Annotated in this window: 89 protein-coding genes, 1 tRNA gene and 2 pseudogenes (1 of these 92 running past the window's edge); 44 read left to right on the top strand and 48 right to left on the bottom strand. The window is 72.3% G+C overall.

What is annotated here, in order from left to right; translation table 11 throughout:
* Positions 1-901, top strand: partial view of a helix-hairpin-helix domain-containing protein gene (locus ACZ5SK_RS15855; protein WP_334583381.1) — the final stretch only. 1,367 nt of this gene lie to the left of the window's left edge; 901 of the gene's 2,268 nt are visible here — the last part of the coding sequence; its start codon lies off the left edge, out of view; the stop codon is at positions 899-901.
* Between the two features lie 130 nt (positions 902-1,031).
* On the opposite strand, the gene ACZ5SK_RS15850 is transcribed toward ACZ5SK_RS15855, so the two are convergent.
* On the bottom strand, positions 1,032-1,709 hold the full coding sequence (locus tag ACZ5SK_RS15850) for a hypothetical protein (RefSeq protein WP_334583382.1): 678 nt from the start codon (positions 1,707-1,709) through the stop codon (positions 1,032-1,034).
* Between the two features lie 47 nt (positions 1,710-1,756).
* On the opposite strand from ACZ5SK_RS15850, the gene ACZ5SK_RS15845 reads away from it, so the two are divergent.
* Complete coding sequence (locus tag ACZ5SK_RS15845) at positions 1,757-1,945, top strand: DUF5703 family protein (protein ID WP_014671721.1); 189 nt, start codon at positions 1,757-1,759, stop codon at positions 1,943-1,945.
* A gap of 72 nt (positions 1,946-2,017) precedes the next feature.
* Here ACZ5SK_RS15845 and ACZ5SK_RS15840 read toward each other — a convergent pair whose 3' ends face one another.
* The 3 genes from ACZ5SK_RS15840 to ACZ5SK_RS15830 form a co-directional block, all read right to left on the bottom strand.
* Entirely contained in the window at positions 2,018-2,905 is an 888-nt protein-coding gene (locus ACZ5SK_RS15840) for a chaplin (RefSeq protein WP_468576147.1), read from the bottom strand.
* Between the two features lie 183 nt (positions 2,906-3,088).
* Entirely contained in the window at positions 3,089-3,322 is a 234-nt protein-coding gene (gene chpH, locus ACZ5SK_RS15835; RefSeq protein WP_079663328.1) for a chaplin ChpH, read from the bottom strand.
* A 166-nt stretch (positions 3,323-3,488) separates the two neighbouring features.
* Positions 3,489-4,817 (bottom strand): M20/M25/M40 family metallo-hydrolase, encoded by a 1,329-nt coding sequence (locus tag ACZ5SK_RS15830; RefSeq protein WP_334583385.1) that lies wholly within the window; start codon positions 4,815-4,817, stop codon positions 3,489-3,491.
* Between the two features lie 208 nt (positions 4,818-5,025).
* Here ACZ5SK_RS15830 and ACZ5SK_RS15825 point away from each other — a divergent pair.
* A tRNA-Leu gene (locus tag ACZ5SK_RS15825) sits at positions 5,026-5,110 on the top strand.
* Positions 5,111-5,183: 73 nt separating this feature from the next.
* Here ACZ5SK_RS15825 and ACZ5SK_RS15820 read toward each other — a convergent pair.
* The 8 genes from ACZ5SK_RS15820 to ACZ5SK_RS15785 all read right to left on the bottom strand — a co-directional run bounded on the left by ACZ5SK_RS15820 (position 5,184) and on the right by ACZ5SK_RS15785 (position 23,075).
* Complete coding sequence (locus tag ACZ5SK_RS15820; RefSeq protein WP_468156951.1) at positions 5,184-7,217, bottom strand: hypothetical protein; 2,034 nt, start codon at positions 7,215-7,217, stop codon at positions 5,184-5,186.
* Positions 7,214-8,308 (bottom strand): hypothetical protein, encoded by a 1,095-nt coding sequence (locus ACZ5SK_RS15815; protein WP_334583387.1) that lies wholly within the window; start codon positions 8,306-8,308, stop codon positions 7,214-7,216. The genes ACZ5SK_RS15820 and ACZ5SK_RS15815 overlap by 4 nt, the downstream gene beginning before the upstream one ends.
* A complete protein-coding gene (locus tag ACZ5SK_RS15810) occupies positions 8,305-9,495 on the bottom strand; it encodes a protein kinase family protein (protein WP_361701739.1) in 1,191 nt (396 codons plus the stop codon). Before ACZ5SK_RS15810 ends, ACZ5SK_RS15815 begins: the two co-directional genes overlap by 4 nt.
* Complete coding sequence (locus ACZ5SK_RS15805; protein WP_361701741.1) at positions 9,489-12,233, bottom strand: hypothetical protein; 2,745 nt, start codon at positions 12,231-12,233, stop codon at positions 9,489-9,491. The genes ACZ5SK_RS15810 and ACZ5SK_RS15805 overlap by 7 nt, the downstream gene beginning before the upstream one ends.
* Positions 12,230-16,072 carry a tubulin-like doman-containing protein gene (locus tag ACZ5SK_RS15800; RefSeq protein WP_361701743.1) on the bottom strand — a complete coding sequence of 1,281 codons (3,843 nt, stop codon included), beginning with the start codon at positions 16,070-16,072 and terminating at the stop codon, positions 12,230-12,232. The genes ACZ5SK_RS15805 and ACZ5SK_RS15800 overlap by 4 nt, the downstream gene beginning before the upstream one ends.
* A 189-nt stretch (positions 16,073-16,261) precedes the next feature.
* Entirely contained in the window at positions 16,262-18,589 is a 2,328-nt protein-coding gene (locus tag ACZ5SK_RS15795) for a vWA domain-containing protein (protein WP_334583391.1), read from the bottom strand.
* Between the two features lie 257 nt (positions 18,590-18,846).
* Positions 18,847-19,953: a hypothetical protein gene (locus ACZ5SK_RS15790; protein WP_334583392.1), complete on the bottom strand. Its 1,107-nt coding sequence runs from the start codon at positions 19,951-19,953 to the stop codon at positions 18,847-18,849.
* Complete coding sequence (locus ACZ5SK_RS15785) at positions 19,950-23,075, bottom strand: hypothetical protein (protein ID WP_468576142.1); 3,126 nt, start codon at positions 23,073-23,075, stop codon at positions 19,950-19,952. Before ACZ5SK_RS15785 ends, ACZ5SK_RS15790 begins: the two co-directional genes overlap by 4 nt.
* Positions 23,076-23,728: 653 nt before the next feature.
* On the opposite strand from ACZ5SK_RS15785, the gene ACZ5SK_RS15780 reads away from it, so the two are divergent.
* The 3 genes from ACZ5SK_RS15780 to ACZ5SK_RS15770 all read left to right on the top strand — a co-directional run bounded on the left by ACZ5SK_RS15780 (position 23,729) and on the right by ACZ5SK_RS15770 (position 29,653).
* The gene (locus tag ACZ5SK_RS15780; RefSeq protein WP_468576141.1) at positions 23,729-27,595 is read left to right on the top strand and encodes a Pls/PosA family non-ribosomal peptide synthetase; all 3,867 of its coding nucleotides are present in this window, start codon (positions 23,729-23,731) and stop codon (positions 27,593-27,595) included.
* Between the two features lie 77 nt (positions 27,596-27,672).
* Positions 27,673-29,025, top strand: a complete 1,353-nt coding sequence (locus ACZ5SK_RS15775; RefSeq protein ID WP_334583395.1) for a M1 family metallopeptidase — start codon at positions 27,673-27,675, stop codon at positions 29,023-29,025.
* Positions 29,026-29,230: 205 nt separating this feature from the next.
* Positions 29,231-29,653 (top strand): YchJ family protein, encoded by a 423-nt coding sequence (locus ACZ5SK_RS15770; protein WP_443041389.1) that lies wholly within the window; start codon positions 29,231-29,233, stop codon positions 29,651-29,653.
* Positions 29,654-29,739: 86 nt separating this feature from the next.
* Here the strand turns inward: ACZ5SK_RS15770 and ACZ5SK_RS15765 are convergent, their stop codons facing one another.
* Positions 29,740-30,441 (bottom strand): FadR/GntR family transcriptional regulator, encoded by a 702-nt coding sequence (locus ACZ5SK_RS15765; RefSeq protein ID WP_334583397.1) that lies wholly within the window; start codon positions 30,439-30,441, stop codon positions 29,740-29,742.
* Between the two features lie 141 nt (positions 30,442-30,582).
* Here ACZ5SK_RS15765 and ACZ5SK_RS15760 point away from each other — a divergent pair, with 141 nt between their 5' ends.
* From ACZ5SK_RS15760 to ACZ5SK_RS15740, 5 genes are all read left to right on the top strand, one after another.
* Positions 30,583-31,104, top strand: coding sequence for a gluconokinase (locus ACZ5SK_RS15760; RefSeq protein WP_334583398.1), 522 nt, complete (start codon positions 30,583-30,585; stop codon positions 31,102-31,104).
* Positions 31,105-31,187: 83 nt separating this feature from the next.
* On the top strand, positions 31,188-32,585 hold the full coding sequence (locus ACZ5SK_RS15755) for a GntP family permease (RefSeq protein ID WP_334583399.1): 1,398 nt from the start codon (positions 31,188-31,190) through the stop codon (positions 32,583-32,585).
* Between the two features lie 10 nt (positions 32,586-32,595).
* Positions 32,596-33,357 carry a glucose 1-dehydrogenase gene (locus ACZ5SK_RS15750; RefSeq protein WP_334583400.1) on the top strand — a complete coding sequence of 254 codons (762 nt, stop codon included), beginning with the start codon at positions 32,596-32,598 and terminating at the stop codon, positions 33,355-33,357.
* Between the two features lie 15 nt (positions 33,358-33,372).
* Entirely contained in the window at positions 33,373-34,395 is a 1,023-nt protein-coding gene (locus tag ACZ5SK_RS15745; protein ID WP_334583401.1) for an L-idonate 5-dehydrogenase, read from the top strand.
* A gap of 81 nt (positions 34,396-34,476) precedes the next feature.
* The gene (locus ACZ5SK_RS15740; RefSeq protein ID WP_468576139.1) at positions 34,477-34,794 is read left to right on the top strand and encodes an imine reductase family protein; all 318 of its coding nucleotides are present in this window, start codon (positions 34,477-34,479) and stop codon (positions 34,792-34,794) included.
* On the opposite strand, the gene ACZ5SK_RS15735 is transcribed toward ACZ5SK_RS15740, so the two are convergent.
* From ACZ5SK_RS15735 to ACZ5SK_RS15725, 3 genes are all read right to left on the bottom strand, one after another.
* On the bottom strand, positions 34,689-35,312 hold the full coding sequence (locus tag ACZ5SK_RS15735; protein WP_334583402.1) for a cytochrome b/b6 domain-containing protein: 624 nt from the start codon (positions 35,310-35,312) through the stop codon (positions 34,689-34,691). The genes ACZ5SK_RS15740 and ACZ5SK_RS15735 overlap by 106 nt on opposite strands.
* Entirely contained in the window at positions 35,296-36,111 is an 816-nt protein-coding gene (locus ACZ5SK_RS15730; RefSeq protein WP_361701754.1) for a molybdopterin-dependent oxidoreductase, read from the bottom strand. The genes ACZ5SK_RS15735 and ACZ5SK_RS15730 overlap by 17 nt, the downstream gene beginning before the upstream one ends.
* Positions 36,112-36,196: 85 nt before the next feature.
* Entirely contained in the window at positions 36,197-37,117 is a 921-nt protein-coding gene (locus ACZ5SK_RS15725; RefSeq protein ID WP_468576138.1) for a hypothetical protein, read from the bottom strand.
* A 476-nt stretch (positions 37,118-37,593) separates the two neighbouring features.
* Here ACZ5SK_RS15725 and ACZ5SK_RS15720 point away from each other — a divergent pair, with 476 nt between their 5' ends.
* From ACZ5SK_RS15720 to ACZ5SK_RS15705, 4 genes are read left to right on the top strand one after another with little or no spacing between them, the layout of a single operon-like run.
* Entirely contained in the window at positions 37,594-38,487 is an 894-nt protein-coding gene (locus ACZ5SK_RS15720; RefSeq protein ID WP_334583405.1) for a DMT family transporter, read from the top strand.
* 41 nt (positions 38,488-38,528) lie between these two features.
* Positions 38,529-39,044: an NUDIX hydrolase gene (locus ACZ5SK_RS15715; RefSeq protein WP_334583406.1), complete on the top strand. Its 516-nt coding sequence runs from the start codon at positions 38,529-38,531 to the stop codon at positions 39,042-39,044.
* Positions 39,045-39,074: 30 nt separating this feature from the next.
* Entirely contained in the window at positions 39,075-39,467 is a 393-nt protein-coding gene (locus ACZ5SK_RS15710) for a YidH family protein (RefSeq protein WP_319670274.1), read from the top strand.
* Entirely contained in the window at positions 39,464-39,790 is a 327-nt protein-coding gene (locus ACZ5SK_RS15705; protein ID WP_334583407.1) for a DUF202 domain-containing protein, read from the top strand. The genes ACZ5SK_RS15710 and ACZ5SK_RS15705 overlap by 4 nt, the downstream gene beginning before the upstream one ends.
* A gap of 27 nt (positions 39,791-39,817) precedes the next feature.
* On the opposite strand, the gene ACZ5SK_RS15700 is transcribed toward ACZ5SK_RS15705, so the two are convergent.
* A complete protein-coding gene (locus ACZ5SK_RS15700; protein ID WP_468416789.1) occupies positions 39,818-40,789 on the bottom strand; it encodes an NADP-dependent oxidoreductase in 972 nt (323 codons plus the stop codon).
* 133 nt (positions 40,790-40,922) lie between these two features.
* Between ACZ5SK_RS15700 and ACZ5SK_RS15695 the strand changes: the two genes are divergently transcribed.
* A complete protein-coding gene (locus ACZ5SK_RS15695) occupies positions 40,923-41,954 on the top strand; it encodes a phosphotransferase family protein (RefSeq protein ID WP_468576136.1) in 1,032 nt (343 codons plus the stop codon).
* Positions 41,955-41,959: 5 nt separating this feature from the next.
* The gene (locus ACZ5SK_RS15690; protein ID WP_361701760.1) at positions 41,960-43,174 is read left to right on the top strand and encodes an acyl-CoA dehydrogenase family protein; all 1,215 of its coding nucleotides are present in this window, start codon (positions 41,960-41,962) and stop codon (positions 43,172-43,174) included.
* 88 nt (positions 43,175-43,262) lie between these two features.
* Here ACZ5SK_RS15690 and ACZ5SK_RS15685 read toward each other — a convergent pair whose 3' ends face one another.
* The 6 genes from ACZ5SK_RS15685 to ACZ5SK_RS15660 form a co-directional block, all read right to left on the bottom strand.
* Positions 43,263-43,577, bottom strand: a complete 315-nt coding sequence (locus tag ACZ5SK_RS15685; RefSeq protein WP_319335339.1) for a hypothetical protein — start codon at positions 43,575-43,577, stop codon at positions 43,263-43,265.
* On the bottom strand, positions 43,574-50,473 hold the full coding sequence (locus ACZ5SK_RS15680) for a polymorphic toxin-type HINT domain-containing protein (RefSeq protein WP_468576134.1): 6,900 nt from the start codon (positions 50,471-50,473) through the stop codon (positions 43,574-43,576). The genes ACZ5SK_RS15685 and ACZ5SK_RS15680 overlap by 4 nt, the downstream gene beginning before the upstream one ends.
* Positions 50,474-50,581: 108 nt before the next feature.
* Positions 50,582-55,054 carry a LamG domain-containing protein gene (locus ACZ5SK_RS15675; RefSeq protein WP_457493910.1) on the bottom strand — a complete coding sequence of 1,491 codons (4,473 nt, stop codon included), beginning with the start codon at positions 55,052-55,054 and terminating at the stop codon, positions 50,582-50,584.
* Between the two features lie 120 nt (positions 55,055-55,174).
* Positions 55,175-55,768, bottom strand: coding sequence for a TetR/AcrR family transcriptional regulator (locus tag ACZ5SK_RS15670; protein WP_334583414.1), 594 nt, complete (start codon positions 55,766-55,768; stop codon positions 55,175-55,177).
* Between the two features lie 40 nt (positions 55,769-55,808).
* Positions 55,809-57,482 (bottom strand): class I adenylate-forming enzyme family protein, encoded by a 1,674-nt coding sequence (locus ACZ5SK_RS15665; RefSeq protein ID WP_334583415.1) that lies wholly within the window; start codon positions 57,480-57,482, stop codon positions 55,809-55,811.
* Positions 57,479-58,243, bottom strand: a complete 765-nt coding sequence (locus tag ACZ5SK_RS15660) for an SDR family oxidoreductase (protein ID WP_334583416.1) — start codon at positions 58,241-58,243, stop codon at positions 57,479-57,481. Before ACZ5SK_RS15660 ends, ACZ5SK_RS15665 begins: the two co-directional genes overlap by 4 nt.
* A 158-nt stretch (positions 58,244-58,401) precedes the next feature.
* Between ACZ5SK_RS15660 and ACZ5SK_RS15655 the strand changes: the two genes are divergently transcribed.
* Positions 58,402-59,721 carry a serine-threonine protein kinase gene (locus ACZ5SK_RS15655; RefSeq protein WP_468156966.1) on the top strand — a complete coding sequence of 440 codons (1,320 nt, stop codon included), beginning with the start codon at positions 58,402-58,404 and terminating at the stop codon, positions 59,719-59,721.
* Positions 59,722-59,746: 25 nt separating this feature from the next.
* On the opposite strand, the gene ACZ5SK_RS15650 is transcribed toward ACZ5SK_RS15655, so the two are convergent.
* Complete coding sequence (locus ACZ5SK_RS15650) at positions 59,747-62,536, bottom strand: penicillin acylase family protein (protein WP_361701769.1); 2,790 nt, start codon at positions 62,534-62,536, stop codon at positions 59,747-59,749.
* A 220-nt stretch (positions 62,537-62,756) separates the two neighbouring features.
* Here ACZ5SK_RS15650 and ACZ5SK_RS15645 point away from each other — a divergent pair, with 220 nt between their 5' ends.
* Positions 62,757-63,359, top strand: a complete 603-nt coding sequence (locus tag ACZ5SK_RS15645; protein ID WP_334583419.1) for a hypothetical protein — start codon at positions 62,757-62,759, stop codon at positions 63,357-63,359.
* 214 nt (positions 63,360-63,573) lie between these two features.
* A complete protein-coding gene (locus ACZ5SK_RS15640; protein ID WP_457493907.1) occupies positions 63,574-64,641 on the top strand; it encodes an RNA ligase (ATP) in 1,068 nt (355 codons plus the stop codon).
* Between the two features lie 218 nt (positions 64,642-64,859).
* Here the strand turns inward: ACZ5SK_RS15640 and soxR are convergent, their stop codons facing one another.
* On the bottom strand, positions 64,860-65,348 hold the full coding sequence (gene soxR / locus ACZ5SK_RS15635; RefSeq protein WP_334583421.1) for a redox-sensitive transcriptional activator SoxR: 489 nt from the start codon (positions 65,346-65,348) through the stop codon (positions 64,860-64,862).
* 86 nt (positions 65,349-65,434) lie between these two features.
* On the opposite strand from soxR, the gene ACZ5SK_RS15630 reads away from it, so the two are divergent.
* Positions 65,435-65,896 (top strand): MaoC family dehydratase, encoded by a 462-nt coding sequence (locus ACZ5SK_RS15630; protein WP_079663294.1) that lies wholly within the window; start codon positions 65,435-65,437, stop codon positions 65,894-65,896.
* A 22-nt stretch (positions 65,897-65,918) separates the two neighbouring features.
* On the opposite strand, the gene ACZ5SK_RS15625 is transcribed toward ACZ5SK_RS15630, so the two are convergent.
* The 3 genes from ACZ5SK_RS15625 to ACZ5SK_RS15615 form a co-directional block, all read right to left on the bottom strand.
* On the bottom strand, positions 65,919-66,545 hold the full coding sequence (locus tag ACZ5SK_RS15625) for a TetR/AcrR family transcriptional regulator (protein ID WP_334583422.1): 627 nt from the start codon (positions 66,543-66,545) through the stop codon (positions 65,919-65,921).
* A 103-nt stretch (positions 66,546-66,648) separates the two neighbouring features.
* Positions 66,649-66,891 carry a YiaA/YiaB family inner membrane protein gene (locus tag ACZ5SK_RS15620; protein ID WP_079663292.1) on the bottom strand — a complete coding sequence of 81 codons (243 nt, stop codon included), beginning with the start codon at positions 66,889-66,891 and terminating at the stop codon, positions 66,649-66,651.
* Positions 66,892-66,950: 59 nt separating this feature from the next.
* Positions 66,951-68,102, bottom strand: coding sequence for an acyl-CoA dehydrogenase family protein (locus ACZ5SK_RS15615; RefSeq protein WP_468576247.1), 1,152 nt, complete (start codon positions 68,100-68,102; stop codon positions 66,951-66,953).
* A gap of 80 nt (positions 68,103-68,182) precedes the next feature.
* Between ACZ5SK_RS15615 and ACZ5SK_RS15610 the strand changes: the two genes are divergently transcribed.
* The 3 genes from ACZ5SK_RS15610 (at position 68,183) to ACZ5SK_RS15600 (ending at position 70,620) form a co-directional block, all read left to right on the top strand.
* Positions 68,183-68,824: a TetR/AcrR family transcriptional regulator gene (locus ACZ5SK_RS15610; protein ID WP_468576129.1), complete on the top strand. Its 642-nt coding sequence runs from the start codon at positions 68,183-68,185 to the stop codon at positions 68,822-68,824.
* A gap of 34 nt (positions 68,825-68,858) precedes the next feature.
* Positions 68,859-69,581 (top strand): ArsR/SmtB family transcription factor, encoded by a 723-nt coding sequence (locus tag ACZ5SK_RS15605; protein ID WP_334583424.1) that lies wholly within the window; start codon positions 68,859-68,861, stop codon positions 69,579-69,581.
* Positions 69,582-69,681: 100 nt separating this feature from the next.
* The gene (locus ACZ5SK_RS15600) at positions 69,682-70,620 is read left to right on the top strand and encodes a DMT family transporter (RefSeq protein WP_443041412.1); all 939 of its coding nucleotides are present in this window, start codon (positions 69,682-69,684) and stop codon (positions 70,618-70,620) included.
* Between the two features lie 3 nt (positions 70,621-70,623).
* Here the strand turns inward: ACZ5SK_RS15600 and ACZ5SK_RS15595 are convergent, their stop codons facing one another.
* The 9 genes from ACZ5SK_RS15595 to ACZ5SK_RS15555 form a co-directional block, all read right to left on the bottom strand.
* A complete protein-coding gene (locus ACZ5SK_RS15595) occupies positions 70,624-71,715 on the bottom strand; it encodes a Zn-dependent alcohol dehydrogenase (RefSeq protein ID WP_361701782.1) in 1,092 nt (363 codons plus the stop codon).
* Positions 71,716-71,740: 25 nt separating this feature from the next.
* Positions 71,741-73,129, bottom strand: coding sequence for an aldehyde dehydrogenase family protein (locus ACZ5SK_RS15590; RefSeq protein WP_457493906.1), 1,389 nt, complete (start codon positions 73,127-73,129; stop codon positions 71,741-71,743).
* A 297-nt stretch (positions 73,130-73,426) separates the two neighbouring features.
* Positions 73,427-74,167 (bottom strand): class F sortase, encoded by a 741-nt coding sequence (locus ACZ5SK_RS15585; RefSeq protein ID WP_334583428.1) that lies wholly within the window; start codon positions 74,165-74,167, stop codon positions 73,427-73,429.
* Positions 74,154-74,942, bottom strand: a complete 789-nt coding sequence (locus ACZ5SK_RS15580) for a hypothetical protein (RefSeq protein WP_457493904.1) — start codon at positions 74,940-74,942, stop codon at positions 74,154-74,156. The genes ACZ5SK_RS15585 and ACZ5SK_RS15580 overlap by 14 nt, the downstream gene beginning before the upstream one ends.
* A gap of 103 nt (positions 74,943-75,045) precedes the next feature.
* Complete coding sequence (locus ACZ5SK_RS15575; protein WP_457493903.1) at positions 75,046-76,296, bottom strand: MFS transporter; 1,251 nt, start codon at positions 76,294-76,296, stop codon at positions 75,046-75,048.
* A 28-nt stretch (positions 76,297-76,324) separates the two neighbouring features.
* Positions 76,325-77,755 (bottom strand): CitMHS family transporter, encoded by a 1,431-nt coding sequence (locus tag ACZ5SK_RS15570; protein WP_334583431.1) that lies wholly within the window; start codon positions 77,753-77,755, stop codon positions 76,325-76,327.
* A 124-nt stretch (positions 77,756-77,879) separates the two neighbouring features.
* A complete protein-coding gene (locus ACZ5SK_RS15565) occupies positions 77,880-80,120 on the bottom strand; it encodes a molybdopterin oxidoreductase family protein (RefSeq protein WP_468576127.1) in 2,241 nt (746 codons plus the stop codon).
* Positions 80,121-80,203: 83 nt separating this feature from the next.
* The gene (locus tag ACZ5SK_RS15560; protein WP_334583433.1) at positions 80,204-80,824 is read right to left on the bottom strand and encodes a TetR/AcrR family transcriptional regulator; all 621 of its coding nucleotides are present in this window, start codon (positions 80,822-80,824) and stop codon (positions 80,204-80,206) included.
* 64 nt (positions 80,825-80,888) lie between these two features.
* Positions 80,889-81,485, bottom strand: a complete 597-nt coding sequence (locus ACZ5SK_RS15555) for a hypothetical protein (protein WP_361701793.1) — start codon at positions 81,483-81,485, stop codon at positions 80,889-80,891.
* 183 nt (positions 81,486-81,668) lie between these two features.
* Between ACZ5SK_RS15555 and hmgA the strand changes: the two genes are divergently transcribed.
* The 4 genes and pseudogenes from hmgA (at position 81,669) to ACZ5SK_RS15535 (ending at position 86,278) form a co-directional block, all read left to right on the top strand.
* Positions 81,669-83,009 (top strand): homogentisate 1,2-dioxygenase, encoded by a 1,341-nt coding sequence (gene hmgA / locus ACZ5SK_RS15550; protein ID WP_334583435.1) that lies wholly within the window; start codon positions 81,669-81,671, stop codon positions 83,007-83,009.
* Between the two features lie 26 nt (positions 83,010-83,035).
* Complete coding sequence (locus ACZ5SK_RS15545; RefSeq protein ID WP_334583436.1) at positions 83,036-83,785, top strand: GntR family transcriptional regulator; 750 nt, start codon at positions 83,036-83,038, stop codon at positions 83,783-83,785.
* A gap of 25 nt (positions 83,786-83,810) precedes the next feature.
* The gene (locus tag ACZ5SK_RS15540; protein ID WP_334583437.1) at positions 83,811-84,983 is read left to right on the top strand and encodes a type ISP restriction/modification enzyme; all 1,173 of its coding nucleotides are present in this window, start codon (positions 83,811-83,813) and stop codon (positions 84,981-84,983) included.
* Positions 84,984-85,002: 19 nt separating this feature from the next.
* Positions 85,003-86,278 (top strand): annotated as a pseudogene (locus ACZ5SK_RS15535) (CaiB/BaiF CoA transferase family protein).
* 64 nt (positions 86,279-86,342) lie between these two features.
* Here ACZ5SK_RS15535 and ACZ5SK_RS15530 read toward each other — a convergent pair.
* The 3 genes from ACZ5SK_RS15530 to ACZ5SK_RS15520 all read right to left on the bottom strand — a co-directional run bounded on the left by ACZ5SK_RS15530 (position 86,343) and on the right by ACZ5SK_RS15520 (position 88,138).
* Positions 86,343-86,624 carry a hypothetical protein gene (locus ACZ5SK_RS15530; protein ID WP_334583438.1) on the bottom strand — a complete coding sequence of 94 codons (282 nt, stop codon included), beginning with the start codon at positions 86,622-86,624 and terminating at the stop codon, positions 86,343-86,345.
* A 126-nt stretch (positions 86,625-86,750) separates the two neighbouring features.
* Entirely contained in the window at positions 86,751-87,599 is an 849-nt protein-coding gene (locus tag ACZ5SK_RS15525; protein ID WP_334583439.1) for an anti-sigma factor, read from the bottom strand.
* Positions 87,596-88,138, bottom strand: a complete 543-nt coding sequence (locus ACZ5SK_RS15520; RefSeq protein WP_079663278.1) for a sigma-70 family RNA polymerase sigma factor — start codon at positions 88,136-88,138, stop codon at positions 87,596-87,598. Before ACZ5SK_RS15520 ends, ACZ5SK_RS15525 begins: the two co-directional genes overlap by 4 nt.
* A gap of 210 nt (positions 88,139-88,348) precedes the next feature.
* Here ACZ5SK_RS15520 and ACZ5SK_RS15515 point away from each other — a divergent pair, with 210 nt between their 5' ends.
* From ACZ5SK_RS15515 to ACZ5SK_RS15500, 4 genes are all read left to right on the top strand, one after another.
* Entirely contained in the window at positions 88,349-89,857 is a 1,509-nt protein-coding gene (locus ACZ5SK_RS15515; protein WP_334583440.1) for a DUF4331 domain-containing protein, read from the top strand.
* Positions 89,858-90,005: 148 nt separating this feature from the next.
* Positions 90,006-91,664 carry a tetratricopeptide repeat protein gene (locus tag ACZ5SK_RS15510; RefSeq protein ID WP_468156978.1) on the top strand — a complete coding sequence of 553 codons (1,659 nt, stop codon included), beginning with the start codon at positions 90,006-90,008 and terminating at the stop codon, positions 91,662-91,664.
* Positions 91,661-93,394: an urease accessory protein UreH domain-containing protein gene (locus tag ACZ5SK_RS15505; RefSeq protein WP_468156980.1), complete on the top strand. Its 1,734-nt coding sequence runs from the start codon at positions 91,661-91,663 to the stop codon at positions 93,392-93,394. Before ACZ5SK_RS15510 ends, ACZ5SK_RS15505 begins: the two co-directional genes overlap by 4 nt.
* A 60-nt stretch (positions 93,395-93,454) precedes the next feature.
* Positions 93,455-95,068, top strand: a complete 1,614-nt coding sequence (locus ACZ5SK_RS15500; RefSeq protein ID WP_334583443.1) for a serine/threonine-protein kinase — start codon at positions 93,455-93,457, stop codon at positions 95,066-95,068.
* A gap of 4 nt (positions 95,069-95,072) precedes the next feature.
* On the opposite strand, the gene ACZ5SK_RS15495 is transcribed toward ACZ5SK_RS15500, so the two are convergent.
* Positions 95,073-95,879 (bottom strand): SGNH/GDSL hydrolase family protein, encoded by an 807-nt coding sequence (locus ACZ5SK_RS15495; RefSeq protein ID WP_334583444.1) that lies wholly within the window; start codon positions 95,877-95,879, stop codon positions 95,073-95,075.
* Between the two features lie 625 nt (positions 95,880-96,504).
* On the opposite strand from ACZ5SK_RS15495, the gene ACZ5SK_RS15490 reads away from it, so the two are divergent.
* The 5 genes from ACZ5SK_RS15490 to ACZ5SK_RS15470 all read left to right on the top strand — a co-directional run bounded on the left by ACZ5SK_RS15490 (position 96,505) and on the right by ACZ5SK_RS15470 (position 101,176).
* Positions 96,505-97,335 carry a glycosyltransferase family 2 protein gene (locus ACZ5SK_RS15490; protein WP_079663273.1) on the top strand — a complete coding sequence of 277 codons (831 nt, stop codon included), beginning with the start codon at positions 96,505-96,507 and terminating at the stop codon, positions 97,333-97,335.
* Positions 97,332-98,330: a glycosyltransferase family 2 protein gene (locus ACZ5SK_RS15485; protein ID WP_334583445.1), complete on the top strand. Its 999-nt coding sequence runs from the start codon at positions 97,332-97,334 to the stop codon at positions 98,328-98,330. Before ACZ5SK_RS15490 ends, ACZ5SK_RS15485 begins: the two co-directional genes overlap by 4 nt.
* Positions 98,327-99,112, top strand: coding sequence for a polysaccharide deacetylase family protein (locus tag ACZ5SK_RS15480; RefSeq protein ID WP_334583446.1), 786 nt, complete (start codon positions 98,327-98,329; stop codon positions 99,110-99,112). Before ACZ5SK_RS15485 ends, ACZ5SK_RS15480 begins: the two co-directional genes overlap by 4 nt.
* Positions 99,113-99,276: 164 nt before the next feature.
* Positions 99,277-100,386 (top strand): DUF5925 domain-containing protein, encoded by a 1,110-nt coding sequence (locus ACZ5SK_RS15475; protein ID WP_334583447.1) that lies wholly within the window; start codon positions 99,277-99,279, stop codon positions 100,384-100,386.
* 16 nt (positions 100,387-100,402) lie between these two features.
* The gene (locus ACZ5SK_RS15470; protein WP_334583448.1) at positions 100,403-101,176 is read left to right on the top strand and encodes a DUF72 domain-containing protein; all 774 of its coding nucleotides are present in this window, start codon (positions 100,403-100,405) and stop codon (positions 101,174-101,176) included.
* 66 nt (positions 101,177-101,242) lie between these two features.
* Here the strand turns inward: ACZ5SK_RS15470 and ACZ5SK_RS15465 are convergent, their stop codons facing one another.
* Positions 101,243-101,611, bottom strand: coding sequence for a GntR family transcriptional regulator (locus tag ACZ5SK_RS15465; RefSeq protein WP_319670237.1), 369 nt, complete (start codon positions 101,609-101,611; stop codon positions 101,243-101,245).
* 72 nt (positions 101,612-101,683) lie between these two features.
* On the opposite strand from ACZ5SK_RS15465, the gene ACZ5SK_RS15460 reads away from it, so the two are divergent.
* Both ACZ5SK_RS15460 and ACZ5SK_RS15455 read left to right on the top strand, forming a co-directional pair.
* A complete protein-coding gene (locus tag ACZ5SK_RS15460; protein WP_468576124.1) occupies positions 101,684-102,610 on the top strand; it encodes a GNAT family N-acetyltransferase in 927 nt (308 codons plus the stop codon).
* Positions 102,591-103,100 (top strand): ribonuclease FAU-1 family protein, encoded by a 510-nt coding sequence (locus ACZ5SK_RS15455; RefSeq protein ID WP_468576122.1) that lies wholly within the window; start codon positions 102,591-102,593, stop codon positions 103,098-103,100. The genes ACZ5SK_RS15460 and ACZ5SK_RS15455 overlap by 20 nt, the downstream gene beginning before the upstream one ends.
* Before the next feature lie 68 nt (positions 103,101-103,168).
* Here the strand turns inward: ACZ5SK_RS15455 and ACZ5SK_RS15450 are convergent, their stop codons facing one another.
* Positions 103,169-103,783, bottom strand: a complete 615-nt coding sequence (locus ACZ5SK_RS15450) for a class I SAM-dependent methyltransferase (RefSeq protein ID WP_468576121.1) — start codon at positions 103,781-103,783, stop codon at positions 103,169-103,171.
* 138 nt (positions 103,784-103,921) lie between these two features.
* Between ACZ5SK_RS15450 and ACZ5SK_RS15445 the strand changes: the two genes are divergently transcribed.
* Positions 103,922-104,056 carry a hypothetical protein gene (locus ACZ5SK_RS15445; RefSeq protein WP_099937639.1) on the top strand — a complete coding sequence of 45 codons (135 nt, stop codon included), beginning with the start codon at positions 103,922-103,924 and terminating at the stop codon, positions 104,054-104,056.
* A gap of 19 nt (positions 104,057-104,075) precedes the next feature.
* On the opposite strand, the gene ACZ5SK_RS15440 is transcribed toward ACZ5SK_RS15445, so the two are convergent.
* Together ACZ5SK_RS15440 and ACZ5SK_RS15435 are read right to left on the bottom strand one after the other, a co-directional pair.
* Positions 104,076-104,537 (bottom strand): GNAT family N-acetyltransferase, encoded by a 462-nt coding sequence (locus ACZ5SK_RS15440; RefSeq protein WP_468576119.1) that lies wholly within the window; start codon positions 104,535-104,537, stop codon positions 104,076-104,078.
* A gap of 194 nt (positions 104,538-104,731) precedes the next feature.
* Positions 104,732-105,601 (bottom strand): esterase/lipase family protein, encoded by an 870-nt coding sequence (locus tag ACZ5SK_RS15435; RefSeq protein WP_468576118.1) that lies wholly within the window; start codon positions 105,599-105,601, stop codon positions 104,732-104,734.
* Between the two features lie 507 nt (positions 105,602-106,108).
* Here ACZ5SK_RS15435 and ACZ5SK_RS15430 point away from each other — a divergent pair.
* From ACZ5SK_RS15430 to ACZ5SK_RS15420, 3 genes are all read left to right on the top strand, one after another.
* On the top strand, positions 106,109-106,573 hold the full coding sequence (locus tag ACZ5SK_RS15430; protein ID WP_334583454.1) for a winged helix-turn-helix transcriptional regulator: 465 nt from the start codon (positions 106,109-106,111) through the stop codon (positions 106,571-106,573).
* Between the two features lie 780 nt (positions 106,574-107,353).
* Positions 107,354-108,697 carry an SCP2 sterol-binding domain-containing protein gene (locus tag ACZ5SK_RS15425; RefSeq protein ID WP_334583455.1) on the top strand — a complete coding sequence of 448 codons (1,344 nt, stop codon included), beginning with the start codon at positions 107,354-107,356 and terminating at the stop codon, positions 108,695-108,697.
* 55 nt (positions 108,698-108,752) lie between these two features.
* Positions 108,753-109,715: a PDR/VanB family oxidoreductase gene (locus ACZ5SK_RS15420; protein WP_334583456.1), complete on the top strand. Its 963-nt coding sequence runs from the start codon at positions 108,753-108,755 to the stop codon at positions 109,713-109,715.
* Positions 109,716-110,263: 548 nt separating this feature from the next.
* Here ACZ5SK_RS15420 and ACZ5SK_RS15415 read toward each other — a convergent pair.
* Positions 110,264-110,965 (bottom strand): SDR family oxidoreductase, encoded by a 702-nt coding sequence (locus ACZ5SK_RS15415; protein WP_334583457.1) that lies wholly within the window; start codon positions 110,963-110,965, stop codon positions 110,264-110,266.
* Positions 110,966-111,259: 294 nt separating this feature from the next.
* On the opposite strand from ACZ5SK_RS15415, the pseudogene ACZ5SK_RS15410 reads away from it, so the two are divergent.
* Positions 111,260-111,794 (top strand): annotated as a pseudogene (locus ACZ5SK_RS15410) (TetR/AcrR family transcriptional regulator).
* An 87-nt stretch (positions 111,795-111,881) separates the two neighbouring features.
* Here ACZ5SK_RS15410 and ACZ5SK_RS15405 read toward each other — a convergent pair.
* Positions 111,882-112,451: a TetR/AcrR family transcriptional regulator gene (locus ACZ5SK_RS15405; RefSeq protein ID WP_334583459.1), complete on the bottom strand. Its 570-nt coding sequence runs from the start codon at positions 112,449-112,451 to the stop codon at positions 111,882-111,884.
* 232 nt (positions 112,452-112,683) lie between these two features.
* Positions 112,684-113,982 carry an SNG1 family protein gene (locus ACZ5SK_RS15400; protein WP_361701814.1) on the bottom strand — a complete coding sequence of 433 codons (1,299 nt, stop codon included), beginning with the start codon at positions 113,980-113,982 and terminating at the stop codon, positions 112,684-112,686.
* Positions 113,983-114,596: the final 614 nt, after the last annotated feature.

Below are 114,596 nucleotides of genomic sequence, written 5' to 3'. Positions count from 1 at the left end.
CGGAGCCTTCGCCCTCGATCTGCTGGTCGTGCTGGACGCGCCGCAGCTGGACGTGGAGAGCGCCGCGATGCTGGCGGAGTCGCTGCCGGACGGCGCACGGCTGGTGCTCAGCGGGGATCCGGCGGTGCTGTGGTCGGCCGGTCCCGGCCGGGTCTTCGCCGACCTGCTCGCGGCCCGCGTGTGCCCCCAGGTCGCCTCGCGCACGCCCGATCCGGGGCCCCTCGGCGAGCTGGTCTCCGGCGTCGGCATCGGCGAGCTGAACCAAGTCGACGCGCCCGGCAAGGAGATCGTGATCGTGCCGGTGCGGGACGCGGGCGAGGCCGTGCACCGCACCGTGCAGCTCGTCGCCGACTCGGTGCCGCGCGCCTTCGGGATCGCGCCCGAGGAGACGGTGGTGATCACCCCGGGGCACGGCGGCGCGGCCGGCACGCGCGCGCTGAACGCCGCCCTCAAGGAACGGCTCAATCCGGGCCCCGGCCGCTTCGGCGGCTTCGACCCCGGCGACCGGATCGCCTACTCCCCCGCGCCGGGCCGTACGGTGCCGGGCCGGGTGGTGACGGCCGACGCGGAGGGGCTGCACCTGACGTGCGCGGGCGCCTCCGTCGTCGTACCGAGGGAGCGGGTGGAGCAGGCCGTGCGGCACGGGTGGGCGCTGACCGCACACCAGGCGGTGGGCAGCCGGTGGTCCGCGGCGGTCGCGGTGCTGCCCGGGGACGCGGCGCAGGCGCTCTCCCGCCCCTGGGTGTACACGGCCTTCGGCCGGGCGGAACGGCATCTGTCCGTGGTGCACGGCGTGGAACAGGCCCTTGCGAGAGCCGTCGCCGAGGTTCCGGCGAAGCCCCGCACGACCCGCCTGCCGGTGCTGCTGCGCACCCAGGTCCCGGCGGCGGGCCCGGCCTAGGCCGGGCCCAGCACACCCAGCGCCTTCCCAGGACAGTCCTGGCACGAACGGCGGCGGCCGCGAAGGGTCTTCCCCCCGCGCGGCCGCCGCCGTCACGACCTCTCGGAACCCGCCGGCTCCCCGCTGCCTGCTAGCGGTCGGCGTCCAGTGGCTCCAGATCCTCGTCCTCGATGTCCACGAGATCCTCGCCGTCGTCGCCGTCCTCGAGTTCGTCGAACACCGCGCTCACGTCGAAGCGGCAGACCACCCGGCCGGGATCGGCCTGGTCGAACGGTGTCTCCAGCCACTCGCCCGGCTCGGCCGGTTCCTCGGCGGCCAACACCCACAGGGTGGAGTCGCCCTCCTCCAGACCGAATTCCTTGTGGCGGGAGGCGATCTCGTCCGGTTCGAACTCGCCGAACAGGATGCCCAGCGCCCCGTGCACGGTGCCCGCGACCTCCGCGCCCACTCCTTCGTCGTCCGCCGCCTCGACCCGCTGGGCCTGCGCCAGCAGCCGCTGTGGCTCCGCGACGGCGTAGTCGCGGCGGATCAGCACGCTCAGCGCGTTCGGCTCCTCGGGGCCCTCGTACGGCGGCAGGGAGTCCTCCGTGCCGGGGATCTCGAAGGGCGTGACCTCGTCATAGCGGTCGTAGAGCAGTTCGTCATAGACCTCGGCGGCCGCGGCCAGCTCGTTGAACGCCTCGTAGACGGCCGGGTCGTCCTCACCCGACCTGCGCTCGACCGCCGCCAGGTGGCGGTCGAGCGCGGTCTTGACCGCCTCGGCGGCGGCACGTACCTCGGCAGCGGTGGGCTGCGCAGCATCAGACATAGTGCAGACGCTATCCGTACCGGGCCCCAGCCCGCACAATAGATGCGATGCCGGAATACGAATTTGTCGACGTGTACGTACCGCGCGGGGTCTCCCGCAAGGAGGCGACACGACTGCTGACCGACCATGCCGAGTACGGACACTGGGAGTTGGACCGCCTGAGCCTGCTGCGTGACGGCAGCCGCAGGGTGCGGTTGCGCAGGCGCATCATCCGCCAGGTACGGGCCACGTGGTGAGGTGAGACGACGCAAACGGAGCGGGCCCCGCCGAGGCGGGGCCCGCTCCGTCGTGTACTGCGCCCGGGAGGGTCACACGGTGGCACGCGCCTTGCGGTAGAGCACCGCGCCTGCGAGCAGTGCGCCCGCTCCGGCCGGCAGGACGAGGCCCATCGGCAGGTCGCTGCCGGTGTGCGCGAGTTGCGCGGCGGCGGGCTGGGCGGCGGGCCGGTGGGCCGAGGCGGCGCCGGCCGGCGTCACGTGGTTCGAGGCGGACGGCACGGCCCCGGGTCCGGACGGGGTGGACTGGCCGTGCTCGCCCGGCTTGCCGGGTCCCTGGTCACCGGGCTTGCCCGGCGTCTCGTGGCCACGGGACGGAGGCGTGTGGACGCCAGAACCGCCGCCGTTGGCACAGTCGTTGCCCATCGACGGGTTGAGGAGCCCGACGACGTCGACGCTGTTGCCGCACACGTTCACCGGCACGTCGATCGGCGCCTGGACGTGGTTGCCGGAGCCGACACCGGCCGATCCGCCGGTGTACCCGCCCGCATGCGCGCCTCCGGAGCCGCCCTGGGCGCCGGAGCCGTCATGGCCTCCACCGTTGTGGTTTCCGCCGTGGTTACCGGCCTGGCTGCCGCCGGCTCCCTCGTCGTCGCCGTACCCGCCGGCTCCCTGGTCGTCGCCGTACCCGCCGCCTCCCCGGTGGTCGCCGTACCCGCCGCCCGACGACGCACCGCCGCTCTTGTTGGCGCAGGAGTTGCCGAAGGACGGGTTGAGTGCCCCGACGACGTCGACGGTGTTGCCGCAGACGTTCACGGGGACGTTGATCGGCGCCTGCACCGAGTTGCCCGACAGGACGCCGGGCGAGTCCGTAGCGACGCCGTTCGCGGCGGAGTCGGCGTGGGCGTAGCCGCCGGCGGCGGCGATCACCCCCGTCGCCGCCGCCATGGTCATGAGGCTTTTGCGGGTGACCTGTCGCATTGCTGAATCCCTGCTTTCGATCTCATGCTCGTCCCGAATTCCTCGCATCATTCCAGCTGTTCGAATTATTCGGGCACTTCGAAATTCTTCGGCTTTTCCTTCGGAAAACGACCGGTCGGTCCCGGAGCGCATGGCGCGCGCTCCGGGACCGACGGCGACAGACGACCCCTCAGCGGGTCGACGTCACTTGTTGATGCAGACGTTGCCGAAGGCGGGGTTCAGCAGCCCGATCACCGAGATCGTGTTGCCGCAGACGTTCACCGGGATGTGCACGGGCACCTGGACCACGTTGCCGGACACGACACCCGGGGAATGCACCGCGGCACCCTGCGCACCGGCATCGGCGACGGCCAGGCCCGCACCCGCGAGAACCAGACCACCAGTGGCAGCCGCAGCAGCGACGACCTTCTTGATCATTATTCCTCCTAGTTGGCAAAGCGATCCCAAGCATCGGATCGCATCACCTGTAACGAGGGGGAATTAATGAGGCTACGAGCTTATCGTCGCATTCACTCTTCCCGGTCACGTCCGTACAAGCGGCCGATTTATCCCGGCTGGTGAAATCTAGTTTCACCGGGACGATTCAGGACGCGTCGATGAAGCGGTCGAGCACACGCACCCCGAACTGCAGCCCGTCCACCGGCACCCGCTCGTCGACGCCGTGGAACATCCCGGCGAAGTCGAGCTCCGGTGGGAGCTTGAGGGGGGCGAAGCCGAAGCCGCGGATGCCGAGGTCGTCGAAGGACTTGGCGTCGGTCCCGCCGGAGAGCATGTAGGGGATGGCCTTCGCGGTCGGGTCCTCGGCGATCAGCGCGGACTGCATGGCCTCGACGAGCGGCCCGTCGAAGGAGGTCTCCAGGGCCTTGTCCGAGTGCACGTCCTCGCGGCGCACCTTCGGGCCGAGGAGCCGGTCGAGGTCGGCGAGGAACTCCTCCTCGTGCCCGGGCAGGAACCGCCCGTCGACATGCGCGGTGGCCTCGCCCGGGATGACGTTGACCTTGTAGCCGGCGCCGAGCTGGGTCGGGTTGGCCGTGTTGCTGAGGGTCGCGCCGATCAGCTTGGCGATGCCGCCCAGCCGGGCGAGCGTCGACTGCATGTCCTCGGGGTCCAGCTCGGTCCCGAGGGCGTCGCCGAGCTCGTCGAGGAAGGCCCGGGTCGTCTTGGTGACCCGCACCGGGAAGGTGTGCCTGCCGAGCCGGGCGACCGCCTCGGACAGCTCGGTGATCGCGTTGTCCCGGTGGATCATCGAGCCGTGTCCGGCGGTCCCGGCGACGGTGAGCTTCATCCAGTGCATGCCCTTCTCGGCCGTCTGGATCAGATAGAGCCGGCGCTCCTCGCTCACGGTGAACGAGAACCCGCCGACCTCGCTGATCGCCTCGGTGACGCCCTCGAAGAGGTCGGGGTGATGGTCGACGAGGTGGCGGGCGCCGTACAGTCCGCCGGCCTCCTCGTCGGCGAGGAAGGCGAGAACGATGTCACGGGGCGGCCTGCGGCCGGAGCGCAGCCGGTCGCGGACGACCGCCAGCGTCATCGCGTCCATGTCCTTCATGTCGACCGCGCCCCGGCCCCACACGCACCCGTCGGCGACCTCGCCGGAGAACGGGTGGTGGGTCCAGTCGACCGCGTTGGCCGGGACGACGTCGAGGTGGCCGTGGATGAGCAGCGCGGGCCGGGACGGGTCCTCGCCCTCGATGCGGGCCACGGTGGAGGCCCGGCCCGGGTGCGACTCGAAGATCTTCGGTTCGAGGCCCACCTCGGCGAGCTTCTCGGCGACCCACTCGGCCGCCTTGCGCTCGCCGGGACCCGAGTGGTCGCCGTAGTTGCTGGTGTCGATCCGGATCAGCTCGCGGCAGAGGTCCACGACCTCGTCCTCGCCGGTGACGCTCCTGGCCGTGTCGTCCGTCGCGTTCACGCTGCTTCCTCCCGCTGTCACTGCTGCTGGTCCCCCTCATCCTCCCCCTCCCCCGCGCCCCCGCCCAAGACCGGGCCCGGCCCGTCACACGCCGTTCACGCCGGACGCTCCGCGGGAGGCGGAGGGCCGGCCGTGATCGGGGCACCCCGGAAAGCCTGGTAATGTTTACGTCGTCGCCGCGAGGGAAACCCCGCACGACAGACACCTTGTCCGGGTGGCGGAATGGCAGACGCGCTAGCTTGAGGTGCTAGTGCCCTTTATCGGGCGTGGGGGTTCAAGTCCCCCCTCGGACACAGAACCAGAGAGGGCGGTTCCGGCCAGTCGGCCGGGGCCGCCCTCTCTGGCGTGTCACGCCTCTCAGGCAGGTCAGACGAGCCGCTCGGGGCCGAGAACCCACAGGTCGTGCCGCTCGTACAGGTGACGTGCGGCGACGCGCAGGGCGGAGGCGGGCAGGTCGGGCACTCCGCGAGGCCACTCACGGGTGAGGATCTCCTCCACGAGCTGGCGGTGCACGAACTCGTCCGACGCCGCCAGGTGAGCGAGGAAGTTCTCCACCGACGTCAGATACCGCAGGGCCCGGGGCGCGACCAGCCAGTGCAGCAGCCAGGCGGCCACGTGCAGGGCCCGGGCCTCCAGATGGACCTCGACGTCGGGGTCGGCGTCCGTCGGCCGGGAACGCAGCAGCAGCCGCTCGTACAGCAGCGCCCGGCACAGCTCGCCCAGTTCCGCGTCCGTGTACTCGCGCTCCCCGAGCGTGCCGAGGACGAGGTTCTGCGCCTGGCAGTTCAGCGGCCGGCCCAGGATGTCGACGAGGTCGGCCACCGACGCCTCGGTGAGGAGCCTGTGGCGCAGGGTCAGGCGCAGGTCGTGGGCGTGGGGGCCGTGCGGATCGCACAGCTGCCGGACCAGCTCGTCGCGGACCCGCTGCTCCATCGGCTGTCTCGCCTTGGGGCGCTTCCTGATCCTCGGGGTGGGGAGCTCGTGCAGGAAGGGGGTGTCGTGCGCCTCCCTCAGGACGGCCTCGTGCTCCCGTACCGACCGCCGCGGGGCTTCCTGGCGGTACGGGTCGGCGGCGGTCTGTGTGCCGACGGCGGGCGGGCGGTCGGGCCTGGGCGGGAGCGGCGAGGGGGGCGGCCCGTTCGTCGGCGGGGCGGGCACGGGCGGGAGCGGCTCCGTGGACGCCGTTCGCCGTTCCAGCGTGAGCCAGGCCTCCGGGTCGATCCAGGGCCGCTGGTCGGCCCACGGGTCCGGCTCGTCCTCCCAGGGGTTCATGGCCGGACGGGCGGACGGGCAGGGGTCGTCCGGCCGGCGCGTCCGTTGCTGCACGGGGGCGGGCTGCGGGGCGGGGGCGGGCTGCGGGGCGGGGATGTGGTTGCGGGTCCGCTGGTGGTGGTCGGGCGGGACCGGGGGGGTCGACGTGCGGGGGCGGAGCGGGGTGGGGGGCTGGAGGCGGGGGCGGCGCAGTCGTCCCGTCAGTGCGCCTTCGATGACGTCGTAGCGGTCCTCCTCCGGCAAAGACGCGGCGTCGGGAACGCGTTTGAGGGGGCGCGGGTACTCGTCCTGGGCGGCCGTGGCGAGCCAGTTTCGGTAGTGGGTGACCAGCATCTGGGCGAGGTCGGCCGCGCGGTCGCGGCCGGGGTCGGTGAGCTTGATGCGGCGCAGGTCGTTGTCCTGGACATGGGAGCGGCGCCAGTCGGGGACGAAGACCACGCGGTGCGGATGGGCGTCCGAGGTGTCGTAGGTGGCGTAGGTCCAGCCGTCGTTGCCGAGCCACTCGCCGAAGATGTCGCACAGGGCCCACAGGGCCGACAGCGCCGGGTCCGGGAACGGTCCCCCGGCGTCGCCGCGGGCGGCGAGCGCCGCCGACTCCAGTTCGCCGATGCGGGCCGACACCCTGCCCTCAGGGGCGCGCAGGAGCTCGGCGACCAGCCGGACCAGCGGCTCCCGGACCAGGGGGACGCCCTCCTTCAGGGGGCCCTGCCGTTCGTCCGCCCAGTCCTGGATGGTCTTGAGTCCGAAGGCCGGGATCTCTCCCCGGGCGTGGTCCAGCCAGCCCTCCTCGGCCCAGGGACCGGAGCCCAGGGCCAGGCAGCGGCGGGCGGTGAGAGTGCCGGCCGGGGCCATGAGGGCGTGGCACACGTTGCTCTCCCGGCTGCTGCCGTCCGTGTCCGGCATCCTGCGCAGCAGAACCGCCCGGTCGCCGTGGATCAGGCGCACCACGCTGGTGCGCCCTTTGCCGCCCGTCACCCGCAGCACCGAGCCGCGTTGCTCGGCGAGGTCGCGTGCGGTGCGTTCGTCGCAGGAGTAGGCCACCGCGGTGATGCCGGCGCCCCGGGCGGCGCCCCGGCTGCCCGCCCACCGGAACACCATCTGGTCGACCACGCCGCTCGCGTCGCTCACATCCCCACCTCGGCGGGGCCGTCGGCGCCCGTGTCGCCGATCATTCCGCACATGGACAGCACGGAGACCAGCGGTTCGAGGACGCGGCGCGGCCGTACGCCGTGCACGAAATGGTCGTCGCGGTACTGGCTGCCGGTCGCGGAGGCGAAGTGCAGGGTGCAGCGCAGCACGCTGTCGAAGGGGCGTACCCACGCCGGTCCCGCGTAGTGGCGCAGGAAGGCGTAGGCGTCGCAGCTCTCGGCGCGGAACCGGGCGGCGGAGACCTGCGGCATCGGCGGCTGCGACAGCCAGCGGTCGACCGGCGGCTCGAAGCGCAGTAGGTCGCACTTGTTGATGACGACGGCCGCGGCGACCCCGAGATACGTCCCGCTGCGCGGCAGCCGGTCCAGGACGGTCTGGAAGGCCGGGTCGCCGCCGCGGGTGTAGTGGAACGCGCCGCGCAGGGGGTCGAGCTGGGCGTGCGGCAGGGCGCGCAAGGGGTCCACGACGAAGATCAGCGCGTCCACGCCGAGCATGAAGCGCAGCAGGGCGTCGGTGCGCCGCAGGTCCTCGCCGGCGAGGTCGAAGAAGGCGAGCGGGCGGGTTCTGCCGTCGGCGCCGGTGAGCAGCAGGGCCTCCTCGAAGGTGGCGGAGGTCTCCAGCGAGCGGGTGTGCTCCAGCATCCGGCCGGAGCGCAGCACGTCGACCTGCTCCTCCATGAACTCGCGGTGGTCCTGCGGGTTCACGGACTGCCAGGTGATGCCGTACGGCTCCAGACCGCCGTCGGTGATCTCGCCGATCATCTGGGTGAGCAGGTGGGTCTTGCCGGTCGCGGAGTCGCCGACCATGGCCACGGTGAGCGGGCTGCCGTGGGTGAGGTAGGGGACGGGGATGTAGTGCGGGGTCACGCCGTCGGTGTTGCGGCAGCGCTGGTAGGCCGAGCGCAGGGTGTCGGCGCGGCGCAGCGGGCTGGTCTGGCCGCTGAGGTCCAGGGTCTGGTACTGCTGCCGCTCGTCGCGGACGTAGAGGTGGCGTTCGTCGTAGGAGACGACCTCCAGGCAGTAGGGGCAGAGCATGTCGGGGCCGGTGCCGGCCGCGGTGAAGAGGCTCATCGGTAGCGGCCCCTCTCGGTGCCGGCGGTCTCGGGGTCCTGGGCGGTGGTGCCGCCGTAGAGCCAGGTGCTCTCCTCGCCGGTGTCGGCGGGCGGGCGGCCCGGCGGGGTGTCGGCGGGGTGCGGGCCGGCCCGCCAGGGGGGTGTCGTCGGTGGCGGCGGGGCGGTGGACGGGGGCGGGATACGGCGCAGGGAGGCGCGTTTGCGGCGCATCGCGGCGTCGAAGTCGCGCCGGTAGGGGTCGAGGGGGTCGGGCTGGGCTGCGGCGGGGAAGTCGGATCCGGCGCCGGGCATGAGGAGTTGCAGCAGGGCTCCCGGCTGAGGGCGGTCGGCGGCGCGGGGCGCGAAGACCGGGGCGAGGGTCTGGGCGAGGGAAGGGTGCGCCGGGAGGTCGGAGGACGGGCCGTCGGGGTGTCCGGGGCGACCGGTGACCAGCTGGTGCATGACCTGGCCCACGCTCCACAGGGCGTCGCGGGCGTCCGTGAGTCCCTCGCCGTGCCGTTGTTCGGGGGAGGCGTAGGGCGGGATGCCGAAGGGCCGGCGCGGGCGGCCCAGGTGGGTGACGGAGCCGAAGTCCCAGAGCTGGATGCCGTGGTCGTCCCAGCGGACGGCGGCCGGAACGAGGCCCTGGTGGACCAGTCCGACGGCCTCCATGAGCCGTACGGCGAGGACGAGATCGCGTTCGATGACGCGCTGCTGGCTGGTGGACACGCCCTGGGCGAGGGCGGCCACCGAGCGTCCGCGGGGCGCCGCGTAGACGATGAAGGGCTCGGTGGCGTTGATGTCGTAGCCGATCGGTACCGGGAAGAGGCCGCTGTAGCGGGTCCCGGAGTAGGCGCGGTGCACGGTCAGGACGGCGGCGGTCTCGGCCTCGATGGTGCTCTGGGCCGTCTCGTTGGCCAGTTCGGCCTCGGGCAGCCGGACCTGGAGACCGGACCAGTCGTCGCCGAACTGCACGCGTCGGCCGACGGCGGGCGGGCGGACCATGCGCGGCAGGTCGGGGCCGAAGCGGGCCTCGACCCGGCGGAGGGCGCCCTGCGGGGAGATCATGCTCAGTTCGTCGAACTCACCGTCGCCGCGCGAGGGGCCGTCGGGTTCTCGGCGTTCTCCGGGCTCTCGGCGGTCTCCGGGCTCCCGGCGTTCTCCGGGGGTGCCGCCGTGCGGTCCCGGGCGTCGGTCGTTCACCATGTGGCTCCCCCACTGTCACCGTGCGACAGGCCGCTGTCGGCCTTGTCGTCGTCCGCGGCCCGGACGCGGATCCGTACCGTCTCGACCGCCCCCGGGCGCAGGGCGGTGAGTTTGATCGCGCCGACGAAACGACCGGACGACATCCATACGGCGTCGTCGGGCGCGGGCGCCGGGGCAGTGCCCAGCGCGGTGCGTACCGCCCGCGGTGCGAAGCGGATGACGTGCATGGCCGTCGGGTCCCGGCTGAGCAGCGGCAGCTGGGCCGCAGAGCACAGCGGCCGCAGCCGGTCGGCGGCCTCGGGCGTCAGCGCGTCCTGCAAGGGCCGCAGGCCGCTGCCGAGCAGGGCCATGGCGTCGCCGCGGTGGCGGTCGTGGCGGGCGAAGGGAGGCACCGCTATCACCCCGCAGCGTTCGAGGTGGCGGCGGGCGGTGCCGAATCCGTCACGGACGGCCTCCGCGAGGGTGTCGGCGGCCCGGTGCGCGGTCGCGGCCGGGGCGGTGGCGCCCCAGAAGCGGCGCAGCGCGTCGACGGTGGCGTCCGCGAGGTCGGCGACCAGCGTGGGCAGGAGTTCGGGGCCGCCGTCGGCGGCGGTGTGCACCAGCCAGTGCGGTGCGTCGCCAGACGCGGGCCGGTCGTCGGCGGGGTGCACCGTCGGCGGCTCGGGCGGGAACGGGGCCGGCGTGGGGGGTGGCTGCTCGCCGTTGCGGGGCCTGCGCCAGGGCTCCTCGTCCCAGGGGCCGTCACCGGTGGGGGCCTCGCTCCAGGGGTCCTCGGGCCAGTCCTCGTCCGACCAGGTGTCGGCGGGCCAGCCGTCGACGGTCCGGCCGGCGCGGGCGGGGTCGTCCCGGGGCAGGAAGGCGTCGGGGTCGGGCCGGCCGGGGACGGTGGGGTCGTGCGCGGTCCGGCTGCCGTGGGCTTCGGTGGCGCTGCGGCGCAGCACCACCGCCAGAGCGCGGGCGGAGTCGGCGCACCGGGTGCGCTCGTCGGCGGCCCACCACTGCTGGCGCATCGCCTCCGCCAGGACGGAGTCGATGCCGTCGAGTGCCTGGCGCAGCACGGCGAGGCCGGTGCCCTCGCACCATTCGTCCACGGCCCGCACCCAGTCGGAGCAGACCATCAGCAGACAGGCGGAGGCGGCCACCGCCGCGCCGATCACCCCGATCCACGGGGGCGGGTTCAACAGGTGCCCGAGCAGGAACGCGCCGGTGGCGCCGAGGACGACGGCGACCGTGCGGGGGCCCGCGGCCTGGCGGATCGGCCCGCGCACGGCCGGGTTGGGCCGGCGGCCGGCGGCGAGGGCCCCGCCGACCAGCAGCACCAGGATCGGCACCACGGCCAGTACGGTGCCCGGCCACCGGCCGAGGCCGGCCAGGGCGATGAGCGCGCCGAGGCCGGCGAGCCGGCCGAGCCCGGCGGAGGCGAAGCCGAAGGGGTGGGAGACGCCGACCCGGCCGGGCAGGTCCGTCGGGCAGCGCTGGTCGAGGCGGGTGGCCAGTCCGGCGGCCGGGACCGTGGCGACCTGTTCGGACAGTGAGGTGAGCCGGCCGGCCACCGTGTGCAGGGCCAGGCCCCGGGAGAGCAGGCCGAGGGTGAAGGCGCCGAGTTCCTCCTCGGTGGCCCGGTCGGGCCGTCCGGTGGAGCGGGGCGCGGTGGGCGGGGTGACCCCCAGCCGGTCCAGTAGGGCGGCGGACTCGGCGGGCGGGACGCCGGGCGCCCCGCTCTCGCGCAGGACGCGGGCGACGACCTCGCGGTAGCGCCGCAGGCCGCGGGAGGCGTCCTCGACGGACAGGGGCAGGGCCTGCGCGGCGTCCTTGCCGGTCAGCAGGGCGAGCGGCCGGGCGAGGTCGGACCAGGCCGTGTCGGCGGCCTCCAGGGCCCGGGCGCAGGCGTCGCGTTCCGCGGCGACCGGCCCGCCGGGGCGCAGCAGGCGCTCCGGGGAGCGGACCAGGCCGCCCGGCAGCAGTTCGGCGAGGGCTCTGGGCAGGTCCTCGGGTACGGGGGCGGCGGCGTCGGCGGTGAGCTGTGCGGCGGGGTCGCCGGCGAACCGGGCGAGTGCCGCGCGCCAGGCCCGGTCGCGGGCCTCGGCGGGCAGGTCGTAGGCGAGGACGTGGGCGGAGAGCGCGACGGTGGCGGACGGGCAGCGCAGGGCCTTCTCCAGCACCTCGTCGAACAGCTCGGGCGGCCGCAGCAGTTCGACCAGCAGGGCGACGGCGGCCTCGCCGACGGCGGAGCGGCGCCCGGCGGTGACCCGGTCCGCCGGCCGGTCCGGGTGCGGGCCGGGGTGGAGGTTCGGGTGCGGGTCGGGCTGCGGGTCGGGGTCCTGTGCTCCGCACTGCGGGTCGGAGACCCAGAGCACCGCGGCCCCGGCCGTGCGCAGCACGGTGGGCAGGCGCAGCCGGCGGCCGGCCCGGGGCGCGCCGGTCAGCCCGCCGGTCAGCCCGCCCGCCGGCTCGCCGGGCGGTGGTTCGGCGGGGGGCACATCGCCGACCGCGACGCACAGCACCTGCGGTGCGGACTGGGCGGGGTAGCCCATCACGCGTTCGTAGGCCGCCGTGTGGGCGGTGAGGCCGACGGCGGTGTCCAGGATCAGCAGCCGCAGCGGTCCGTAGCCGCCGAGACGGGCGCGGCCGAGCTGTTCCTGCACGGTCCGCTGGGTCGCGGCGGGGTCGGCGGGGTGGCCCGGCGGCGGCCTCAGATCGAGGACGAGCACGCCGTCGTCCGGCGTCACGTCGTTCACCGCGGGTCTCCCTTCCAGGGATCGTGCTCGCCCGCCTCGTTCCATTCGTCCTGGCCGTCGCTGTCGGCGATCCCCCAGGGCACCGAGGTGTCGGCGCCGGGCCAGGGCGCTTCCGTGGGGGGCCGGTCCGGGTAGGGCGGGTAGCCCACGGGCTGCTCGGCGGCGGGGACGGTACGGCCCGCGGTGGGCACCTGTGTCGGCCCGAGGGGGGCGCCGGGCCAGGGGGGCGGCGAGCCGTCGGGCGCGGCGCCCGGGCGCTGGTACGTCGGACCGTCGGCGGTCGCACCGGGCCGGTGGGAGGGGCCGGCCGGTGACCCGCCGGGTCCGTCGGCCCCGGGGGCGGGCCGGCCGGGGTCGTCGGCCGAGGCGGAGGGCCACCAGGGCGAGCCGCTCTCCGGGCCGGCCGACGGGTTGCCGGTCGCCGGGCCCGGCCAGTGGGGTGCGCCGGTCGCCGCGTCGGCGGGGGCAGGACGGTGCCAGGGGTCCGGGGGCGTGGGCGCCGGGCCTGGCTGGGGCGCGTGGTCCGGCGGGCCGCTCGGCGGGTTGCCGGTCGCCGGGCCGGGCCAGTGGGGTGCGCCGGTCGCCGCGTCGGCGGGGGCCGGGCGGTGCCAGGGGTCCGGGGGCGTGGGCGCCGGGCCGGGGCCGGGCTGGGGGGCGGGGTCGGGCGGGGTCTCGCCGGGGTGGTCGCGGACGGGGGTGGCGCCGCCGGTGAGGCGGCCCATGCGGGTCCACTCCTCCAGGGCGCGCAGCGTCGACTGGACGGCGTGGGCCTCGTTGGGGAACGCCAGGTCGAGGGCGCCGGGCAGCGACACGGACCAGAACTCCCGCAGCGGGCGCAGCCATTCGGCGATCCGGCCGCCGTACATCCGCTCCCGCTCGGCCAGCAGGTCGAGTTGGCGCGGCGCCACCTCGTGGACGAGCTTGAGGTAGAGCGGCGAGGGGCGGCTGCCGGAGGTGCCGAGGCCGTTGGGGAGGGTGTTCATCAGGACCCGGCAGTAGTCCTCGACGATGGCGTCCTCCTCCAGCAGCGCCCAGCGCTCGTAGGCGCGCAGCAGGCTCGCCCAGCTGGAGACGCCGTCGCGGTGGTCGTCCAGCCGGAGGGTGAGGCCGGGGGCCTCGGGGCCCATCTCGTCGTGCAGGCGCAGCGTCACGCGCTGCGGGGACGCGGGGTCGCCCTGGACGTCGACCCGCCCGTTCCAGATGACGCACAGCAGGCGCTGGAGGATGTGCCTGCGGTCGTCGGGGGTGCAGGCCAGCCAGTCGTCCTGGTGGCCGAGCCGCTGCCGCCAGCGCAGGACGTCGTCGTCACGGCGGTCCTCCTGGGCGCGGGCCCACTGCCGCATGACCTCGCGGGCGCCGGGCACCTCGGTCAGGCTCATCTCGCTGCGGAACAGCACGACCGTGATGGAGTCGGTGTCGACGGGCCGGAAGACGATGCTGCGGCGGCCCTTGGGCAGGTGGAGGGCCTTCTCCAGGTAGTCCTCCAGGACGGTGCGACGGCCGTGGGTGCTGGGGTAGGTGATGAGGACCTTCAGAGGGCCGTTGCCCTCGGGGGTGAAGCCGGCCGGGAGGAGTCCGGCCAGCTTGTAGGTGAACTGCTCCAGCGCAGGCTTGCTGACGTTGCGCGCGGCCTGGCCGTCGCCGACGGCCGCGGACAGGAGCGTGCCCATGCTGGGCAGCAGCGGCTGGGCCCGCTGCTGGGTGCCGGGCTCGGCGAAGAGCTGCTCGACCCGCTTCTGCAGGACGGTCTTGACCTCCGAGACGGCGGCGGCCGGGTTGCGCCGCCCCGCGGTGAAGGCCGCCTCCCAGCGGTCGGCCGAGACCAGATGCGTCAGCAGGTCGGCCTCGTCGCCGCCGCGGCCGAGCTGGGCGCTCTCCACGAGCCGGTCGATGAGGTCCTCGTAGAAGTCGCGCAGGCTGTTCTGCGGGGGCAGCAGGTAGGAGACGCCGGCCCGGTCGTCGTAGAGCTCCTTCAGCCCGGCGGCCCAGGCCCGGGGTTCCTCCTCCAGGTGTTTGTCGAAGGCGTCGGCGAGCTGGCCGATGTCGTGCCGGAGGTCTTCCGCGGAGCGGCGCCAGCGGGGTTCCTGCTCGTCCCAGGCGCGGTGCCAGATGTCCTTGGCCCGCCACGCGTACCAGCGGTCCTGCTCGTCGAGGGCGGCGCGGACCTCCTCGTCGCCCCAGCGGGCCCGGGACAGTCCGCCGGCCCGGCGGCGGATGCGGGGCACGGACGGGGGCTGTACGTCGACGCCGGCCGGGCGGGACGGTTCCTGACGGCGGTTCTCCAGCATGCCGAGGAAGCCGAGTCCGGCGGCGCCGGGCTGTCCGGGCACCCCTTTGACGACCGCCTCCAGGCTCAACAGGTCGACCTTGCGCAGCAGTTGCTCGGCGGCCACCCGCGGCACGAACGCGTCGGCCAGCGCGGGCGCCTGCCTCTTGAGGCGGGTTTCGAGGTCGCCGAGCAGGCGCTGCATCTCCTCCAGCCGGTCGCGCAGCGCCTGCTGGATCTCCGAGGTCCCCTTGGGCACCGGGTCCGGGTCGGGCACGGGCAGCGCCTCGCGCCGCCAGAGGGGCGCGATGCCGGCGGCGGTGAACATCTCGTGCACCAGGGAGCGGACGTCCAGGGCGGTGTGGGCGCTCGCGTCGGTGAGCCGTCGGACGGCCAGGGCGAGCATCCGGGCCGCGACCAGTTCGGCGAGCTCGTCGAGCGGGGAGGTCATGGCGGCGACCAGGCTGGTGGAGATGCCCCGGTGTCCGATGCCGGTGGCGGAGCGGGTGCGGCGGTCGACCTCGGCGTTGATGAAGTTGGAGGAGAACGTCTGGTCGTCGTGGTCGGTGCCTCTGGCGGTGTCGCCGAGGTCGGTGCCGATCAGCGACATCACCAGGGAGACCATGGAGCGGCGCAGGTCGTCGGGGCGGATGCCCGCGGTGGGGCTGAACAGGAAGGCCGTCGGGACGGTGCCGGCGCGCAGCCGGACCGGGTGCATCTGCGGGTAGCGCATGGCGGTCGGGTCGGGCCGGCCGGTGTCCCCCAGGTTGGCCTTGGGGTCCGGCACGTTCTGCTCGTCCACCAGCCGGGACAGGTCCACCACGGCCCGGGCGGCGTTGAGTTCGGCCCGGCGTCCGCCGCCCTTGCCCGGCGGGAAGGCCTTCGGCATGACGACCAGCGGGTAGACGCGGGCGGACAGCCGCTTCTCCTTGAAGACCTGCCCGATCAGGTACAGGTAGTCCAGGAAGATCCCGGCGCCGGTGCCGCCCGCCACCGAGAACGCCACGAAGACGTCACAGCCGTTGAGCGGTCCGCCGCCCAGTTCGCTGAGTTCGCCGCCGGACAGGCCGATCGCGTCGATGGCCCGGCGCAGCGGGTCAAGCACCGGGGCCGGGCCGTCGCGCAGGGTGGCGAACAGGGCGGCGCGGCCGACGGTGGGCAGCTGTCCGGCGCCGCTGCGCAGCGGGGTGACCTTCGGTTCGTCGTCCACCGGGGGCAGCCAGCCGGCCACCTCCGTGCGGAGCACGGCCCGCAGCATCTGGGTGACCTCGGGCGAGCTGTCGAACTCGGCGGGCAGCAGGTCGTGGGTGGCGCGCGCGGTGCGGGAGTACGCCTGCCGCAGTGCCGGGTCGGCGCTGAGGTGGGGCAGCTTGGCGAGTTCGGCCTCGCTGTAGTCGGCGTACACGAACTGGACGCAGTCGGGCAGTTGGTGCGGGAGCCGGCGGCCGTCGCCGGTGAGGGCGGTGCCGTCGGGCCCGCAGAGTTCGGCGCGCAGACGGCGTTCGAGTTCGGCCCCTACCAGGCCGCCCGTGCCGCCCAGGCCGACGAACAGCATCGGCTGGAATATCTTCATCGGTGCGATCCCCTCCGCCCGGGCGGCGGTTGACGGCCCGGCAGCGTGTCTGTGTGGCCCGGCCGCCTGGGCGGGGCCGGTGGTGTGGTGTGCGCGGAAAGGCGGGGCTGCCAGGGCTCCCGAGGACCCCAAGGCCCGAAAAGCCTCAAGGGCCTCAAGGGCCTCAAGAGCGGGTGATCCGCCGTCCGGTCACAGATCGGGGTCGTAGGCGTCGGCTCCGGCGGCGGGCACCCGGGGGGTGTCGTCGTGGACGGCGCGTGCGGGGGTCTGTCCGTGCGCGTCCCGGCGCGGCACGGGGGCCGTGCGTGCGGAACGGGCCGGGCGGGCGGGCCGGCCGGCGGGTTCAAAACGGGCGGGCCGGGGGAACGGCAGGCGCAGGCCCAGGCCGGCCGAGGGGCGCCGGACACGGCTGCGGGTCGAGTCGACCTTCAGCCGCAGTTCGCCGGTGAGCGGCGCCGTCTTGCCGTACGCGATCGCGGTCCCGGTGGTCTCGGGGGTCCGCAGCCGTGCCATGCGCTGGGCGTCCCGGCGGACGGCGAAGCGGCCCTGCCGGTCCGGCACCAGCCGGGGGTCGGTACCGCCGCCCGCGACCACGCCGAAGCGGTACTCGGGGCCGTCCGTGCGCACCTGGATGGTGCTGACGGGCCGTTCGCCCTGGCCGTCCTCGTCCGGGACGAGCAGGGTGAGGACCAGTCCGCGCACGTTGTGGACGCGCTTGCGCTCCAGCAGTCGCCAGCCGGTCCAGGCGGTCGCGGCGACCAGCAGCAGGCCCAGGGTCAGCAGCAGTTTCCAGTGCTGTTCCGGCCAGCCCGGCATCGGTGTCACGCGCAGGGTCAGCAGCCGGGCGTCCAGCACCCGCGCGGGCTGCCCGGTGTCGTACACCACGATCTTGGCCGAGACCGGGCCGGGGCGTACGCCGGATCCGACACGCACCTCGGCCCGCACGGTCCGGGTCTGCCCCGGGTCGAGGCGCACCCGGGCGGGGGTCACGGTGAGGTCGCCCCGCGAGCCGTCCTCCAGGATGAGGTGCAGGATCCGCGCGCTGGTGGAGTCGTCGGACGCCTTCAGGGTCACCGGCACGCTCTCGCCCGCGTGCACGGTGCCGTCGAAGACGCCGACATGGGCCTGCACCTGCGCGTTCTCCGGGGCCACGCCGGTCACGAAGGGCCGGTGGTCGGCGGTGAGCCCGATGGCGGTGAGGACCCCGGTCACCTTGAGGCGGTCGGTCGCCGTCCGCGGGATCGTGACGGTGCCGGTGAACCGGCCGTCGCCCGCGTGCTCGTCCTCGCCGCGCCCGTCGTCGGCGAGCCGGACGGGCCGGGGGGTGAAGCCGGCGCCGTCGAGCGTGGCCGAGACCTTCAGTACGTCGAGGTCGGCCGGGTCGGCGACCGGCTCGCCGTTCCAGGTCTGGAGCTGGAGGCCGACGGTGGCCTGCTCGCCGGGGTGCGGGGTCGCGGGCGTCATCACGATCGACGAGCGCAGCGCGCCGCGCCACTGCACGCCCACGCTGGCGAGCCGGTCGCGGTGTCCCTCGGGCGCGCTCAGGTCGACCGTCCAGGTGCCGGGGCGCGGGGCGACCATGCGCAGCGACTCCACCTCCTGCTCGGCGCCGGTGAGCTCGTAGGACGACACGCCGTCGTCGCGGGTGCCGTCGATCTCCTGGCCGCCGGGGGCTCGGATGCGCACCCTGACCGCCGGGTCGCCCTTGGAGACCACGATGGTGGCCAGCGTCGCCAGCGGCGAGATCCGCAGCTTGATGGTGGCGGGCGGGGTGTCCTGGGCGGTGGCCTCGTAGATCATGCAGCGGGCGCTCGCGAACGCCTTCTGGACCGCCTCGCCCAGCGCCGTGGAGTCCTTGACGACCTGGGACGCGGGCCTGGCCTGCGCCAGGTCGACGCAGGCGCCCTGGTAGCCGCCGGCGGCCATGGCGCGCAGCGCGTCCGGGTCGGGCGAGCCGAAGCCGAGCGGCCAGATCTGCACCTTGGCCGCTCGGGCCTCGGCGAGAGCCGCCCGCAGTTCCCGGCTGCCGTTGGCCTTGCGGCTGGCGGCGTCCGCGCCGTAGGCGGGGCTGTCCGAGACGTCCAGGACGCCGTCGGTGAGCAGGAAGAGGATCCGCGGGCCGGCGACCGACTCCTCGGAGAGACGGGCGATGCCCTGCCGGATCGCGGCCGGGAAGTCGGTGCCGGTGCCCCCGCCCTTGCCGCGCCGGTCGAGCTTTCCGACGCAGTCGCCGATCTTCTCGCGGGCCACCGCGTTGAGGGCCGTGGGCGGGCACACCTCGTCGACGGCCTGCTGCTCGTCGTTGTCGGCGCTGGCGAAGCCGAGCACCGTCAGCCGCGAGCGCGGGGATATCTCGGCGAGCGCGATGCGCTGTGCGGCGTCCCGCTCGCGGTCCACGTCGTCGGCGCTCAGGCTGCTGGACTCGTCGACCGCGACGGCCAGGTTGATCGCGTCCGACGCGTCCCCGGCGGCCCCGGGCGCGCCGGATGCCGGGACGCCTGCGCCGATCAGCAGCACCGCGGCGAGCAGCGCGGCCGCGGCGCGGGCGGAGCGGCGTGCATGACGTCGCGTGCGCGCTGCGGGCGTGGCCGGATGCGCAGGACTGCGCGCAGGACGCTCGGGACGCGCACGAAAACCTTTCGAACATTTGCTCAGATATCGGACATCACCGCTGGACAGGTTCCCCACGTTCCCCACTTCGCCTTTCGACTGTGTCCCGCCGTACCTCGGCCCCGGCCCCGACCCCCGTCCGCAGAGCGTCGCGGACGGGTTGTTCACCCCTGCGGACCCGGCGATCCAGGCGCTCCAGGCGCTCCGGGCGACCCCGGCGTCGTGTTCCAGTAGTCGTCGTCGCGCCGCCTGCGCCGGGTCCCGCCGTCAGGGGCGGGCCGGTGGTCCGCCTCGCGGTCGGGGTCCGGCCACGGCGGGGTGTCCTGGGGCTCCGGGCGGGCGCGCGGTGCCGGCGGCGGCGCCGTGAGTTCCCTCGGCGGCGGCACGAAGGGGCCGGGCACGGCCGGGGGCGGGTGGCCGCCCGGGGTCAGCGAGGCGAGGACCCTGGTGCGCAGGAACCCCTCCAGCTCGGGGCTGGTGATCCGGCCCTGGTCGAGCATGCGGAGGAAGAACTCCTGCGTCTCGCGGCGCCCTTGGGCCTCGTCCTCGCGCATCATGGCGATGACGTCGGCCACCTCCTCCCTGTTGCCCATGGCCATCAGGTAGGCGAGGCGGCCCTCCGCCGAACTGGTCGTCACCTGATAGAAGTCCGCCAGGCGTTCGGTCACCGCCTGGTGCTGCGCGGCCTGTCTGCGGGCCTCGGCGACCTGGCTCTTGCGCATGTCGTCGGTGTCCACCTCGACGAACAGCTGGGTGCGCAGGCCCACATCGGCCCCGAGGCCGGCCCAGCGTTCGGCCTCGGTCTCCGCCAGGATGGCCTGGTTGGCCCGCTGCGCGTCCTCCACCGCGAACCGGCCGGAGACCTGCCGCAGCCGGGAGACGATCTCCGGTCCCAGGTCGCGCTCGACGCTGGCCAGACGCACCTCCGCGACGCGCTGGTAGTCCGTCACCTCCCAGCGCAGCGTCACCTTCGTGCGGAAGAATGTGGCCCCGTCGGCCGCCGGCAGGTCGACGGTGAAGACCGTGGTGTGCCGCCCGCGGGCTATCTCACAGACGCTGACGGGCCGCGCCCAGTAGCGCCGGGGCGCGAGTATCCGCGTGCCCTGCGAGGTCATCAGGCTGCACCCGCCGCCGTCGTAGTAGACGACCGAGGCGATCTCGGCGCTCGTCTGCTGGAACCTGCCGCTCCCCTGCAACACCCGTGCGCGCAGATAGGGCCCGGCGATGATGTCCGGCAGACCGTCGGTCCCCGGCTGCCCGTTGTCGGTCACGGCTGCTCCCCTCCTCGGCCACGCAGGCCTGCCCCCACCGCGTCGAGCACATGGCCGACGAAGCGTGCGTCCATCGGCTCTCCCGGTTCGGCGGCCAGCGCCTCCAGGACCCAGGTGAGCCGTTGCCAGTCCCGCTCCTCGCGGACGAGGAGCGGGAGGAACCACACGAGCGCACGCAGCAGTTCGCCGCCCGCCGCCGACGCCGCGTCCTGCTCCGCCGCGCGCAGCCAGGACGACAGTCCGTCCAGGGCGCGCTCCCCGGACAGATGGCTGTCGAAGACCCGCCAGAGCAGTGCGGCCAGCGGACCGGCCGCCTCCGGCACCGTGACGGCGATCGCGAGCGCCAGGGGCCAGTCCCGCAGCCGGCCCAGCTCCGCGTCCACGGCCGCGACGTCGGCACGCGGCACGGCCGGGCGGCCCGGGACCGTCCGCCACAGCCCGGGGATCCGGATGCCGGCGGCCCTGCCCGTCGACGGGCCCATGCCCACCCGGCCCGGCCGGCGGGGTTTGCGGGGCGGCCCGGACGGTTCGACCGGTGCCGTTCCCCCGTCACCGGGCTCACCGTCCGGGTCGGCAGCGACGCCGTCGGCCACGTCGTCGCTGCCGCCGACGCCACCGGCGTCTCCGTCGCGCCGATCGCCCTGCGGATCGAGATCCGGGCCGGCCCCCTCGGGCTCCCAGTAGTCGTCGCAGGGCGCGATGCACAGCCGTACCCCGGTCAGGAGGGACAGCTCGCGGCGGTCTCCGGCCGCCTCGACGGCCCATTCGCCCAGCAGCGTCAGCGTCTCGGCGGCCCTGCTGCCCGCGGCCAGCCGGGCCAGGGCGTAGGAGGCGACCTGGAGGTGCCGGCCCTCGTCCCTGACGCCGAGGCGGCCGAGCAGTTCCACCGCGGTACGGGTGTCGGGCTCGATCCTGCCGTGGCCGAGGGCCAGGGCGGCCGTCCAGCGCAGACCGGCCTCGTCCGCGTGCGCCCACTCCTCCACGACGGACCGGACCGCCGTCCGGTACGGCTCGCGGCGTCCGGCCTGGTCGAGAGCGGTGGCGGCGGCGTACCGCCTGCGGGCGGAGCGCGCGCAGGCGAGCGGGGAGACGAGCTCGACGAAGCCGTATCCGGGGTCGGCGGTGCTCAGTTCGCCGGCCGCGAGGGCGGCGCGGACCCAGACCTGGGGCCGGGGGTCGTCGGCGAGGGCGCGCAGCCAGCGGACGATCGGCGCGCGGGCCGCGTGGTGGCTCTGCCACACCTCGGCGAGCACCGCGCCGGCGAAGGCCTCCCCCTGGTAGCGGACGGTGCGCACCGGCAGCGGCACTCCGGCGAGGCTCTCGTCCTCGCTCTCGCCGAACTCGGCGCGGGCGGCGGCGAGAAGGCCGTCCCAGTCCTCGGCGAAGACCAGGCGTCCGGGTTCCTGACCGGGGGTCCGGGCGGTCAGCAGTTCTCGGGCCAGCAGGTCGGCGGCGTCGGCGACCGCGCTGAACGCCTCGCCGTCCAGGACCGCCAGGGCCACCCGGAAGGCGGCCTGCCGCAGCAGGGCGCGGGCCGCCTCGTCGGCGCGGTCCGTCGCGGTCGGGCGGTGGCGGGCGTCGGCGAACCAGGCCTGGACCTGGGCGCGCGCCATGTCGCCGCAACGGTCCAGGAGTTCGGCCCTGGTGAGCTCGCCGCGCAGGTGCCGTACGACGAGCGCCGCCAGCGCGTCGGTCTCGGCGGGACGGAGGCGGTCGAGCGGGATGCCCAGCGCCTGGCGCAGGAGGGGATGGCGCAGGATCCGCTCTCCCCTGTCCAGCGTCTCCGGGTCCGCCTCTTTCCCCTCTTTCCCCTCTTTCCCCTGTTCGTTCCTCTTCTTCCCCGGGGCGTCGGCGAGGCGTCGCGTCAGATGCCAGGACAGCAGCTCCGGTGCGGGCACCGAGGGGCAGCGCAGGGCGTGCCGGCCGGTCAGCAGGGGGCCGGCCGGGGTGGACGGGGAGGCGACCAGGACCGCGTACGCGTCCCGCCGGGCCAGGGCCGCGGCGAGGGCGTCCAGGTGCGCCTCGCTCGGCGGGGTCCAGTCGCCGGGCGCGTCGGGCAGGTGCAGGACGAAGCCGCCGCCGGGCGCCACGCGTCGGGCGACGGTGGCGGGGTCGCGGAGGATGTGGCCGAGCGAGGAGACGTCCAGGCGGGTCACCTGGCCGGGGGTGAGATCGGTGTCCGTGTCTTTGCCGGGGAGGGCGTCCCCGTCCGGGACGGCGTCCCCCTCGCCCTCGTCGCCCTCTTCCGGCCGCGTGTCGCCGTCCGGGGCGGTGGGGACGGTGAGCCTGGTTCCGGCGGTGGGTCGGCCGGCCTTGCGGACGGCGCCGGTCAGCTGCTCCAGCAGGCACAGTGCGGTGGTCCGGCGGCCGGTGCCGGGCGCCCCCACGACGACGAGCACCCTGTGCTCACGCAGCGCCTCCGTCAGGACCCGGTAGCCCTCGGGGGCGCGAAAGGTGCTGCTGAGCCGTGCGAGTTCCTCCTCCGGCACCTCGCCGAGGACGGCGGAGCCCCTGTCGCCCGCGCCCACATGGACGTCGCCGAAGTGGGCGTGGCCGAACCGGGAGCGGTCGAACACACTGCCGTTGCCCCGGACGGTGAACCGGGCGCGTCCTTCGGAGCGGGACCGGTTGGCGGCCCGGGCGCCACCGGCCCCACCCGCTGCGCCGTCGGCCGCGACGGGGTCCCGCATGGCCTCCCTGAAGCGCTCCCCCTCCCGCCGCTGCCTCTCCTCCCACTCGGCCCGCGCCCGCTCGGCGGCCTCGTCCCTGTCCTCGGCGCCCCCGGCCCCCTCCCCCCGGTCACCGCGCCCGGCATCACGGCTCCCCTGCCCCTCGCGCCCGGCACGCCCGCCGGCCCGGTCGCCTCGTCCGTCCCGCCCGGGGTCCCGGCCGTCATGTGCGCTGCCGTCATCGTCGCGGCTGCCGTCACGGTCACCGCGCGCGCTCTCGCCGTCGGCACGCTCGTCGGCCCGGTCACGGTCGGCGTACCGCGCTGCGCCGGGCGGCCCGAGTCGGTCCCGTTCGGCCGGCTGTCGCCGCGGGACCTGCGCGGGGTCCGCGTGCAGGGCGCCCGCGTGCACCGGGCCCGCCTGCGCCGCCCCGCCATGGCCCTCCGCGCTCACGCGGACGCTCCGTCGCGGGTTCTGGCCGACGCGCCGTCAGCACCCGCGCCGCACGCCCCTCGGCGCATGGGCGGTTTCGCGCCGTCGGAGAGAGCCTCCGGGTCCCGGCCCCGTACGTCCGCGCCCGTCAAGAACTGGTAGACAGCCCCGCCCGCCACCCGCATCCCCCCGTCCTGCGTGAATGGGCATCAGCATTCCGGAATCCGGAGCGGCTGGATGCGGCCGTTCACACAATGCGATGCTCGCGCGGGAGCATTCAGGAGAGCGCGCGCCCCAGGCGCACGGACCGTCCCCGTCCGCACCACTTCACGCCCCCGGAAGAGCGGGCGCACGCACTGTCGATGACGGAGCGTCAAGCAGCGCGCCGAACCGTGTGTCCGACTGTCGGCCAAACCGGTGATCTCCGGCCGAAACGGGCACCCTCCCGCCCATGTGGGGCAAGTCTCGCCGTCGCATGGATCGCGCAGGTCAGAGCGTTGTTGCCGATCTTTCCCGATCCCCGAACGGGCTCCTCGAGTGGCCGGAGCAAACCGGTGACACTAGCGTCGTACTAAAATTTCCGGCTTGTTACGGAGCTGGACCGGACAACCCCAGGCAGACCTGCGGGCCCGCCGGCGCCCCGGAGGCTTCCGGGAACGAGACGCGAGGACCCGATGGCAGCGATTCACGAGGGCAGTGCTCTCGGCCTGCTCGACGACGAAATCCGCGCACAACTCGGTGACAGGGCACGTTTCTCGGGCGGCCCCGCCGCCTCTCCGCGCACGCTTGTCGACATCTTCGACGCGTCCGTGCGCTCGTACCCGGACGAGCTCGCCCTGGACGACGGCACCACGCCCCTCACCTACCGCGCCCTCGCCGTCGAGGTGGAGAACCTCCGGCGCCGGCTCGCCGCCGCCGGCGTCGGCCTCGGCGACCGGGTGGGCGTCCGTGTCCCCTCGGGCACCAACGACCTCTATGTGGCCATCCTGGCCGTCCTCGCCGTCGGCGCGGCCTACGTCCCGGTGGACGCCGAGGACCCCGACGAGCGGGCCGAGCTGGTGTTCGGCGAGGCGGACGTGCGGGCCGTCATCGGGGCGGAGCACGCGATCGCCGTCCACGGCGCGTCGGACGCGGCCGCCGGCCGGCCGGGCACCGAGCACGACGCGTGGATCATCTTCACCTCCGGCTCCACGGGAAAGCCGAAGGGCGTCGCCGTCAGTCACCGCAGCGCCGCCGCCTTCGTGGACGCCGAGGCCGCGCTGTTCCTCACCGAGGAGCCGATCGGCCCCGGCGACCGGGTCATGGCAGGGCTGTCGGTGGCCTTCGACGCCTCCTGCGAGGAGATGTGGCTGGCCTGGCGGTACGGGGCCTGTCTGGTGCCCGTGCCCCGCTCGCAGGTCCGCAGCGGCGCCGACCTGGGGCCCTGGCTGGTCGAGCAGGAGATCACCGTCGTCTCCACCGTGCCGACGCTGGCCGCGCTCTGGGAGCCGGAGACCCTCAACGACGTACGGCTGCTGATCTTCGGCGGCGAGGCCTGCCCGCCCGAGCTGGTGCAGCGGCTGGTGACGGAGGGGCGAGAGGTCTGGAACACGTACGGGCCGACCGAGGCGACCGTCGTCGCCTGTGCCTCCCTGATGTCCGGCGAGGAGCCGATCCGGATCGGGCTGCCGCTGAAGGGCTGGGAACTGGCCGTCGTGGACGAGGCCGGGGAGCCCGTGCCGATGGGCGCCAGCGGTCAGCTGGTGATCGGCGGGGTCGGGCTCGCCCGGTATCTCGACGCCGAGAAGGACGCGGAGAAGTACGCCCCGCTCCAGTCGCTGGGCTGGGAGCGGGCGTACCGCAGCGGTGACCTGGTGCGCGCCGACGCCGAGGGGCTCGTCTTCCTCGGGCGGGCCGACGAGCAGATCAAGCTCGGCGGCCGGCGCATCGAGCTGGGCGAGGTCGACGCGGCGCTCCAGGCGCTGCCGGGCGTCGCGGGCGCCGCTGCCGCCGTACGGACCGCGCGCAGCGGCAACCAGCTCCTCGTCGGCTATGTCGTCACGCAGGACGGCTGGGACCAGGCGGCGGCCGTGGAGCGGCTGCGGGCCGAGCTGCCGGCGGCCCTGGTGCCGCTCCTCGCGCCCGTGCAGGACCTGCCGACCCGCACCTCGGGCAAGGTCGACCGCAACGCCCTGCCGTGGCCCCTGGAGGACCTGGAGACGGGCGGTCCGGCCGAGCAGCTCTACGGCACCGAGGCGTGGCTGGCGGAGCAGTGGACGGAAGTCCTCGGCATCCCCGTGTCCAGCGCCCGGGCCGACTTCTTCGCGATCGGCGGCAGCAGTCTGGCCGCCGCCCAGCTGACGACGCGGCTGCGCACCCGCTACCCGAGCGCGGCCGTCCTCGACATCTACCAGCAGCCCACGCTGCGCAAGCTGGCCCGGCATCTGGAGGAGTCCGCGCAGGAGGACGGGGCGGCCCGGGTCATCGCCCCGGTGCCGCTGCGCGCCAAGGTCCTGCAGCTCCTGGTGCTCGTTCCGCTGTTCACGCTGCTGGGCCTGCGCTGGACGGTGCCGCTGACGGTCGTCGGGAACCTGCTGCCCGCGTACGGCTGGCTGCCGACCGCCCCGTGGTGGCTGGTCCTGTCGGGCGCCCTGCTGCTGTACAGCCCGCCCGGACGGCTCGCGATCGCCGCGGGCGGTGCGCGGCTGCTGCTGCGCGGTGTGCAGCCGGGCCGCTACCCGCGCGGCGGCAGTGTGCATCTGCGGCTGTGGACGGCGGAGCGGCTGGCCGAGTTCAGCGGGGCGACCTCGCTGACCGGCTCCTGGCTGGAGCGGTACGCGCGGGCGCTGGGCGCCAAGGTCGGGCCGGACGTGGACCTGCACTCGCTGCCGCCGGTCACCGGCCTGCTGAAGCTGGGCCGAGGGGCGGCCGTGGAGTCCGAGGTGGACCTGTCCGGCCACTGGCTGGACGGTGACCGGCTGGAGATCGGCCAGGTCAAGGTGGGTGCGCACGCCGTGGTCGGCACGCGCAGCATGCTGTTCCCGGGCGCCCGTGTCGGCAAGCGCGCCGAGGTGGCCCCCGGCTCGGCGGTCACCGGTCAGGTCCCGACCGGCCAGCGCTGGGCGGGCGCCCCGGCCGTGAAGCTCGGCAGGGCCAAGCGCAACTGGCCCAAGGAGCGGCCCGCGCGGGGCACGTACTGGCGGGTGATGTACGGCCTGACGGGTTTCGCGCTGACCTCGCTGCCGGTGCTGGCGGCCGGTGCGGCCCTGCTGGTGACGGGCGTGTTCGTGGCGCCGGGCGACGGGCTCGGCGAGGCGCTGCGGGGCGCCGCTCTCGCCCTGGTGCCGGCCACGCTCGCCTTCGGGCTGGCGTACTCGGTGATGCTGCTGATCGCCGTACGGCTGCTGAGCCTCGGGCTGCGCGAGGGCACGCATCCCACGCACAGCAGGGTCGGCTGGCAGGCCTGGACGGTCACGCAGCTCATGGACCGCTCGCGGGAGACCCTCTTCCCGCTGTACGCCGGGCTGGTCACGCCGGTGTGGCTGCGGCTGCTCGGGATGCGGATCGGCAAGGGCGCCGAGGTGTCGACCGTGCTGGCGCTGCCCAGCCTGACCACGGTCGGCGAGGGCGCGTTCCTGGCCGACGACACGCTGACCGCGCCGTACGAGCTCGGCGGCGGCTGGATGCGGATCGGGCACGCGGAGATCGGGCGGCGGGCGTTCCTCGGCAACTCGGGGATGACCGCGCCGGGGCGCAGTGTGCCGGACGGCGGTCTGGTGGGGGTGCTGTCGGCGACGCCGAAGAAGGCGAAGAAGGGCAGCTCCTACCTGGGGCTGCCGCCGGTGAAGCTGCCGCGGAACACGACCGACGGCGACCAGAGCCGGACCTACGAGCCGCCCGCGCGGCTGCTGTGGGCGCGCGCGCTGGTGGAGCTGTGCCGGATCGTGCCGGTGTTCTGCTCGGCGGGGCTGGCCGTGCTGACGGTGGCGGCGCTGTGCGCGCTGGGCGCCTGGGCGCCGCTGCTGGCCGGGTTCGTGCTGCTCGGGGCGGGGGCGGCGGGCGCGCTGCTCTCGGTCGTCGCCAAGTGGCTGCTCGTCGGGCGGCACCGCAGCGGGGAGCATCCGCTGTGGAGCTCCTTCGTGTGGCGCAACGAGCTGGCGGACACGTTCGTCGAGGTGGTGGCCGTGCCGTGGCTGGCGGGCGCCGTGCCGGGCACGCCGGTGCTGACGGCGTGGCTGCGCGGGCTCGGGGCGCGGATCGGCCGGGGCACATGGGTGGAGAGCTACTGGCTGCCCGAGTCGGATCTGGTGACCCTGGAGGACGGGGCGACGGTCAACCGGGGGTCCGTCCTGCAGACTCACCTCTTCCACGACCGGATCTTGCGGACGGATACTGTTGTTCTCCGTGAGGGCGCCACGCTGGGCCCGGGCGGGATCGTGCTGCCCGGCAGCACGATCGGGGCCCGTACGACCCTGGGTCCCGCGTCGCTCGTCATGGCCGCGGAGTCCGTCCCGGACGACACCCGCTGGCTCGGCAATCCGATCGAGGCATGGCGTCCCTGAGGGCGGGCCACCCGGAGTCGGCGGGCGGTGCGCCGGCACGGGGTGGTTCGAGCACAGGTCAGGGAGCGGACGGGGAAGTGGCAGTTCAGCAGGCGGTAGGTCCGGACCCGTACTTTCCGGGCAACGGTGACTCCCGGTATCGGGTGCACCGCTACGAGCTCGCGCTGGACTACCGGCCCGGGCCGAACCGGCTGTCGGGCACGGCGCGGATCAACGCGATAGCCGGGCGGTCGCCGCTCGCCGAATTCCAGCTGAATCTGGCCGACTTCAAGATCGGCCGGGTCCGGGTGGACGGGCGGCAGCCGCACTACACGCATCGGGGCGGCAGACTGCGCGTGCGTCCCGCCAAGCCGATCCGCGCCGGGGCGGCCTTCACCGTGGAGGTGCACTGGTCGGGCAACCCGAAGCCGGTGAGCAGCCCCTGGGGCGGGATCGGCTGGGAGGAGCTGGGCGACGGGGCACTGGTGGCGAGCCAGCCCGTCGGGGCGCCGTCCTGGTACCCGTGCAACGACCGGCCGGCGGACAAGGCGTCGTATCTGATCTCCATCACGACGCCGTCGTCTTACTCGGTGGTGGCGGGCGGCCGGCTGCTGACGCGGACCACGAAGGCCTCGACGACCACCTGGGTGTACGAGCAGGCGGCGCCGACGTCGAGCTATCTCGTCGGGCTGTCGATCGGCAAGTACCAGACGGTGCTGCTGGGCGATCCGGGTCTCGGCGGCGTCCCGCAGCACGGGCACATTCCGGCGCACCTGCTGGCGGAGTTCTCGCGGGACTTCGCGCGCCAGCCCGGGATGATGCATCTCTTCCAACAGCTCTTCGGGCCCTACCCGTTCGACGAGTACGCGGTGGTGGTGACGGAGGAGGAGCTCGATGTCCCCGTCGAGGCACAGGGGTTGTCGCTGTTCGGCGCCAACCACGTGGACGGGGCGCGGGGTTCGGAGCGGCTGGTGGCGCACGAGCTGGCACACCAGTGGTTCGGCAACAGCGTGTCCATCGCCGACTGGCGGCACATCTGGCTGAACGAGGGGTTCGCGAAGTACGCGGAGTGGCTGTGGTCGGAGCGGTCGGGCGGGCGCAGCGCGCAGCAACTCGCCGCCGCCGCCCACCGGTTGCTGTCCTCGCTGCCGCAGGATCTGCGCCTGGCCGACCCCGGCCGCAAGTCGATGTTCGACGACCGGCTCTACGAGCGCGGCGGCCTCACCGTGCACGCGCTGCGCTGCGCGATGGGCGACGACGCGTTCTTCCGGATGCTGCGCGCCTGGCTCGGCCTGCACCGCGGCGGATCGGTGACGACCTCGACGTTCACCGCCCATGCGGCACGCTTCGCACCGGAGCCGCTGGACGACGTGTTCGACGCGTGGGTGTACGGGGCGCCGCTGCCGCCGCTGCCGGTCCCGTCGGCGCCGCGGGGCGCGGAGTCGGCCTAGAGCAGGCTGGGAAGACTGCCGGGTGGGCCATGGGCCATGCATGCCGATCAACCGCCTGTTCGGCGGTCGCGGCGCGTACTTCGACGATCCGGACGGCCACGGCCACAACATGGAGATCATCACCCGGCACTACGCCCGCCCCTGGCCGAGGTCCGGCAGGCCCCGCCGTCCCCCGCCCGGTCCGGGGGGTGCCTCGACCGGCACAATGGCGACCATGTCCCGACGCACCGCCCGGCCGCGACAGCGGGCCTCCGCCGCACCCACCGCCTGCCCCTGTGGCCTGGACGGGCCGTACGAGGCCTGCTGCCGCCGCTACCACTCGGGCGCCGAAGCCGCGCCGACCGCCGAGGCCCTCATGCGGTCGCGGTACAGCGCGTTCGTGAAGGGGGACGCGGGGTATCTGCTGCGGACCTGGCATCCCCGGACGCGGCCGGAGCGGCTCGAACTCGATCCGGGGATGCGGTGGACGGGGCTGGAGATCCTCGCCACGGCCGACGGGAGCGCGTTCCACACCACCGGGACGGTGGAGTTCCGGGCGTCCTACCGGGGCGGTGCGCTGCACGAGCGCAGCCGGTTCGAGCGGGTGGCCGGGGCATGGGTGTACGTGGACGGGGAGTTCCCCGAATAGCTCGAACAGGCCGGTCGGCCCGAACAGGCCGGTCGGCCCGAACAGCTCCGCCCGAACAGCCCGGACAGCGCCCCGTCACGGCGGTGTCACGGTGCCAGGATGTCCAGTTCCTGGAGGGCGCCGACCGTGATCTCGCGGGTGAGGTGCTCCGCGCGGGCCGCGTCGCCCTCGCGAACCGCCTCCGCGACCTGGACGTGAAGGGTGACGGCGGCCGGGTCGGGGTCCTCGAACATGACCTCGTGGTGGGTGCGGCCGGCCAGGACCTCCGCGACGACGTCGCCCAGGCGGGCGAACATCTCGTTGCCGGAGGCGGCCAGGATCACCCGGTGGAAGGCCATGTCGTGGACCAGGTAGCCCTCCAGCCTGTGGCCGCGTGAGTTCGCCACCATGCCGAGCGCGCATTCCGTCAGCTCGGCGCACTGCTCCGCCGTGGCGTGCTTCGCCGCCAGCCCCGCCGCGACCGGCTCGATCGCCGAGCGCAGGACGGTGAGCGAGCGCAGCTGGTGCGGGCGGTCGGCGCCGGCCAGGCGCCAGCGGATGACCTGCGGGTCGTAGACGTTCCACTCGGCCTTCGGCCGCACCGTCACGCCCACCCGGCGGCGGGACTCGACCAGGTGCATGGACTCCAGGACGCGGACCGCCTCGCGCATCACCGAGCGGGAGACGTCGAAGCGCTGGGCCAGCTCGTCGGTGCGCAGGACGCTGCCCGGCGGGTATTCGCCCGCGGTGATCGCGGGACCCAGGGCGTCGAGTACTTGGCCGTGCAGACCCCGGCCCGGAGTGGTCATGCACTCAGAGTACGGGGTAGATCACGGAGCCATAAAGTCAGACTTATTCGTCACAGCCTCTTGAATTCGTCGTACCTAATCGGCTTCAGTGTCGTCGGCGTCCAACGACGTCAGGTGTCGAGGAAGACAGCGAGGCAACAGATGCGTACCCCCCACGTCGTCGTGGTGATGGGCGTCGCCGGCACGGGCAAGACCACCATCGGTCCCCTGCTCGCCGCCCGGCTCGGCGTCCCGTATGCCGAGGGCGACGACTTCCACCCGCCGGCCAACATCGCCAAGATGTCGGCCGGCACCCCGCTCGACGACGACGACCGGTGGCCGTGGCTCGACGCCATCGGCGCCTGGGCGGACGGGCGGGCGGGGCTCGGTGGGGTGGTCAGCTGCTCGGCGCTGAAGCGGTCGTACCGCGACCGGCTCAGGGCCGCCGCCCCCGGGGTCGTCTTCGTGCACCTGGCGGGCGACCGCCCGCTGATCGAGGACCGCATGGCGCACCGTCAGGGTCACTTCATGCCGACCGCACTGCTGGATTCGCAGTTCGCCACGCTCCAGCCCCTCCAGGCGGACGAGGCCGGCGTCGCGGTCGACGTCCGCGGCACGCCCGAGGAGATCACCGACCGGGCCGCGAGGGCGCTCGCCGAGCTGCCCGACGCCCGGCCCCGGTAACCACCCCCCGCATCACCCCCGTACCACCCCGCACCACCCAGGCAACACCCCTCCCCCATCCCCGTACCTGCAAGGGAACCCCCGTGACCAGACTCAGCGTCGAGATGCTGGCAGCGGACACCGCCGAGCCCATCACCTCGGCCGGCCACGCGCAGCTGGGCATCGCCGTCCTGGCGGGCATAGCCGTGATCGTCCTGCTCATCACCAAGTTCAAGCTTCACGCCTTCCTGGCGCTGACCATCGGCTCGCTCGCGCTGGGCGCGTTCGCCGGGGCGCCGCTCGACAAGGCCATCGTCTCCTTCACCACCGGGCTCGGCTCCACGGTCGCCGGCGTGGGCGTGCTGATCGCGCTGGGCGCGATCCTCGGCAAGCTGCTCGCGGACTCCGGCGGCGCCGACCAGATCGTCGACACCATCCTCGCCAAGGCCGGCGGGCGCTCCATGCCGTGGGCGATGGTGCTGATCGCCTCGGTGATCGGTCTGCCGCTGTTCTTCGAGGTCGGCGTGGTGCTGCTGATCCCGGTCGTGCTGATGGTCGCCAAGCGCGGCAACTACTCGCTGATGCGGATCGGCATCCCGGCGCTGGCCGGTCTGTCGGTGATGCACGGCCTCGTCCCGCCGCACCCCGGCCCGCTGGTCGCGATCGACGCGGTCGGCGCCAACCTGGGCGTCACCCTGGCGCTCGGCGTGCTCGTCGCCGTCCCGACGGTCGTCATCGCCGGTCCGCTGTTCTCCCGGGTCGCCGCCCGCTGGGTGGACGTCCCCGCCCCCGAGCGCATGCTCCCGCAGCGCCCGTCGGAGGAGCTCCAGAAGCGGCCCGGTTTCGGCGCGACGCTCGCCACGATCCTTCTGCCGGTCGTGCTGATGCTGTCCAAGGCGCTGGTCGACATCGTCGTGGACGACAAAGAGGACACCGTGCAGCGCGTCTTCGACGTCGTCGGCTCGCCGCTGATCGCGCTGCTGGCCGCCGTCCTCGTCGGCATCTTCACGCTGGGCCGGCCCGCGGGCTTCAGCAAGGAGCGGATCTCGCAGCTCGTCGAGAAGGGCCTCGCGCCGATAGCGGGCATTCTGCTGATCGTCGGTGCGGGCGGCGGCTTCAAGCAGACGCTGATCGACTCGGGTGTGGGCCAGATGGTCCTGGACATCTCCAAGGACTGGTCGATCCCGGCCCTGCTGCTGGCCTGGCTGATCGCGGTGGCGATCCGGCTGGCGACCGGCTCGGCGACGGTGGCGACGATCTCCGCGGCCGGCCTGGTCGCTCCGCTCGCCGCCGACATGTCGACGACGCACGCGGCCCTGCTCGTCCTGGCCATCGGCGCCGGCTCGCTCTTCTTCAGCCATGTCAACGACGCCGGGTTCTGGCTGGTGAAGGAGTACTTCGGGCTCAGCGTCGGCCAGAACATCAAGACCTGGTCGGTCATGGAGACCATCATCTCCGTGGTCGCGGGCGGCCTGGTCCTGCTCCTCTCCCTCGTCGTCTAGGGGGGCGGGGATGAGTCACCCGCTGTTCGACATCAGCGGCCGGACCGCCCTGGTCACCGGCTCCAGCCGGGGCATCGGCCTCGCGCTGGCCCGGGGCCTGGCGGAGGCCGGCTGCACGGTGGTCCTCAACGGACGCGACGCCGAACGCCTGGAGCGGGCCGCCGCGGAGCTGCCCGGCGACCGGGTCCACGTGGCCGCCTTCGACGTCACCGACGGCCCGTCGGTGGCCGCCGGGATCGCGGACGTCGAGGACCGGGTCGGCCCGCTCGACATCCTGGTCAACAACGCGGGCATGCAACTGCGCGCCCCGCTCCTGGAGTTCACCGACTCCGACTGGCACCGGATCCTGAACACCAACCTCACCAGCGCGTTCCTGGTCGGCCGGGAAGCGGCCCGCCGGATGACGGAACGCGGCCACGGCAAGATCGTCAACATCTGCTCGCTCCAGAGCGAGGTGGCCCGCCCCGGCATCGCGCCCTACGCGGCGACCAAGGGCGCGCTGAAGATGCTCACCAAGGGCATGTGCGCCGACTGGGGGCCGCACGGCGTCCAGGTCAACGGTCTCGGCCCCGGCTACATCGAGACGGAGCTGACCCGGCCTCTCGTCCAGGACGAGGAGTTCAGCGCGTGGGTGCGGCGTCGCACCCCGGCCGGACGGTGGGGCCGCACCGAGGACCTGGTGGGCGGCGTGCTGTTCCTCGTCTCCCCCGCGGCGGACTTCGTCAGCGGGCAGGTGCTGTACGTGGACGGCGGTATGACGAGTGTGCTCTGAAGGGGCGTGAGACGGATGCTGGGTTGTGTGATCCACGGTCAGGGCGACCTGCGCGTCGAGGAGTTGGCGTCACCGGCACCCGGCCCGGGCGAGGTGCTCGTCGCCGTCCGCTACGGCGGGGTCTGCGGCTCCGACCTGCACTACTGGCGGCACGGCGGGGTCGGCGACTTCCGGCTGGAGGAGCCGATGGTGCTGGGGCACGAGGTGGTGGGCACGGTCCTCACCTCTGAGGGTCCGTCAGGTCCCCCTCCCGGTACGGCCGTCGCCGTGCACCCCGCCACTCCGTGCGGGGTGTGCCCGGAGTGTGCGGACGGGCGGCGCAACGTCTGCCGCGACACCCGCTATCTCGGCAGTGCGGCCCGGACGCCGCACGTCCAGGGCGGGTTCGCGGCGGAGATCGTCGTCCCCGCCGAACAGGTGCGGTCCCTGCCGCCGGGTCTGGATCCGCGGCGGGCCGCGCTCGCCGAGCCCCTGTCGGTGGCGCTGCACGCGGTGCGGCGGGCCGGGCCGGTGGCCGGCCGGCACGTCCTGGTCACCGGCGCCGGCCCCATCGGCTGTCTGGTGGTCGCGGCGGCGAAGGCGGCCGGCGCGGCCCGGGTGACCGTGACCGACCTGCTGCCCGCCGCCCTCGGGTATGCGCGGACCGCCGGCGCCGACACCGTCGTACGGGCCGACGATCCAGGGGATCCCGGGTGGCCGTCGGAGGCAGATGTGGCCGTCGAGGCGTCCGGGGTGGCCGCCGGGCTCGACACCTGTCTGCGGCTGGTGCGGCGCGGCGGGGTCGTGGTGCAGCTCGGCATGCTCCCGCCGGGACAGAGCCCGTTCGCGGGGAACCTGGTGGTCAGCCGGGAGATCGAGCTGCGCGGGGCGTTCCGCTTCGACACCGAGTTCGACGACGCCCTGGCCCTGCTGGCGGCGGAGCCCGCCTTCGACGGGCTGGTCAGCGCGGTCGTACCGGTACGGCAGGCGGAGTCGGCGTTCGCGCTGGCCGCCGACCGGGGCCGCTCCTGCAAGGTGCTGCTGGACTTCGGCGGCTGAGGGTCACCCCGCGTGCGGGGCCGACCCACGAGGGAGTCGAGGAGGTCACGGGCGGCGGTCAGGTCGTCGACCGTCGCCGTGATGATGAGCGGTCAGCCGGCCGAGACGATCCCGCGCCGGGCGGACCGGCTGGAGGCCGGCCGGTTCCCCGGCGGGCGCTCCGCCATCGCCTCGGCGACGACGACGCTCGCACACCTGATCGACTCGGCCGCCGGCCACGGCCTGGACGTGGGCGCCCTCACCGCGGCGAAACGGGCAGCCGACGGGGCGGTCGCCGCCGGCCACGGCTTTCCCTACGGGCGCCACAGGCGGTGTTCCCGTTCGGCCCAGGTGCGGCTCACCGAGCCTGTGCGCATGCCGCGGCGGGCCTCCGGGTCGCCCAGGGCCATGCCGATGTGACCGCCCAGGACGACGCCGATGGTCAGGGCCAGCCAGTCGTGGACGAAGGTCGCGCTGGTGCGCCACATGATCGGGGTGAGATGGGTGAACCACATGAGCAGGCCCGTGCCGAGCATCACGAGGGTCGCCCCGGCGATCCAGCCCGCGTAGATCTTCTGCCCGGCGTTGAACTTGGCCGCGGGACGCGACTCCCGCCGTTTGTCCCCGCGCAGGGCCGCGCTCAGCCAGCGGCGGTCGTGCGGGCCGAAACGGTTGAGGTGTCCGAGGTCGGCGCGGAAGGCGCGGGAGGCGAGGCCCGCCAGGACGGGCACGGGCAGGGCGAGGCCCGCCCACTCGTGGACGCGGACCACCAGCTCGCGGCGGCCCACGAGCTGGGCGAACTGGGGAATGTACAGGAACGCGGCCGTCACCACGCACACGCCCATCAGCAGGGCCGTGGTGCGGTGCACCCACCGCTCGGCGCGGGTGAAGCGGCGGACGGTCGGGGCGGCGGGCGGCGCCTCAGTTCGTAGGCTCATCGTCCCGTCCGTTCGACCGGCCGACCCAGGCGTCGACGTCGTAGCCGCGGTTCTCCCAGTAGCCGGGCTTCACCTTCTCGGTGACGGTGATGCCGGAGAGCCATTTGGCGGACTTGTAGAAGTACATGGGTGCGACGTAGAGGCGGACGGGGCCGCCGTGGTCGTGGCCGAGGTCCTTGTCCTGCATGCGCAGCGCGACGAGGACGTCGGCGCGGCGGGCCTGGGCCAGGGTGAGGCTCTCGGTGTAGGCGCCGTCGAAGCAGCTGAAGCGGATTGCGCCGGCGTCGGCCTGCACACCGGCCGCGTCGAGGAGGGTGGAGAGCCGGACGCCCTCGAAGGGGGTGCCGGGGACCCGCCAGCCGGTGACGCACTGGACGTCCTTGACCATCCGGGTCTGCGGCAGGGCCCTGAGGTCGGCCAGGGTGTAGGCGGTGGGGCGGTCGACCAGGCCGTCGACGGTGAGCCGGTAGTTCGTGGCGTTCTTGTGCGGGACGGAGGAGGTCACCGAGTAGTAGCGGAAGCCGCCGCCGTTGGGGAGCAGGCCGGTGAGGCCGGTGGGGTCCTTGTCGGCGGCGCTGCCGAGGAAGGCCTCCAGGCCGCGCTGGAGCGGGGGCGCGGCGAGGACCCCCACGGCGCCGAGGGCGAGGGTGCCGAGGAAGACGCGGCGGCCGACGGGGGCGCCTCGTTCGCGGGGCGTCTCGGGGGCTCCGGACGTCTCGGGGGCTCCGGACGGCTCGGGGGCTCCGGACGGCTCGGGCGGTACGGCGGGCTCGGCCGGTCCGGATGGTTCGGGGTTCACCTTTCCATTCGAGCACTCGGGGGCCCCGCGGGGCCAGGGATCCAGGGTGGCCGTCAGAATTCCGTCATCTCTTCTTACCGGGCTCTCAGATGTCCCGGACGGCGGCGGCGCGGGCCGCGTGGAAGGCCGCGTACGGGTCGCGGTGCGGGTAGGACCAGGGCTCGGGGGTGGCGTGCCGTCCGATGCGCCGGAAGAGGGCGGCGGCCTCGGCGCCACTGCCCTCGCAGACCTTGGCGTGGGCGAGGAAGTTCAGGTCGATCAGATGGCGGGGGTGGCCGTCGTGCTCCCGGCCGTCGTGCTCCCACTCCAGCCACCAGTCGAAGGCGGCCTTCATCACGTCCCGGGCCCGGCCGTCCCGCCAGTGCCCGGAGGCGGCGGGGTCGGCGGGCGCGAAGCCGTGCGCGGCCAGGACGCGGTAGCGCTCGGCGTGGGCGACGACCGGGAGGATGGCCAGCGGGGAGTCGGCGGGGGCCTGCTCGGCGGCCCAGGCGGCGAAGTCGTAGACCTCGTGCAGCGGGTCCGGGCCGCCGTCCGCGCGCCGCTCGGCGAGCCGGGCGACCATCAGATGGTGGGCGTGGTGGTGGTCGCGGTGCCGGGAGCGGACCTCCTCGAAGATCCGGACGGCCCGCGGCCCGGCGTCGCGCTCCAGCCGGAGCAGGCCGAGCCAGGGGGTGGGGTCGGCGGGCGCGAGCGCGGCGGCCTGTCGGCAGGCCGCCCGGGCAGCGGCTGCGTCCTCCTTGCCGCGCAGCGCCCGGGTGACCCGGGCCAGGGCGAGCAGGACGGCGGCGTCGGCGCATTCGGGTTCGTCGACCAGCCACTCATGGGCCCAGGCGGCCGCATACGGTTCGAGGGCGAGGACGACGACCCGATGGGCGCGGCGGTCCCAGTCGTCGCCGGTGCGGGCGAGCAGGGAGCGGGCGGGCTGTCTGCGACCCTGGGCCAAAGCGGCGCGGGCGGCGCCGAGTCGGGTGTCGTCGAGGGCCGGGTCGGAGGTCGGTAAGGGCACCGCGGAACTTCCTCGTGTTTCCTCGGCGGCGGCTCTGGCATCGGCCCACGAGCGGCCGATCACCCACAGCCAATCCGTAGCCAGCGCTTACCGTCAAGCGCGGAAAATCCCTGACAGGTGTCAACTGCCGGTGGGCTCAGGGAACTTGAGGATTCGCCGCCCCAGGTGGGACCCGCTCGCGGCCCGGAGGGGAACCCGCGGCGCCCGAGGGGCGACGGTCTCGGTGTGGCGTACGCCATGGCGTGGCACGGCCGAAGCGCACACCATGGTCGTACGGCCGCCGCGCACCCCCGGCCCTGTCCCCGGGTGCCCGCGGCCGAGTCAACCGCCCGGTTCCGGGTACTCCCGGAAGCAGGCTTCCGGATCCCCCGGAGCAGAGTTCTGCTCACTCCCAGGGGCACTGAGGGCGCCGGGACGCTACAGTCGGCCCCTACGCACCCCGTCCGTGGTCCGACCGGATGATCGAGGTACGCAGCGTGTCGGTTCTGGTTCTGGTACTCGCCGTGAGCGCCGCCTGCTGCCTGGGCTTCGGGTTCGTGCTCCAGCAGAACGCCGCGCAGAAGGCGCCGCTCGGCGACTTCCTCTCGCCGCGGCTGCTGCTCGACCTCATGAAGGTGCCGCGCTGGCTGGGCGGCATCGGCCTGATGGTGGCCGGCATGGTGCTGGGCGCGATCGCGCTCGGCCAGGGCGAGATCTCCCTGGTGGAACCGCTGCTCGCGACGAACCTGCTCTTCGCCCTCGCGCTCTCCCGCCACCAGACGAAGCAGTCGCTGGGCCGTCAGGGCTGGGCGGGCCTCGCCCTGCTCGCGGGCGGGGTGACCACGTTCATCGTGGCGGGCGAACCGCGCGGCGGCAACGCCGTCACGGATCCGCTGCGGCACTGGCTGATCATCGGCGTGATGATCGGAACGGCCCTGCTGCTGACCACGTACGCCAAGCGCTCCCGGCTGAGCGCGGGCCCGGTGCTGCTGTCCCTCGCGGCCGGCCTGCTGTACGGCGTCCAGGACGCCCTGACGCGGGTCAGCGGCCAGCGTTTCTCCGCCGACGGCCTCGCCGAGCTGCTGACGGGCTGGCAGCCGTACGCGGTGCTCGCCCTCGGCGTGACCGGGCTGGTGCTGGTGCAGAGCGCCTTCGAGACGGCGCCCCTGCGGATGTCGCTGCCCGCGCTGACCGCGGCCCAGCCGCTCGCCGGGATCGTCTGCGGGGTCGGTTTCCTCGGCGACCGGCTGCACACCGACACCGGCGCGCTGGCCTGGGAGGCGGCGGGCCTGGCGGCGATCGTCGCGGGCATCGTGCTCCTCGGACTGCACCCGGCGATGCCGCGCGGCACGGCGCCGCGCGAGCAGGTGCCCGACTTCCAGGCGCAGTAGCCCGACCCCCGTGGCCCTGGGGCGGCTGCTTGGATGGGTCCATGAGCGCTGCTGACGAGATCCTCGACATCGTCGACGAGCACGACCGCGTCGTCGGACAGGCCCCGCGCGGGCAGGCGTACGCCGAGGGGCTGCGCCACCGCTGTGTGTTCATCCAGGCCAGGGACGCCGAGGGCCGGATCTTCGTGCACCGCCGCACCCCGACGAAGCTGGTCTTCCCCTCCCTGTACGACATGTTCGTCGGCGGGGTCGTCGGCGCGGGCGAGAGCTACGACGACGCCGCCCTGCGGGAGGCCGAGGAGGAGCTGGGCGTGAGCGGCCTGCCCCGCCCGGAGTTCCTCTTCACGTTCCTCTACGAGGACGGCGCCGCCGGAAGCTGGTGGTCGGCCGTCTACCAGGTCCGCTGCGAACTGCCGGTGAACCCGCAGGCGGAGGAGGTGGCCTGGCACGACTTCCTGCCCGAGGAGGAGGTCGAACGGCGCCTGTCCGGGTGGGAGTGGGTGCCGGACGGGCTCGCGGCGTACCGGCGGCTGCGGGAGCATCGTGCGGCGCGCTGAGCCGGGAGGGCGACGGGTAGGGTCCTGCGGGTGATCGAGTTCGTACAGAACGTCCGGTTGTGGTTCGCGCCCGAGCAGATCCGGGAGGAGGGCAGCACGCCCGACTACCGGTTCTCGCTGGCGAACGAGCGCACGTTCCTGGCCTGGCTGCGCACCGCGCTCGCGCTGATCGGCGGGGGCTTCGCGGTGGACCAGTTCCTGCCGGACCTGCGCTGGGGCTGGCGGGTCGGGCTGGCGCTCGCGCTGCTGGCGGCGGGCGTGCTGTGCTCCCTGCGCGCGGTGAACCACTGGATGCGCTGCGAACGGGCGATGCGCCGCGGCGAGGACCTGCCCGCCTCCCGCTTCCCGGCGCTGCTGGGCGTGCTGGTCGCGGTGGTGGCCGTGGCGATGGTCGTGGTGGTGCTGGTGGGGTGGGAGGGGTGAGCGGCGAGGTCCTGCCTCCGGTGCGCGACCCCGGCCTGCAACCCGAGCGGACCCGGCTCGCCTGGCGGCGGACGACGCTGGCGAGCACCGTGGCAGCCGTGCTCGCGCTGAAGGCCGCGCTGCACGACGGTGCGTCGGTGCCCGGGATCCTCGCCGGCGCGCTGGCCTGCGGTCTGTGGCTGGCCTTCCTGCTGCTCGCCCACCGCAGGATCCACGCCCTGGCCGCGACGTCGAGCCCGGCGGCCCTCACCCCGCGGCACGCCACGGCGGCGGCGCTGTGCGCGGTGGCCATGGCGGTGTGCGCCGTGGCGCTGGTGCTCTGAACCCCGTCCCCTGCCCGCCGCCCGCCGCTAGGGCGCGGCCTCGGCGTCTTCTGCCTCGGCGTCTTCCGCGTCCCAGTCCACCGTGACCACGATCTTGCCCCGGGTGTGACCCTCCTGGCTCAGCCGGTGGGCGTCGGCCGCGCGCTCCAGCGGGAAGGTCTCGCTGACGTGCACGGACACCACGCCCTGTTCGGCCAGTTCCGCCAGCCGGGTGAGGTCCTCGGCGTCGGGCCGCCCCCAGTAGTACCGGCCGCCGTAGCCGAGAACCTCCCCGTCGACGATCGACACCAGGCGCCCTTCCGGGGCCAGCAGGTTGGCGGAGACCTTCAGGGTGTCGCCGCCGACCGTGTCGAAGGCCGCGTCCACGCCCTCGGGGGCAAGCCCGCGCACCCGTTCGGACAGTCCCTCGCCGTAGGTCACGGGCTCGCCGCCCAGCGAGCGCACGAAGGCGTGGTGGGCCTCGCTCGCCGTGCCGATCACCCGGGCGCCCAGATGCCGCGCGAGCTGCACGGCGATGGAGCCGACGCCGCCCGCGGCCGCGTGCACGAGCACGGTCTCGCCCCGCTTCACCTGCAGGGCCCGGGTCAGCACCTGGTAGGCGGTGAGCCCGGCCAGCGGCAGACCCGCGGCCTCCTCCCAGGTGAGGTTGCGCGGCTTGCGGGCGAGGGTGCGCACGGGGGCGGCGACGTACTCGGCGAAGGTGCCGCGGGACAGGAAGTCCTCACGGACGTAGCCGATGACCTCGTCACCGACCGCGTACTCCGTGACGGACACCCCGGGCTGGACGACGACCCCGCAGACGTCCCAGCCGGGCACCACCGGGAACACGGCGTCCAGGATCGGGTCCAGGCGCCCCTCGCGGCACTTCCAGTCGACGGGGTTCACGGCCGCCGCCCGGACCTTCACCAGCACCGAGTCGGGGCCGACCCTGGGGTCGGGGACGTCCCCGTACACGAGCGTGTCGGGGCCGCCGTAGCGGGCGTAGCTGATGGCCTTCATGGGTCCGACCCTCCGGGGTACCGGCGCGCCGCGCAAGCCGGATCACCCGATATGTTGGGTGCCACCACTGGACTCCATACCGACCGGTCGGCATGATGGGCTGGTCCCGTTCACCCGTCCGTAGGAGCGACGCATGAGCCCCGACCATCCACCCGGACTCGACCTCGACCGGCTGCGCGCCCTCCTGGAGCGCGAGCGTCCCGGTCTGGTCCACGGCCCTCTCACCGGCCGGCTGATCGAGGGCGGACGGTCGAACCTCACCTACGCGGTCTCCGACGGTGAGTCGAAGTGGGTCGTACGGCGGCCTCCGCTCGGGCACGTCCTGGCCACCGCGCACGACATGAAGCGCGAGCACCGGGTGATCAGCGCCCTGCATCCGACGAGCGTGCCGGTGCCGCGTCCGGTGCTGCTGTGCGAGGACCCCGAGAACGAGGCGGCGCCCGGGGCTCCCTTCTACGTCATGGAGTTCGTCGACGGCACCCCGTACCGCACGGCCGACGAGCTCGTCCCGCTCGGCGAGCAGCGCACCCGGGACGCGGTGCTGTCGCTGGTGGACACGCTGGTCGAACTGCACGCGGTGGACCCCGCCGCGGTGGGCCTGGCCGACTTCGGCCGGCCCGAGGGCTTCCTGGACCGGCAGCTGCGCCGCTGGGGCAAGCAGCTGGACGCCTCCCGCAGCCGCGACCTGGCCGGGATCGACGAGCTGCACGCGGCGCTCGGCCGCGCGCTGCCCTCCTCCCCCGCCCCGGCGGTCGTGCACGGCGACTACCGGCTCGACAACGTCCTGATCGGTTCCGACGACCGCATCAACGCCATCCTCGACTGGGAGATGTCGACGCTCGGCGACCCGCTGACCGACCTGGGCCTGCTGGTGATGTACAGCGTCCCGCTGGAGCTGCCGGACTCCCCGATCTCCACGACCGCCTCCGCCCCCGGGCACCCGTCGCCGGCCGAGCTGGTCGAGCGGTACGCGGCGCGCTCCGGACGGGACGTCTCGGCGGTCTCCTGGTACACGGCGTTCGCCTGGTTCAAGCTCGCCGTGATCCTGGAGGGCATCCACTACCGCTACACCCTCGGCCAGACCGTCGGGCGCGGCTTCGACCGCATCGGGGAGCTCGTCCCCGTCTTCATCGAGCACGGCACGACCACTCTCCAGGAAGGCTGACCGGCATGGACTTCGCGTTCGACGCCCGCACCGAGGAACTCCGCGCCAGGCTGCTCGCCTTCATGGACGAGTACGTCTACCCGGCCGAGGCCGTCGCCGAGGAGCAGCGCGCGCTGCTGGCCTCGCCGTGGGACACGCCGGCCGTGGTGGAGGAGCTGAAGGCCGAGGCGCGCAGGCAGGGGCTGTGGAACCTGTTCCTGCCCGACGCCGAGCACGGTGCGGGTCTGACGAACCTCCAGTACGCGCCGCTGGCCGAGATCACCGGCCGCTCCCCGCAGCTGGCGCCGACGGCCCTGAACTGCGCCGCGCCGGACACCGGCAACATGGAGGTGCTCGCGCAGTTCGGCGACGAGCAGCACAAGAAGCAGTGGCTGGAGCCGCTGCTCGCCGGGGAGATCCGCTCGGCGTTCGCGATGACCGAGCCGGAGGTCGCCTCCTCCGACGCCACCAACATCACCACGCTCATCGAGCGGGACGGCGACGAGTACATCGTCACCGGCCGCAAGTGGTACATCTCCGGGGCGATGAACCCGGACTGCAAAATCTTCATCGTGATGGGCAAGACGGACCCCGAGGGCGCCGACATCCGCCGTCAGCAGTCCATGGTGCTGGTGCCGCGCGACACGCCCGGCGTCACCGTGAAGCGGGCCATGAAGGTGTTCGGCTACGAGGACCACTACCACGGCGGCCACGCCGAGGTGGTCTTCGACCACGCGCGCGTGCCGGTGACGAACCTGATCGGCGAGGAGGGCGGCGGCTTCGCCATCGCTCAGGCCCGGCTCGGCCCCGGCCGCATCCACCACTGCATGCGGCTGATCGGCATGGCGGAGCGGGCGATCGAGCTGATGTGCCGCCGGGCCGTCTCCCGGGACGCCTTCGGCAAGGCGCTGGCCCAGCAGGGCGTGGTCCACAACTGGATCGCGGACGCCCGCGTGACGGTCGAGCAGCTGCGGCTGCTGGTGCTGAAGACCGCCTGGATGATGGACACCGTCGGCAACCGGGGCGCCCACACGGAGATCCAGGCCATCAAGATCGCGACGCCCCGCGCGGTCGTCGACATCATCGACCGGGCGATCCAGCTGCACGGCGCGGGCGGTGTCAGCCAGGACTTCCCGCTGGCCGAGCTGTACGCCGGGGCCCGCACACTGATGATCGCCGACGGCCCGGACGAGGTGCACCAGCGGTCGCTGGCGCGACGGGAGCTGAAGAAGTACCTGTGAGCACAGGTACCTGCGAGAGCCAGGTACCCGTGAACGGGAGGAGCCCCGCCGGAACCCAAGAGGTTCCGGCGGGGCTCCTCCCGCTTTCTCAGACCGCGAGCAGGGCGCTCTCGATCGCGTGCCGAAGGTGCGGCCGCGCGTCGCCCGCGTCGGCCTTCTCCAGCAGCACCGACAGGAAGTCCGCGTCGGGGTATCCCTGCGCCCCGTCGTCCTTCATCGCCCGCACCTGCGACCACAGGGCGATCATCATCTCGTTGCAGGCCTGGGCCTGCCGCATCCCCTCCGGCCGGTCCCCGACGAACGCCTCACGTGCCGAGATCCCGAGCCGGTGGCCCATGACCAGCAGGAACGTCTCCTTGGACGCCGAGTTCAGGACCTCGAGAACCCTCTCTCGGACGGTCATTGGTCCATGTCCCAGAAGTCCTCGTCCGACATGGGCCGAGAGCTGCCGTAGGTTTCGCGCGGCAGTGAGTCGACGTCGTATCCACGCGAACGCAGCACCGCGATTCTGGTGTTTCCGTTCATGATCGTTCCGTCCGGCTTCGCGATCAGCGGCTCGTGCGCTCCCGGCCTGAGCGAGTGGACGATGTCCTTGGTGTCCTGCTTGTGCCAGAAGTCCAGCGAGCTCCGGTCGAGGGAGCTGTCCGGGTGCAGCGACTTCAGCGGCGGATCGCACGGCGTGGCGTTGTGCACGAGCACCGGCGTCTTCCCGGCCAGCACATAGTACGTGTGCAGGTCGGCGACGGTGACGTTGTGCACCGTGGCCTGCTCGGTCCACCGCCGGACCGCGGTGATGCGTACCTCGGTCCCTCGGGAGGTGCGGAGCAGTTCACCCGCGGTGAGGTCGGTGGCCTTGATCCACTTGCCGAGCGCCGGCACCCAGAACGGGTGGCCGTCGGTCGCGGTGACCGAGGCCGTCACCCTCTTGCCGTCGACCTCGAGGGCCAGGGTGATCCCGACCAGGTGCTTCAGGCCCTTGCCGGTGATCTCGGCGGTGACCGTCCTGACCGTGGTGCGACCGGTCCTCGGGTCGGTGGCCAGGACCTTGTCACCGGTCCTGACGTCCTCGATGGGCTTGGCCGTGCCGTCCGCCATGAGGACTTCGGTGCCGGGGAGGAAGCTGTTGCACGGCCGTGGGCGTTCCGCGCCCGCCGCTCCGCCCAGGTACGCCAGCAGGACGTCGCCGATGATGCCCTCGATGACCTTGCCGCGGGCCACCTCCTTGGCCTCGTCGTCGCACTGGTCGGCGTGGTAGGCGCAGTAGGTGGCGGCGATCTCCTTGGCCACCGCCGGATCGGCGTCGTCCCCCTTGTCGAGGATGTACTTGTACGCCTGCCGGCAGCCTTCACGTCCGTAGCACGCGCTGCCCTTCTCGGCGCCCTCGTAGACCGGGTTGTCCCAGAAGTCGTCCGAGAACTCCCCGATCATGCTGCGGGAGAAGTAGTCGGACAGCTTCGCCATGTCGTTCGTGACCGGCGTGTTCGACGCCACCCACGCCCGCTTGCGGGCCTGCTGCCGCTTGTAGATGTTGCCGCGGTGGTAGTCGGACGTGCCCGTCTTCGGGTCGTAGCCGACCTCCTGCTGCTGGTGCCTGCTGCAGTACTTGACGTCGTACTGGCAGGAGTTGGGCCGGGAGCCGATCTCCGTGCCCGCCGGGTCGGAGTGGGTCAGCGGGTTGTTGTTCGCGTAGGTGTAGCCGTGCATCTGCTGCGGGTCGGTCGCCGTGAAGAGCGGGTCGACCGACAGGAACCGTCCCGTCGCCGGGTCGTACTCGCGGGCGCCCAGGTGGGTCAGGCCCGTCGCGGCGTCGACGGTGCCGCCGACGAAGCCCCTGGTGCCGGGCCAGGTGGCGGGCTCGGCGCCGCGGAGGCCGCCGAAGGGCTTGGTGCGGCGCTGGGCGAGGGCCTGGCTGGTGGCGTCGACGGACAGCTGGCCGGTGCCGTGGTGGTCGGCCAGGGTGAAGGAGATCCTGCCGTCGTCGCTCTGCACCGCCTGGTGGCCGCCGCCGAGGTCGAAGTAGCGGGTGGCCTTGGCGGTCGTGGCGCCCTTGGCCAGGGTGACCTCGGTGGTGCCGAGGTAGAGCGTCGTCCCGGTCGGGGTGCGGCCGATCAGCCGGTTGCCGTCGGCGTCGTAGAGGTACTCGGTGACCTTGTCGCTGCCGCCCTCCACCGGCTCGGTGACCTTCGCCAGGTGACCCTCGGCGTCCCAGAGAAGCGTCTGGGAGGTGCCGTCGCCGAGCTGCCGGGTCTGGGTGTCGCCGATGGCGTCATAGGTGTAGCTGTCGGTGGACTTGACCGTGCCGGTGGTGGTGTCGACCGAGCTCAGCCTGTGCGAGCCCGGCTTCGGGTAGGTGTAGACGCGCTTGGTGTCCGACGCGCCCGTGGTGGTGCCGTGTCCGGTCTCGGTGAGCCGGTTGCCGACCACGTCGTAGGTGTAGGAGTCCCAGTAGGGGGCCGGGCCGCCCAGCACACCGGTGGCGGGGGCGCTCGCGCAGGCCGTGGTGGGCTGCGTCCACGCCTCGGTCGTGCGGCCCAGGTAGTCGTAGGCGAAGCACTGGTTGTCGGTGCCGGAGCGGGAGGTGTCCGAGACGGACAGGACGTTGCCCGCCTCGTCGTACGTGTAGGTGTTGTACTGGTCGACGCCCGCGACGTCCTGACGGTCCACACGTGAGGTCGCCAGCCGCTGGGTGCCCCACTCGTAGGTGTTGGTCTCGTACGTGGTCTTGCCGCCGTTCGCGGCCAGCGAGTACTGCAGCGGCTTGCCCGTGAAGCTGTAGGACGTCGAGCCGGTCAGGTTCAGCGGGCCGCTGACGCCGACGGGCCGCAGCGTGCCGTCCTCGTAGGTGTAGGCCACGGTGTTCGCCGCCAGCGCGCCCGCCTTGGGGTAGCCGACGCCGTCCACTGTGCCGGAGGCGTTGTACGTGGTCGCCGACAGGTAGGTGCCGGCCAGCGCGCCCTCGGTGGAGGGGATGGTCACCTGGGTGCGCAGCGGCCGGTAGAGCCGGTCGTAGGCGAGGACCTTGGTGCTGTACGCCTGGCCGCCGCTGTAGCGGATGGACTCCGCGAGGTGGCCCTTGGCGCCGCTGATCGTGTCGTAGACCCACTTGGCCCGCAGGGTGCCGGTGGCGCTGTTCTCGCGCAGTTCGGTCGGGCGGCCCTGGCCGTCGTAGACATGGGCGAGGACGCTGCCGCGGGCGTCCTTGGTGGTGGTCGCGAGCCCGCGGTCGTCGTAGTCGGTGTGGCCGGCGCCCTTGTCGGGGTCGGTGGTGTCGGTGAGCCGGCCGAGCAGGTCGTACGTCCACGTCCAGGCGTTGCCGGCCGGGTCGGTGACCTTCGTCAGCTCACCGCGCGGCGAGTAGCCGTACGACGTGGTGTCGTAGGCGGCGTCGGCGGCGCGCGCGTGGAGTTCGCGGACCTCGGTGTTCTGGCCGCGTGAGTCGGTCAGCGTGGTGGTGGCGGTGCCGCCGGCCGGCGGGATGACCGTGGTGCGGTCGCCGCCGTAGATCGTCTTCGTGACGCCGAGGACCGTGCCGCCGTCGCCGTTGCCTGCGACCTTCTTCAGCTCGGTCTCGCGGCCGAGACCGTCGTGGGCGTGCCAGCTCTGCGTCTCCACGGTCAGCGCGTCGTCGACCTTGAACAGGGTCGTGGAGGGGGCGGTGGTGTCGGTGTAGTAGGGAGCGAACTCCTTGGCGGTCAGGCCGCGTTCGTCGTAGAAGGTGTCCGTCAGGAGGGTGCCGCCGTTCGGCCCCGGTGCCTGGGTCTGCCGGGGGCGCAGGAAGCCGTCGTAGAGGACGTACGAGGTGTTCTGGGCGCCGTTGTTGCCGATGGTCCTCGTGCCGATCGCGACCGGCTTGCCGTCGGCGATGGTGTACGTGAACTCGTAGCTCGGGGTCTGGCCGGTGGTGCGGTCCGGGAGCCACACCTTGGTGTTGCGGCCCAGCGGGTCGTACGCGTACGTGGTGACCTTGCCGTTGGTGTCGGTCTCGGTCAGCGGCTGTCCGCGCAGTGCCTCGAAGGTCTGCGAGGTGGTCGTGGCGGTGCTGGCGTCGCCCGGGGTGACGGGCGGCATGGTGACCGTGGTGCCGGTGGCGAAGCCCGAGGTGGGAGTGAACGCCGTGGTGGTGGTACGGCCGTCGGTGCGGGCGGTCCGGGTGAGCGTGCCGCCGGAGGTGACCGTGACGTCGGCGGTCAGGTCGGTGGAGGTGAGCATGCGGCCGTAGGAGTCGAACGTGGAGCTCGACTCCAGGTAGACGGCCGTGCTGCCGTCGTACTTCTTGAGCTTGGCGACGCGGGTGGCGTCGCCCTTCGTGGCCGCCGCGCCGTAGGCGCCGCCGTCGTAGGCGGTGCGGGTGTCGGTGAGGACGTCGGCCGGGCGGCTGGTGGCGGCGCCGCACGCCTTGGCCACCGTCTCGACGCGCACCGGGGTGTTGAGGACGGCGCTGCCCGCGACGTAGGTGGTGCGGGTGCACTGGTCGTCGGCGGCGGTGCTCGTGTCACCGGCGTCGTCGGTCTGGGTGACCTGGCCGGTCGCCGGGTCGAAGGTGTCGGTGGTGGAGGTGGTCCGCCAGGCGGCGCCCGCCCCGTCGTCCAGGGAGGTCCAGGTCCTGGCGTTCTCGGTGCCGCTGAAGTCGGCGGTGACGGTGCCCCAGTCGCGGACCTTCTTCGCGGTCTCCTTGTGCCAGGGGCGGCTCACCGTCTTGGAGAGCACCTTGCCGCCGGGACCGGAGTAGTTGACGGTCTTGTACGCGAAGCCGGCAGCCGAGGAGTGGTCGGTGATCGGGTCGCCCTCACCGGAGCCCAGGGTGACGCTGACGTCCTTGGTGCCGCCGCTGGTGGTCTTGCGGTCACCGTCCATGCCGCGCAGGAAGTAGGAGTCGGTCTGCGACTTCATCGCCGACGCGCCGCCCTGGCCGCCGGTGCGCACCCGGACGTGGCCGTAGCCGCGCCAGTCGGACCAGGTCTTGAACTTGTCCTTGGTCATGCCGTCGGCGTCGTCGTAGTGCCAGGCCGCACCGTCCAGGTAGTCGTACATGGTGACCTGGTCGGGGGCGCCGCCGGTGCGGTCCGTCGAAGTGACCGTGTCCACCACGTACTTGTTGAACCACTGCCGCTCGGGGTCGGTGGTGGAGCTGCCGCCGATGTACTGCGGGAAGCAGCGGGTGGTGTTGGTCTCCGGGGTGGGCAGCGCGTTCGCGTCGCACACCGGGGCCGAGTAGCCGACGTCGATCTGGCCGCCCGACTCGTCGGCGACGGAGGACAGCCGGGCCTTGATGAAGGGGGCCCAGCCGTCGCCGGTCTTGTCGAGCCGGTTGGCGAGCTGGGTGTAGGCGAAGGTGACCTTCGGCAGGGTGATCGAGGCCGTGCCGTCGTAGCCGGTGCGCTGCACCGAGTCCAGCAGCAGCTGGTAGTCGATGTCGGCCTGGCCCCAGCGGTGGGCGAGCTGGTAGCCGTCCACCTTGCTGTAGGCGCCGGAGACCAGGACCTCGGTCGTGACGTCGGTCAGGCGCTTGCGGGTGAAGAACGCCGGGGAGGAACGGCCCTTGTCACAGTCGGTGCCCGCGTCGCAGTTCAGGTCCCACGGGGTGTCGTACCAGTAGAACGCGTCCTTGCTGATCGAGGAGCAGTCGGTGCTGCTGTCGGGGAGGCAACGCTCGGAGCTGGTGAAGTCGACCTTGGCGAGCGGCTTCGCCGAGTAGACGGCCGTGGACTTCAGGCCGTACTCGATGCGGTCCAGGGTGCCGCCGCGCACGTACGGGGTGTCGTCGGCCGCCTTGAGGTTGCGGCCGTAGGAGTTGCTCTCCTTGTCGTAGTAGTAGGCGACGGCGTTGCCGTGCGTGTCCACGACGTAGTCCAGGTTCCAGCGCCAGCCCTGCTGGCACCAGGAGTCCGCGAAGGCGGCGGCGTGGCAGGGCTCGCCGGAGTCGTCGCCGTAGACGGGTACGGTCCAGGCGGAGTCGGTGGTCTCGCTGCCGCTCGCCCAGCCGGGCAGCCGGTTGTAGCCGAAGTAGTACTGCGTGCCGTCGGGCGTCGTCACCCGCCAGTACTCGTCGTTGCGGGCGCCGTTGGAGCGCACGTCGGACGACGAGCCGTAGACCCGGTCGACCTTGGTGCCGTCGTCGTCCTTCAGCTTCCAGGAGTTGGTGCCGTTGGGGACCAACTCGCCGCCGGAGCCGTTGAGTTGCAGCACGGCGTTGTCGTAGCCCCAGCACAGGTCGCCGGGCTCGTTGCCGTCGGCGTTCTTGACGTCGTCGTCGGAGCAGCTCTTGTAGCGGCGCTCGATGTACCCGGGCGACAGGTCGAAGCCGTCGCCGACCCAGGAGGACTGGTTGTTGGTGTTGCCGGTGCGGCCGTCGACCCCGCCGGAGGAGTACGACAGCGAGAGCTTCGGGGCGAGCCCGCCGGGGACCTGGGGCACCGCCATCGGGTACGACCAGGCGAAGGAGCCGCTGTTGAGGTCGGTGCTCCAGTTCGCGGACGCGGACAGGGAGGTGGCCTTGAAGTCGCCCAGACCGCTGCCGGAGCCGGCGACCGCCGCGAGGACGGTGGTCGAGGAGGCGCTGAGGGTGACCGCCTTCGCGGTCAGGGTCTTCGTCTCGGGGTCGTTGACCGTGTCGACCGGCTTGGCGGTGCGGCAGCGCGCCTGCTGCGGGGTGCTCAGCACACAGGCGGGCAGTTCGACGAGCCGCAGCCGGTCGGCGTAACCGCCGCCGTACGCCCCGGCGAAGGAGGAGTAGTCCAGGCCCGCCCGGACCTGACCGGCGCCCTGCGCGCTGCCGGCGTGCAGGGTGAAGACGGGGCCGTCGACGCCGGCCTTCTTCGCGAACGCGCGGTCCAGGACGCGGGCGGCGACCGTGCCGGTGGCCGCCTTCTTGGTGGCCTTGCCGCTCTTGGTGTTCTTGCCGGCCTTACCGGCCTTGGTGGCGTTGGTGTCCGTGACCTGCGCGTCGAGCGTCAGCGCCAGGCCCTTGACCCGGGGCGCGGGCTTCGTCGGCGCGGTGGCCGGCGTCTTCGACAGGTCGACCGTCGCCGCGCCGGGCTTGGGCCAGGCGGTGGCCGGGGCTTCCTGCGGGGTGCGGGGGGTCTTCATGACCTTGCGGGGCACGGCCTTGCCCGCCGGGCCGCCGGCCAGCGACTTCTCGGCGGCGGGCAGTGCCGGCTTGTGCCAGCCGTCGGCGAGGGCCGGGGCGGCGACGCCCTGGAGCAGGGTCGCGGTCATCACCGTGGCGGTGGCCAGGGCGAGCTTGCGTCGTGGGGTGCGCAGTCGAAGCAGGCGCAGAAATCGGGGTCGTTCAGGTCTCATGTCATCCCTCGTGGTCCACGGCCGGATGGGTGGAGCGGGGTCGCCCCGCGACGCCCGGCCCGTTCGTTCCGGGCCGGGCGTCGCGGGGGGACGGGTGGACGAACGGGATCAGTCGTCGCCGGGTACGGCGGTCGCCACGCCCGGCATGCCGACGGCGAGCCGGCTGATCTGCGCGTCGCTCAGCGCACCCTGGAAGGTCCACAGGTCCGACACGGTGCCCGGGAAGTACTCGCCCCAGGTGGTGGCACCGGTCTTGACGCGGCCGAGCTGGAGGTTCTGCGCGGCCTTGAACGTCACGACGTCATCGCCGGACGAGTCGATGTCCGTGCAGCCCGGCACATCGGGGTCGCCGTTCTCGTCGGCGTCGGCGCAGGCGACGTCCTGGAGCTCGCCGTTGACGTAGAGCCGCAGGTCGCGGGCGAACCCGTCGTAGACGACCGCCAGATGGGTCCAGTCCTGGACGCTGTAGAACTGTCCGTTCTCCACCTGGGTTGCGGTGGCGGTGGAGCTGTCGGCGTCGGCGGTCTCGATGCGCCAGCGTCCCGGGTCGGCGCCGCCGGAGCCGGGCACGTACCGGACCGCGAAGGCGCTCTTGGCAGTGCCGGGCGCGCTGAGCAGGGTGACGTTCCCGGTGGGCTGGGCCGCCGCCTGGACGAAGCCGCTGACGGTGAAGCTGGCGCTGGTGTCGACGGTCGGGACGCCGGTCGCGGTGGCCGCGTAGTCGTCGACGCCGTCCAGCGTCAGACCGCCGTCCACCCAGCCGGAGCCGGTCGCCGCCCCGTTGTACAGGGTCATGCCCGCGCCGGTGGCGGAGGCGTCCGGGGTGACCTGCGGGCTGCCGGTGGCCGACTCGAACTTCCAGCGGGAGCCGACCAGCGGACGCTGCTTGAACAGTTGGCGCACCTCGTCGGCGGACACCGCCCGGTCGAACAGCCGGACGTCGTCCGTGTCGCCCTTGAGGGGGCTGCTCACGGCGCCGGCCGGGGTGAGCCCGCTGCCGATGGTGAGCGGCCCCTCGGAGGACCAGCGAGCGGTGTAGGCGGTGCTGGCCTGCAAAACGCCGTTGACGTACAGCAGGAGCTTGCCGGCGTCGGCGTCGTAGACGCCCACCACCTGGTTCCATTCGCCGAACCGGCCCGCCGCGCAGTTGGTGTTGGCCGCGCAGACGGTCTGGGTGGCGCGGACCAGGGCCGCGTCCGCGGTGTCGGCCTCCGGCCGGGTGAAGACCCAGCCGCCCAGTGCCGAGGAGTGGTAGAGCTCGAAACTCCTTCGCACGGAGCCGAGTTGGGAGACCGCGATCATGGATCGGGCTTCCTTGTCCTTGGGCAGCCGCACCCAGGCCGAGACCGCGAAGCTCTGGAAGGTGTCCAGGACCGGTCGGCCGGTGGTGGCGTAGTCGTCCACGCCGTCGAACGTCAGGGCGTGTCCGTTGACGCCGGTGGTGCCGGCGGTGGCGCCGCCCTTGAGCACGGCGTCGGTGGCCTGGCCGCGGCCGGTCACGGCGGTGGCGGCGGGGTCGGTCTCGTCCAGCGGCCAGACCAGCTTGGCCGGACGGCCGGTGTCGACGGGCTGCTTCGCGGCGAGCTTGGTGACCTGCGCGTCCGTCAGCTGGTAGTCGAAGAGCTGGACCTCGTCGAGCGAGCCGGGGAAGAAGTCGGCGAGCGTGCCGTAGTTCTTGGCCGCGCCCAGGATCGTGCCGCCCCGGGCGTCCCAGGGGGTGGTGAACGCGGCGGAGCCGACGAGCTTGCCGGCCACGTACAGCTTGATCTGGTGGTTGGGGTTGTCGAAGACGCCGACCACGTTGGTCCACTCGCCGAGGCGCGCGGTGGTGCAGGCGGTGTCGCCGGTGGCACAGGCGGGTTGTACGGCCCGGGAGGCCGAGCCCCCGGAGGTGGCGTCGTCGGTGTGCCGCAGGAACACCCAGCCGCCCAGCGCCGACGAGTAGTAGATCTGGAAGCCGCTGTGGTTCTGGCCGGGCTGGGACAGCGCGACGCTCGGGTGGCCCGGGTCGGCGCCGGGCAGCTTGGCCCACAGCGACACCGAGAAGCTCTTGCCGGTGTTGAGGACCGGCGAGTCGGTGGCGGCGTAGTCGTCGGTCCCGTTGAACGACAGGCCGGTTCCGGAGACGCCCGGCCCGCCGGGTGTGGCCCCGTGCAGGGTGGCCGGCCAGTCGCCGCCCGCCCCGGCCGCGGCGCTCGCCCCGGCGTTCTCGTCCATCTGCCAGGCCAGCCGCTCGGGTTGGCCGGAGCGGACCCGGAAGGTGTAGGTGGTGGGTTCGGAGCCGTTGCCGGCCGCGTCGAAGGCCTGCGCGGTGATGAAGTTGACGCCCGGCTTCGTCGGCATGAACGAGATCGTCTTGACGCCGCCGCCCGAGGTGGTCAGCACGTTGGCGCTGCTGGGCGCCGCGTTGACGCCGAACCAGTACTTGGTGACGTCGGTGGAGGTGGTGTCGACGGAGAAGGTGCCGTACCGTCCGACGCCGTCCCACCAGGGGTCGTCCGGGTTCTCGGGGTCGGACGCGCCGTACTGTGCGGAGCTGATGGTGGGTCCGACCGGCACGGAGGTGTCGTACATGAAGTGGCAGCCGTGGGAGCCGGTGTAGCTCCAGGCGGACCACTGGGCGCCGTCGTAGGAGTGGACGTGCCACTCGACGTGCTTGTTCTTGGGGATGCTGCTGGGCAGCGGGAGCGAGAAGTCGGAGCCGCTCTTCTTGCTGGTGGTCCTGGCCGAGGTCCAGCGGGCCTTCCAGCCGGCGCCGTCACCCGCGTCCCAGGACGCCTGGAACTGCACGGAGACGGCGTCCCCGTCGGGGTCCGTGACGTCGTTGGCGCGGATCGTCGCGGCGGAGCGGATGCGCACCATCTTGTCGGAGGCCACGCAGGGGCCGCCCGGGCTCATGGTGAGCTGGGAGAGGGTGATCTTGTTCGGTGCGCGGTTGTAGCGCACGCGCAGGTAGGCGTCGTCGGAGAACCGCTTCCAGGTGTAGCGGTCGCCCTCGTCGCTGGCGCGCATGCCGAGCGTGATGCTGGACCACTTCTTGGCGGCGGCGTCGGCGATGGCGTCCTTCACGTCGAACTCCGCGTCGGCGGCGGCGCAGCCGTCGGCGCCGTAGGCGAAGCTGACGGTCTTGAGCCGGTCGATCCAGAAGTCGGAGTTGTCCTGGCTGTTCCAGGTCGTGGACGAGGAGATGCCCTTCGTCCGCCAGAGCTGGACCTCGCGCTTCTGGCAGGAGGCCGCGTGGGTCTCCCGGACGACGAACTCCGCGGACAGGATGGACCGGCCGGCGAACTTCGTGGTCGGGATCTGGTAGAAGAGCCGCTTCACGTCGTAGGGGGCGCAGTAGTCCCAGCCGCAGTAGCCGAGGCCCGCGTCGGGGTCGCCGTTGAACTTCCACTGCGGGGAGCTCGCCCAGTACCGGGACACCATGGTCCAGGAGGTGGCCTTGGGCGAGTACCACTGCGGGTCGATGTAGACGGGATAGACGGTGTCGGAGCCGGTCAGCAGCGCCTTGTCCGGGGTGAGGACGAGGGCGTCCCCGCCGGATACGTCGACGCCGACGCGCTCGACCCGGCCGGACTCGGCGGCGGTGGGCTCGTCCTCGGTACCGGTCGCCGGGGCGGTCGACTCGTCCGTGGCGGCGCTCACCGTCCGGGCGGCGGTGCGGGCGACGGCCGCCGTCACTGAGGAAGCGGCCCCCGTCCGGGTCGTCGTCCGGGCGCTCGCGGGGTCGGCGGAGGCGGTGGCCGGTGCGCCCTCGGCGACGGGGCTGGAGTCCCACATCACCGGGGTGGGCGCCTCGAAGACGACTCCGCCCGCGCCCTTGTCGACGGCCCTGAGGCCGCCGGTCGGCGTCTCGGACACGGCCATGCCGTCGGCGTTCAGCTTCAGCCGCAGCTCGGCGAGCGCGCTGCTGTGCGCGGCCTCGGCCGACTTGACGACGAGGAGCTGGGTGAAGCCGTCGGGGCGGGCCCCGAGGCGCAGGTCCACGTCCGGCAGGATGTCGGGATAGACGGCCGTGTCGCCGTCCAGTCGCGGTGCGGGCACCGCGCCGGGCCAGGAGAGTTCGAGCGTGCGGCCCGCCCGCTCCAGGCGCACCAGCGGGTGTCCGGTGCCGCCGCCGGAGAACTCCAGGCCGACGGTGGCCGCCTTGGGCGCGACCATGCCGCCGTCGGCCTTGGCCAGCGCGGTGTCGATCGCCTGCCAGCTGCCGTTGATCCGGGTCCGCACCGGGCGCAGGTACTCCCGCGCCTCCAGGTGGCCGTCCGCGGTGGCGTACACATCGCTGCTCTCCCCGCGCAGCGAGGCCACCTCGACGCTCTTGCCGGATCGTTTCGCTGCCGCGACGGCCTCCTCCTCGGAGGCCGCGGAAGCGACACCGGCGCCACTCGTCGTATCGCTTGTCGTCCCGCTTGCCGTCCCGCTCTTCGCGGTCGCCGCCTTCGCGGCCGGCGCGCCGGTCTGCGGCCGGGCGGCGGCCGTGGGGACCGCTCCCATCTGCAACAGCCCGGCCACCAGGGCGACCCCTAGGCCGAGTACCGCCCCACGGCCGGCTCTCGGCAGTTTTCTGCCACCACTCGACATCCGTTCACACTCCCCCGCTTTGGCATGATCAGCTCATAGCGCGCGCCAACGTACGATCGGATCATGGCCCGGGGGTGAAGCGTCAACAGCGGAATGGTTAACTCCGGGTAAGCGCGGGGGTCAGGGACGCAGTGCCCGCAGCAGCAGGTCGGCCAGGTGATCGGCGACCTCCTGGGGACCCATCGGACCGTCCGGGCGATACCAGGTCGACAGGTGATGCACCGACCCGAAGTGGTAGTCCACGACCAGGTCGGCCGGGGTCGCGGTGGAGAAGACACCGGCCTGCTGGCCCTCCTCGACGAGCGCGCGGAAGCGTTCGTGATACCGCCGGCGCTCGGCACGGACCTGCTTGTTCTTCTCGGGGCTCAGGTGATGCATCGAGCGGAAGAAGATCATCGCGTCGTCGAGGTTCTCGATCGTCGTGACGACGACGTCCGCCGCCGCGCCCCGCAACCGCTTCTCGATCGGCTCGTCGGCGTTCGCGAAGGCGTCCAGCCGCTCCTGCTGGACGCGCAGCACGCGTGCGTACACCTCGTGCAGCAGGTCGTCCTTGGAGCCGAAGTAGTGGTACAGCGCCCCCTTGGTGACGCCGGCCGCCTCCACGATCTCCTGCACCGAGGTGCGGTCGTAGCCCTGCTCGGCGAAGAGCCGGGTGGCGGCGGCAAGGAGCCGTTGCGGAACAGGAGCCTCCGCACCGTCCGTCGTCCTGGGCACTGCCGCCACCTGCCTTCCTCGATGCATCACTGACTTCGCGCTACTGACCGTCCTGCGCACGGGAACGCAGTTCCCGACGGAGGATCTTCCCACTCGCCGTCTTGGGCAGGTCGGGCAGGATCTCGACCTGGCGCGGATACTTGTAGGCCGCCAGTCTGTCCTTGCAGTAGGCGGCGAGCGTACCGGCATCCGCGTCGGCCCCCGGACGCAGGCTGATGTACGCCTTCACCGTCTCCCCGCGGTACCCGTCCGGCACCCCGACGACGGCCGCCTCGCGCACCGCCGGATGGGTGTACAGCACGTCCTCGACCTCGCGCGGCCACACCTTGAAGCCGGACGCGTTGATCATGTCCTTCTTGCGGTCGACGACGTACAGCCAGCCCTGCTCGTCCATGAACCCGATGTCACCGGTGCGCAGCTCACCGCCGGGGAAGGTCTCGGCCGTGGCCTCGGGCCGCCGCCAGTACCCGGGCACCACCTGCGGCCCCCGCACGACGATCTCCCCCTGCTCGCCGAAGGGCGCCTCCGCGCCCTGCTCGTCGACGATGCGTACGACGGTGTCGGGCCCGGGAAGACCGACGGCGAGGGTCCCCGACGCCGGATCGACCGGCGCCTCCAGCTGCGGCGGGACGGAGGCGCAGGGCGCCGTGCACTCGGTGAGCCCGTAGCCGTTGCGGATGTACGGCCCGAAGCCGGCCCGGAACTTCTCGACCAGGGCCGGCGGCACCGGCGCGCCGCCCGAGGAGATGTTCACGAACGAGGAGAAGTGCTCCCGGGTGGCGGCCGGATGGGCGGCCAGCGCCATGAAGGCGGTGGACGGGCCGACCGTGTAGTGCGGCCGGTGCTCGGCGAACGCATCCAGCACCACGCCCGCCTCGAAGCGGTACGTCAGCACGAGCGTGCCCGCGCTGTTCAGACAGGCGCCGAGCTGGCACACCATGCCGGTGATGTGGAACAGCGGCGCGAGCGCGTAGTACACCGGCGCCTCGGGCAGGGGCAGCCCGGTGCGCTGCCGCTCGGCGTTGAACATGATGTTGCCATGCGTGTTGACAGCGCCCTTGGGCGTCCCGCTGGTGCCCGAGGTGTAGCTGATCAGGGCGATGTCGGCGGGGGCGGCCTCGCGAGACTCGGGGGCCTTGTGCCCCGCGCGGGCAACGGCCGTCAGATCGTCGGCGTCGGCGGCCTGCGGCAGCCGCTCGAACGTCAGCACGCGCGCGTCGCCCCGCGTTTGGAAGTCCAGCTCGCAGCCGGTGAGCACGATCCGCACCGGCGAGCCGGCGGCCGTGTCCCGCAGATACGTCTCCCAGGCCCGGTCGGAGCAGATCAGCGCGGTGACCTCGCCGTCCCGCAGCACATGGGCGACCTCCCCCGACTTGTACATCGGGTTTACGGGCACCACCGTCGCGCCCGCCTTCCAGGCGCCCAGCAGGGCGAGGACGAAGTGCGGGGAGTTCTGCAGCAGGACGGCGACCCGGTCGCCGCGCCGCAGCCCGCGGGCGGCGAGGTGACCGGCGACGGAGTCGCTGAGCTCGTCCACCTCGCGGTAGCTGAGCCGGCCGTCGAAATAGGCGAGGCAGGTGCGGTCGGGGGCCTCGGCGACGGACCTGCAGAAGGCGTGCACGAGGGAGTCGGCCGGGTCGATCGGGGCGCGCTGGGCGTCGTCGAGGAGGGCCAGCCAGGGCTTGGCCGCGTAACGGGAGGCGGGCGTGGTCACTCGGCGGCCTCCCACTTCTGCTGGAGGTGGTTCATGTTGGTCAGCCAGCGGTCGGGGTCGCCGGCCCGCACCTGGTAGTACCCGGCGACCTCCGGGTGCGGCAGGATCAGGAAACGGTCCTCGGCGATCCCCTTGAACAGGGCGTCCGCGACGTCCTCCGGCTCGATCGCGGTCGGTTTGAGCACCAGGTCGCCCGCGCTGCCGGTGGCGTCCAGCATGTCGGTGCGCACGCCCTGGGGACAGATCGCGTGGACGCTGATCCCCCGGTGCCGGTAGGTCAGCGACAGCCACTCGGCGAACGCGTACGCGCCGTGCTTGGTGACGCTGTAGGGGGCCGCGCCGATCATGGTGAGCAGCCCGGCCGCCGAGACGGTGGAGACGAACCGGCCCCGGCCGCGCTCCAGCCACTCGGGCAGCAGCGCGTGGGCCGCCCTGACATGCGCCATGACGTTGACGTCCCAGGCCAACGCCCAGACGGCCTCGTCGGCCGCCTCCGAGCCGCCCGAGGCGACCCCGGCGTTGGCGCAGTACACGTCGACGGCGCCGCCGAGCGCCTCCCGGGCCTGCTCGACGATGCCGGCGGCGTCACCGGGGACCGCGATCCCGCCGATCTCGTCGGCGACGGCCCGCGCCCGCCCGGCGTCCAGGTCGTTGACGACGACCCGGGCCCCCTCGGCGGCGAAGCGGCGGGCCAGCGCGGCCCCGATCCCGCCCCCCGCTCCGGTCACGACGACCCCGGCATCCTGCACGGCTTCCACCATCGGTCTCCTTCGACACGAAGCGAATCGGCTCGAGCGCCAGACTAACCGGTCGGTATGTACGGGGAAAGGGTCGGCTGCGTGACGTATGGCCAATCGCGCCTGTTGGCAGGACGATGCGCGCAGTCGGCACACCGCTTCGGGGGACGAGGGGGCCTGTCATGGCGGATCCTGCGATGAGCGTGACTCCTTACTGGGAGCTGACCTTCGACGCCGACGGGGACGTCGACGGCGGCCGGCGGGACCGGCTGCTGAGTGACGTGAACCGGCGCGGCGTCCATGACCTGATCGTCTTCTCGCACGGCTGGAACAGCGACCGTTCCGGGGCGACTCGTCTCTACAGCCGCTTCTTCGCCCCGATCCCCGCGCTCGCCCCGGCCGCGAAGATCGGTTACGTGGGCGTCGTATGGCCGTCGATGCGGTTCTCGGACGAGCCGATCCCCGACTTCCCGCGGTCCGTGGCGGCCGGCCCGGCGCACTGCCCGGCGCTGGACGAGGACACCCGCCACGCCCTCCTGGAGACCTTCCCGGGCCGGGCCACGGTGGTCGACCGGATCGCGCGGATGCTGGAGCAGCGGCCGCCCGAGGAGGCCGAGCTGGAGGAGTTCGGGCGGCTGGTGCGACTGCTGGTGGACGTGGTGCCGCCGGGACCGCAGGCGCTGTTCGCGGCGGACACCCTGGCCGAGGGGGTGCCGCAGGACGAGCCGGAGATGTTCACCGGGTCGACGGCGGCGGCCTGCGAGGAGTTCGCGCGAGCCCTGGCCGGGCTCGAATCCCCGTGTGGCGCCGAGGAGTTCAGCCTGCCCAACCCGTGGGACGGGGCGCACGAGCTGCTGCGTCAGGCGACGTACTACGCGATGAAGCGGCGCGCGGGCACGGTGGGCGAACGGGGACTCGGGCCGTTCGTCGGCCGACTGGCGAGCGTGGCGCCCGGCGTCCGGGTGCACCTGGTGGGGCACAGCTTCGGCGGGCGGCTGGTGTCGTTCGCGCTGCGCGGACTGCCCGAGGGGGTGCGCACGGTGAAGTCGGTGACGCTGCTCCAGGGCGCCTTCTCGCACTACGCCTTCGCGACCAGGCTGCCGCACGACGCGCGCGCGGGAGGGGTGCTCCAGGGGCAGCAGAACCGCATCGACGGCCCTCTGGTGTGCTGCTACTCCTCCTTCGACGCGGCGCTGGGCACGCTGTACCCGCTGGCCTCCCGGATGGCGGGCGACGAACGGGGGGCGGTCGAGGAGTTCGGCATCGGGGCGGCGCTCGGCGTCAAGTGGGGTGCGATGGGACACGACGGGGTGCAGGCGGTGCCGGGCACCCGCGCGTGCACACTCGCCGAGGCGCTGGCCGCCTCCCTGCCGGCGTCGGGCTGCGTGAACGTGGACGCGGCGGCCGTGGTCCGGCGCGGCGGGGCGCCGTCCGGGGCGCACAGCGACATCGTGCACCCCGAACTGGCGCGGTTGGTGCTGGCGGCGGGCCGGATCCGTTAGGACGCGCCCCGCCGCCGGCCGTGGCCTACCGGTGTGAGGTGAACTCCACCACCTGCTGGAAGGTGGGCCGGTTCTGCCAGCTGATGTTGCCGTGCTTGATGCCTCCCAGGGTGCGCTGGACGATCGAGTCGGCGCACCACTGGTTGCCCGCCGCGCACAGGGCGTCGCCGGGGTAGACCTGGGCCGCGGTCTTGCCGGCCGCAGTCTTCAGGGTGCTGATCAGGACGTCCCGGCAGCCGCTGAGGGTGCCGCCGCCGCAGTACTTCTGCGTCAGTGCGCCCTGCACGCTCTCCCCGAGCACGGCCCGGATGTCCTTGTCGACATAGCTCCACCAGCCGTACTGGAAGGAGCTTCCGGCGTGCGCCCCGGTCGGGCCGTGGGCGGCCGACGGGGACTCGTCGACGGTCAGGTTGGCCGTGAACGCCGTGTACAGGCCCGTGCCGAGACCGGGTTCGAACTCGGCCTTGACCAGCAGCGGCCACCAGGCGTCCAGGATGCGGATCGCGTCGGCGTCGGCGTACGTCTTCGAACCGGCCGTGGTCTCCGTGCGCTTGCCGCCCGCCGTCAGCCAGGTCTGCAGCTTGGTCACCGCGGCCGCGGCCGTGGTGTCGGTGACCGTGGAGCTGTTGATCACCTTCAGCAGGTCGGGCAGGACGTCCTCGGCGCGCAGGTCGGCGAGCGCCGCGTCCGCCATCGCCTTCGTCAGCGAGGCGCGCGTGACGCCGCCGGCCGCGACCAGCTTCTTCACCCGGTCCTCCAGCAGGTTGCCGCGGTGCACGGACCCGTCGCCCCAGGAGGCCGTCGCGTAGTCCTTGGCCTGCTTGTTGTTCCAGGAGATGTAGTAGTCCTGGTCGATGGAGTTGGGGTGCGCCGAGGCCGGGGTGTACTCGGCCGTGTTGGTGGCCGGCACCCAGTTCTTCCACTCGTAGGCCGCCTGCGCCCACACCGGGAACTCGGCGTCGACGCCGCTCGCGCGCACCGGGTTGTTGCCGCTGTTGTAGTAGGCGGTGTGCGTGGAGTCGGCGTAGAACCAGTTGAAGGTGTAGTTGATGTGCTGCACCGCGCTCTGGAAGTCCTGCGGGCTCTTGACGTAGTCCGGGTCGTTCAGCATCTGGAAGCCGATGATCGAGTCGGCCTCGTGCAGATACGACGAGCGCAGGGTGGTGTAGGCGACCTTCTTGCCGCCCACGGTGGCCCGGTACTCCACGGGTCCGTACTTGGTGCGGTAGACGCGCATCGTGTACGAACCGGCGGCGGTGCCGTCGGCCGTGGTCGGCTTCCAGGCGTTCTTCTGTTCGATGACGTCCATGGCCGTGCAGACGCCGTGGTACAGGTAGTGGTAGTCGTCCTGGCACAGTTCGACCGCGTAGGTGTCGATGATGTCCTGGCCGGAGGTCGTGGCGCTCCACGCGTAGTCCTGGCCGCGGCCGAGTTCGACGTACATGCTCAGACCCGCGAACGAGGCGCCGCGGGCGCTGATGCCGGGCCCCTGGATCTCCTGCAGCATGAGCAGCTGCGGGGCGAAGTAGCCGGTCTGCGGCCCGAAGACGGCGACGGGGTGACCACTGGCCGTGGCCTTCCCGCTCACCACCAGGGCGTTGGACATGCCCCGCCGGGCCGAGCTGAGGGCGGCCGCGGTCGCCTTGGCGGAGGCGGCGGTGGCGCTCGCGGCGGCCCCCGTCCCCGTCGCGTCGTAGATCAGCGGCTCCGCGGTCACCGACCCGGCGTCGGGCAGCGCCTCGCCCTGCGGGCTCGCGGGCTTGCCGGCGTACGGGAAGCTCTCGCCGTTGTGGACGGTGAGGACGGCCTCGGGGTCGTTGCGCTCGCGGAACGCCTCCCAGACCTGGGTGCCCTGCGCCACGCCGTACTTCTCCTGCGCGGCGAGCAGCGAGATCGCGTTGTTGACCTCGCCACCGCCGCCTGAGCCGAAGAGCGAGCCGATGACCGAGGCCAGCGCCACCAGGTCGGTGATCTTGAAGTGATCTATGGTGCCGGCGTTGGTGATTGAGTCCTTGTGGCCGGTCAGGACGTATTCACCGGGGAAGTAGCGGCCGCTGTCGGAGGCGTCGATATAGGAGTTGACGCCGGCCAGGTAGGCGTTGGCGTCGTCGAGAGCCTGCTTGCCGCGGGCGCCGTTGGTGGCGATGGCGTTGTCGATCTGGGCCTGGAGGTCTGCCTCGGTGTACGGAGCGTTGCGCCAGAACTGCTGTTCCAGACCCTGGTTGGAGGGGGCGCCGCCCGCGAAGGCGGTGAGCTGTCCGCGGCCGACGTGCCGGAAGACGTCCATGAGCCACAGCCGGTCCTGGGCCGCCGCATACCCGGCGCCGAACTCGGTGCCGTATCTGGTGGTACCGGTGATGTGCGGTACGCCCGTCTTCTTGTCGCGGACGATCGTCACGTCACTGCGGCCGGCGGGGCTCAGGGTGGAGGCGACTTGATCGGAAGGGACGCCGAACGACGCGTCGTTGAAGAACGTGTTGATCGTGGCGTTGGTGAGCGTCGGGTAGCCCTTGGCCAGGTTGGCGTAGGGGCCGAGCTGGTCCTCGGCGTGGTCGGGCTGGGTGCCGAAGGCCTGGTTGAGGAGGACCTGGGCGAGGGTGGCGTTGCCGTTCTCGCCGGGCGGCAGGATGTCGGAACACTGTCCGCCGCAGTAGTCGCCCGCGGCCGCCGTGGCCTCGGCGGCAACCGCAACTTGGGAAAGCGGGGACAAAAGCCCGGCAATCAGCGCGCATACGGAAGCGGTCTTCAGGAACCCGGGGAATCTGCCGGGAGTTCTCAGTCTGTCGAGAGTGGTACGGGGGGTTCGCCGTGGCATCGGCTGCTCCTAGCGACGGGGGTCGGCGGAAGGTTACCGCCGGTATCCCCGGGATTGAAGATGAACATGCGTCACTTTTCAGAGTCGCCACCGCGGACCGGGAGGTCAGCGGAAATCGGATGGAGCCGAATCGCGTGTCGATACGTCTATTCGACGACGTCCGTACGACGACGCCGAAGTGACCGAAGTGCAGGTGCAGATGTGACGGAGGTGCAAGGCGATGGCCGGTTTCCGGAGTCTGGCGAGACAGGTGCGAGACCCCCGCTGCGATCTGGCGCTGCGGCGGTACTCCCTGCGCAAGTGCCTTGAGCGGTTCGCCCCCTACGGGCACCGGGCGACCTGGGACCACCTGTCCTCGCGGGCCGGGTTCGGACCCGAGGACCGCTCCCCCGACCCGGCGCGGCTCGTGGCCGCGTTGGACGAGTTGGAGGAGGCGCGGGCCGTATGGCTGGCCTACGAGGCCGAGTTCGCCGAGCGCCGCAAGAAGGAGAAGCACGACGGGCTGCGCAGGCCCGGCAGCGTGGACGACTGGCACCGGCTGACCTGGGGCGGTTTCGGTGTCGCCTGGTGCGACGACCCGCGGCTGCACCCCCGTGAGCCGCTGGCCGAGGTACTGCGCAGGCTGATCGCCGCACTGGAGCGGGCCCCGGGCTCGGGCTGCCCGGTGTGCGGCGGCGAGCGCCTGCCGTGGAAGTACGACCTGGATCACGAACCGTCGGCGGGTCCGGTCTGCGCGGACTGCGGAATTCTCGTCCCGCGCCCCGTACTCACGGCCGAGGCCCTGGCGTACGCCAGGCGTGGACGCCTGCTGGTGTCGGCCTGACACCGGCCTGAGCTCTGCCCAAGGACGGCCGCGGCACGGCCGCCCTGAGAGCACGGCGGGGGTGCGCCGGGGATGCCGCACCCCCTGTTTCGCCGGGGAGTTGAGAAGAACCCGGAAACACTACCGGCGGCAAATCGGGTCGCTCCACCCTTTTCCAGCCGGGGACAGTGGGGGTCGATGACCACAGACCCCCCGACTCCCTGAAGGAGCCCCGATGTCGACGCTGCGCGTCACCGCAGAAGTGCTGACGGTCCACGAGCACCCCAACGCCGACGCCCTCGAACTGGCCCAGGTCGGCCTGTACCGGGCCGTCGTCGCCAAGGGCGCGTACCGCACGGGCGAGGCCGCCCTCTACATCCCCGAGCAGTCGGTGCTGCCCACCGAGCTGGTCGAGGAGCTGGGGCTGACCGGGCGGCTGGCGGGCAGCAGGTCGGACCGGGTCAAGGCGGTGCGGCTGCGGGGCGAGCTGTCCCAGGGGATCGTGTGCCGGCCGAAGGCGCTGGCCGGCGTCGACCTGACGCAGGCGGCAGCGGAGGGCACCGACTTCGCGGAACGCCTCGGCATCGTCAAGTGGGTCCCGCCGATCCCCCCGACCATGAACGGTGACGTCGAAGCCGCCCCCGACCTCCTGCCGTGGGTCGACATCGAGAACATCCAGCGCTATCCCGGCATCTTCGAGCCCGGCGAGCGCGTCGTCGTGACCGAGAAACTGCACGGCTCGGCATGCCTGCTGACCTACGTGGCGGACGACGACCGCGTCCACGTCTCCTCGAAGGGCTTCGGCGCGAAGTCCCTCGCCCTGGTGGAGGACCCGCGCAACCTGTACTGGCGGGCGATCCGCGGCCACCGTGTCGCCGAGACGGCAGCCCGCTTGGCCTCCCGGCTCGGCGCCCGCCGGATCGGCATCTTCGGCGAGGTCTACGGCGCGGGTGTGCAGGACCTGACCTACGGAGCGGACGGCCGCCGCGACACCCTCGGCTACGCGGTGTTCGACGTGTCGGCAGAGATCGACGGCGAGATCCGCTGGCTCGACGCACCCGACGTCCTCAAGGACGAACTCCCCCTGGTCCCCCGCCTCTTCGAGGGCCCGTACGACAGCGACCACATCCTCGCCCTCGCCACCGGCCGAGAAACGATGTCCGGCCACGAACTGCACCTGCGCGAGGGAGTGGTGATCCGCCCCTCGACCGAGCGCTACAGCCCGACAACCGGCGGCCGAGCGATCGCCAAGGCAGTAAGCGGCGCCTACCTGACCCGAAAGGGCGGCACAGAGTACGAGTAAAAGAGCACCACACCGCTCCCGGGGCCGCCGACGCACCGGGAGCGGGTCGCGGTGGTGCGGCGCAGCCCGTCGCTTAGCTCGTCACAGCCAACCCCAAGGTGAAACAGGCAGCCGTACGCCCAACACGCGACGGGCTCGCCGCACCACCGCGACCCCGACCCACCCACGCACCCGAGGCGCCCACGCACCCCGAGGCGCCCACGCACCCCGAGGCGCTCTCAGCGCTCCCGACAGCCGCGCTCACCCGCAGGCTGCCCCTCCACCAACAGCCGCGACCCGGAGGCCCGTTCACCGAACACGTCGTCCGGATTGGACAGCACGCACGTGGCGAGGGACAGACACCCGCAGCCGATGCAGTCCGTGAGGTGATCGCGAAGCCGGTTGAGCTGCTTGATGCGCTCGTCCAGCTCCGCACGCCAAGCCTGCGAGAGACGGGCCCAGTCCTCCCGGGTCGGCGTGCGCTCCTCGGGAAGTTCGGCGAGCGCCGCACGAATGGTGGCCAGGGGAATCCCGACCCGTTGCGCCGCCCGCACGAAGGCGACCCGCCGCAGCGTGTCCCGGTGGTATCGCCGTTGGTTGCCGGCCGTGCGCCGACTGCTGATCAGGCCTTTGGACTCATAGAAGTGCAGGGCGGAAACGGCGGCGCCGCTGCGCGCGGCGAGCTGGCCGACCGTGAGCTCATGGATCTTCTCCGGAATCTGCGGCACCCCTCGAACCCTACCGGCCACGTCCGCTAGCATGCTAAGCAGTCGCTTAGCACGGGGTATGACGTCACGCGAGAGGGCCGAGACACATGGCAGAGCCGAGGATCTTCACGTCCGCCGAGGAACTGAAGGCGGCGGTGGGCGAGCAGTTGGGACACACCGACTGGCTGGAGGTCGACCAGAAGCGGATCGACCTGTTCGCGGAGGCCACCGGCGACCACCAGTGGATCCACGTCGACCCGGAGAAAGCCGCCGCCGGCCCCTTCGGGACCACCATCGCGCACGGCTATCTCACCCTCTCCCTACTGCCGCTCTTCGGCCCCCAGCTGATCAAGGTCGAGGGCGTGAAGATGGGCGTCAACTACGGGACGAACAAGGTGCGCTTCCCGTCCCCCGTCCCCGTGGGCTCGCGCCTGCGCGCCACCGCGACGATCACGGGCGCGGACGACGTACCGGGCGGCGTCCAGGTCACCGTCGCCTTCACGGTGGAACGCGAGGGCGGGGACAAGCCGGCGTGCGTGGCGGAGTCCGTGTCCCGCTACTACCTGTAGCAGGCCCCCGGCGCGGGCGGGCTCACTTCGCCGCACCCACCATCCGCAGCACGAGGTCGGCGTACAACGCGCCGACCTCGTCAGGCGTACGGGATCCGTTGACGTTGAACCAACGGGCCACATCGATGCACAGGGACAGCACCGCCAGCGTCGTCCCCCGCACGTCCGGCACGTCGAACTCGCCGCTCGCCACGCCGTCCTCGATGATCCCGCGCACCTCGGCGTCGACCTGCCGGCGCAGGCCGAGGATCTCCGCGCGGGCTTCGGGACCGAGCGCGTCCAGTTCGTACTGGACGACCCGCGCCGTGGTGCGCCGTCCGGCGTGCCAGCGGACGAAAGAGCTCACGGCGTCCGCGAGCCGCCGCGTGGCGTCGCCCTCGCCGGCGGCCGCCGTGCGCAGGATGTCCAGCGCCCGGTCGTGCCCGATCCGGCTGATGCGGTGCAGCAGCTCTTCCTTGGTCTTGTAGTGGATGTAGAGGGCGGCCGGGCTCATCCCCGCCCGGCCCGCGATGTCACGGGTCGTCGTCGCGTGGTAGCCGCGCTCGGCGAAGGCCTCCACGGCGGCGACGAGCAGCCGCCGGGCCGCGTCAGGGGTGACCTCGTCCCACGGCTCGACCTCGCCGCCGGTCGTCTCCTCCGCCGTACTCATCGCTGACCCGCCCCTCTCGCTACAGGAGCTCCACCATACCGCCGAACCTGAGCGCTCGCTTAGCGCGGCCGCTCAGCCCGCCCGCTCAGAGCCTCTCGAAGGGTCAGAGCTTCTCGAAGGGGCTGTACACCCGCCCCGCCGCGTCCTGCTTGTCCCTGATCACCTTGGCCAGCGTGAACGCGGACGTGACGAGGTACAGGACGGCGATCGCGAGAAAGCCCCGCACCCAGGCGTCGGCGTTCAGCTTGAAGATGCCGATGGCGGTGGCCGCCATGGCGACGGCGAAGGACGCGACCGCCTGGCCGTAGAAGGCGGCGGTGCTCTGCTTGACGGGTGTCTCACTCATGAGGGAAGCCTCGCCGGACAAGGCCGCCCCCACCATCCGTCCGCCTACTCAGAAGGTACTCAGAACGCCGAGACCCCCGTCAGCGCCCGCCCGATGAGCAGCTTCTGGATCTGACTGGTGCCCTCGTAGAGGGTCATCACGCGGGCGTCACGCAGGAGCTTGCCCGCCGGGTACTCGTCGATGTAGCCGTAACCGCCGAAGACCTGGAGGGCGTTGTTGGCGGCGCGCACGGCGGCCTCGGAGGCGAAGAGCTTGGCCTTGGAGGACTCCACCGCGAACGGCAGCCCCCGGTCGATGAGATCGGCGACCCGCCAGGTCAGCAGCCGAGCCGCGTCGACGTCGACCGCGATGTCGCTGATCAGCTCCTGCACCAGCTGATGCCGGGCGATGGGCTTCCCGAACTGCTCCCGCTCCCCCGCGTACCGCACCGCCGCGTCCAGGGCGGCCTGTGCGATGCCGACGCAGCCCGCCGCGACCGACATCCGCCCCTTGGCCAGCGCGGACATCGCGACGGAGAACCCCTTCCCCTCGGGCGCCAGCATCGCGGAGGCGGGCACCCGGACGTCCTCGAGCACCACTTCGGCGGTCGCCTGGCCCCGCAGACCGAGCTTGCCGTGCAGGGTGCGGCGGCTCAGCCCCGGTGTGTCGGTCGGCACGAGGAAGGCGGAGACCCCCTTGTGTCCCGGCGCGTCGGTCGACCGGGCGAACAGCAGCACGACGTCCGCCCAGGTGCCGTTCGTGATGAACATCTTCGTGCCGTTGATGACGTACTCGTCGCCCTCCCGCACCGCCCGCGTCGAGAGGTTCCCGGCGTCCGAGCCGGTGCCGGGCTCGGTCAGCCCGAAGCAGCCGACGTACGCGCCGGACGTCAGCCCCGGCAGCCAGCGCCGCTTCTGCTCCTCGCTCCCCCACGCGGCGACGCTCTTGGCGACGAGCCCCAGCGAGACGGAGACGATTCCGCGCACGGAGGAGTCCCCGCGCCCCAGCTCCTCGGTGACCAGGCAGTACGCGAGATGGTCGCCGCCGGAGCCGCCGTACTCCTCGTCGATGGTCAGACCGAGGAAGCCGACCTCGCCGAGCTTCTTCACGATGGACCGGTCGACGTCCTCCGCACGGTCCCAGGCGACGACGTGCGGGGCGATCTCGCGGTTCACGAACTCCCTGGCGAGCCGCCGGACGGCGGCCTGCTCCTCGCTGAGCCCCAGGTTCACCACGAGATCACCCCACACCGGAAAGTCGCCCATTAAATTAGCACTGCTAGTTTCTATTGTGCAGCCCTACTATGAGCGCCATGGCCCGACCGCGCAAGCCCCTCCTCAGCACCGACCGGATCGTCGAGACCGCACGGACGCTCGTGGACGCGGAGGGCCTCGCCGCCGTCTCCACACGCCGGCTGGCCGCCGAACTGGGGGTGAGCGGGCCCTCGTTGTACAACCACTTCCGCACGAAGGACGAGATCCTGGAGGCCGTCGCCGACTCGGTGAGCGCGCAGGTCGACCTGTCGATGTTCGAGGACGGCCGGGAGTGGCGGACCGCGCTGCACGACTGGGCCGTCTCCTACCGGGCGGCCCTGCGCGACCACCCGAACATCGTCCCGGTGCTCGCCCAGGGGCCCGGCCGCCGTCCCGCCGGACTGCGGCTCGCCGACGCGGTGTACGGCGCGATGGTCCGCGCCGGGTGGCCGCCCGCGCAGGCCACGTCCATCGGCGCACTGATGCGGTACTTCGTCATGGGCTCGGCGCTCGGCTCGTTCGCCGGGGGTTTCGTCGACGACAGGACCGCCTACGACCCCGCCGACTATCCACACCTGGGGCAGGCCCATCTGCTCGCCGAACAGCAGGAGAAGATCGACGAGCGGGCGTTCGGAACGGGTCTCACGGCACTCCTCGACGGGCTCGCACAACAGTTCGAACAGGTGCGGCAGGCCACCTGAGACACTTCGGCCGACGCCGAACCGTCCGTGCCCCATGCTGGGACGCATGACCTCCCCAGACCCCCGGGCGACCCGGCTGGCACGGCTCGCCCGGCTGATCGCCGACGAGACGCGGGCCGCGTGTCTGCTGGCGCTGCTCGACGGACGGGCCTGGACCGCGAGTGAGCTGGCGCGGCACGCGGGGGTCGCCGCATCGACGCTGAGCGAGCACCTGGGCAAGCTCGTCGCGGGCGGACTGCTCGTCGAGGAACGGCAGGGCAGGCACCGGTATGTGCGCCTCGCCGACGCCCGGGCGGCACAGCTGGTGGAGGACCTGGCCGCGCAGGTGGCCCCGGCGGACGTCGAACGGCCGCGCGGTCTGCGGGAGTCGAGCGCCGGTTCGGCGATGGCCCGCGGCCGCACCTGCTACGACCATCTGGCCGGGCGGCTCGGCATCGCGGTCACCGACGCGCTGACCGCGCGCGGGCTGCTGCGCCAGGACACCGGGTTCGCGCTCACGGACGAGGGGCTCGGCTGGTTCGACGCGGCCGGTATCGCCCTCGACCGCGGGAGCCGCCGGCCGCTCGCCCGGGCCTGCCTCGACTGGACCGAGCGCCGCCCCCATCTGGCGGGTGCCGCCGGCGCGGCCCTGTGCCGGCACGCCCTCGACACGGGATGGTGCGTGCGCATCGGCTCGGAGCGGGCCGTGAAGGTGACTCCGTCGGGGGAGCGGGCGCTGGAAGAGCTGCTGGGCATCGACGCGGTCGCCCTGCGGTGAGCTGTGCCGGCCCACCGGGCAGGCGCAGGTGACGTGCCGCACGTGCCGGTCCGAAATCCGCGAGCCCCGGTTCCCCTTCCCTCCTAGCCTCTGGAGCATGATGAACGTCTCCACGACCACCCGCCCTGCCCGTCGCACCCCCCGTCGTACCGAGTTGCTCGCCGCCGGGGCCGCCACGGTCACCGTCGTGCTGTGGGCCTCCGCGTTCGTGGCGATCCGCAGTGCGGGCGACGCCTACTCGCCGGGGGCGCTGGCGCTCGGGCGGCTGGTCTGCGGCGCGGTGGTGCTGGGCGTCATCTGGGCGGTACGGCGGGAGGGGTGGCCGCCGAGGTCCGCGTGGCGCGGGATCGCCCTGTCGGGTGTGCTGTGGTTCGGGTTCTACATGGTCGCGCTCAACTGGGGCGAGCAGCGGGTGGACGCGGGGACGGCGGCCCTGGTGGTCAACATCGGCCCGATCCTCGTCGCGTTGCTCGGCGCGCGGCTGCTCGGTGATGTGATGCCGCCGCGGCTGCTGGCGGGGATGGCGGTGTCGTTCGCCGGCGCGGTCGCGGTGGGGCTGTCGATGTCGGGCGGGGGCGGGTCGTCGGTGCTCGGGGTGGTGCTGTGCCTGCTCGCCGCCGTCGGCTACGCCTGCGGGGTCGTCGCGCAGAAGCCCGCCCTGGGCCGGGCGAGCGTGCTGCAGGTGACGACGTTCGGGTGTCTGGTCGGGGCGGTGGTGTGTCTGCCGTTCGCCGGGCAGCTGGTGCGCGAGACGGCCGACGCGCCGCTCTCGGCGACGCTCGACATGGTCTACCTCGGCGTCTTCCCGACCGCGCTGGCCTTCACCACCTGGGCGTACGCCCTGGCCCGGACGACCGCGAGCCGTATGGGGGCGACCACGTACGCGGTGCCCGCGCTGGTCGTGATGATGTCGTGGCTGGTGCTGGGCGAGGTGCCGGGGCCGCTGACCCTGGCGGGCGGCGCGCTGTGTCTGGCGGGGGTCGCGGTGTCGCGGTCGAGGAAACGCGTCGTGCGTGCCGTGGCGCCGGACTCGGTGTGACCGTCAGAAAGTGACCACCGCCCGTCCGCCCCTGCCCGCCAGCATGGTGTCGAAGGCCGCCGGGATGTCCTCAAGGCCGATGCGTTCGGTCACCAGGGCGCTCAGGTCGAGGCGGCCCGCGCGCACGTGGTCGGCCAGGAGCGGGAGGTCCTTGGCCGGGTCGGAGTTGCCGTAGACGCAGCCGGAGAGGGTGCGGCCCCAGTGGAAGAGTTCCAGGGCGTTGAAGGTGACCTGCTGGTCCTTGCCGCCGATGCCGACGACCGTGGTGCGGCCGCCGCGCCGGGTGGACTCCCAGGCCGTGCGGATGGTGACCGCGCGGCCCACACACTCGACGGCCACGTCGACGCCCTGTCTGCCGGTGAGGGCGCGGATCTCGCGGGCGGTCTGCGCGGGCTCCTCGGAGGCGACGACGTACTCCGTGGCGCCCGCCGCCCGCGCCAGCTCCTCCTTCGCCGGGGAGACGTCGACGGCGACGATCGTCGAGGCGCCGGCGATCCGGGCGGCCTGGAGGGCGGCGAGGCCGACCCCGCCGGCGCCGAAGACGGCGACCGTCTCACCGGGCAGGACCCGCGCGCTGTGGTGGACGGCGCCGTAGCCGGTGAGGACCGCGCAGCCGAGGAGGGCGGCGTCGTCAAGGGGAATGCCGTCGGGCAGGGGCAGCGCGCAGGAGGCCGGGACGACCGTCTCCTCGGCGAAGGCGGCGACGTTCAGCCCGGGGTGGAGGTCCCTGCCGTCGGTCGTGCGGGCGTACACCTCGGCGGCTCCGTTCAGGGCGTTGGCGCACAGCCAGACCTCGCCGAGCGAGCAGGCGTGGCAACTCCCGCAGGACGGAGCCCAGTTGAGGACGACGTGGTCGCCGGGCGCGAAATGTTCGACTCCCTCGCCGACGGAGACGACCGTGCCCGCGCCCTCGTGCCCGAGGACGGCCGGGACGGGCACCCGCATGGTGCCGTCGGACAGGGACAGATCGGAGTGGCAGACCCCGGCGGCGGCGAGCCGGACGCGGACCCGGCCGGGTCCCGGCTCCGGGAGCTCGATCCCGGTGATCTCCAGCGGTGCCCCGACGGCGGGCAGTACGGCGGCGCGGACGGCCATGGTCGGCTGACTCCCTTGGAACCGGTCAGAACTGCAGGGACTTGGTCTGGAGGTACTCGGTGAGGCCGTGCGCGCCGAGCTCCCGGCCCACGCCCGACTGCTTGTAACCCCCGAACGGGGCAAGGGGGTTGAACCGGCCGCCGTTGATGTCGACCTGGCCGGTGTCCATCCGGCGGGCGAAGGCCACTGCCTCCGCCTCGTCGCCGGCCCAGACGGCGCCCGCGAGCCCGTAGACCGTGCCGTTGGCGATCCGCAGGGCGTCCGCCTCGTCCTCGTAGCGCAGGATGGTCAGGACCGGGCCGAAGATCTCCTCCTGGGAGACGGTCATGTCGGGCGTGACGTCGGCGAGGACGGTGGGGCTGACGAAGTAGCCGCGCTCGCGCGGGGACTCGGGTCCGCCGGCGACCAGCCGGGCGCCCTCCGCCACGCCCTGCTCGATGTAACCGCGCACCCGTGCCCGCTGCTTGGCGCTCACGACCGGGCCGATGCGGTCGCCGTACTTGCCGGCCGCCGTCGCGGCGAGCTCGACCGCCGTGTCGTACTGGTCGCGGTGGACGAGCATCCGGGTCCACGCGCTGCACGTCTGGCCGGAGTTGGACATCACGTTGGCGACGCCGACGTTGACCGCCCGGGCGAGGTCGGCGCTCGGCAGGATGACGTTGGCGGACTTGCCGCCGAGTTCGAGGGCCACCTTCTTGACCGCTGCGCCGGCGGTCGCGGCGATCCGCTTGCCCACGGCCGTGGAGCCGGTGAAGGAGACCAGGTCGACGCCGGGGTGCTCGGCGAGGGCCTGCCCGGCGACCGGGCCGAGGCCCGTGACGAGGTTGAAGACACCGGCCGGGACGCCCGCCTCGTGGACCGCCTCCGCGAACAGCTGCGCGACGAGCGGGGTGTCCTCGGCGGGCTTCAGGACCACCGTGCAGCCCGCGGCGAGGGCCGGGGCGACCTTGGCGACGATCTGGTGCAGCGGATAGTTCCAGGGGGTGATCGCGCCGACCACGCCGACCGGCTCGTGGTGGACGGTCGAGTTGCCGACCCTCTCCTCGAAGGAGTGGGTCGCGGCCAGCTCGGCGTAGGAGCCCGCGACCGCGATCGGCAGGGCCGCGTGGACCGCCTGGGAGAAGGCCAAAGGGGAGCCGAGTTCGGCGGTGACCGTCTCGGCGATCTCGTCCTTGCGGGCCGCCAGGGCGTCCCGGAGGCCGGCGAGCCGGGCGGCGCGCTCGGCGGGCGCCGTGGCCGCCCAGGCGGGGAGCGCGGCGCGGGCGGCCCGTACGGCGGCGTCGACGTCCTCGGCGCCGGCCGCCGGGACACGGGCGATCACCTGCTCGGCGGCCGGGTCGACGACCTCGATCACGTCCTGGCTCGCCGCGGGGCGCCAGGCGCCGTCGAGGTAGATGCCGTCGTGTGCCTTCATCGCGTTCCCTCCGGGCGGTCCTCGTCGTCCGCGCCCCAAACTAGCGTCGTTAGTTTTCTGGCACCAGTGCCTCCTCATTCGTCCAGGTCGGGCAGGCGCGCCGGGGCCGGGCCGATGCGGTCGCGACGGTGAGTCACGGAAGTCAACGGACTGTACGCGGCCGGGGAAGAGAGGGGGCCGGATCGGACGCTTCCGCCCTCGGGGTGAGAAACCGGACTGCCTGATTCGACGGGCGCCGCACCCCGGGCCCGGCGTCGGCCGGGCCGGTGGGGGCAGCGGGGACGGTCCGGCGCCGGGTCAGCGGGTCGCCGTCAGATGGGCGAAGACGACGACGTTGCTGGTGTATCCCGTGGCCCGCCGGAAGAGGCCGCCGCAGGTGAGTACGCGCAGCTCGGGGCGCTTGCTCGGGCCGTACACCTCCTTGTCGGGGAAGGTGTCCTTGTCGAAGACCCGCACCCGGTCGACGGTGTAGACGGCGGTGCGGCCGTCGGCCCGCCGGGCCTCGATCCGGGCGCCCCGGGGCACGCGCGCGAGGCCGGCGAAAACCGCGGGGCCGGTCTTGGTGTCGCGGTGCCCGACGACGACGGCGGTGCCCCGCTCCCCCGGGGTGGGGCCGCCCGCGTACCAGCCGACGAGCTTGGGCTTGTCGAGCGGCGGGGTGCCGAGGTGCCGGTCGGGGCCGAGCCGCAGGGGCACGATCGGCGCGTCGATGCCCAGGGACGGCACGCGCAGGGTGGTCGCCGGGGACCGGGGCAGCGGGCGCGGAGGGGATGTGGGGCGCTCGGCCGGCTTCTCGCCCGCGCCGCGGCCCGCTTCGTTCGCGCCGCGGCCCGCTTCGTTCGCGCCGTCCCCGGGGGCCGGGTCGCCCGGCGCCCCGTCGGATGCCGCCGCGCCGGCCCGGGCCGGTGCGACCGGTGCGTCGGGCCCGCCGCACCGGACCCCGACCGTCACCAGGACGACCGCGAGCACGGCCGTCCTGGTGAGGCGAAAGACACGGGTCCGGTACCAGGGCCTGCGTGGGCGCCTACGCGGCGCCATGGTTGCGCCGGCGGATCAGTCGGAAGTACGCGACCGAGCCCACGGCCATCAGCCCGACGGCCGCGGCGCCGGCCAGCGGGGTGAAGGAGGCGGAAGTGTCGGCGAGGCCGCCGCCGCCGGCGTGGACGCCGCCCTCGGGGCCGCCCTTCTCACCGCTCCACGTGCCGCCGCCCTGCTGACGGTCGTCCTGGTCCCGGCCGCTCTGGCCGCCGCCGTTCTGGCCGCCGCCGCTCTGGCCGCCGCCCTGGCTGTTCGTGCCCGCGGCCTCACGGCCGTCGTCCGTGATCGGACGGTTCGGGCCCTGGTTCGCGTCGTGCCTGATCCCGTCGGACCGGTTCTCCTTGCAGTTGATCTTGAAGACCTTCACCTTGGGCGAGGGCACCGCGGGCGTGCCCGGGGCGGCGGCGATGCTCCACTGGAGCGTGTACGACCCTTCGGCCAGCCCCAGCGTGTCGGTGTGCCCGGCGCCGTCGGTCAGGGCGATGTTGCCGGTCACCGTGGCGGTGTCGGGCGCCGGGGGCCGCGCCTTGATGGTGTAGGCGACGGTGGTCAGCTCGCCGAAGTTGGCGGCGTCGAGGTAGAACCGGCAGGCCACCGGGTCGTCCTTGGAGACGCCGGGCGGTACCTGCTCACGGTGGATCCTGATGTCGCCTGCCTCCCCCACGGCCACGGCGGTGGGTGCCGAGAGGCAGGTGAATCCGGCCGCGGCGAGCACCGTGAGAGCCGTGACGCCGAGGCGGGAGCCGAGGGCGGGCGGGAGCGTCGAGCTGGACATGCGCATTCCTCCGAGTCAGGACGATTTTCATACAAATCGTTCTTGCACCTGACTCTCTTTCACATCGACGCCCCCGACTGTGGGAGCGCCGCCCGACGCGCCGTCAGACATCGCTCGACCGGCGCAACCCCGTCCGGGGCCGCCACCCGGGCCTCGCATCGCCCTCCCCTGCGTCCTCCCCTCCCGGGTCCCCCGGCGAGCGCAGCGCCACCCCCGACGACAGCAGCAACAGCGCCCCCAGCATCACGAACGGCGCGGCCACGCCCGCGACCCCGGCCACCAGACCGGCGGCGGCGGGCGCGGCGACCTGGCCGAGCCGGTTGCCGGTGAGGCGCAGCGCGAGGGCGGTGGACCGGGCGCCGTCCGGGGCCGCCTGGACGACCGTCGTCATGGACAGCGGCTGCCCGACGCCGAGGCAGAACCCGAGCACCGCGAGGATCACCCCGAGCGCCCAGACCGGCACCGGCAGTGCGATCCCCGCGCAGAGCAGGGCCGCCAGCAGACAGGTCACGGTGAGCAGCAGCGTCCGGCCCAGCAGCCGCAGCAGCGGGGTGAGGACCAGCCGGCAGGCTATGGAGGCGGCCGCGCGGACGCTGAGCAGGACGCCGACGACCGACGGCGCGATGCCCCGGTGTTCGCCGACCACCGGCAGATAGGCGGTGAGGATGTCCGTCGCGGACAGCACGGAGAGGCTGATCAGGATGCCGGCGGGGACGCCCCGCGTGTGCAGTATGCGTCCGACGGGGATGCGATCGCCTTGCCCCGTACGGGACTTGGGGGTGGTGTCGCGGTGTTCGATGCGCCACAGCGAGGTGAACGCGACCGCGCAGCCCGCCCCCGCGACGAGCAGGGCGAGCGCGCTGCTGCCCGCCATGTCGTCGCCCCCGATCAGCGCTCCCGCCGCGATGGGGCCGACCAGTTGGCCGAGGGACGCGCCGATGGTGAAGTGGCCGAAGTTGCGGTCCTGTTCGTGCGGCGCGGACTGGCGGGCGACGAGCGACTGGGAGCCGATGACGAAGCAGAGGTGGCCGAGTCCCATCACCCCGCTCCACAGCGCCATCGCCCACAAGGAGCCCGCGAGCCCGCTCAGCACACAGCCGCCGGAGATGAGCACCACGCCGACGGGCAGCAGGGGTGCGCAGCGGCCGTGGTCGGTGCGGCGGCCGAGCGGGACGGCGGCGAAGAGCGGAAGCAGTGCGTACACGCCCGCGATGACGCCGATCGCCCGCTCGTCCGCGCCGAGGGCGAGGGCCCGGTAGGAGACCGCGGGCCTGGCCATCGACACCGCCCCCTGCGCGAAGCCGAAGGCGATGACGAGACGGAGCAGCCAGCCGCGGTTCCTGCCGGGCCTCACAAGTTCCTCCAGTTGCTCGGCGGACGGGTCAGATGATCCCGAACAGCAGGCCTGCGCCGAGGATCACCAGGCAGGTCAGCGCCGCCCACTTCACCACGAACCGCGTGTGGTCGCCGAACTCGACCTTCGCCATGCCGACGAGAACGTAGACGGCCGGGACGAGCGGGCTCGACATGTGCAGGGGCTGGCCGACGAGCGAGGCGCGGGCCATCTCCAGCGGCGTGACTCCGTGGGCGGCGCCGGCCTCGGCGAGGACCGGCAGCACGCCGAAGTAGAAGCCGTCGTTCGACATGAAGTAGGTGAGCGGGAGGCTCAGGACGCCGGTGACGAGCGCCATGTGCGGGCCCATGCCGTCGGGGATGACGTCCACCATCCACTTGGCCATGTGGTCGACCATGCCGGTGCCTTGCAGGACGCCGGTGAAGACGGCGGCGGCGAAGACCATGCCGGAGACGTTGAGGACGTTGTCGGCGTGGGCGGCGAGCCGGGCCCGCTGGTCCGGGATCCGGGGGAAGTTGACGGTGAGGGCGAGCGCGGCGCCGAGCAGGAACAGGACCGGGATCGGCAGCCACTCCATGATCATGGCGGTCAGCAGCGCGACCGTGAGCAGCGCGTTGAACCAGTACAGCTTGGGGCGCAGGGTGGCGCGGTGCGGGTCGAGGCCCTGGAAGCCGTCGTCGGGCTCGTCGTCGTCACCGAGGGCGGTGGCGCCGGAACCGGCGGCCGGGGCGGCGCCCTTGTCGGCGCCGGAGCCGCCGGACTTGCCGGCGCCCACGAGGACGGTCTCGGTCTGCTCGGCCTTCTCCTCGATCTTCTCCTCGACGAGGACCTCGTCCAGCGTCAGCACGCCGAGCCGGGTGCGCTCGCGGCGGCCGAGGACGTAGGACAGGACGAAGACGAAGAGCAGGCCCACGGCCAGGGCCGGGATCATCGGCACGAAGATGTCGCTGGCGTCCAGCTTCAGCGCGGTGGCGGCGCGGGCGGTCGGTCCGCCCCAGGGCAGCGTGTTCATCACGCCGTTGGCCATGGCGGCCACACCGGTCATCACGACCAGGCTCATCTTCAGGCGCTTGTACAGCGGGTACATCGCCGAGACGGTGATCATGAAGGTGGTGGAGCCGTCGCCGTCGAGGGAGACGATCGCGGCGAGCAGCGCCGTGCCGACGACGATGCGGAGCGGGTCGGCCTTGCAGAACTTCAGAATGCCCCGAACGATCGGGTCGAAGAGGCCGACATCGATCATCACACCGAAGTAGACGATCGCGAACATGAGCATCGCCGCCGTCGGGGCGAGGCTGGTGACGCCGTCGATGACGTAGTCACCGAGCTTGGCGCCCTTCCCGACGAAGACGCAGAACAGTGCCGGGATCAGCACGAGCGCCGCGATCGGCGACATCTTCTTCAGCATGATCAGGACCAGGAAGGTCGCGATCATGGCGAAGCCGAGGATGGTCAACATGAGTGGATACCTAACGTTCGCCCTTGAACATCCCACCTGGGGGTCGGCGGTGCGTTGACGTTAGGTCCGTTCAAACGGTGTTAACAAGACGTTGATGCGCGAGCAATAAGCGCAAAACTCCAGGTCACGGCTTTGTGATGATCGCCGCGACCTCGATGGGCACACCGTTGAGGACCGCGTTGCCCGACAGCGGGTCCAGCGCACTGCCGTCGAGGAGCTGGTTGACGTTGACTCCGGGGTCGGCGGCGGCATGGCTCAGCCGGGTGCCGGGCCGGTCGTGGCCCCAGCCGTGCGGCAGGCTCACCACACCCCGCCGCACGCCGTCGGTGACCTCGGCCGGCGCGACCACCTCGCCCCCGGGGCCCTTCACCCGCACCCGGGAGCCGTCCGCGACGCCCAGCCGCTCGGCGTCCTCGGGATGGATGTGCAGGGTGCAGCGGTTGGTGCCGCCGGTGAGGGCGGGGACGTTGTGCATCCAGCTGTTGTTGGACCGCAGGTGGCGCCGCCCGACGAGGACAAGCCCGTCCGGCCGCCGCCGCAGCCCCTCGCGCAGGCGCGGGAGATCGTCGACGATCGGCTGCGGGAGCAGCTCGATGCGTCCGCTGCGCGTCTTCAGCGGCTGCGGCAGCCGGGGCTGAAGCGGTCCGAGGTCGATGCCGTGCGGGTGCTCCAGCAGCTCGGCGAGGCTCAGCCCGTCGGGACGGGCGCCGAAGCCGTCGCCGTAGGGGCCGAGGCGCAGCATCATGTCGAGGCGGCGCTCGGGGCCGCTGACGCCGGTGAGCAGGGCGGCGAGTTCCTGCGGGTCGCGGTCGTGCACGGGTGAGTGCGCTTCCTTGACGGCCTTGCCGAGGGTCTGGCCGATGACCAGGTCGTCGACGGCGGCCGGGTCGGCGCCGTGCATCCCGGTGGCGGCCAGGGTCAGCCGGGCGAGGATCTCGGTCTCGGCCATCCGGCCGGGCTCCAGCGGAACGGCCGGGCGGTTGTAGCGGACCTGGTTGCGCACGGCGAGGGTGTTGAAGGCGAAGTCGTGGTGCGGGCTCTGCGAGGGCGGCGGCGGGGGCAGCACGACGTCGGCGTGGCGCGAGGTCTCGTTCAGGTACGGGTCGACGCTGACCATGAAGTCGAGGGAGTCGAGCGCCTTGTCGAGCCGGTCGCCGTCCGGGGCGGACAGCACGGGGTTGGCGGCGACCGCGACGAGCGCGCGGATCGGCTCGCCCTCCTCGGTCGCGGTGTCGATCTCCTCGGCGAGCGCCGACAGCGGCAACTCGCCCTTCGCCTCGGGGTGCCGGCTGACCCGGGAGTGCCAGCGCGCGAGCTGGAAGCCGTGGCCGGGCCCGGCCGGGCGGGGGGTGCGGTCGGTGGCGGCCTGCGGGAAGAGCGCGCCGCCGGGCCGGTCCAGGTTGCCGGTGAGGATGTTGAGGACGTCGACGAGCCAGCTGGCGAGGGTGCCGTACGGGACCGTGCAGCTGCCGATGCGGCCGTAGACGGCGGCGGTGGGGGCGGCGGCGAGTTCGCGGGCGAGGGCGCGGATGAGCGGGGCCTCCACGTCGCAGGCGGCCGCGACCGCTTCGGGAGTGAACTCCCGTACGGCTTCGGCGAGTTCGTCGAGGCCTTCGAGGTGTGTGGTCAACTCGCCGGGGGCGACGAGGAGTTCCTCGAACAGCACCTGTGCCATGGCGGCGAGGAGCAGTGCGTCCGTGCCCGGCCGGATCTCGATGTGGCGGTCGGCGAGCTTCGCGGTGCGGGTGCGGCGGGGGTCGATGACGGTGAGGGTGCCGCCGCGGGCCTTGAGCGCCTTGAGCTTGCCGGGGAAGTCGGGGGCGGTGCACAGACTCCCGTTGGATTCCATGGGGTTGGCGCCGATGAGCAGGAGGTGGTCGGTGTGGTCGAGGTCCGGCACCGGGATCGCGTTGGCGTCGCCGAAGAGCAGGCCGCTGGAGACGTGCTTGGGCATCTGGTCGACGGTGGAGGCGGTGAAGAGGCTGCGGGTGCCGAGGCCCGCGATCAGGACGGGCGGGTAGAGCGCGCCGGCCATGGTGTGCACGTTGGGGTTGCCGAGGACGACGCCGACGGAGTTCGCCCCGTAGCGCTCGACAACCGGGCGGATCCCGGCGGCGACCGCGTCGAAGGCCTCCTCCCAGGTGGCCTCGCGCAGCTCCCCGTCCCGGCGCACCAGGGGGGTCCGCAGCCGGTCGGGGTCGCTGTCGACGGCGCCGAAGGAGGCGCCCTTGGGGCAGATGAAGCCCTTGCTGAAGACGTCCTCCCGGTCTCCGCGGGCGCCGGTGACCGTCGTCCCCTCGATGGTGAGGGTCAGCCCGCAGGTGGCCTCGCACAGGGGACAGATTCGCAGGGCGATGCGGGACACGGGTCCTCCTGGGGGCGGCGTTGCCTTCTCCCGGTGAGCATACCGACCGGTATGAACGAGGGGGAGGGGGTCGGCCGCGTCCGTCAGTCCAGCGTCCGCGCCAGATACGCCCGCAGCAGCTCCCGCGTCTCGTCGATCACCTTCGCGTCGCCCTCCGGGTCCACCCGGAAGGCCAGGTGGACGAGGGTGTCCGCGGTCTCCACGGCGATCAGGAAGGTGCGGCGCAGATCGTCGTCCACCTCGCGGTCGAGGTAGCCGGAGAGCAGCTCGGTGAGGCGGTCGGCGACCCGGTGGTTGGGTTCGGCGTGCCGGGCGCCGACCGGGATCTGGTTGCCGAAGTCGACGAGGGAGAAGCCGGGCGCGGTGCGCTTCATGGCCAGGTACTCGTCCAGCACGGCGTCCATCGCGGCCCGCCAGTCCGCCCCGCTCCCGGCCCCCTTCAGGCGGTCGGTGACGCGCTCGGAGTAGCGCTCCAGGTTGCGCTGCGCGAGCGCGTCGGCCATCTGCCGCTTGTTGCCGAAGAAGCGGTAGACGGAGCCGATGGGGACACCGGCGCGCTCGGCGACGGCGCGGGTGCTCAGGGCGTCGTAGCCGACCTCGTCCAGCAGGTCGGCGCAGGCGTCGAGGATTCTGGTCAGCCGTTCGGCGCTGCGCCGCTGCACGGGCGCACGACGAAGCGATGTCGCTTGGGGCACGGACTTCATGATGCCTTTCCGCCGCTGCCTGGTGAACCTCGCCCCTGGATACGGAGAAAGATGCCTGATGCACTCACGGCGACGGCGATCCGGTCGGCGATCCGGTCCGGGACCCGGTCGGCGATCCGGCCGGGACCCCGCTCGGCGACCCGCTCGGGGACCCGGCGGGCGACGGCTCCGACTCCGTGACGTCGGCCGTGGCCTGCACCGGCTTGCCGTCCACCGCCCACACCGTGCCGTCGTCCGCGTACAGGCGGGCGGTGACCTCGTGTGTGCCGTGCGGGAGGAAGCCGGCCGGGATGCGGTACGCCGGGCCCCGCAGGTCGGCGATCTGCCGGTCGTCGACGTAGAGCCGGGCGATGCCGCGGCCGGTGGCCGCCTTCTGCGGCGCCCCGGCGGGCGAGAAACGGAAATGGGCCAGTTTCAGGCGCACGTCCCAGCCGCCGTCGGCGTCCGGCTGGACCTCCACGCCGACCTCGGGCGCCCCTTTCTTCGCGACTTCGCGGTAGTGGCGCCCGTCGTCGTCCGTGTGGTCCAGCACCTTGCCCACGGGCGAGGGCGACGCCACGGTCCCCTGCTCATGGGCACCACTGGAGCTGCAGCCCACGGATCCGGTCAGCAGCAGGACACAGACCGCGAGCGCGGCGGGGAGGGCACGCGTCCACGACATGCTCGGGACACTAGAGCACCGGTCCGACACGCGGATCCCCCTGGAGTCTGGTTCTGGCCGTGCCGTGATCGTCCTCCAAGAGGAGGACCCGAGGAGGAGTGGAGGATGACCGACGGCCCCCTTGCGTCCACGAAAACGCAATCCTACGGTGATGCATAGGAATCAGCGCGCAAGGGAGCGACGATGAGCAGCGGGGACGCACGCAAGACGGCCGAGGGGCTGACCTACCTCTGCGGGTTCGGCAACGAGCACGCCTCCGAGGCCGCCCCCGGCGCCCTGCCCGAGGGCCGCAACTCGCCGCAGCGCGCCCCCCTCGGCCTGTACGCGGAGCAGCTCAGCGGCACCGCGTTCACCGAGCCGCGCGCCCACAACCGCCGCTCCTGGCTCTACCGGATCCGCCCGTCGGCCGCGCACCCGGCGTTCGCCCGGCTCGGCGACGGCGCGCTGCGCACCGGGCCCTTCACGCAGACGGTCCCCGACCCGAACCGGCTGCGCTGGGATCCCCTGCCCGAGCCGTCCGCCGGCACGGACTTCCTGGCCGGGATGTGGACCCTCGGCGGCAACGGCGACGCCGCCCGGCGCACCGGCATGGCGGTGCACCTGTACCACGCGAACGCCTCGATGGACCGCGTCTTCAGCGACGCCGACGGCGAGCTGCTGATCGTCCCCGAGCGGGGCGGGCTGCTGCTGCGCACGGAGTTCGGGCTGCTGCAAGCCGAGCCCGGCGAGGTGGCGTTGATCCCGCGCGGGGTCCGCTTCCGCGTCGACCTCCTGGACGCCTCGGCCCGCGGTTACGTCTGCGAGAACTACGGCGCCCCGTTCCGTCTCCCCGACCTCGGCCCGATCGGCGCCAACGGCCTCGCGAACGCCCGCGACTTCCGGGCGCCCGTCGCCGCGTACGAGGACGTCGAGGGCCCGGTGGAGGTCGTCAACAAGTTCTGCGGCCACCTCTGGGGCGCGACCTACGGCCATTCCCCGCTCGACGTCGTCGCCTGGCACGGCACCCATGTGCCCTACGTGTACGACCTGCGCCGCTTCAACGTCATCGGGTCCATCTCGCACGACCACCCCGACCCGTCGATCTTCACGGTGCTGACGTCCCCGTCCGACACCCCCGGCCTCGCCGGCGTGGACTTCGTGGTCTTCGCCCCCCGCTGGCTGGTCGGCGAGGACACCTTCCGGCCGCCGTACTTCCACCGGAACGTGATGAGCGAGTACATGGGCCTGATCGAGGGCGCGTACGACGCCAAGACGGCCGGAAAGGGGGGCTTCGTGCCGGGCGGCGGCTCGCTGCACAACATGATGTCGGCGCACGGCCCGGACCGGGAGACGTTCGACCGGGCGAGCACCGCCGAGCTGAAGCCGCAGAAGATCGACGACGGGCTGGCGTTCATGTTCGAGACGCGCTGGCCGCTCACCCTCACCCCGCAGGCGGCCCGTGCGGACCATCTGCAACCGCGCTACGACGACGTCTGGCAGGGCCTCGAACGCCACTTCCGTCCGTCCGACAGCACATTGCACTGAAAGGTGCCGACCGGTACGGATAGCCCGTGACCTCCTTCGCCCCGGACTCGATCGTCCTCACCCGCAAGCTGCCGCTCTGGTACCAGGTGTCGCAGTCGCTGCGCGCCTCGATACTCGGCCGCTCGCCCCGGGATCCGCTCCGGCTGCCCACCGAGGAGCAGTTGGCGGGCCACTACGGGGTGAGCGTGCTGACCATGCGGCAGGCGCTGAAGGAACTGGAGGCCGAGGGACTGATCACCCGGCACCGGCGGCGCGGCACGTTCATCGAGCCGACCGCGCAGCGCGGCGCCCCGGTCCGGCTGCTCGGCTCGGTCGACGCGATCGTGGCCCAGCAGTCCGGCATGGCGACGCAACTCCTCGCGCACGGCTCCGCGACCGTCCCCGCCGAGGTCGCCGAGCACTTCCCGGACCTCGCCGAGGTCGCGACATACCACCGCCTCAGAAGCGACGAGGAGACCGGCGAGCCCACCAACCACGCCCGCAACTACGTCCGTCCCGAACTCGCCGACCGCATCGACCCCGACGACCTGGTCCGCTGGCCCATGACGAAGGTGCTGCGGGACGTCGTGGGCGCCGACATCAGCCGGATCACGGACACGGTCGAGGCCCGGCTCGCGGACCCGGAGACCGCCCGGCTGCTGCGGGTCCCGCTGCTGAGCCCGATCCTGCACTACACGGGCGTCACCTACGACGTGGCCGGGCGCGTCCTGGACGCGGCCGTCATCCACTACCGCGGCGACCGTTTCTCCTTCACGGTCACCCTCGACGCGACGTGACCCGCCCCCGGGGAGCCGTCGTACCATGCCACGCGTGACGCACGACGACGCTCCGCCGCTGGCGGACCTCATGCCGTGGTCCGTCGCACCGCCGCGGCTCGGCCGGGGGTGGCCGACGGCGCCCGATCCGACGTCCCTGAAGGCCCGCTGGGACACCCTGGTGAAGGCCGAGGGCGACGAGCGCGAGGCCCTGTTCGAGCCGACCCGCGCCCGCACCCTGCACACCGCGGTCGGGCAGCTCCCGGGGCGGGCCGGCGGCGGCACGGAGCGGCTCGTCCGCGCCTTCGGCCCCTGCCCGGAGCCCGTACGGGTGCTGGCGGCGCCCTTCGACGAGCAGTGGCTCATCCCCGACCACCGGCTGATCGACGCGGCCCGCCCGGAGCTCTGGCGGGTGGCGGACGACGCGCAGGTGTTCGTGGTCGAGACGCCCCAGAGCCCCGGGTGGCCGCTGCTCGCGACCTCCCTGCTTCCCCTCCTGCGCCCGGGCCGCATCCGCCCGCTGTACCGGCGGCCGGGCGGCAGGGAGCCGAACCTGGCTCCGGGCCTGCTGGACCGGCTCGGGCTGCGGCTCGGCCACTCCCCCGATCCGGTGGACTTCCTGGCGTGGACCCTGAGCGCCGTCCGCCCCGATCTCACCGTCCCGCTCACCCGGGACCGCGAACTCTGGGCGCGTGGCGTCGAGTCGGGCCACCGCGCACTGTGGCTGCTGCGCCGGGACGGCGAGCGCCCCAAGCTGCCCGGCGGCCGCCGCCCCTACGTCCGCGCCCCGCTCCCGGCCCGTCCTCTCACCCTGCACTACGACCGCGACGAGGAGGCCCTCCACCTGGACGAGGGCCGGGTCTCCCCGGTCCCGCCCGAGGCCTGGGACTTCGAGACGGACACGGGGGAACGGGTCCTGGAGCGGTGGTTCACGGCGCGGACCACGCAGGAGGCCGGGCCGGGCACGCTGGCCGCGATCCGCCCGGCGACCTGGCAGCAGTCGTGGACCTCCGAACTCCTGGAGCTCATCACGGTGTTGACGCTGCTGGCGGACGTCGGCGCGCGACGCGAGGAGTTGGCGACGGCGGAGACGGACTCGGTCACGGCGGCGGAGCTGCGCGCGGCGGGCGTCCTGCCGGTCCCGGACTCGGCACGCCGCCCGGCGACGGTCCTGGACCACCACGAGGAGGGCCCGGAGGGCCAGTTCGCGCTGATCTAGCATCCACCCCGTGGACGCCATGGACCAGCTCCCGCCACCTGCGTCGGCTCCCCAGCCGTATCCCCTGCCGTCTCCCCTGCCGCTGCCGCTGGAGGGCCTCACCGTCGTCGCCGTCGAGCAGGCCGTCGCGGCGCCGTTCGCCACCCGGCAGCTCGCCGATCTCGGGGCGCGGGTGATCAAGGTCGAGCGGATCGACGGCGGTGACTTCGCGCGCGGCTACGACACCGCCGCCGGCGGCCTCGCCTCCCATTTCGTGTGGTGCAACCGGGGCAAGGAGTCCGTCGCGCTGGACCTGAAGGATCCGCGCGGGCTCGACGTCGTACGGCGACTGGTCGCCGGTGCGGACGTGTTCGTGCAGAACCTCGCGCAGGGGCGGCGGCCCGCCTCGGTCTGGACGCGGCCACCCTGTGCGCGGCGCACCCGCGGCTGATCGCCGTGGACATCTCGGGGTACGGGCCGAGCGGGCCGTACGCGGACAAGCGGGCCTACGGCATGCTCGTGCAGTGCGAGGCTGGGCTGGTGTCGGTGACCGGGACGCCCGAGCAGCCGGTGAAGGCGGGGATCCCGGCGGCGGACATCGCGGCGGCCATGTACGCCTTCTCGGGCGTCCTGGCGGCGCTGGTGCGGCGGGGCACGACCGGGCGGGGCGGCCCGGTGGAGGTGTCGATGCTGGATGCGCTCGCGGTGGGGGTCCCCCCACGCCGTTGAGGCAGTGGGGGAGGATGGGGCATCCGCTGCACCATGCGATGCACGGGGGCACTCCCCCGGCCCGCACCGGTCTCGCACACGCCGTGATCGCGCCCTACGACGCCTACTTCACCGCCGACGGCGGGCGGGTGCTGCTGTCCGTGCAGAACGACCGGGAGTGGCGGCGGCTGGCCGAACAGGTCGTCGGACAGCCCACGTTGGGGACGGATCCGGCGTATGCGACGAACGCGGCACGGGTGACGAACCGGGAGCGCACCGACGCCCTGGTGGCGGAGGCGCTGGGCGCACTGAGCACCGACGAGGCGCTGGCGCGGCTGGAGGACGCGGGCATCGCGTGCGCGCGCCTGAGGGATCTGCACGAGCTGGCGGAGCATCCGCAGCTGGCGGCCCGGGAGCGGTGGCGGGAGGTGGGGACGCCGGTCGGACCGCTGCGGGCGCTGCTGCCTCCGATCACGCTGCCGGGCGGGGCGGAGGCACGCATGGGGGACGTGCCCGCGCTCGGGGAGCACACCGAAGCAGTGCTGCGTGCCGTGGGGATGACGGACGAGGAGATCGCAGCGCTGCGCCGGGACGGTGTGGCCGCCTGAGCGCGGGACTCAGTACCTTCGGTGCGTTCAGTACACGTTCAGTACACGCGGACGTGCCGGCCGGTCAGTGCTTGTTGCCGCCGAACAGTGAGCGGCGCAGTCGGCGCAGGGGCGCGAAGAGCGAGACGCGGCTCACCCGTGCCCGCGTCGTCTTGGGGCCACGGTCGCGCGCGGGCTCACGTGCGGTCAGCTCCCGCATGAGCGAGGTCGCCTCGGCCGTCTCCCGCTGTGGTATGGCGGGGCCCGCCAGCACCGAGAGATGGCGGTCCAGGCGCGAACTGGTCGCGCTGCTCCCGCAGGTGATCGCAGGGACCCTCGCCCTGCTCTGCATCGTTATCTGTTCCATGTCACTCCCCACCCGTACGAGTCCACCCGGCCCGGGCAGGGTAACCCTATCGCCCCGTCGAGGCACACGTGTATCGAGCTCACAGGATTCACTTTCCCCATAAGGGGGTTGACGACTCCTCTTCGATCACTCTCCGAATCCGACCGATTTCAGGGTGAGTTGGACAACCGGCTGCGTGGTGGGCTGCGGCGATCCCCCGTCGGGCTCGACGGTGACAGCGAGTGACGTCGCCGCCTTGTCGAGACCGGTGGCGACCAAGGGCGTGTCGCCGTCGAAGAGCCCGAGGGAGCGTGGTTGCGCGCCCGGGCGCATGAGCCACAGCTGATGCACCTGCCCGGTGGGCAGGCCCCCGTATCCGCTCAAGGTGACGACCGCCTGCGCCTCCGAAGCGGAGGCGATCACTCCGATACTGCGGCCCCGGGCGTCCTTGCCGGTACTCGCCCGCGCGTCCGGAGCCGCGAGAACGTGGGCGATCTCACGTGACTGGGCGCGCTCGGCGTCCAACTGGTCCTGCGTCCGCCCGACCTGGACGGCGAAGAGGGAGGCGACGACGAGAGCAGCGGCGGCGGTGGCGGTGGCGAGCGGCGCGAAGAGCCGACGGCGCGCACGTGGCGCTCCCCCACGGCTGAACGCGTGAGAGGAACCCCCGGAGCGTTTGGGCGGCGGCTGCGCGCCCCAGACGTGCGGGGGCAGTTGGGGCGAGTGCTCTCGCACCGGCGCCCGCGAGATCTCCTGTGGGGTTCTCTGGACGGCGGCCAGCACCCGGTCGCGCATCGCGGCCGGCGGCGGCGCGGCCTGGGACCAGGCGAGCCGGACGGCGTCCTCGGCCAGGGTCCGCACCTCGGCGGAGCAACGGTCGCAGCCCTTCAGGTGCTTCTCGAACCGGCGGCGCTCGTCGGCGTCGAGGGCGTCGAGCGCGTAGGGAGCGGCCAGCGAGTGCACATCCTCGCGGCGGAACAGGCCGAGCACACTCATGCGGCGCCTCCCAGGCACTCACGCAGTCGCGTGAGCCCGTCACGCATCCGTGTCTTCACCGTGCCGAGCGGCAGCGAGAGCTGGTCGGCCACTTCACGGTACGTGTAGCCGTCGTAGTAGGCGAGCGTGACGGACTGCCGCTGAAGCGCCGTCAGCCGGCCCAGGCAGCGGCGGACCAACTGGCGTTCCAGGCCCGCCTCGACCTCCTCCGCCACCTGGTCGAAGGCGGGGTCGTGGTAGCGCCGGCCTTCGCGCTGCTCGCGGTCGACGGCCGCGCGGGCGCTGCGCACCCGGTCGACGGCACGACGGTGGGCGAGGGTGAGGATCCAGGAGAGGGCGCTGCCGCGGTTGGGGTCGAAGCGGCCGGCGGAGCGCCAGGCCTCCAGGAGCACCTCCTGGGCGACCTCCTCCGACTGCGCGGGATCCCTGACGACCCGGCGCACGAGCCCGAACACCGGCCCGGACACCAGCGCGTAGAGCTGTTCGAACGCATGCTGGTCGCCTCGCGCCACGAGCACCAGAAGCTCGTCCGCCTCCATCCGGTCCCCCTCTCTGCGGCCGCCGCACCCGGGCCGCCCCGTCACACCAGGCATTCGCAACGAACACACCTCCGTCTGACTGGTACGGATCAGCGGGCCCGAAACGCGGGTGAGCAGGAAAGAAAAAGTTTTTTGGATTCGACCAATCCGAACCCGCCCTCCGCTCCGTATCTCTGTCCGTCAGGCAAGTTGGCACAGAGGACGGACGGCATGACAGCTATCTCGCGGAGCGGCAACGGACGCAGGAGCGTCGCGACCCTCATATGCGGTGCGTTGGCCGCCGGGGGGCTCGCAGCCGCCGGCGCCGCCACGCTGGCTCCGGGGGCGGCCTACGCCTCCAGCCACCGTGAGGCCCCTCTCATCTCGGGGACCCCGCAGTACGACAACTCGGACCTCTACGCGTTCGTCAGCCCGGACCACCCGGACACGACGACCATCATCGCGAACGTCATCCCCTTCGAGGAGCCCGGTGGAGGCCCGAACTTCTACCAGTTCGCCGAGGACGCCCAGTACGACGTCCGCATCGACAACGACGGTGACGCCAAGGAAGACCTGATCTTCCGCTACACCTTCAAGACGAACGTCAAGAACCGGAAGTCGTTCCTCTACAACACCGGCGTGGTCGACAGCCTGGAAGACCCCGACCTGAACGTCACGCAGACCTACGACCTGGAGCTGATCAAGCTCAAGAAGGGCAAGGTCGAGCACGAGACCAAGCTCGCGGACGACGTGCCGGTGGCGCCGTCCAACGTGGGCAAGGCCTCGATGCCGAAGTACTCGAAGCTGCGCGACGAGGCGATCTACAAGCTGTCCAACGGCTCGAAGACGTTCGCCGGCCAGGCCGACGACCCGTTCTTCGCCGACCTGCGCGTCTTCGACCTGCTGTACGGCGGTGACCTCTCCGAGGTCGGCAACGACACCCTCAAGGGCTACAACGTCAACACGATCGCCCTTCAGGTGCCGAACGACCTGATCTCCGAGTCGAAGCACCAGCCGATCGTCGGCATCTGGTCGACCACCCAGCGCCAGAACGCCGAGGGCTACTACACGCAGGTCTCGCGGCTGGGCAACCCGCTGGTCAACGAGGTCGTCAACCCGATCAAGGACAAGGACAAGTTCAACGCGTCCAAGCCCAAGGACGACGCCCAGTTCCTGAAGAACGTCACCAACCCCGAGCTGCCGAAGCTCATCGAGGCGATCTACAAGATCAAGGCGCCGAAGGAGCCGCGCAACGACCTCGTCGACGTGTTCCTGAAGGGCGTCAAGGGCCTCAACCAGCCCTCGTACGTGACGCCTTCGGAGGAACTGCGCCTCAACACCTCCATCAAGCCCACCGCCAGCCCCAAGCGGCTCGGTGTCCTCGACGGTGACAACGCGGGCTTCCCGAACGGCCGCCGCCTCACCGACGACGTGATCGACGCCTCGCTGCAGGTCGTCGAGGGCGAGCTGGTCGGCTCCAAGAACGACCTGGGCGACGCGGTCGACAAGAACGACAAGGACTTCGAGAAGTACTTCCCCTACATCGCCCTGCCGACCGAGGGTTCGCGCGGCGCGACCGCCAAGGGCGGCGCCGACGTCAAGAGCCAGCTCGGTGACGCCCTCACGGGCTCCGACGACAACACCGCGCTGATCGCGTCCTCCGCGGGCGCCGGCGCGGCGGGCATCCTCCTCATCGGCGGTGGGCTGATGTGGTGGCGCGGGCGGCGGCGGGCCTACTAGGCCCTCCCGCGAGACGGGCCGGGGAGAAACCTGCACTCCCCGGCCCACCCCACCGACCGGCGCGGCCCGCGTACTCATCCCCCACGACGCGGGCCGCGCCACCCCCACGCGAGCAGGCTGATCCACCCCAGGCGACCTAGGAGAGGGCATGTCCCCGCGGACGAACGACGGCGAACCGGAGCGGGCGGCCTCCGGCCGGCCGGCAGCGGCTTCAGATCAACCGGCCCCGAACTCCGGGCGGGCCCCCGAGGACGCCTCCCTCGCGACCGGCGCAGCCGCGGGCGACGTCGTCGAGGCGAACCCCGAGCACCCGACCGCAGGGGACACCGAGCCGAATTCGCCCGACGCGCACACGACTGCCACGGCCACGACCGCTGGTGAGGTGACCGCCGACGCGGACGCCGCGACCGACGGCGACGCTGCCGGCGTCGGTGACGATCGTGTTGCTGCCGTTCGTCGGGTGGGTGCCGCGGGGCGCCGGTGGCGCGGGGTCCAACTCGGAGCGTGTGCCGCGATGTTGGCCGTTGCGCTGACCGCCGGGGCGATCGCGCTCGGGGCGGCGCGGGACGGACAGGACGTGCCCGTCGCGACCGCCGCAGCGGTCTCCCCCGGGCTTCTCGCCAGTGGCGATCTCGACTCGGGCATCACCGCGCTCCAGGCCCATCTCCGCGCCCAGCCAAAGGACTTCGGCGGCTGGGCCACCCTCGGCCTCGCCTACGTCGAGCAGGCCCGCACCAAGGGCGACCCCTCCCGCTACCCGCAGGCCGAGCAGGCCCTGAAGCGGTCCCTCGCCCTGCGCCCCGACAACGACCAGGCCCTCGCCGGCCGGGCCGCCCTCGCCGCCGCCCGGCACGACTTCGCGAACGCCCTGACCTACGCCGACCAGGCGTTGAAGCAGAACCCGTACAGCGAACGCGCCCTGTGCTCCCGTATCGACGCCCTCGTCGAACTCGGCCGCTACGACGACGCCGAGCAGGCCGTGCGGACGGCCGACGAACGGCGGCCCGGCGTACCGGTGTTCACCCGCTACGCCTACGTCCACGAGCTGCGCGGCGACGTCACCACCGCCCGCCGGGTCCTGGACCGCGCGCTCGCCGCGTCGACCTCCCCCGGCGACATCGCCTATGTCGCCTCCCAGCTCGGCCAACTCGCCTGGAACCAGGGCGACTACCCCACCGCGCTCACCCACTACGCCCGCGCCCTCGCCGCCGACGAGAACTACCTCCCGGCGCTGGAGGGCCGCGCCCGCGCTCAGGCGGCGAGCGGCCAACAGGCCGAGGCCATCAAGGGGTTGGAGCTCATCGTCGCCCGCTATCCGCTCCCCGGCCCGCTGGTCGAGCTCGGCGAGCTGTACGAGGCCCGGGGCGGCGAGGGCGACCGGGCGAAGGCCCAGGACCAGTACGCGCTCGTCGACGCGTGGACGGCGATCGCCCGCGCCAACGGCGTCAACGCCGACCTCGACACCGCGCTCGCTGCCGCCGACCACGGCGACAAGGCGACGGCCCTGCGCGCGGCCCGCGACGACTGGTCCCGCCGGCACACCGTGCACACGGCGGACGCCCTCGCCTGGGCCCTGCACGTCAACGGCAAGGACGCCGAGGCGCTCCCCTACGCCCGGCAGGCCACGGCCACCGGCTACCGCAACGCGGCCTTCCTCTACCACCGCGGTGTGATCGAGAAGGCCACCTCGCACCCCGCCGACGCCCGTACCCACCTCTCCGCCGCCCTGAAGCTGAACCCCGGCTTCTCCCCGCTGGGCGCCCGCGAGGCCCGTACGGCACTCAAGACGCTGGAGGCGAGCAAGTGAGGTCGCGACGTCGTCTGTTCGCCTCCTGCGCGGCCGTGTTCACGGCCGGCTGCGCGCTCGCGCTGGTTCCTTCCGCCGGCGCGAGCGCGCACCCCCTCGGCAACTTCACCGTCAACCGCTACGACGGACTCGTCGCCGCTCCCGGACAACTGCGCGTCGACCACGTCGAGGACCTCGCCGAGATCCCGGCGACCCAGGCGAAGCCGGACATCGAGCGGCTCGGGATGACCGAGTGGGCCCGGCAGCGGTGCGCGACGGCCGCGAGCGGCAGCAGACTCACCGTCGACGGCCGTGCCGTCACCCTCACGGCGGGCGGCAGCAAGGCGGTCCTGCGGCCCGGTCAGGCGGGGCTCAACACCCTGCGCGTCGAGTGCCGGCTGACGGCCCCGCTGCCCGACGAGGACACCGTCACCCTCGGCTTCCACAGCGAGGGCGCCTCCAGCGGCCCCGGCTGGCGTGAGATCACCGCCCGCGGCGACCGTATGACGCTCACCGACTCCGACGTGCCCGAGAAGTCGACCTCGGGCGAACTCACCAGCTATCCCAAGGAGTTGCTCTCCTCCCCGGCCGACACCTCGACCGCGTCCGTGAAGGTGCGGCCCGGTGGCGCGGCCCTCGTCGAGGAGAAGCGGGACGCTCCGGCCGCGTCCGTACTACCGCGCGGCGCCGACCGCTGGACGCAGGCCCTGGACGACCTGGTCGCGCGGCAGCACTTCACCGTCGGCTTCGCCGCGCTGGCCCTGGTGATCGCCGTCGGGCTCGGCGCGATGCACGCCGTCGCGCCGGGGCACGGCAAGACCATCATGGCGGCGACGGCGGCCGCCCGGGGCGGCAAGGCCCGGATGAAGGACGTCCTGCCGCTCGCCGCCTCCGTCACCATCACCCACACCTTGGGCGTCGTCGCCCTCGGCCTCCTCGTCACCGCCGGTTCGGCCGCGGCGCCCTCGGTGATCGCCTGGCTGGGCCTGGCGAGCGGCGCCCTGGTGCTCTTCGCGGGCACGAGCCTCGCCCGCCGGGCCTGGCGCAACCGCGGACACGGACAGGGGCACGGCCACGGGCATGGGCCTGGGCATGAGCACGGCCACGATCACGGGGACGGACACGGGCACGATCACGGCCCTGACCACGACCACGACCACGACCACGGGGACGGGCACGACCACAGTCACGCGCCTGCCAAGCCCCCCGCCCGTCAACTGGCCCTCGTGGGCGCCCCCACCCCGCACACGCATACCCATCAGGCCTCCGAGCCCGCCCCCCAGGACCACGGTCACGACCATGACCACAGCCACGAGCACCACGACCACGAGCACGAGCACGACCACCAGCACGGCCGCACCCACACGCACACCCACGGCGGCCACACCCACACCCACGCCGTCGCCCCCACCCTCCGCGGCACGATCCTGCTCGGGTTCGCCGGAGGCATGGTCCCCAGCCCGTCCGCCGTGGTCGTACTGGTCGGCGCGGCGGCGCTCGGTCAGGCCTGGTTCGGGCTGCTGCTCGTCGTCGCGTACGGCGTCGGGCTCGCGCTGACCCTCACCGCCGCCGGGTTCGCCGTCGTCAGGCTGGGTGCGGGGGCGACCCGCCTCCTGGACCGGCAGCCGCGCTGGACGACCCACCCGGCCGTGACGCTCGTCCGCCGCAACATGCCCCTGTGGTCGGCGTTCCTCGTCGTCGCCCTCGGCGCCGGGCTGGTGCTCAAGGGGGCCGCATCCGTACTCGGCTGAGCTACGTTGGGGGAGTTGCGGAGGTTTTCGCCCGGATACGAAGTGCGGAATGGGGGCGCGGTGTCCGAAGAACCGGGCAGTGAACGTCTGATCGCGGGCCGCTACCGTCTGCTGACCCCGCTCGGCGAGGGCGGCATGGGAACGGTGTGGCGGGCCCATGACGAGGTGCTGCACCGCGAGGTCGCCGTCAAGGAGGTGCGCGCCCCGCACGGACTGTCGGCCTCGGACGTCGGGCGGATGTACGCCCGGCTGGAGCGCGAGGCCTGGGCCGCGGCCCGGGTCGCGAACCGGAACGTCGTGACGGTGTACGACGTGGCCACGCAGGACGGGCGGCCCTGGATCGTCATGGAGATCGTGCGCGGGATCTCCCTCGCCGAACTGCTGGACGCGCAGGGGCCGCTGGAACCGGCGCGGGCCGCGCACATCGGGGCCGAGGTGCTGTCCGCGCTGCGGGCCGCGCACGAGGCCGGGGTGCTGCACCGGGACGTGAAGCCGGCGAACGTGCTGCTGTCGAACGACGGCCGGGTGGTGCTCACCGACTTCGGCATCGCGACCGTCGAGGGCACCTCCGCGCTGACCATGACCGGCGAGGTCATCGGCTCCCCCGAGTTCCTCGCGCCGGAGCGCGCGCTGGGGCGTACGCCTGGGCCCGAGTCGGACCTGTGGTCGCTGGGCGTGCTGCTGTACGCGGCGGTCGAGGGCAACTCCCCGTTCCGGCACGACACCCCGCTGAGCACCCTGCGTGCGATCGTCGACGAGGAGCTGCCGCCGCCGTACCGGGCCGGGCCGCTGGCGCCGGTGATCGAGGGGCTGCTGCGCAAGGATCCGGCCCAGCGGCTGCCGGCCGACATGGCCGAGCGTGACCTGCGGATCGTCGCGGCGGGCGGCGACCCGCTCGCGGACGCGCCCGGTGCGACGGCTCAGGCGCCGTACACGCCGTATCCGCCGACGGCCGCGACCCCCGCCGAGCCTGTCCGCCAGGGTCCGCCGACACCGCCCCAGCCCTGGACGGCCGCCCCGGCGACGACCGCCTCGGCCCGGCCGGAGCGCAACCGGCGCGCGGGGGTGGTCCTGGTCGCCGGGGTGGCGGTGCTGGCGCTGGCGGTCGCCGGGCTGACGTACGGGTTGCTGAACCGTGACGACGGCGGCGGCCGGGGCGGCACCGGCGGCGTCACCAACAGCGGTACGGAGATCGCGAGTTCGCCTGCGACGCGGCCGGAGTCGAGCGAGGAGACCAGCGAGTCGCCGAGCCCGAGTCCGAGCGAGAGCGCCTCCTCCGAGGCGCCGGCGCAGACCGTCGCGGTCACTGTCAGCGGGGCGCACACGGAGTACTCCGGTTCGTGTCCGCCAGGGAACGCCGACGCGCCCGCCTTCACGGCGACGATCACCGTGGGGCGGCTGCCCGCGACGGTGTCCTACCGCTGGGTGACGAAGGACGGCGAGCTCTCCGGGCAGACCTGGAAGACGCTCGAGTTCCCGTCGGGCGGGGGCAGGTCCAAGCAGGACAAGGTGATCGTGTCGACGTACGCGCAGAGCGGGACGTACGAGAACGCGATCGGCGTCGAGGTGCGGGAGCCGGTGAAGACGACGTCCGACTCGGTGCCGTTCTCGGTCACCTGCGAGGAGGAGACCCCGTCGGCCGGGGCCTCCCCTTCGTCCTCGCCGTCCGAGTGAGCGCTCAGGCCGCGCTGTTCAGGACCGGCAGGTAGCCACCCGACTGACCGGATGCGGTCGGGTGGTAGGACTCGCCGATGTCGAGCAGGTTGAGGCTGTGCAGCCAGGAGCTGCCGGAGCAGATCTCGTGGCCGGTGAACGGAGTGCGGACGTCGCCGAAGGCGAAGCCGTGGGCTGCGGCGCGCTTGGCGGTCGCGGCGTCGAGGTAGTCGGCCGCGTTGTTGATGGCGGAGCGCTTGGTGTCGGACAGGCCCAGGCAGAGCGTGCTGACTTCGTAGAAGCGGGGGTAGCCGATGACGACCACGTGCGCGTTGGGCGCCTTGGCGCTGATCGTCGAGTAGAGGGTGTCGAGTTTGCCGGGGAGCGTCGAGTCGACGTAGGCCTTGGCGGTGTTGATGCGGTTGAGGCAGGTGCTGTCGGAGCCGGTGACACAGGTCGTCATGACGTCGGCGAAGCCCGCGTCGTTGCCGCCGGCGGTGAGGGAGACCAGGCCGGTGGAGGAGTTCAGGCCGCCGAGCTGGCCGGCCAGAACATCACCCGTACGAGCGCCTGAACAGGCCGCGAAGGTGAACGAGGCGGGGGCGTGTGCGGCGTTGAAGAGGTACGGGTACGCCTTGGTGCTGCGCTTGCAGTCGCCGCTGGAGCTGAGGTAGCTGCCCGCGCCGACGCCGGAGGAGTAGGAGTCGCCGAGCGCCACATAGCCGCCGGTCGCGGCTGGTTGGGACGCGTGCGCCGAGGCCGCCCCGGTGAGGGCGGTGCCGACGGCGAGGAGGAGTGAGCTGACGAATACGACAAGTCGGGAACGTCTCATGGAACCTCCCTTTAGCAGGATCTCTGCCACAACCGTCGTAGCAACTACGCGTGTTGACGGGAAGTGTCCATGCCAAGACTTTCTGTGGCCTGACGTGATCGTTCACGGTCCCTTTTCGCTCGCGCCATTGCGCGCCCACATCAGGTTTATTGACAGCCCCTCAATTCCCTTTTCTCCCATAGTCGTACATCTGTTTCGGTCGGGACGCATCATTGTGTAACGGTCAAACGAACAAAAAGGGAAGAGGGCCGCCAAGGGCTTGCCATCCGGGCTTAATCATCAATACCGTCATACTTCTCACTCGCATCGGACCGTCGGCATCGGCTCCAGGGGAGGGCTCAGGGACCGCGGCGGCATCCGGGGCGAGAGCGCGGTAGGGGGGTGCCGAGCTCGGGGACCGCAGTGGTGACCGGGCCGTGCCGCGCAGTCGGCCGCCGTCTTTTCACCGGTGGCCGGTCAGCTTTGCCAGCTCACCCGGCGTGCGCGCAGAGCGTGCCGCCATGTCGTGCCGCACGGCCGTGGCCGTGCCGTTCGTGGGTGAGACACCAAACCCCCCTTTCGAACCGGACGTGGATTCCGGGCCGCCCAGGGGCGGGCGGCCCACCGGACGAGAGGGACCGAAGTCATGAGTTCCGTTCTGCAGCCGGCGACCTCGGGCGAGGATCTCCAAAGCCCGCACGCCGTCGACAAGTACCGGCCCATCTCCTCTCACCTGGCCATCGCGCCGCCGGTGAGCGTGGTCATCCCCGCGATGAACGAGGCCGAGAACCTTCCGTACGTCTTCAAGACCCTGCCGGACTGGATCCACGAAGTGGTCCTGGTCGACGGCAACTCCACCGACGCCACCGTCCAGGTCGCGCGTGACCTGTGGCCCGGCGTCAAGGTCGTCGGCCAGCAGGGCCGGGGCAAGGGCGACGCCCTGATCACCGGCTTCGAGGCGTGCACCGGCGACATCATCGTGATGGTCGACGCCGACGGCTCGGCCGACGGCAACGAGATCGTGTCGTACGTCTCCGCCCTCGTCTCCGGCGCGGACTTCGCCAAGGGCTCCCGCTTCGCCAACGGCGGCGGCACCGACGACATGACCTTCATCCGGTGGCTGGGCAACCGGGTCCTGTGCGCCATCGTCAACCGCAAGTTCGGCGCCCGCTACACCGACCTGTGCTACGGCTACAACGCGTTCTGGCGGCACTGCCTGGACAAGGTCGAGCTCGACTGCACCGGCTTCGAGATCGAGACCCTGATCAACATCCGGGTCGTCAAGGCCGGGCTGAAGGTCCAGGAGATCCCCAGCCACGAGTATCTGCGCATCCACGGCGTCAGCAACCTGCGCGCCGTCCGCGACGGGCTGCGCGTCCTGCGGGTGATCCTCCGGGAACGGTCCAACCGGCGGGCGCTGCGCCGCCTGGTCCGCCGCTCGCCGATGCTCGACTCGGTCCGGGGAGAGGCGTCTTGAGCACGATCGACGTCTCCGTCGTCATCTGTGTGTACACCGAGGACCGCTGGGAGGACATCCTCGCGGCGGTCGCCTCGGTGCGCGCGCAGACCCACCCGGCCGTGGAGACCCTGCTCGTCGTCGACCACAACCCGACGCTCCTGGACCGGCTGAGAAGCGAGTACAAGGAGACCGACGAGGTACGGGTGCTGCCCAACGCGGGCCCGCGCGGTCTGTCCGCGGGCCGCAACACCGGCATCGCCGCCTCGCACGGCGAGGTCGTCGCCTTCCTCGACGACGACGCCGTCGCCGAACGGGACTGGCTGCGCCGGTTCGCCGACCCCTACTCCGACCCCCGGGTGCTCGCCGTGGGCGGCCGGGCGGTGCCCGTGTGGTCGTCGGGGCGGCGGCCCGACTGGTTCCCCGAGGAGTTCGACTGGGTGGTGGGCTGCTCCTACCTGGGTCTGCCGCCCGGCCGGGTCCGCGTGCGCAACATCCTCGGCGGGAACGCCTCCTTCCGGCGCAGCGCGTTCGAGTGCGTGGGCGGCTTCGCCACCGGCATCGGACGCGACGGCAGCAAACGGCCGATGGGCGGCGAGGAGACGGATCTGTGCATTCGGCTCAGCCGCGCGAGACCCGACGCGATCCTGCTGATGGACGACCGCGCGGTGATCCACCACAGGGTGCCCGAGGGACGCGAGCGCTTCGGGTACTTCCGCACGCGCACCTACGCCGAAGGCCTGTCCAAGGCGCTCGTCGCCCGCAGCGTCGGCGTCGACAAGGGGCTGGAGACCGAACGCCGGTACACCACCCGGGTGTTGCCGGCCGGTGTGGTCCGCGGGCTGCGCGACCTGCTGTTGGCCCGCCCCGGCGGGGCCCGGCGGGCGGGCGCGATCGTCGCCGGGGTGCTGCACGCGGCCGGCGGGTACGTGGTCGGCAGCATGCGGGCGCGGCGGGCGGGGACGACGTTCGCCGTGGTGCCGATCTCCCTGGACGACGTGGAGCGGGCCGCATGACGCCGGGGGGTGTGCCGATCCTCATGTACCACGCGGTCGCCGCCGACCCCGGCGACGCCACCCGCGCGCTCTCGGTCGGCCCCGAGGCGTTCGCCGAGCAGCTCGCGGTGATCGCGGACCGGGGCCTGACCCCGCTCACCACGGCGGACCTGGCGGCCCGCTGGCGGGCGGGCCGGCCGCTGCCGGACCGCCCGGTGCTGATCACCTTCGACGACGGCTACGAGGGCGTGCACCGGCATGCCCTCCCGGCCCTGGCCGCGCACGGCTTCCCGGCCACCCTGTTCGTCTCCACCGGCTGGATCCGGGGCGCCCACGACACCGGCGGCGGCCTGGACACCATGCTGGACTGGCGGCAGATACGCCGGCTGGCGGACGCGGGCGTCGAGATCGGCGGCCACAGCCACACCCACCCGCAGCTCGACCAGCTCGACGACGCGGCGCTGCGCGCCGAGCTGACCCGCTGCCGGGACATCGTCGCCGGCGAACTGGGCGCCCTGCCCGTGTCGTTCGCCTACCCGTACGGCTACTCCAGTCGCCGGGTGCGGGCGGCGGTGCGCGGCCACGGCTTCGCCCAGGCGCTCGCGGTGGGCAACTCCCTCGCCCGCCGCGCGCAAGGGCCGTACGCCCTGCGGCGGGTGACGGTACGGCGGGCCACGGACACCACGGAGTTCGAACGGCTGCTCGACGGCCGGGCGATCGGCCGTACGTTCGCCCGGGACCGGGCGCTGACCAAGGGGTACGCGATGGTCCGGCGGACCCGGCGACTCCAGCGACTGGTGTGAGTGCGGTGGCCCCGGCGGAGCCCGTCGGGGCCACCCATCACAGCCCGGACCCGCCGCCCGGATCCGGGAAACGGGGTACACCGGGCGCATCCGACACACCGGGCACACCACGCGCACTGCGGAAACCGGGTGCAGACGGGGCCCGCGTGCCGGATCATGGCCGCATGTCTGCCCAGCCACAGGACGCTCTGCCGATCCGGCTCACCGTCGACGACTCCGACTCCCCGTCCGATGTCGTCGACGCGCTGTTCCTCGGCCGCTTCGCGACGGGCGAGCAGCCGTACTCGCACGCCGCGAACATCGACCGCGTACGCTCCGGCGCGACCCTGCTGCCACCGCAGGCCCGCGTGCTGCGCGTCGCCCGCGACGAGGACCGCAGCGCCACCCTGGCCGAGGGGGACGGCTGGACGCTGCTGGTGTCCCGCTGGAACCGCGGCGCCGACGTCACGGTCACCGCGACCACCGCCGAACTCGCCGCGAAGGTGCTCGACGAGGCCACCGAGGGCGCGGCGGACGAGCCCGAACCCCAGCCGGAGAACGTGACCATGGGGTTCTGGTACGTCTCCCCGCGACGCGGCCCGCACCGCACCACCCGGCAGATCTCCGCGGGCACCTGGGACGAGGTGCGCCCCAACTACACGGCCCCCGTCGCCGAGGCGTTGGACCATCTGATGGGGACGACCCCCGACGACATCGCGGGCCGGCTGCTCCTGCTGCACGGCCCGCCCGGCACCGGCAAGACCTCGGCGCTGCGCACCCTGGCCCGGTCCTGGCGGGACTGGTGCCAGGTGGACTGCGTCCTGGACCCCGAACGGCTGTTCTCCGACGTCGGCTATCTGATGGACATCGCGATCGGCGAGGAGGACGGCACGGGCAAGGCCCGCTGGCGGCTGCTGCTCCTGGAGGACTGCGACGAGCTGATCCGCGGCGAGGCCAAGCACACGGCGGGCCAGGCGTTGTCGCGGCTGCTGAACCTCACCGACGGCCTGCTCGGCCAGGGCCGCAACGTCCTGGTGGGCGTGACGACCAACGAGGACCTGGAGCGCCTGCACCCCGCCGTCGTCCGCCCCGGCCGCTGTCTGGCCCGGATCGAGGTCGGCCCGCTGACCCAGCGGGAGGCCGTGGACTGGCTGGGCAGGGAGGCCGCCGCCCGGGAGGAGGACGTCGGCCGCGAGGGCGCCACGCTGGCGGAGTTGTACGCACTGCGCCGGGGCACGTCCCCGACCTCGCTGCCCGAGCCCCGGGGGCGGTCGGACGCGGGACTGTACCTGTAGGTGTTTTGATGGAGGTATGACGCTGTACGTCGGCACGTCGGGCTGGCAGTACAAGGACTGGAGGGGCGTCCTGTACCCGGCCGACGTGCCCCTGCGGCGGTGGCTGGAGGAGTACACGGAGCATTTCGCCACCGTCGAGATCAACAACGCCTTCTACCGGCTGCCGTCGCGGGAGACGTTCGCCTCCTGGGCCGAGCGGGTGCCGGCGGACTTCACGGTCGCGGTGAAGGCGAGCCGCTATCTGACCCACATCAAGCGGCTGAAGGACCCCGAGGAGCCGGTGCACCGGCTGATGAGCCACGCGGCCGGCCTCGGCGCCCGGCTCGGCCCGGTCCTGCTCCAGCTGCCGCCGACCCTGCGGTCCGACACCGAGCTGCTGGACGCCTGTCTGTCCTGCTTCCCCTCGGGCACGCGGGTCGCGGTGGAGCCGCGTCACGACTCGTGGTGGACCCCCGAGGTGCGGGAGGTCCTGCGGTCCCGGGGCGCGGCCCTGTGCTGGGCCGACGTCCTCTCCCGCCCGGTCACCCCACTGTGGCGGACCACCGACTGGGGCTACGTCCGCTTCCACCAGGGCCGCGCCCAGCCGTGGCCGCGCTACGGGCAGCGCGCCCTGGAGAGCTGGGTCGACCGCGTCGCGACGACCTGGCAGGACGGGGACGACGTGTACGCGTACTTCAACAACGACCCCGGCGGCGCGGCGGTCGGGGACGCGGCGCTGTTCGGCAGGACGGCGGAGCGGGCCGGCCTGACGGTGACCCGCACCCCTCGCGCGCTCGCGGCCCGCAGCTGATCACGCCCGCTCGATCACGCCTGGCCGATCAGGCCTGGCCAATCACGCACGTTCACCTCAGGCCGGTCAATCCTGGTAGGCCGCCCGCAGGGCGTCCCGTACGGCCGCCGACGCCTGCTCCTGGGTGAGCCCGAGCCGCCGCACCCGCTCGGCGTAGGCCTGCGCCGCGGTCGCCGCCTCACGCTCCGCCGCCGACCCCGCCGCGGCCACGAACGTGCCACCCCGCCCCCGGGTCTCGATCACCCCGTCCGCCTCCAGCGCCCGGTACGCCTTGGCGACGGTGTTCGCGGCGAGGCCGAGCGACTCGGCCAGTCCCCGCACCGTCGGCAGCCGGTAGCCGACCGGCAGAGCTCCCGACCGCGCCTGCCCGGAGATCTGCGCCCGCACCTGCTCGTACGGCGCGGCGCTCTCATCGATGTGGATCTTCAAGGTCACGGGCCGATTGTCCCGTACCCACCGGAAAATTGAGAGGTATGGGGATGCCGCTCCCCCGTAGCGTCCGTTCACATGACCGTCATCGTGCGCGATCTGCGCCCCGACGCACGCGCAGACATCGAGGGCTTCATCCGGGTCCGGCACCTCGCTCTGCCCTACGTGTTCTTCAGCCCGGCCTCCGTGCTGCACGGCCTCGCCCTGTCCCATCCCGACGCCCACGCCCGCAAGCTGGTCGCGGTGGAGGACGGCCAGGTCATCGGAACGGCCCAGCTGGGGCTCGCCCATGAGAGCCCCGAACCCGGGCAGGGCTCGCTCAACGTGTACGTGGACCCGGCGCGCACCGGACGCGGCGCGGGCGCGCTGCTGGTCCGCACGGCCGAGGAGCATCTGTCGGCGCACGGGGCGACGAAGCTGTTCAGCTGGGTCCTGGACGAGCCGGGCAACCGTGCCTTCGCCGAGCGCCACGGCTACCGGGCGAGCCGCTCCTCGCACTTCCTGCGCCTGGACCTGGCCCACGCCACGCTGCCGCCGCTCCAGGCGCCCCCGCCCGGCGTCGAGCTGCGCACGGCCGCCGACTTCGCCGACGACCCGCGCCCGCTGTTCGCCCTGGACGCGGACACGGCGTCGGACGAACCGAGCGACATCGACACCGAGTTCACGGACTACGAGGCCTGGGTCGAGGAGTACTGGAAGTACCCCCACCTGAACCTGGACCTGACCTCGGTCGCCGTGGCCGACGGCCGGCCGGTCGCCTTCAGCGTGGCCCACACCGAGGGCGTCCGCTACAGCACGGGCATGACCGGCACCGCCCGCACCCACCGCGGCCGCGGCCTGGCCAAGCTCGTCAAGAACGACTCGCTGCACCGCGCCCGCGCCGCGGGGTGCCGGGAGGCCTACACGGGCAACGACGCGGACAACGGGCCCATGCTCGCGATCAACAAGTGGTTCGGGTACGAGATCTGCGCGACGGAGGTGCGGTATGTCCGCGAACTCGGCTGAGCCGGCCACCCCGGTGGGTCAGGTGGACGTCGTCCTGGTCAAGGGCGGCCGGACGAAGATCCGTTACGCGGCCGAGCTGCTGTCGGACGACGGCACCAGGATCGCCGTGCGCGCCCCCTGGGCCGGTGACGGCGTACGCGACTTCGGGTTCGTACGGTTCGAGGCGGGTGACGTGTTCACCGAGTACTACTGGCGGGACCGCTGGTACGCGGTGAAGGAGATCCGCGACCGGGCGGGCGCCCTGAAGGGCTGGTACTGCGACATCACCCGCCCGGCCACGCTCTCCGGCACCGAACTGACCGTCGAGGACCTCGACCTGGACCTGTGGCGCTCCGCCGACGGGACGGACGTCCGGCGGCTGGACGAGGACGAGTTCGAGGAGAGCGGGCTGGCGCGGACCGACCCGACGGCAGCGGCGGCCGCCGTGGCCGCTCTGAACGAGCTGGAGGCACTGGCGCACGGCGGCGACTTCGAGGCCCTGCTGACGTGAGGCCCTGCTGACGTGAGGGCCTGCCGACGTGAGGGCCTGCGGGTCCGGCTGCGGTGCGGGCGGCCGCTTCACACCGTCGCCACCACCGCATACCGTTCGTCGTCCACGGCCCCGCCCCACAGTCCCGCGTCCTGCGACAGCCGTTCCACGCGCACGTGCTCGGTCAGCGGGGCCAGCAGGGCGGTGAGCCGGTCCGCCGGTATGCCGACCGGGGCGACGGTCCCCCAGACCCCCTCGACCAGCACGAGCCGGCCTCCCGGCCGCAGCAGGTCGCGCCAGTGCCGCAGGGCCCGTGCGGGGTCGGGCAGGGCCCACAGCACATGCCGTACGAGCACGGTGTCGAAGCGCTGCTCGCCGACCGGGGGCGCCGCCGCGTCACCGAGGAGGAACACCGCGTCACGCCCGGCGAGTTTGGCGCGGGCCAGGTCGATCATGGGCCGGGACAGGTCGACCCCCGTCACCCGGTGCCCCTGTTCGGCGGCGAGGAGCGACAGGCTGCCGGTGCCGCAGCCGAGATCGAGAACGTCACCGCCGCGCTCGGGCAGCCAGGTGCGCAGCCGCCGGGCCCAGGCGGCGCGCACCTCGGGGTCGCGCAGGCCGTGGTCCGGCTCCTCGTCGAAGGCGGGCGCCGCCGCGTCCCAGTCGACGTCGGCCGAAGTTGCTTCGTCACTCTCTTTCCTCATGTGCCCAAGAGTGACACCCACCACTGACACTCGAATCGTGACAGCCGCCACTGACAGATCGGGGGCGATGAGGAACTCTCCCCGAAAGGGTCTACCTCCGTGAGAACGCGGAACCCGGTGGCCCTGAAGGAGGCAGCCATGCGCCGCACCACCGTGCAGAAGCCCCTGAAGAAGACGGACTCCCGCCGGCTCCGCGACGAGGCCGAGGAACGGCCCGCCGGGCGCCCCGAGGTGCGCAAGGACATCGCGCGCACCTGGTGGCCGGACGGCTGACGCCCGCCGCCGGGCGCGGTCAGTCCAGCCGCTTGCGGTAGTGGAGGCGGTCGTACGGTCCGTCCATACGACGCTCCACGAGCTGGTAGCCGTACCTCGGGTAGATCTTCTGGTTCTCCCACATCATCGCGTGCGTGCAGAGCCTGACCTCGGACAGGCCGAGCGCACGCGCGTGTGCGTCCACGAAGTGCAGCAGCCGCCGTCCGACGCCCTTGCCGTGGGCGTCGGGGTGGACGGCGATGCTGTCGAGGAACAGATGGTCCGTGAACGCCTGGACCACCACCAGGCCGACCACGGCGCCGCCGACCGGATCGCCGGTGACGTACACCTTCCCCGCGGCCACGTTCGCCGCGTGGTCCGCCTCCATGGGCTGCGGCACCAGCCCGATGCGCTCGATGTAGTGCGTGTACGCGGCGTCCGTGACGGCTTTCACCGCCGGTACGTCGGCCGCCGTCGCGGGCCGGATCTCCTCGCACGTCATACCGGGCACGCTACCTATCCGAGCTGCCTATCCGAGCTGCCTACCTGAGCTGAGGCTCAGCATGTCCTTAAGGCGAGCCTAAAGATCGCCGTCGACCGCCCCCAGCAGGCGTTTTCACGGTTTCTTGGCCTCAAGGACTCCGGGGCCTGACCGGCGGCTCAGGTCGGACAGGCCCCGGCGGGACGATCCGCGGGTCAGCTCAGGGCGGACGCGCAGGTGGTGGGGGTGGCGTGGGCCGGGTCGAGCGCGTTGGCCACCTCGTGGAAGGCGATCCGGTCGAACAGCCCGATCGCCACATGCTCGGAGAGGTCCAGCGGGCACAGGTCCTGGAGCAGGACGTTGTGCACGTCGGAGCCGCTGAGGTACTGGGTGCGCCACGGCGTGACCACCTCGTCGTGCTGGGTGGCGATGACCGTGTAGTGGACGCCGGCGACGGTGTCGCCGCCCGCGTTGAGCCTGGTGAGGAAGTCCGACCCGACGATCTGGTCGGCGAGGCCGGGGGTGGCGGCCGAGAGCAGGTCCTCGGCGCCCGGGAAGTAGGGCAGCAGGTTGGTGAGTCCGCCGAGGGTGGTGCCGTGGTTGCTGGGGGCGAGGCCGACGAGCGCGTTCACCTTGGCGGCTCCGCCAAGGAACTTCAGGTAGTAACGGGGCATCATGCCGCCCTGCGAGTGGCCGACGAGGTCGGCCTTGGCGGCGCCGGTCGCGGTGAGCACTTTGTCGACGAAGGCGGAGAGCTCGCCGGCCGAGGCGTCGATGGGGCCGAGTCCGTCGAAGAGCGGGACACCCGGGAGCCGGCCGTAGTCCATGGAGAAGACGCAGTATCCGCGGACCGTCAGGTAGGGGGCGAGGGCCAGCCAGTTGTCGACGGAGTTCCCGAAGGTGCCGGGCACCAGGACGACGGGGCGGGGGTGGGCGGTGGAGGGCTTGCAGCGGTAGTCGTTCCAGCCGCTCGACGGGGCGGTCGCGGCGGAGTCGGCGTGGGCGGCAGTGGCGGGAACGGTGGCGGCCGCGGCGGCCAGCAGCAGTGCGGCAAGCGGTCTGAGCACGCGCTTCCAGGGCAGCATCGGGTGATCTCCTTGCGGCTCAAGGGAGGTGCGATGGCCTTACCCTGTGATCCGGATCACGAGGATGCTGTTCATTCGTCAAGTTACGGTCGAGTAGCAGAAGTGTGAAGTTACGCGTCAGTAAAAACTTCCAGTGGTAGTAAGCGGCGTTCGGGGTGACCGATCGTCACGCCGCCGGCGTTCCCGGCTTCACAGCGTCCGGGCCGAACTTCGCCCGCACCTGGTCGGCCACCTCCTCGACCCGGCGGACCTTCTCGTCGACAGGGTCGAAGGTGAGCTGGTAGGAGGCCTGTTCGGCGGGCCCGGCCTTGGACGCCTCCGGTCACTGCGCGAGGACCTTTGCACCGCACTGGCCACCGGGCACGGCGACGAGCCCTCCCCCGCCGTCCCCGGACAGAGCAAACCGCCACCCCGGAGGGGAAGGTTTGGGGTGATCACCGGCCGGCCTGTCCGGCGCCCGCCTTCCGAGCCTGTCAGTTGTTTGGAGCAACGTGCTAGATTCACGGCATGTTGGGCCGGACATACGACAATCAACTGTGCTCCATCGCCCGGACTCTGGAGGTTGTAGGCGAGCGCTGGACCTTGCTGATCATTCGCGACGCGCAACTTGGCCTGCGCCGGTTCGAGGAATTTCAAGACAGCCTCGGTATCGCCCGCAACGTGCTTACCAGCCGCCTCTCCAAGCTGGTCGACGAGGGGCTGCTGGACCGGGTCTGTTATCAGGAGCGGCCCGCCCGCTATGAGTACCGGCCGACGAGCAAGGCCAAGGACTTGCTCACCGCCGTGCTTGCCTTGATGCACTGGGGCGATGAGCACGCCGAGGACCCGGCCGGCCCGCCGCGGATCAGCAGCCATGCGAGATGCGGGGGCAACGTTCGGGAACAGCTCGTGTGCACCGAATGCGGACAAGTGGTGGGCCCGGACGCCGTTCAGCTGCTTCCCGGCCCAGCGCTCACCGCCTCCCCGGCCTGACATCCGAAACGTTCCTCTCCCTGCAGAGGTCTGCGTCGCGACTGACGGACGGGCCACTCGTGCTTTCCGCGGGCCGAGTACGCGCCGCCTCCGGTTCGGCCGTCGTCCGGACCGATGCCAGGACGGCCGACGGGCCGCGGACCCGTACATTGCTCCAGCACAGGGATAACCTGGGCCCGTCCGCGGCCCGCCCCGCAGTCAGGGCGAACGCCAGCGGGCGGCATTCCGCTCAGCGGGTGAAGTGAACCTTGCTGGTCAGCCCGCCTCTGGAGCACCCCAGAAGGACGGCCTGCAGCCGGAGTGTCCGCGCTTTCTCACTCGGGATCCGCTTCGGCGTCCCGCCCGTTTCTCCGTCGGGACCGCTCCCTTGGACCTGGCCTTCCCGCCCCCTCGGCAGCAGCCTGCTCCGACCACAGGCAGGTCCACCGCGCCCCGCTTCGCGACCTCCCCGAACAGCCCCTCCAGCAGGACCTCGAAGTCTCCAGCGCAACGCCACTGCCAGCAGCGGTTGTGGACGGCCGACCAGGTGCTGCCCTCCTGACGGGGTATCAGTACGGGCCGTATGAGCCGATCTACAGAGACGGTCCGATGAACTCCCGCTCTGCGTCAGTCAGTTCCCCTCGCCTCGTTGAAGAAGCTCCAACGGCCCAGGCGTCATAGCGATTCAACCGATGGATCACAACTCGGCACCCACCCAAGTTGCTTCACGAAACTGGCGGCGACTAGGGTTCAAGTTGCTTCATGAAACTTGCTCTTCCAGCCCCCGTGAGGTGATGCCCCATGGCCAAGAACAAGCTCGAAGACCATCCCACCGTCGTCCAGGCCCGCCAGCGCGACCGCACCGCCGCCCGGCCCGCCGAGCCGCTGGATGCGGCATGGCTGCGCGAGCTATGTCTCGAGGCGGGTGCAGACGACGTCGGATTCGTCGAGATCGACCGGCCGGACATCGCCGACCAGCGAGAGGACCTGAACGCCGCGCTGCCGGGTGTCCGAACGTTGATCAGCTTCGTGGTCCGAATGAACCGGGAGAACATCCGCACTCCGGCGCGCTCGGTGGCCAACCTGGAGTTTCATCACAGCGGCGACCACACCAACGAGGTGGGCCGGAAAGTGGTGGGCAAGCTGGAAGCGAGGGGCGTGCGCGCCATCAACCCCGCGATGGGCTTTCCGATGGAGATGGACAAGTTCCCCAGGAAAACGTGGGTCGTCGGGCACAAGCCGGTCGCCGTGGCGGCCGGGCTCGGCAAGATGGGTATCCACCGCAATGTCATCCACCCCAAATTCGGCAACTTCGTCCTGCTGGGCACCATCCTCATCGACGCCGAGGTCAGCGACCGGTCCCGGCCCATCGAGTACAACCCCTGCCTGGAATGCAAGCTCTGCGTGACCGCCTGCCCGACCGGGGCGATCGCCTCCGACGGTCACTTCAACTTCTCCGCCTGCTACACCCACAACTACCGCGAGTTCATGGGTGGCTTCGGCGACTGGGCCGAACAGGTCGCCGAAAGCCGTAACGCCGACGACTACCGCTCGCGAGTGAGCGACAGCGAGAGCGCCTCGATGTGGCAGAGCCTCTCCTTCGGCGCCAACTACAAGGCCGCCTACTGCATGTCGGTCTGCCCGGCCGGCGAGGACGTCATCGGCCCCTGGCTGGACGATCGCAAGGCACATCTGACCCAGGTCGTGCGCCCACTGCTGGACAGGGAAGAGACCGTCTACGTCGTCCCGGGGTCCGACGCCGAGCAGCACGTGGCCGCCCGATTCCCTAACAAGCGCACGAAAAACGTAGCGATGAGCTTGCGAGCGAACAGCATCGACGGTCTGGTGGAAGGCCTGCCGCTGATCTTCCAGCGCGAACAGGCCAAGGACATGTCCGCCACCTACCATTTCACCTTCACCGGCGACGAGTCTCGGCAGATCACCGTGACCATCCGCGACCGCGAACTCGATGTCGCCGACGGACATCACGGTGAGCCGGATCTCAGGATCACCGCCGACACGCGCACCTGGCTGCGATTCCTCAGCAAGCCGTCAATGTTGGCGTGGGCACTGGTGCGTCGCCAGATCAAGCTGCACGGCTCCCCCCGACTGCTACGCGACTTCGGCCGTTGCTTCCCGTCCTGATCGGTCAGGAAAGGACCCCTCACCGAATCATCACCGACGAAGTGGAATGCCGATCATGAGCACTCTCAGCACCGAAGTCGAGCTCGACCTCGTGTTGGAACGTAAGGAAACGATGGCCGAAGGTGTCGTGCTGCTGACGTTGCGCGACCCGGAAGGCCGTCCGCTGCCGAAATGGCAGCCGGGAGCACACATCGATCTGATACTGCGAGCCGACTTGGTCAGGCAGTATTCGCTGTGCGGGGACCCAGGGGATCGGTCCCGTCTTCAGGTGGCGGTCCTGCGTGAACCGGAAAGCCGGGGCGGGTCGAGCTACGTGCACGACGTGCTCACGGAAGGTGAGTCGGTGCGTATTCGCGGGCCACGCAACCACTTTCCACTCGTGAAGGCCAAGAACTACCTGTTCATCGCAGGCGGAATCGGAATCACTCCCATCCTGCCCATGGTGGCAGCCGTCAACGCGAGCCGCGCCGACTGGCGCCTCGTCTACGGGGGCCGCACCCGAGCTTCGATGGCGTTCGGCGAGACTCTGCAGCGGGCCTACGGAGACCGGGTGAGCCTGCGGCCGCAGGATGAATACGGGCTGCTGGACCTGCCTTCGCTGCTCGGCAAACCGCAACGGAAGACAGCGGTCTACAGCTGCGGTCCGGAACCGCTGCTTGCGGCGGTCGAATCCGGCTGCGAGAAGTGGCCGAGCGGAGCCCTGCACCTGGAGCGCTTCGCCCCGAAGAAGGACGTGACCGCCGGGCCGCTCACGACCTTCGAGGTCGAACTGGCCCAGTCCGGCAAGACGCTCAAGATCTCTGAGGACATGTCCATCCTTGAGGCCGTCGAAAATGCCGGTGTGCCAGTGATGACATCGTGCGAGGAGGGAATCTGCGGAACCTGCGAGACGACGGTGTTGTCCGGGGAGATCGACCACCGCGACTCTGTCCTGAACGACGCGGATCGCGCCGCAGGCAACACCATGATGATCTGCGTCTCCCGAGCCAAGGGCAACCGCCTGGTCCTGGACCTTTGATCCACTTCGGGACAAGTCGCCCCCACCGCGGGGCGCCGCCTGACCGTGAGGCCAGGCGGCGCCCTGCGGCGATATGACTGGCTCCCTATGTGGCGAGGTCGCCCCAACAGCGCCACCGGGCACACCGTTCCGCGTCCGGCACCCCGCCGGTTCCCTCACCCTCGAGGTCGACGTGAATAAAGGGTGCGAGCAGTTCGTTGTTGCGTTCTATGTTCCGGCACCAGTCGAAGGCCCCGGTGAACGCCCGCTCGCCGTGCAGGACGAAGTCCTCCGCGTACGCCTGAATGTCGTCCTCGGTCGGCCATGCCGGGAGAGCGGGTGACTCCCGGCGTAGCCGCGCTGGCCGGGGGCGACGACCCGGTACCCGGCCGCCGCCAGGCGCCCCGAACCGGTGACGCCAGGAGTACCAGCTCTCCGGCCGGCCGTGCATCAGCAGGACCAGCGGCCCTGCCCCTGTTCGGCGAAGTGCAGCCGGAACCCCCTCACATCGACGAAGGGGTGGGTGGGCGAGCTGTGCACACGGGGCTCCCTGGAAACCGCGGGTGGTGTCACTTCTTCAGCTGGGCGTACATGGCTTCCAGGTCGGCGGACAGCTGGGACTTGACCCAGCGGGTGGTGTCGTCGGCCAGCACCTCGTGCGCTCCCGCCTCGATGCCGTCGAGTGCGGCCACGGCGATGTCGCGGGGGTCGGCCTTGGGCGCGTCGACACCCGAGGTCATGTCGGTGTCCACGTAGGCCATGTGGAGCCCGGTCACCGCGATGCCGCGCGGCAGCAGCTCCAGGCGCAGGGAGTTGGTCTGCGACCACAGGGCGGCCTTGGAAGCGCCGTAGGGCGTGCCGTCGGCAAGCCAGGACAGAGCGGAGTGGGCGTTGAGGATGTGGCCCCCGCCGTTGCGCTCGATGACCGGCACGAAGGCCCGGGTGACCAGGAGCGGCCCGTAGAAGTTGGTCTCCAGGTCCCGGCGCACGTCCTCCATCGGGGAGTCGAGGTACGAAGCGCGGACGGAGGCGCCGGCGTTGTTGATCAGAATGGTGACGTCCTGGGCCTGCTCGGCGGCGGCTGCCACGGATGCCGGGTCGGTGGCCTCGAGCGCCAGCGGAATGGCATCGGGGTGAGTCACCGTGCGCGGGTCACGGGCCGTGGCGTAGACCTTGCCGGCGCCGCGTGCGTAGAGCTCCTCGACCAGCATCTTGCCGATGCCACGGCTGCCTCCGGTGACGAAGACGCCGGCGCCCTTGATTGCTGTCATGACTACCTCCACGAAGATGAAAACCGATCGGTTTCACCACCGTAAACTGATCGGTTTCGTCATGCAAGTCGGGTTGAGCACCGGATGGCGCCGGCATGCCGGGTCGAGGTGGAGTCGGGCGGAGCTCAGGCTTTGGGAGCCGGCCTCGCCTCCATCGGCGAAGCCCGTACTGGCCCGTCGTAGGCCGATGAAGCCGCGAGCCCGCCGACAGTGATCGACGTGGCCGTGTTCCGCCCGGTGTCACCGCGCGCACCCGGCCGATGCCGTCAGAGGTCCTGCCGTGCATATGACGGCATGGCCAGGATCAGTGCGCGGGAGAGACGCAAAAACGTCGTCCGCGCAGCGATCGCCGAGTTCGCACTCAAGGGCTACTACGGCACCTCCACCGAGGCGATCGCCAAACGCGTCGGCGTCACGCAGCCGTACCTCTTCCGGCTCTTCCCGGGCAAGAAGGCGATCTTCGTCGCCGCGTCGGTGCGGAGCACGGAAGACACCCGCCTGACTTTCGAGCGGGCGCCCGACGGGGATGGAGGGCAGCGAGCAGACCCTGCGTGCCATGACGGATGTGTACGCGCGGCTGATCTCGGCGCGCCCCGAAACGCTCCTGATACAGGTGCAGGGATACGTCGTCGTCGCGGCCGCTGAGGCGGAGGGCGATGACCGGACGGGCGAGCTCGTCCGGGCCGGCTGGATGAGACCGTGGGAAACCGTGCACCTGTCGCCGGGTGCCGACGTCCGCGCGACCACAAGCTTCTTGGCTTGCGGCATGCTCGGCAACACGCTTACGGCCATCGGGCTTTCCTCCGATTGCCGGGAGGCAGGGGCGTGAGGCCGTGGGCGCTGCTCCGGCTGCCGGAGTCGGGCATCAACCCGAAAGAGAGCTTCGGTCGCCGATCCTGCTCGAAGAGGGGGCGGATCAGTGCATGTCTGCCGCGTCGAGCAGGGCGGTCACGGTGGGTGCGATGAGTCCGGTCAGGTTGTCGGCCTGGATTCCCGCGCGGGCGCTGGCGCCGTCGAAGACCAGGATGAGCTGCCGGGCCAGCAGGTCAGGGTCGCTCGCCCCGCCCCGTTCGGCCTCGGAACGGAAAAAAGCCGTCAGGTTCGCTTTGATCTGGTGGGCCACCCGGCTCGCGGGGTGGTTCTGATCCTTGAGCTCGATCTGCACAGCCAGGTACCGGCAGCCTTGGAAGTCGGGCGCACCCGCCTGCGACTCCACCCGCTCGAAGACGTACAGGATCCGCTCGCGGGGGGAACGGCCGTCATCCGCCGGGGGCAGGGCTCTCGCCCCGAAGGCAGCGGCACGCTCCTTCAGGCTCGCCGCCAGCAGTTCGTCCTTGCTCTCGAACAGCTGGTACATGGAGCGCTTGGACACCCCCGCCGCCTTGCACAGCGCCTGGACGCCGATGCCGACACCGTCGCGGTAGGTGAGCGTGGCCGCTGCCTCCAGCAGCCGCTCCCGGGGGCTTTGCTTCACTTCGGTCGTCATACCGCGAGGTTAACTCGAATCGGACGAAATAGAAACCGATCGGTTTCCGGGGGGTGTCGGGGAGACGCCCGCCGCCGGGCGGACATCTGAAGGCCACTCAGAGGCTCGGCGACGGTCTCGGGGAGAGACCGTCGCCGAGCCCTGATGATGCACGCGCCTCTCGTCCCCACGGGGGCGACGCACACCGGGGCCACTCCGAGTAATGGCCCCGTCTTGGGTGAGCCGCCTTCCACTACGCCGGGGCAGCGGTCTTCTCGGGCTCCGTCTCAGCAGGGACGCGGTGCAGCCCCTTGCGGTCGTACCAGCTGGTCATGCCGAAGCCGAAGAGGGCGGCTGCCACGAGGCCGACGGCCATCATGACCCAGCCCCGGGTCAGGCCGGCGTCGGCCTGGGCGTCGTAGTAGAGGATCGAGCGGATGCCGCCGGTGATCTGCCGCAGCGGTTCGAACTCCGCCAGGAAGCGGTAGAAGCCGGGCAGTGCCTGGATCGGCGTGGTGGCGTTGGCCGTCGGCACCGCCATCCCGATGAAGACCAGCGTGACCACCAGCATGCCGGGCGTGCCGAAGACGGCGAGCAGGGTGAGCGCACCGATCCCGGAGACGGCGATGGCGCACACCGAGTACAGCCACAGCAGGGGCAGATGGGCGGCGTGCATTCCCATGAGGCCGACCGCGCCCGCCATGACCAGGCTCCCCATCAGCAGCGACAGCCCGGCCATGAGAGTGCTGCTGATGGCGAGGGTCTGCACCCGCGTCGCCCGGATCAGCGGGCGGTGCAGGCGCAGCGGGCCCATGTCGTTGTGGGTGTAGCCGAGGGCGTGGTCCACCTGGCCGCTGATGACGTTGGCGGAGAGCATGCCGCACACCACGAGGACGAGCGCGTAGTAGAACGCCGTCAGGCCCAGGCCGCTGTGCGAGTCGAGGGGATGGCCGTCCTCGACGGTGACGGCGGCCGGGTCGGCCAGCAGGACGCGTGCCGCGGCGGGCAGCTTCGCCTCCCCCGTTCCGCCCTGGGACGTGAGCTCCTTGCCGACCTGGAGCGAGGCGCTTTCGGCCGCCTGCGTCGTCGCCGTCCGGGCCAGACTGGAGCCCACACTGCCGGCGGACTGGTTGGTCAGCACCGTCAGCGTCGGACGGGTCGGGGTCCCGGTGGTCGCGGCGCCGGTGAGTGCGGTGGTGGAGGAGGTGAAGTCGGCGGGGACGACGAGCGCGCCGTACAGCTTGCCCTTGCCGAGTTCCTCCTTCATCTCCTTCTCGTCCATCACCTTCCAGTCGATCTTGCCCCCGCTCGCGGTGGACTTCTTGATCGACTCGGTGATCCGAGCCCCGAGGTTGACCTGCTTGCCACCGACAGCGGCCCCCTTGTCGGCGTTGACCAGGCCGACGGGCAGATTCTTCATGTGATCGACGGGATCGATATTGGCGCCGACATAGAACACGGTGAACAGCAGCGCGAGAACGCCCGTGATGACGCCATTGGCGATCCACAGGGGTTTGGCGCACAGGACGCGGAACGGGTGAATCCCACTCATGACTTACTCCGGTCTCGGACAACACACTCATATCCGGAGAGAGACGGACAGCTTCATTGCGGTCCGGCGACCCTCGGAACGTTCAATCTCGGCACACACGGCCATCGACGCGGAACCGGAGATGCAGCACCCCGCCGGGACTCCGACTGATGAAACCGGTCGGTTTCAAGCCCATCGTAAACCGATCAGTTTACAATGTCCAAGTCGAGGCGCCGGCCCATATCCCAGCAGCGCCAGGAAGGCGCATGCCAGCGCCACCTCTGTCATCGGGTCGCTTCGAGCCGCGAGTGGAGCGGCTCGCTTCAGGTCGCGCAAGCGGTCCAGGTCCGCCGCGCCGAACGCGGCCATCGGGGCCGCCCGCCCAGCAGTCGCCGTTACCGGCTCCCGGTGACCTGCCGGCTCCTAGTAGGACTCCGTTAGGTTGTTCTGGCTCTTGGGTTTTCGCTGGTGGGGGTTGTTCTGGGCAGGGGGCGCTGGCAGGTGGTGCAGGTGCCGGTCCAGCAGTTCAGCAGGTCTTGGATGGTGTCGAGGATCTGGTAGAGGGTGAGTCCGCTGTATCGGCTTTTGGGGCCAGGCGCTGTTCGGTGAGGAAGGCGTGGGCGGCGGTGACCAGG

This window comes from Streptomyces sp. NPDC031474 (genome assembly GCF_055581185.1).
The sequence above is the reverse complement of the archived record's forward strand: the minus strand, read 5'-3'. Positions and strand labels throughout refer to the sequence as shown.

What these genes read in the sequence shown, in the direction of transcription:
- ACZ5SK_RS15455 (WP_468576122.1), top strand. Translation starts at nt 102,591, where the DNA reads ATGTCCGCGAACTCGGCTGAGCCGGCCACCCCGGTGGGTCAGGTGGAC.
- ACZ5SK_RS15780 (WP_468576141.1), top strand. Translation starts at nt 23,729, where the DNA reads ATGGCAGCGATTCACGAGGGCAGTGCTCTCGGCCTGCTCGACGACGAA.
- ACZ5SK_RS15490 (WP_079663273.1), top strand. Translation starts at nt 96,505, where the DNA reads ATGAGTTCCGTTCTGCAGCCGGCGACCTCGGGCGAGGATCTCCAAAGC.
- ACZ5SK_RS15445 (WP_099937639.1), top strand. Translation starts at nt 103,922, where the DNA reads ATGCGCCGCACCACCGTGCAGAAGCCCCTGAAGAAGACGGACTCCCGC.
- ACZ5SK_RS15770 (WP_443041389.1), top strand. Translation starts at nt 29,231, where the DNA reads ATGGCGACCATGTCCCGACGCACCGCCCGGCCGCGACAGCGGGCCTCC.
- ACZ5SK_RS15460 (WP_468576124.1), top strand. Translation starts at nt 101,684, where the DNA reads ATGACCGTCATCGTGCGCGATCTGCGCCCCGACGCACGCGCAGACATC.
- ACZ5SK_RS15560 (WP_334583433.1), bottom strand. Translation starts at nt 80,824, where the DNA reads ATGAAGTCCGTGCCCCAAGCGACATCGCTTCGTCGTGCGCCCGTGCAG.
- ACZ5SK_RS15440 (WP_468576119.1), bottom strand. Translation starts at nt 104,537, where the DNA reads ATGACGTGCGAGGAGATCCGGCCCGCGACGGCGGCCGACGTACCGGCG.
- ACZ5SK_RS15845 (WP_014671721.1), top strand. Translation starts at nt 1,757, where the DNA reads ATGCCGGAATACGAATTTGTCGACGTGTACGTACCGCGCGGGGTCTCC.
- ACZ5SK_RS15650 (WP_361701769.1), bottom strand. Translation starts at nt 62,536, where the DNA reads ATGCCACGGCGAACCCCCCGTACCACTCTCGACAGACTGAGAACTCCC.
- ACZ5SK_RS15540 (WP_334583437.1), top strand. Translation starts at nt 83,811, where the DNA reads ATGCCACGCGTGACGCACGACGACGCTCCGCCGCTGGCGGACCTCATG.
- ACZ5SK_RS15645 (WP_334583419.1), top strand. Translation starts at nt 62,757, where the DNA reads ATGGCCGGTTTCCGGAGTCTGGCGAGACAGGTGCGAGACCCCCGCTGC.
- ACZ5SK_RS15480 (WP_334583446.1), top strand. Translation starts at nt 98,327, where the DNA reads ATGACGCCGGGGGGTGTGCCGATCCTCATGTACCACGCGGTCGCCGCC.
- ACZ5SK_RS15715 (WP_334583406.1), top strand. Translation starts at nt 38,529, where the DNA reads ATGAGCGCTGCTGACGAGATCCTCGACATCGTCGACGAGCACGACCGC.
- ACZ5SK_RS15475 (WP_334583447.1), top strand. Translation starts at nt 99,277, where the DNA reads ATGTCTGCCCAGCCACAGGACGCTCTGCCGATCCGGCTCACCGTCGAC.
- ACZ5SK_RS15400 (WP_361701814.1), bottom strand. Translation starts at nt 113,982, where the DNA reads ATGAGTGGGATTCACCCGTTCCGCGTCCTGTGCGCCAAACCCCTGTGG.
- ACZ5SK_RS15840 (WP_468576147.1), bottom strand. Translation starts at nt 2,905, where the DNA reads ATGCGACAGGTCACCCGCAAAAGCCTCATGACCATGGCGGCGGCGACG.
- ACZ5SK_RS15420 (WP_334583456.1), top strand. Translation starts at nt 108,753, where the DNA reads ATGAGCACTCTCAGCACCGAAGTCGAGCTCGACCTCGTGTTGGAACGT.
- ACZ5SK_RS15515 (WP_334583440.1), top strand. Translation starts at nt 88,349, where the DNA reads ATGACAGCTATCTCGCGGAGCGGCAACGGACGCAGGAGCGTCGCGACC.
- ACZ5SK_RS15810 (WP_361701739.1), bottom strand. Translation starts at nt 9,495, where the DNA reads ATGGTGAACGACCGACGCCCGGGACCGCACGGCGGCACCCCCGGAGAA.
- ACZ5SK_RS15685 (WP_319335339.1), bottom strand. Translation starts at nt 43,577, where the DNA reads ATGACCGTCCGAGAGAGGGTTCTCGAGGTCCTGAACTCGGCGTCCAAG.
- chpH (WP_079663328.1), bottom strand. Translation starts at nt 3,322, where the DNA reads ATGATCAAGAAGGTCGTCGCTGCTGCGGCTGCCACTGGTGGTCTGGTT.
- ACZ5SK_RS15655 (WP_468156966.1), top strand. Translation starts at nt 58,402, where the DNA reads ATGGCGGATCCTGCGATGAGCGTGACTCCTTACTGGGAGCTGACCTTC.
- ACZ5SK_RS15675 (WP_457493910.1), bottom strand. Translation starts at nt 55,054, where the DNA reads ATGTCGAGTGGTGGCAGAAAACTGCCGAGAGCCGGCCGTGGGGCGGTA.
- ACZ5SK_RS15800 (WP_361701743.1), bottom strand. Translation starts at nt 16,072, where the DNA reads ATGAAGATATTCCAGCCGATGCTGTTCGTCGGCCTGGGCGGCACGGGC.
- hmgA (WP_334583435.1), top strand. Translation starts at nt 81,669, where the DNA reads ATGAGCAGCGGGGACGCACGCAAGACGGCCGAGGGGCTGACCTACCTC.
- ACZ5SK_RS15585 (WP_334583428.1), bottom strand. Translation starts at nt 74,167, where the DNA reads ATGGCGCCGCGTAGGCGCCCACGCAGGCCCTGGTACCGGACCCGTGTC.
- ACZ5SK_RS15760 (WP_334583398.1), top strand. Translation starts at nt 30,583, where the DNA reads ATGCGTACCCCCCACGTCGTCGTGGTGATGGGCGTCGCCGGCACGGGC.
- ACZ5SK_RS15630 (WP_079663294.1), top strand. Translation starts at nt 65,435, where the DNA reads ATGGCAGAGCCGAGGATCTTCACGTCCGCCGAGGAACTGAAGGCGGCG.
- ACZ5SK_RS15430 (WP_334583454.1), top strand. Translation starts at nt 106,109, where the DNA reads ATGTTGGGCCGGACATACGACAATCAACTGTGCTCCATCGCCCGGACT.
- ACZ5SK_RS15660 (WP_334583416.1), bottom strand. Translation starts at nt 58,243, where the DNA reads ATGGTGGAAGCCGTGCAGGATGCCGGGGTCGTCGTGACCGGAGCGGGG.
- ACZ5SK_RS15525 (WP_334583439.1), bottom strand. Translation starts at nt 87,599, where the DNA reads ATGAGTGTGCTCGGCCTGTTCCGCCGCGAGGATGTGCACTCGCTGGCC.
- ACZ5SK_RS15415 (WP_334583457.1), bottom strand. Translation starts at nt 110,965, where the DNA reads ATGACAGCAATCAAGGGCGCCGGCGTCTTCGTCACCGGAGGCAGCCGT.
- ACZ5SK_RS15605 (WP_334583424.1), top strand. Translation starts at nt 68,859, where the DNA reads ATGCTGGGACGCATGACCTCCCCAGACCCCCGGGCGACCCGGCTGGCA.
- ACZ5SK_RS15765 (WP_334583397.1), bottom strand. Translation starts at nt 30,441, where the DNA reads ATGACCACTCCGGGCCGGGGTCTGCACGGCCAAGTACTCGACGCCCTG.
- ACZ5SK_RS15530 (WP_334583438.1), bottom strand. Translation starts at nt 86,624, where the DNA reads ATGGAACAGATAACGATGCAGAGCAGGGCGAGGGTCCCTGCGATCACC.
- ACZ5SK_RS15580 (WP_457493904.1), bottom strand. Translation starts at nt 74,942, where the DNA reads ATGTCCAGCTCGACGCTCCCGCCCGCCCTCGGCTCCCGCCTCGGCGTC.
- ACZ5SK_RS15590 (WP_457493906.1), bottom strand. Translation starts at nt 73,129, where the DNA reads ATGAAGGCACACGACGGCATCTACCTCGACGGCGCCTGGCGCCCCGCG.
- ACZ5SK_RS15695 (WP_468576136.1), top strand. Translation starts at nt 40,923, where the DNA reads ATGAGCCCCGACCATCCACCCGGACTCGACCTCGACCGGCTGCGCGCC.
- ACZ5SK_RS15425 (WP_334583455.1), top strand. Translation starts at nt 107,354, where the DNA reads ATGGCCAAGAACAAGCTCGAAGACCATCCCACCGTCGTCCAGGCCCGC.
- ACZ5SK_RS15610 (WP_468576129.1), top strand. Translation starts at nt 68,183, where the DNA reads ATGGCCCGACCGCGCAAGCCCCTCCTCAGCACCGACCGGATCGTCGAG.
- ACZ5SK_RS15815 (WP_334583387.1), bottom strand. Translation starts at nt 8,308, where the DNA reads ATGAGCCTCTTCACCGCGGCCGGCACCGGCCCCGACATGCTCTGCCCC.
- ACZ5SK_RS15640 (WP_457493907.1), top strand. Translation starts at nt 63,574, where the DNA reads ATGTCGACGCTGCGCGTCACCGCAGAAGTGCTGACGGTCCACGAGCAC.
- ACZ5SK_RS15850 (WP_334583382.1), bottom strand. Translation starts at nt 1,709, where the DNA reads ATGTCTGATGCTGCGCAGCCCACCGCTGCCGAGGTACGTGCCGCCGCC.
- ACZ5SK_RS15735 (WP_334583402.1), bottom strand. Translation starts at nt 35,312, where the DNA reads ATGAGCCTACGAACTGAGGCGCCGCCCGCCGCCCCGACCGTCCGCCGC.
- ACZ5SK_RS15450 (WP_468576121.1), bottom strand. Translation starts at nt 103,783, where the DNA reads ATGAGGAAAGAGAGTGACGAAGCAACTTCGGCCGACGTCGACTGGGAC.
- ACZ5SK_RS15570 (WP_334583431.1), bottom strand. Translation starts at nt 77,755, where the DNA reads ATGTTGACCATCCTCGGCTTCGCCATGATCGCGACCTTCCTGGTCCTG.
- ACZ5SK_RS15750 (WP_334583400.1), top strand. Translation starts at nt 32,596, where the DNA reads ATGAGTCACCCGCTGTTCGACATCAGCGGCCGGACCGCCCTGGTCACC.
- ACZ5SK_RS15700 (WP_468416789.1), bottom strand. Translation starts at nt 40,789, where the DNA reads ATGAAGGCCATCAGCTACGCCCGCTACGGCGGCCCCGACACGCTCGTG.
- ACZ5SK_RS15600 (WP_443041412.1), top strand. Translation starts at nt 69,682, where the DNA reads ATGAACGTCTCCACGACCACCCGCCCTGCCCGTCGCACCCCCCGTCGT.
- ACZ5SK_RS15690 (WP_361701760.1), top strand. Translation starts at nt 41,960, where the DNA reads ATGGACTTCGCGTTCGACGCCCGCACCGAGGAACTCCGCGCCAGGCTG.
- ACZ5SK_RS15470 (WP_334583448.1), top strand. Translation starts at nt 100,403, where the DNA reads ATGACGCTGTACGTCGGCACGTCGGGCTGGCAGTACAAGGACTGGAGG.
- ACZ5SK_RS15555 (WP_361701793.1), bottom strand. Translation starts at nt 81,485, where the DNA reads ATGTCGTGGACGCGTGCCCTCCCCGCCGCGCTCGCGGTCTGTGTCCTG.
- ACZ5SK_RS15520 (WP_079663278.1), bottom strand. Translation starts at nt 88,138, where the DNA reads ATGGAGGCGGACGAGCTTCTGGTGCTCGTGGCGCGAGGCGACCAGCAT.
- ACZ5SK_RS15745 (WP_334583401.1), top strand. Translation starts at nt 33,373, where the DNA reads ATGCTGGGTTGTGTGATCCACGGTCAGGGCGACCTGCGCGTCGAGGAG.
- ACZ5SK_RS15620 (WP_079663292.1), bottom strand. Translation starts at nt 66,891, where the DNA reads ATGAGTGAGACACCCGTCAAGCAGAGCACCGCCGCCTTCTACGGCCAG.
- ACZ5SK_RS15405 (WP_334583459.1), bottom strand. Translation starts at nt 112,451, where the DNA reads ATGACGACCGAAGTGAAGCAAAGCCCCCGGGAGCGGCTGCTGGAGGCA.
- ACZ5SK_RS15595 (WP_361701782.1), bottom strand. Translation starts at nt 71,715, where the DNA reads ATGGCCGTCCGCGCCGCCGTACTGCCCGCCGTCGGGGCACCGCTGGAG.
- ACZ5SK_RS15510 (WP_468156978.1), top strand. Translation starts at nt 90,006, where the DNA reads ATGTCCCCGCGGACGAACGACGGCGAACCGGAGCGGGCGGCCTCCGGC.
- ACZ5SK_RS15625 (WP_334583422.1), bottom strand. Translation starts at nt 66,545, where the DNA reads ATGAGTACGGCGGAGGAGACGACCGGCGGCGAGGTCGAGCCGTGGGAC.
- ACZ5SK_RS15740 (WP_468576139.1), top strand. Translation starts at nt 34,477, where the DNA reads ATGATGAGCGGTCAGCCGGCCGAGACGATCCCGCGCCGGGCGGACCGG.
- ACZ5SK_RS15495 (WP_334583444.1), bottom strand. Translation starts at nt 95,879, where the DNA reads ATGAGACGTTCCCGACTTGTCGTATTCGTCAGCTCACTCCTCCTCGCC.
- ACZ5SK_RS15680 (WP_468576134.1), bottom strand. Translation starts at nt 50,473, where the DNA reads ATGAGACCTGAACGACCCCGATTTCTGCGCCTGCTTCGACTGCGCACC.
- ACZ5SK_RS15435 (WP_468576118.1), bottom strand. Translation starts at nt 105,601, where the DNA reads ATGCTGCCCTGGAAGCGCGTGCTCAGACCGCTTGCCGCACTGCTGCTG.